Source organism: Agrobacterium fabrum str. C58, from assembly GCF_000092025.1.
Lineage (GTDB): Bacteria > Pseudomonadota > Alphaproteobacteria > Rhizobiales > Rhizobiaceae > Agrobacterium > Agrobacterium fabrum.
This window is the reverse complement of the sequence record NC_003062.2, coordinates 1,305,334-1,418,890: the sequence shown is the minus strand read 5'-3', so window position 1 is coordinate 1,418,890 and position 113,557 is coordinate 1,305,334. Positions and strand designations below refer to the sequence as shown.

Below are 113,557 nucleotides of genomic sequence, written 5' to 3'. Positions count from 1 at the left end.
TTCCAGGCGGGCATGGCGAAATATTTCAAGAACCCCGCCGGCCACAAGGGCATGTTGCCGACCGTGCAGGAAACCGCCGCCTATTATCGTGAGCGCAAGATCGGCTGTGTGATCTTTCCGGTCGACGCGGAGCGGGAGACCGGTTTTCGACGTTACGAAAATGAAGAGGTGGCGAAGATCGCCGCCGAGAACAGCGATATCATGATCCCTTTCGCATCGATCGATCCCGCCAAGGGCAAGGCCGGCGCGCGCGAGGCACGACGGCTTGTGCGCGAATTCGGGGTAAAGGGTTTCAAATTCCATCCGACGATGCAGGGTTTTTACCCGAATGACCGGATGGCCTATCCGCTTTACGAAGCCATTGCCGAGGAAGGCGCGATTACGCTTTTTCACACCGGGCAGACCGGCGTTGGCGCTGGTCTTCGCGGCGGCATGGCAATGCGGCTCAAATTTTCGAACCCGATCCACCTCGATGATGTGGCGGTGGATTTTCCCGACATGCCGATCATCCTCGCACATCCTTCCTTCCCCTGGCAGGAAGAGGCGCTGTCAGTCGCCACCCACAAGCCGAATGTCTATATCGATATGTCCGGCTGGTCGCCTAAATATTTCCCGCCGATCCTGGTGCAATATGCCAATTCGCTCCTGAAACACAAAATGCTGTTCGGCTCGGATTGGCCGGCAATGACGCCGGAGCGCTGGCTCAACGACTTCGCCAATATTTCGATAAAGGACGAAGTTCGGCCGCTCATCCTCAAGGAAAATGCACGCAGGCTGCTAAAACTGTAGCCTCAGTCTGCAAAGCAGAGATTAAAGCCTCGGCGTCGAGCCGGGGCTTTTTTGAAAGAAACGGACCTTTGAGATTTGAGAGCGACGCGGCGCTCCTGCTTTTCACAATAGCAAAGGCCCACCGGTTCCGGCGGGCCTTGTTTTTTTTGATCGCTTCATATGGTGCCGCGCGAACGGGCGCGGGCAGACGGAGCCTTCTCAGGACGCCTTTTTGGTGCGCCAGCTGTCGGCGTAATTGTCGCGTGCTTCCGCGGCGTAAGGCGTTTCTGAAACGCGGACGCGGATTTCCTTCTGCTTGTGGCGCTCCGTCGAGGTCTTGGCGGAGCCGCCATCTGGCTCGCCCCAGACAAGCGTGAGAACGTCGCCGATCTGGATGTCATTGTCGACGATGCCGAGCGACAATATGCAGCGCTCATTATAGGAATAGCCGGTGAACATCGACATCCCCACATGTTTGCCGCCCTTCAGGATAAGGTCTGCGCCCGTCGAAGCGTAATTGGCCTGCGGGAAATCGATCCACTTGTAATGGTCTTCGCCAGGACGGAAGGCTGAGGCGATGACGTCAACGACATCCTCTGCATTCCATTCGAAGGTCACCTTCTTGCGATGCGTTTTGCCCTTCATGGCCTCGAGCGCCGACTTGCCAATGAAATCGTCCTTCTTCCAGCCAATATAGAAGTCATAACCGAGTTCGAACGGATTGACGTAATAGTCCTCGATATTCTCGGAAACGAAGCTTCCGCCGATCGCGCCCGTGGCCTCGTAGCTATCCGCGCCCAGCCAGTCGCGATAATCCTTCAGCATGCCGTCGCCGGTGTAAATGCCCGGCAGAGGCGACGGGATCCAGCCCGATTCGAGCGTGTTGGTGGAATAGGCCCGGCTGCCGCAGCGCACGAGATTGACGCCGGCCTGTTTGGCTGCCTCGAGGATGCAGGACAGGATGTAGCTCTTGTCCTCATACGGTCCCCATACTTCGAGACCGGGCGCGCCGGACATGCCGTGACGCAGCGCCTGTACTTTCTTCGAGCCGATATTGATCCAGTCGACATGGAAGAACTTGATATCCGGGATCGGCCCACCATTCATCTTCTCGAAGATCTTCGGGGCATCCGGTCCCTGGATCTGGTAGCGGTAGTGGGTGCGAAGCACACGCTCGCCTTCCGGCCGCGACGGAGACCGAGGATCATGCTTGATACGCACATTCCACTTGCCATAGGCAGCGCAGAACATCAGCCAGCTCGAGGTCGGAGCGCGGCCGACGAGGATGAACTTGTCCTGACGCTCGCGGAAAATGATGTGGTCACCAATGACGTGACCATCAGGAGTTACCGGAACGAAATGCTTGGCGCGGTTGAGATCGAAATTCGAAAAGGAGTTGATGCCGTGATAGGCAAGGAATTTCTCCGCATCGGGCCCTTCAACGATCAATTCGTCCATGTGGTGGGACTGGTCAAACAACACGGCACCCTCGCGCCATGCGGCCTGCTCGGAACGCCAGTTGCTGAACTCACCGGCGACAACCGGGTATACATACATTCCGATTTTTGAGTTGCGGAGCATTTCAACGGGGTTCGGATATTGCTTCAAAACCTCGGTCAGACTGGAATTTGCCATTGTCATCTCCTCCCTGGCAATCGCATCTATGTATACATGAAACGCTGTGCTTTGATAAATTGCAAGCGCAAAATTACCGCGTCAGGGAGGGTGTCGACAAAAATAAAGGCGGCGCCAAAAGGCGCCACCCCTGGATTTGCAGCGATTTCCGCCGCTTAGTCGCTGATGAGTGCGAGACCCGGAACCTGCGCAATCAGTTCAGGCGCTTCGCGGATCATGTATTCAAGATTGGTGCGTGCTGTGCGGGAATGCTCCCGCGCCACAGCCTCCGCGCGCGCGCCTTCCCGCGCCACGATTGCCGCGACTATCGCCTTGTGCTGCTCCTGTGCGCCTCGCAGCGAGCGGCGAAAGGCGCCAATATTCGCCTTGTCGGGCAGAAAGGCCGAAGGGGACGCAAAAGGCAGGGAGCTTGCGCGCTCGACCTCGCGGCGAATCATCTCACTGCCGCAGAGCGCCGCCAGTTGATGATGAAAAATCCGATTGAGCGCTGCGTAACCATCGAAATCGACGTCATCGACACGATCACCGAAGCACAGGTCCAATTGCTGGACAGTGGCATCGATCTCCTCCAGCGCCACTTTCGAGACACCGCGCTCAGCGGCAAGCCGCGCCGCCGTACCCTCCATGACGCCACGTACTTCAATGGCATCCACGACATCCGCAAAACCAAAGCGGCGCACAACAAATCCGCCGCCCGGCAGACGATTAAGCAAACCTTCTTCCGTGAGGCGTGACAGCGCTTCGCGCACCGGAGTTCGGGAAATATCCAGAAGCTCGGCGGTCGACACTTCGAAGAGCCGCATGCCGCCAGGCAATTCGCCACTCAGGATTTTTTCCCTGAGTTCGATCACCGCCCGGCCGCCATGTGTCGCAGCATCCACCTGCCTCATATCTCACCCCTTCCATCCACCGGAGCGCCGCCATCAACGACATCGAGCACGCTTATTCAAGCGACATGCCATGTATACATTAGCAACTCAAGCAACAGGACACAGAACTTCACCACCGACAGGACATGCCGCCTCCCTTTGAAATCGCACAGAAATCATAGGCTAAACCGACACCATCGCATCAACATGTATTCATTCAATCTAATTAAGATTAAATAATTCGTCAATATTCTTGGTTTTTCGCAAAATTTTGATTGAAGTAGCCGTTTCATGTATACATAATCAGGTCTCGCTAAGGGAGAAAGCGATGGGTTGGTCGAGTTTTTGGGATAATTCCGGTGCCGACGGAGATGTTGTCAGATCTAGCAACATCCTGGCTGGCTGGTCGATCGAGGTCATGCCGCGCACTGCGGCAAAGATCGATGATTTCAGAAATATTCTGCCTGATGGCACGCGGGTTTACATCGCCCACATAGACGGAACGCCGATAGCCGACATGGTATCCACCGCAAAGCGCTTGCATGACGAAGGCTTTCCCGTGATGCCGCATCTGCCGGCGCGTGGCATCAGCGGCAAAAACGAGCTGGAGGACTGGCTGAAGCGTTACCAGGGCGAGGCCGGCGTGACGCAGGCGCTGCTGCTGGGTGGCGGCCAGAAACAGCCCGCTGGCAGTTTTTCGAGCTCGATCGACATGATTGAGACGGGCCTCTTCGACAAGATGGGGTTTACCCACCTTCATCTGGCCGGCCATCCCGAGGGTAATCGCGACATAGACAGCGATGGCTCTTCAAGAGGTGTCGATCAGGCCTTGTTGTGGAAGCAGGATTTCGCCAGCCGCACCGACGCCCGGCTTGCCCTGACGACCCAATTCGCCTTCGAAGCGAAGGTGGTTATCGAATGGGCAAAACGCATCGGGAATATGGGTGTGACAATTCCTGTTCACGTCGGTATTGCTGGTCCGACAAAACTGCAGACATTGATCAAATTCGCAATCGCCTGCGGCGTTGGGCCGTCTCTGAAGGTGCTGCAGAAGCGCGCGCTTGATCTTTCGAGGCTCTTCGTTCCTTACGAGCCGACCGATTTCATCGCCGAACTTATCGACCACAAGGCGGCAAATCCCGATAGTCTCATCGAGCATGTCCATATTTTTCCGCTCGGCGGCATCAAGCCCTCTGCCGAGTGGATGAAGAAACATGCCTCCACCGGGACGCTGGCCAATGTCGCCTGAGAAAGCTTATTCTCAGGCGATATTGCGAGATGGCTTGAGGACAGTGCCGTCAGGCCGTCGTGTCCGGTGCTTTCAGCCGCGTAGCGCGTTTTTCAAGAAAGGCGCGCAGGCGTTCTTCGGCTTCGGGGCTGGCCGCCGTGAAGGAGGAAATGAAGGACTCGACGAACAGCCCGTCCTCCTTGGCCATATCCTGAATGCGGGGAAGCGCGTTGATAACGGCATAGTTGGACAAAGGTGCATTGGACGCTGCAATGGTGGCGAGCTCCTGCGCCTTCGCAAGCGCTTCGCCGCGCGGCACAGCATATTGCACAAGGTTCCAGCGTTCGGCTTCGGCGGACGAAGCGACCCGTCCAGTCAGCATCATGTCGCTCATGCGGGCGACCCCCAGCAGCCGCGCGATGCGGACGGATCCGCCTCCCCCAACGAAAATGCCGCGTTGGCCCTCGGGCAACGCAAAGAAGGCGCTTTCGTCGGCAACCCGCAGATGGGTCGAGGCGGCCAGCTCCAACCCACCGCCGACGACCGCGCCATGCAGGGCGGAAACCCACGGTATGGTGCCATGCTCGATCTGCGAGAACACGGCGTGCCAGCGGCGGGAGCCGCGCACGCCTTCGATCGGCGTCTTGTGGATATGTTCGCCAAGATCGAGACCGGCGCAGAAATGATCGCCATGACCGAAAATGACGGCGGCACGGGCTTCGTTTTCCGCCCGCGCGGCGGCGGCGGCAATAGCCTCAACGAAACGGTCACTGATGGCGTTGCGCTTTTGTGGCCTGTTGAGGCCAACAAGGGCGATGTCACCCCGCAATTCGTAAGAGACAAATTCTTCTGTCATTTTTTCGCTCATGGCGAGGTCTCCGATAATTTCGTCTCATATACAATCTATCTTCCGCATTTTGTTTACAAGGATATTATTTTCTTGTAATCATTTTTTTGACAAAAGATTATTCGTACGGTTCGCGTAAATGACGTCTGGGAGGAGGTCGTGACGATGAGTGTGAAACTTTGGTCGCCAGATGTCGCATGGGAGAAGCGGCCGAACGGCGAGATCATGATCTGGCGGAACGATCCGCTTGGCCCCTATCCGCAGAAATTGAATGAGCGTCTCCTTCACTGGTGTCGTTCGGCACCGGAGCGCACATGGATGGCCGACCGTCAGGGTCGCGAGCCATGGCGCCGGGTCAGCTACGCCGAGGCTCTCGACAAGATACGGCGTATCGGCCAGTTCCTTCTCGATCATGACCTTTCGGTCGAGAGGCCGCTGCTGGTGCTTTCTGAAAATTCCATCGAGCATGCGTTGATGGTGCTTGCGGCCCAGCATGTCGGTATCGCCTCGGCTGCCATCACGCCGGCCTATGCCACGTCGGCCGATCTCACCAAACTCGCCGACATCCGCGGGCAGATCACCCCGGGGATGGTTTTTGCCGAGGATGCGACGCCCTTTCGCCGGGCGCTCGGCGAGGTTTTCGACGACGGTACACCGCTGGTCGGCCTCCGCAACCTGCCGGAAGATCGTTCCAATACGTTTCATTTCGAAACCCTGCTTGAAACGGAGCCGACCGAAGCGGTTGATCGTGCTTTCGATGCGGTCGGGCCGGATACCGTCGCCAAATTCCTTTTCACGTCAGGCACGACTGGTTCGCCCAAAGCGGTCATCCAGACGCAACGCATGTTGTGCTCCAATCAGGAAATGATTGCCGATTGTTATGGCTACTTTCGCGAGGAGCCGCCGGTCGTCGTTGATTGGGCGCCATGGAACCACACGGCCGCGGGGAACAAGGTGTTCAACCTCGTCCTCTATAATGGCGGTACCTATTATATCGATCGCGGCAAGCCCAGCCCGGCGCAGATCGGCCAGACACTGGACAATCTCCGGGACATATCGCCCACCTGGTATTTCAACGTTCCCGCTGGCCACGAAATGCTGGTCCAGGCAATGCGCAAGGACGAGGCGCTGTGCCGCAGCTTTTTTCGCGACCTGAAGATGCTGATGTATGCCGGTGCCGGCATGGCGCAGCACACATGGGATGCGCTGACGGAGCTTTCCATGGCAACGGTCGGCCATGCGGTTCTCATGGGTGCCGGCCTCGGCTCGACGGAGACGGCACCCTTCTCGCTGTTCTGCACCGAACCGCAGGACAAGCCCGGCAATATCGGTATCCCGGCGCAGGGCGTGACGATGAAACTCGTGCCCTTCGATGGCCGGTACGAATTACGGCTGAAAGGCCCGAACATCACGCCCGGTTACTGGCGTAATGGCGAATTGACGGCGGCAGCCTTCGACGAGGAAGGGTTCTATCGAATCGGCGATACCGTCAAATTTGCCGTCGCGGACGATCCGCGCCGCGGCTTTTATTTCGATGGCCGCATGGCGGAAAACTTCAAGCTGCAGACCGGCACCTGGGTGGCCGTCGGGCCTTTGCGCGCGCAATTAGTCAACATGTTCGCCGGGCTGATCCGTGATGCCGTCATAACGGGCGAAAACCGGGCCGAACTGGGCGCTCTCGTCGTGCCATTCATACCGGCGCTACGTGAGCTTGTTCGCGGTTCGCAACATCTCTCCGATGCGGAGATCATCCGGCACCCGAGTGTCAGGGCGCAGATTGTCGCGAAGCTTTCGGCGCATCAAAAACAGGCGAGCGGTTCCGCAAGCCGCGTCATGCGCATTCTCGTGATGGAAGACGCGCTGCGCTTCGAGAAAGGCGAGGTTACGGACAAGGGATCGATCAACCAGCGCGCCGTGCTTCTGCATCGCAAGGAGCTCGTAGAGTCACTTTACGGCGACACGCCGCAGGTCATCACCGTTGGCAGAGAGGTAGCAGCATGAATATCGAAGGCGCAGGCGCACTCGTCACGGGTGCGGCATCCGGCCTCGGGGCGGCCGTGGCGCGAATGCTCGCGGCTCGCGGCGCGGCGGTCACCATTTTTGACCGTAACGGCGAAGCCGGCAAAAAGCTGGCGGCGGAGATCGGCGGTAAGGCCGTTCAAGGCGATGTGACAAGCGACGCCGATGCGCAGGCGGCAATAAAGGTAGCCGCTTCCGCCAAAGGCGGCCTTCGTATTCTCGTCAATTGCGCGGGCATCGGCACCGCGGGTCGAATTCTCGGTCGCGAAGGGCCGCAACCGCTTGGCGATTTCGAACAGGTCATCCGCGTCAACCTGATCGGCACCTTCAACATGATGCGGCTTGCGGCCGCTCACATGGCTGAGAGGGAACAGGATGAAGGCCAAGACAGTCGCCAAGACAATGGTGTGATCGTCAACACGGCGTCGGTTGCCGCTTTCGAGGGCCAGATCGGGCAAGCGGCCTATGCCGCGTCGAAAGGCGGCATCGTTTCACTCGCCCTGCCCGCAGCACGCGAACTTGCCCGCTTCCGCATTCGGGTGAACACCGTGGCGCCCGGCATTTTCCTGACCCCCCTGCTTCAGGGATTGCCGCAGGAGGTTCAGGAGAGCCTTGCGGGCCAGATACCCCACCCTTCCCGGCTCGGCGATCCAGCCGAATTCGCCGATACGGTGCGCTTTCTCATCGAGAACGATTACATGAACGGTGAAGTCATCCGGCTGGATGGCGCGATCCGCATGCAGCCGCGGTGATGTGATGAGTTTTTCAACCCAGGCGGCCCGCACGATGGAGCTTCTGAAGGCAACGTCCGGCTGGCGTCGCATCCAGTCTCTCCGTGGCGATTGCGATGATGCCCTGGTAGTGGCCATCCTCAACGAAGCGGCGCGTTTTGCCGAAACCGTGCTTGAACCGCTCAATACACCCGCCGATCGTGAAGGCTGCACCGTGGTCGATGGCCGCGTTCGCGTTCCCACCGGTTTTGCCGATGCTTTTCGGCGGCATGCGGGCGATGGCTGGCTGGCCATGGATGTGCCGGAACGCTTCGGCGGTCAGGCTCTGCCGCTGGTGTTACAGGCCGCCTGCGCTCCACTTTTCGAACGGGGCTGCGTGGCGCTGATGATGGCGTCAGGCTCGACCCGCGCCGCCTGTCACCTTCTTGCCGAGACCGCGGAAGGAGCCGTTGCGGACGAATGGGTGCCGCGCCTTGCGGCGGGGGAATGGGCTGCCACCATCTGCATTTCCGAGCCTGATGCCGGTTCCGACCTCGCCCGTCTGCGCAGTCGCGCCGTCTTCAGGGAAGGCGCATGGCGCATCGAGGGTCGGAAAATCTGGATATCCTTCGGCGACCATGACATGGCGATGCGTATCGGCCATTGTCTTCTCGCCCGCACCGGCGAAGAAACCGGGACGCGCGGCCTCAGCCTTTTCCTTGTGCCGGATGAGATCGATGGCGAACGCAACGGCGTCACCGTCGAGCGGATCGAGGAAAAAATGGGGCTGCACGGCTCGCCCACCTGCGCGCTGCGTTTCGACGGTGCCCGCGGCCTCTTACTGGGTGAGGAAGGGCGCGGGCTGGCGCAGCTTTTCGCCATGATCGAATTGATGCGGTTGCAGACCGGCTGTCAGGGGCTGGGACTGGCCTCGGCCGCCATCGATATTGCCGAAACCTATGCGCAGGAGCGCCAACAAGGCGGCGATCCGGCAAAACCCGCCGTCGCCATCGCACACCACCCCGATATTCGCCGCCAGCTTCAGGAAGCCCGCCTGCGCACGGAAACATTGCGGGCAGCAACACTGGAACTCGCAACAGTCATGGATCTTGCCCGCATGGAGCCGAAGGAAGAGCTGCGCGGCGATTTGCAGGCGCTCTCGCGCTGGCTGCTGCCGCTTGTCAAGAATTTCGGTGCGGATGCCGGCTTCACCGTCTCCAATCAGGCCATCCAGATACTTGGCGGTGCGGGTTACACCCGGGAATGGCCGCTTGAGCAATATCTGCGCGATGCCCGGGTGATGACGATCTATGAAGGCACCACCGGCATGCAGGCGATCGACCTTCTGACAAGGCGGCTGTGGCGGGAAGGCGGAAAGGGTCTCGACGTTTTTCTGAAACGCGCCCGCAGCGAACTCGCTGATTACCGGTCCGACAAAACCAAAGCGGCAGCATCCGTGCTGGATGCTTTCGAGGCCGAGAGCCGACGCATGGCGGCGCTGGAAAACGAGCCGGAAACCGGCCTCTGGCAGGCCAACAACTATCTGAACGCCGCCTGGGAGGCATTCGCCGCATGGATGACCGTGCGGGTCGAAGGCGTCGCGGATGCGCAGGCACGGCGGACGGGAAAAGCGGCCTGACGTCACGAAAAGAATGAGACGCATTTTTCAGGGCTGTCACCGACGCCCGATCATTGGGAGGGAAGACAATGAATAAACGCATCAACACATGGATGGCAACTGCCGTCGCCTTGACGATCACAGCAGGCTCCGCCTTTGCCGATGTGACCATCGGCGTGACCATACCAACCACTGGGCCGGGTGCTGCGCTCGGCATTCCGCTCAAGCAATCGATCGAATTCTGGCCGGCCGATATTGATGGCGAAAAGCTGAAGGTCATCCTGCTCGACGATGCCGGCGATCCGTCCGTCGCAACCACCAATGCCCGGCGTTTTGCCAGTGACGACAAGGTCGATGTTATCGTCGGTTCGGCGCTGACGCCGGCAGCCATTGCCGTCGCCGGCGTTGCCAATGAGACGGAAGTTCCGCATTTCGCGCTGTCGCCGATCCCGCCGACGGCAACGAAGAAATGGAACTTCGTCATGCCGCAATTTTCCACGGTTCTGGTGAAGAGCATGTTTGCGCGCATGCAGAAGGACGGCGTCAAACGTGTCGCCTTTATCGGTTTTGCCGATTCCTACGGCCAACAATGGGTCGATGCGCTGAAGGCTACCGGCAAGGACTACGGCCTCGAACTGGTCGCGGAGGAGCGTTATGCGCGCGCCGACACGTCCGTTTCGGGTCAGGTGCTGAAGTCGCTTGCCGCACGTCCGGACGCCATCTTCATCGGCGCTTCCGGCACGGGCGCCGCCCTGCCCCAGATCGGGGTGCGCGAGCGCGGTTTCAAGGGCAAGGTCTATGTCGTTTCCGGCGCCGTAACATTCGATTTCCTGCGCATTGCCGGCAAGGCCGTCGACAATACCGTGTTTGCGTCCGGTCCGGTCATGGTCGCGGAAGATCAGCCGGACAGCGCGCCGACCAAACAGGAAGGCCTCGCTTATCTCAAGGCTTTCGAAGGCAAGTTCGGCCCCAACACCCGCACCCAGTTCGGCTCGCATGTCTGGGACGTCATGGTGATCCTCAAGAAGGCCGTTCCGGTGGCGTTGAAAAAGGCAAAGCCCGGCACTGCCGAATTCCGCGCCGCCCTTCGCGACGCCATTGAGACCAGCGGTCCGTATAACGCCACCCACGGCGTCTACGAATTCACCGCCGACAATCATTACGGGCTCGACCAGCGCGGGGTCGTGTTGCTGACAGCGGCCGACGGCAAATTCGTGTTGCTGCCGGACAATAAATAAAGCTCCCCATTCAAGACGGGCCGGGAGCCTGCTCCCGGCTCGAACGCGCAGCCGCAGACCCGGCGAGCCCGATGGCAGTTCGCCGGTCATCGAAAATGCCCATCGCGCATCACGCAAGGCCAAACCAAAGGGTGTATTTTGGACGCGACAATTGCCACTTTCCTGATCCAGGACGGCGTCACCAACGGCGCGATTTATGCGCTGCTGGGCCTTGCCATCGTTCTGGTTTTCTCGGTCACGCGGGTGATCTTCATTCCGCAGGGTGAGTTCGTCGCCCATGGCGCTTTGACCCTGGCGCTGCTGGATGCCGGCCGTGTGCCGGGCACGCTGAACCTGCTGCTGTGCATGGGCGTCGTCGCTCTTGTGCTGGATCTGTGGGCAATGCGGCGGGACATGCGCCTTCCGCGACTGTTGCAGGCGCTTGCCGTCAACCTTGCCCTGCCCGGCGCGATTTACGGGCTCGTCGCAATTCTGGCGCCCATGCAGCTCCCCTCGTTCCTGCGTGCCATGATTACCATCGCGATCATCGCGCCCATGGGATATTACGTCTATCGCATCGCCTACCGGCCGCTTTCCGATGCTTCCGTTCTCGTTCTGCTGATTGCCTCCGTCGGTGTGCATCTGGCGTTGATGGGCCTCGGGCTCGCTTTCTTCGGTCCGGAAGGCCTGCGCGCGGCGGCGCTCAGTGATGGTGGTTTCACGCTGGGGCCAATGCTCGTTACTGCCCAGAGCATTTTCATCTATCTCGCGACCATCCTCGTCATGATCGGTCTTTACCTGTTTTTCGAAAAGACACTGCTCGGCAAGGCGCTGAAAGCAACGGCGATCAACCGGCTCGGCGCCCGTCTCGTCGGTGTTCGAACGGAACTCACCGGCGTCACCGCCTTTGTGCTGGCCGCAGCCATAGCCGCGATTTCGGGCGTATTGATCGGGCCAATCACGACCATCTTCTACGATACGGGCTTCCTCATTGGTCTCAAGGGTTTTGTCGCTGCCATTCTCGGCGGCATGGCGAGCTTTCCCGTCACGGCGGTTGCGGCGGTGGGCGTTGGACTCATCGAGGCTTTCGCCTCCTTTTTTGCTAGCGACTTCAAGGAGATCATCGTGTTCGGCCTCATCGTGCCCGTTTTGATCTGGCTTTCCTTCGGCGCAAGCCATCATGAGGAAGAGTGACATGACCTTAGGTAAACATCTTTATCCCGCGGTAGCTGCGCTTTTTCTCGTCGCCATCTTTCCGCTTCTGCCTGTTCCGCCCTTCTGGGTGACGCTCGCCAACAATATCGGCCTTGCTTCGCTTGTGGCCATCGGGCTCGTGCTGTTGACCGGCGTCGGCGGCATGACCTCTTTCGGTCAGGCAGCATTCTGTGGTTTCGGCGCCTATACGACGGCGGTTCTGACCTCTGCCTACGGTTTCTCGCCCTGGCTGACCTTGCCGCTGTCCCTCCTCGTCGGCGCGGTTGTCGCTTTGCCGCTGGGCTTGATGACGGTTCGGCTATCTGGCCACTACCTGCCGCTTGGCACCATCGCCTGGGGTCTTGCGATTTATTACCTGTTCGGCCGCATCGAACTTCTCGGCCGTTATGACGGAATTTCAGGCATACCGCCGCTATCGCTTGGCGGCGAAGCGCTGATGAGCAGCAGTTCGATCTATTACATCATCTGGATCTTCGTCATCGCGGTGGCGATCGGCGCACAGAACCTGCTCGACAGTCGCGTCGGGCGCGGCATTCGCGCTCTACGCGGCGGTTCGCAGGCGGCGGAGGCCTTCGGTGTCAATATCGAGCGCGCCAAGCTTACCGTCTTCGTGTTTGCGGCCGTGGTGGCCGCGCTTTCCGGCTGGCTTTACGCCCATATGCAGCGATCGATCAACCCGACCCCCTTCGGCCTCGACATGGGCATCACCTATATGCTGATGGCCGTGGTGGGCGGCTCCGGCCGTGTTGTCGGGGCGATCTTCGGCGCAAGTGTCGTGCTGGTGTTGAAGGAGGTGCTGCAACGGGTACTGCCCGGCCTCCTCGGCACATCGGTCAATTTCGAAATGATCGTATTCGGTGTGCTGCTCGTCCTTATCCTGCAGCTTTCCCGTGATGGTCTCTGGCCGCTTCTGGAAAGATACCTGCCCGCGCGGCCGCCCCGCACCATCCGGCGTGATGGCGAAGCGTTGGACAAACGCCCCATGCCGCAAACGGGCAGCCCGCTGGTGCGGGTCGACAGGGTCCGCAAGGCCTTTGGCGGGCTGACAGCAGTCAATGATGTCAGCTTCGACATCAAGGCCGGGCAGATCATCGGCCTGATCGGCCCGAATGGCGCCGGCAAGAGCACCACCTTCAACCTCATCACCGGCATCCTCAACCTGTCCGGTGGAGAAGTCACCTATCAGGGACAAAGATTGTCGGGCCTCAATCCGCGGCTGATCGCACGACGGGGCATTGCCAGAACCTTCCAGCACGCCAAGGTGCTGCCGACGATGTCTGTTCTGGAGAACGTGGCGCTGGGCGCACATCTGCGCGGCAATGCGGGCATGTTCCGCAGCTTCTTCCGGCTCGAACGCAGGCAGGAGCAGGCCCTTCTGGCCGAAGCCGCCGACCAGCTTGACCGCGTCGGCCTCGGCGCCCATCGCGACCGTCCGGCCGGCGACCTCGCGCTCGGGCAGATCCGTATCCTCGAAATCGCGCGCGCGCTCTGCCTCAACCCGACCCTGCTGTTGCTCGACGAACCGGCGGCAGGCCTGCGCCACGGCGAAAAACAGGAGCTCGCCGATCTCCTGAAGAAACTGCGGGCAGAAGGTGTGAGCGTGCTGCTTGTCGAGCACGACATGGGCTTCGTCATGGGGCTGGTCGATCATATCGTCGTGCTGGACTTCGGCACATTGATCGCCGAAGGCAAGCCTGCGGACATAAGGCAACATCCGGCCGTGATCGCGGCCTATCTAGGGGGTGCGGCGTGAGAGGAAATCTACTCGATATCAGGGACATCCATGTCGCTTACGGCCGCGCCGAGGTGGTGCATGGCATATCTCTTGCCATGGCGGCAGGCAGCATCGTCACCGTCATCGGGGCGAATGGGGCCGGCAAGACGACGCTGCTCAATGCCATAATGGGCGTGATCCCCTCACGCGGGACCATTCTCTACGACGGCGCGCCGGTGCCCGACACCATCGAGGGCCGGGTTGCCGCCGGCCTTTGCCTGGTGCCGGAAAAGCGCGAATTGTTCGGGTCGATGACGGTCGAGGACAATATCGAACTCGGCGGTTTCCTGCGCTCACGCCAGGAGCGCAACGAAACCCGTGAAGAGGTCCATGCACTCTTCCCGCGCCTTCGCGAGCGCAGCAAGCAGCTTGCCGGAACGCTTTCCGGCGGCGAAAGGCAGATGCTGGCGCTCGCCCGGGCACTGATGAGCCGGCCGAGACTGCTGCTGCTGGATGAGCCAAGCCTCGGGCTTGCGCCGTTGATCGTCGCCGAAATCCTGCGCATCGTCGCCGAACTGCGCCGTACCGGCGTCTCCATCCTGCTGGTCGAACAGAACGCCCGCGCCGCGCTTGAAATCGCCGACGAGGCCTATCTCGTTGAGCTCGGCGAGGTCCGCCGCTCAGGTCCTGCCGCTGAACTCGCCGTCGATCCGGCACTGATGGCAAGCTATCTCGGCCCCGGTGAACACGCCGTCTAGAGAGCCCTCCCTCCGGATGAGAACGGGTTCCCGTCGCTGAGGGACGGACTGGTCATGATGCGCTGATGCCTGAAACACAGCGTTGCCTTCACATGCACATTTCAGGCAGCGGTTTGATTGACCAGAAGAGCAAAACCGACGACCGCATGCTCACGGGGTGATGTCGGAGATATCCACCGATACGGGTGTGTGCAGCGGGTAAAGGACGGTGTCTCCACCACGTCCCGTCTGCCACATCGTCATGGCGAATCTGCCGGAGGGCGCAAGCGGCGTCAGCCTGTGATGCATGACACCGTGACGATAGGTGACGATCTGGCTGGGGCTTGCCAGAAAGGCCTTTATGGTGGATTCGTCCGGCATCCCGTCCTCACCTGCTTCGCAAACCACGATCAGAGATGACGACTGGTCGAGCGGCAGAAAAGTCTGGCTGGAGAATGGATGTATTTCCATTTGCGAAATGACCGGAGAACCCGACATTGCCTTCGCCTGTACGAGTTGAAGCACTGGTGTTTTTGCTTCGCCGGTTCCCTCATAGGCATCCGCAAGCGACACCAGATTTTCAAGTTCGGAGATGTCGGCGACAGAGCCGTAGGGCGCGAAGGCTTCCGCTGTCAGCGGCCTGGCGGTAACGGTCTTCATCAGGCTGCTCCGCTGAAGGCAAGCTGCACTTTCATGCTTTTTGCGCGGTCACCGGCAAGATCGAAAGCCTCGCGGGCCTGATCGAACGGCAATGTGGCGCTGATCAAAGGCTTAACGTCGATCAGGCCACGTCCCATCATATTCACCGCCTGGGCAAATTCCTCGTGGAAGCGGAACGTTCCGCGCAGCTGCAGCTCTTTGGCAACGATGAGGTTCATCGGAATGGTGAAGTCTCCGCCAAGACCGAGCTGGACGATAATACCGCCCGGCCGGAGCAGATCCAGCGCCGGGAGAAGTGCCGCCTGATTGCCGGAGGCTTCGAACAGGACGTCGAAGACGCCTTTTTCAAATCGGTATTTTTCAAGCATGTCGGCATCGCGCAGGATGTTGACGGCTTCATCCGCGCCGATACGTCGCGCCAGATCGAGCGGTGCATCGGCGACATCGGTAACGACGATATGCGCCGCGCCGGCAAGACGGGCAACCAGCAGGCTAAGCATGCCGATCGGCCCGGCACCGGTTATCAGCACCGTCTTGCCCAGAAGCGATCCCGCCTGACGCGCGGCATGGAGGCACACGGCCAAAGGCTCGGCCATGGCTGCCTCACCCATGGAAAGTCCGTCGGCGATCTGTACCGGTTGCGTTGAATGGACGGTCACGACTTCACGGAAACCGCCCTGAACATGGGGGGAGCGCATGGCGCTGCCCATGAAGCGCATGTCCAGGCACTGATTCTGCCTGCCCTGAGCGCAATAGCGGCAGGTGCCGCAAGGCAGGCTCGGATTGACGGCCACGCGCATGCCGGGCACGAGATGCGAGACCGAACTGCCCACCTCAACCACCGTACCGGCAAACTCATGACCGAGCGCCATCGGCTCGCGCACGCGCACCGTGCCGAAGCCGCCATGGTTATAATAATGCAGATCCGAGCCGCAAATTCCGCCGACGGCAACGGCCACCCGCACCTCGTCCGCGGCAAGTGGCTGGCCAGCAACGTCCTCTACCCGCAGGTCTTTTGCTGCATGAATGACGACTCCGCGCATGCGCGTCTCCTCCCGCCAATTTCTGTTGGCATCAAGGATGGCGGCGGTTCTAGAGAACCGACAGCATTCCACCATCGACATAGATTATCTGGCCATTGACGTAGTCGGAGGCCGAAGCAGACAGGAACACGGCGGTTCCGACAAGTTCCTGCGGCTTGCCCCAGCGTTTCGCGGGCGTGCGCGCCTTCACCCAGGCGTCAAATTCCGGATTGTCGATCAATGCCTGATTCATGTCGGTCAGCATGTAGCCGGGGCCGATGGCGTTCGCCTGAATGCCGTATTGCGCCCATTCCGCCGCCATGGCGCGGGTCAGCATCTTGATGCCGCCCTTGGCCACGGTGTAGGGCGCCACCGTCGCGCGGGCCAGTTCGCTGGTCAGCGAGCCGATATTGACGATCTTGCCATATCCCCGCGGGATCATCCGTTTTGCCGCCTCACGGCCAATCATGAAGGCGCTAGTGAGGTTGGTGTCGATTACCCGCTGCCAGTCGGCCGTCTCCAGCTCGATCATCGGTTTGCGGAACTGGATGCCGGCATTGTTGACGAGAATGTCGACGTCTATCCCCTGCTCATCAAGCCTGGCGAAAGCCTCAATGATTTCGCTTTCGGAGGTGACGTCAAAGGCGACCGCCTCGGCGTCATGGCCGACATTGCGAAACTCCTGAACCGTTTGCGCGACACGCGACGGATCGGTGCCGTTAATGAGGATGCGTGCCCCCGCGACGGCAAGTCCTTCTGCCATTGCGCGGCCGAGGCCGCGTGAAGAACCGGTAACAAGCGCCGTGCGCCCGCCGAGATCGAAGATGATCTGATTGCTCATGATGCCCTCCTCACAGCGTGCTGACGCGGACCGTCAGGTCCGGCCGCTCGAAGACCTTGGGCAGCAATTCGGTCCCGAGGCCGGGTCCTTCCATCGGCAGCACGAAGCCGTTTTCGATGACGGGCAGATTTGTCACCAGCTCGCAGTACCAGCCGGTGTAAAAAGCGCGCACCGACTCCTGGATCATGGTGTTGGTCTGCGAAAAGGAGGAATGGACGGCTGCGGCATAGGCGACAGGCCCGGTGCAATCATGCGGCGCATAGGGGCGATGATAGGTATCGGCCAATGCGGCGATCTTGCGGCCTTCGGTCAGACCGCCTGTCCAGACCAGATCGGTCATGACGATGCCGATCGCGCCGGCTTCCAGCATGTCCTTGTAGGGGAAACGGGAACCGAGCGTTTCCGAGGCACAGATCGGCACGCTGGTGGAGGCGGCGAGTTCCGAAAGGGCGGATACCGAGTTCATCCGTATCGGATCTTCGTACCATGTCGGATCGAAGGCCTCGAGTTCGCGGGCGATCTTCTTGATCGTCGGCAGGTTCCAGAGGCTATGAAACTCCACCATGATCTGCATGCGGTCACCCACACGTTTGCGTATCTGCTCGAACGGCAAAAGGGCTGCGCGCAGCTGCTCGCTGGTGATGTAGCGCCCGTCGTTTTCGATGGCCGCGGGATCGAAGGGCCAGATCTTCATGGCCGAAATGCCCTGCTCCAGCAGGTTTTCGGCAAGTGCGCCCGCATCCGTCATGAACGCCCTGAGATCTTCATAGGGGCCTTCGGCATCGTCGCGAAAATTCCAGGTATCGACCGGCTTGATCTTGTTGGACCGCACATAGCCGTAACCGGCGCAGGTGTTGTAGACGGGAATACGATCGTGGCAGAGGCCGCCCAGCATCTGATGGACCGGCTGATTGCAGACCTTGCCGAAAATATCCCACAGTGCCAGATCGATCGCCGAAGCCGCACGATATTCGGCACCGGTCGAGGCCTGCGCCATCGGCAGATTCACCAGTTCGCGGGAATGCGCTTCAATCCGCATCGGGTCGCGGCCAAGCAGGCGACCGGCGAGCACATCGTGGATATGAGCCTCGACCGCGCCTGCGCCATAGAAGGTCTCACCCAGCCCGATCACCCCGGCATCGGTGTGGATGCGCACCCAAAGCACATTTGAGAACTCCTCGGTCCGCAAAGTTTCGACAGACGTAATCTTCATTAGCTCCTCCGCGCGCCCACCTCGGTCGCGTCTCCCGATTGACTGACCAGCCTCCCAGCCAGTCTCGATCAGGACAATAATGTTGCTTGTAAAATTTCACAACATGTTTTATAGCAATTTATGTACTGAGTTTGTTGACCGCGACGGGAGGAGACCGGAGATGGCACGCAAGCAGACGAAACCCGAACTGGTAACGGACGGGGAAAAGCCGAAGCGGGCAAACCGCGTCAACTTCTTCGATCTCGCTTATGAGCGCATCGAGGAACTGCTGATCAATTGCGAGCTGAAGCCCGGCCGGCAACTGACATTGCAGGAATTGCAGGACGCCACGGGGCTGGGCCGGACGCCGGTTCATAATGCCGTCAGCCGTCTTGCCGCCGATACGCTGCTGGTCGTGCTGCCCCGCCACGGACTCAGAGTCGCGCCGATCGATCTGGCGCGTGAACGCCTGCTGCTACAGCTTCGCCGGGACATGGAGCGCTTCGTCATGCGGCTTGCGGTGGAGCGGGCAAGCCTCTCCCATCGCAATCAGATGCTGCATATCGAACGCGCCCTGCGTGAACGACGGGAGCAGATCACGCTCAGCGAATTCAACCTGCTCGACCGTCGGATCGACCAGATTTTGCTGGCGGCGGCGAACGAACCTTTCCTCGAACATACCCTGCGGCCGCTGCACACGATCTATCGGCGCATCGGCTTCATTCACCACACGGTGACACATGGAAAATCCGACCTGACGCAGACGGTCGATTGCCATCTTTCGGTCCTGAATGCCGTCGCGAACCGCCATCTGGACACGGCGCTTGCCGCAACGGACGCCTTGGTCGGCTTCGTCGACTCCATGTTCGATGAAATGGAGACGGGCATAGACCCTCGCCTGCTGGATTGCAGCATCGAACCGATTTTCAAGATTTGAGACAGCGGCGCCATTGGATGTCCGACATCCGTCCGCAACGAAGAAAGATTTCTGAAATACATATTTTGCAATGACTTATGGCGCTCGGGAGGCGCCAATAAAAAAGCTCAGGGAGGAGCATGGATGAGCAATATCGTAAAATCCTTGATTGCGGCCACGATGGCGACGGCGCTTGCATCCTGGGCAGCGCCGGCGCTGGCCAAGGACAAGATCACCTTCGCCGCCGCGGTTTTTGCGGAAGCCGGACGTGGCGACCGGGTCAAGGCGTGGATCCAGAAATTCAACGAAAGTCAGGACAAGGTCGAAGTTGAACCCATCGCAATTCCGTTTTCCAGCCTAGCCAACACGGTCTTCACCCAGATGGGTGGCGGCGGCGGACCGGACCTCGTGCGCTTCGACCAGACCGATTTCTTCGCTGCCATTCCATCCGGTCGCCTGCTGCCGCTCGATGATATGATCAGCGACAAGGATCACGAATTCCTGGGGCCGGACCGCTTCATGAAGGTGAAGGACGTCCGTTACGGTCTGCTGTTCGACACGACGGGTTATGCGCTGCTGTACAACAAGGACATCCTGCCGGAACCGCCGAAGGATTTCGAAAGCTTCCTGGCGGCCGCCAAGGAGAAAACCAAGGACGGCGTGTATGGTTATGCCTACCGCGCCACAATGGCGGAGCGCGCCGGTTTCTGGCAGGATCTCTGCAACTACGTCTTCGGATTTGGCGGTCGCTGGAGCGACAAGGACGGCAAGCTCACGCTCAACAGCCCTGACGTCATCAAGGGCGTCACCGCCTACAAGCAGGTTTATGATGCCGCCGTGACGCCACGCGGCGCGGATGCGGCCACCTATCGCCGCATGTTCTGGGAAGGCAAGATCGCCATGAACGTCGATAATGGCGGCGTGGCGGCAATCTTCAACCAGAACGCCCCGCAGCTCAATTTCGCCGCAGCACCCTCGCCTTTCCCGGACAAGGCGCAGGGCCTCATCATGACCGCTCTCGTGGTCAACGCCAACACGAAGCACAAGGATGCTGCGGGCGCCTTCATCAAATGGGCCTATTCCCCCGAGAACCAGAAAGGCCTTCAGGCCGCAATGGGGACGGGTGTCGGCACCAAGATCGACATGTCTGCCGAAGAGCAGGCGAAGCGGCCATGGCTGAAGGTCTATGAGGGCCAGATGCAGAACGCCCTTCCGCAGCTTGTGATGGGACATGAGGGCAAGACGCCCGAAATCCAGCAGATCGTGCTCGAGCAGGTGTTGAAGGTGCTTCTCGAAAATGCCGATCCAAAGGACGCCATGGATCGCGCCCAGTCGCTGGTGGAGCGACGCGTCCTTCGCTGAGATCGATGCGGAGGCTGTCTGATCGGCCTCCGCAACCCCGGCTCTATTTCCATCGAGGTCAGTTATGAAACGTGCCCAGCTCGCAGGAGCAAGGCTCGACGGTCATCCGTTGACTCCTTATCTCTTCGCCGCACCGGTCGGCATCTATCTTCTGCTGTTTCAGTTTTATCCGCTGGTCCAGCAGTTCTTCATGAGCTTCACCGCCACCGACCTGCTGACGCCTAACGTCAACCCGTTCGTCGGTATCGAGAATTATTCCTTCCTGATCGAGGACGGTGAACTGTGGAAGGTGCTGTGGATCACGGCGATCTATACCGTCGCCTGCGTGATCTTTGCGATCGGCACGGGCCTAGGTTCGGCCATGCTGCTCGATTCCCCCTTTTTCGGCCGGGGTATTGCCCGGGCGCTGATCACCGTTCCCTGGGCCGCACCGTCAGTTGCCGTCGCGCTGGTATTCACCTGGATATTCAATTCGCAATACGGCATTTTCAATCGGGTTCTCACCGGTCTCGGCCTTCCCTTCGGCGGTGAGAACTGGCTCGACGATCCAAACCTCGCCCTACCGGCTATCCTGCTCACCACCGTCTGGCAGATATTCCCCTTTTCTTCCGTTGTGATCCTCGCGGCTTTGCAGGGCGTGCCGCATGAGCTCAAGGAGGCTGCCGTCATCGATGGTGCGGACCGGCTCAACATCTTCAAGACCGCCACATGGCCGACCATCCAGCCGACCGTGCTGATGCTGACGTTGTTCGTCACCATCTGGTCGCTGCGCCGCTTCGACCTCATCTGGCTGATGACGCAGGGCGGTCCCATCGGCGCGACCAACACGCTCGTCATCGAGCTTTATCGCCAGGGTTTCGTCTATCGCGATCTCGGATCAGCGGCCTCCATCGGCATGATCGGCCTGTCGATCGCGCTTCTGGTAACCGTCATCTATTTCAAGGTCACCCGGATGACTGAACAGGCACAGGGGAAGCGTTGATGAATACCACCGGCAACGCCCACTTTGTTCGCATCCTCGCCGTCCTCTTCATGCTCGGCTTTGCGGCTTTTCCGATCTACTGGATGTTCGTCACGTCCATGACGCCGTCATCGGAACTCTTCGCGCCCTTTCCACGGCTCGTGCCTGACTGGTCGCAGCTTGGAATCTATCTCGAGGTTTTCGATACCATTCCGGTGACGACATGGCTGAAGAACAGCTTTCTGGTTGCCACAGGCACCACCGTCCTCAGCATCCTGCTGGCCGTCCTGCCGGCTTATGCCCTTTCCCGTTTCCGGTTTGCAGGACTTGCGATACTCGGCTTTGCATTGTTTGCAACGCAGATGCTGCCGGAAGCCATGCTTGTCGTGCCGCTCTATTCGATATTTGGCGACCTCAACCTGCTTAATACGATCCCTGGCCTCGTGCTGGCAAACACCGCCTTCGTGGTACCTGTGATCACCTGGATCATAAAGGGTGCGATCGACGGCATTCCGATCGAGATCGAAGAGGCGGCAAGGGTCGATGGCTGCTCGCGTCTCGATATTGTGCTCGGCATCATCATTCCGCTGATTGCGCCGACGCTCGCTGCCGCTGCCGTCATCTCTTTCTTCCACGGCTGGAACGAATATGTCTTCGCGCAGACCCTGATCAGCAGTGAGAACCTCAGGACGGCTTCCGTCGGGCTCGCCAGTTTCGTGGGCGAACTCTCCACGCCCATCCATTCCGTCATGGCAGTGGGGGTGATCTACACCCTGCCCGCCATCGTCTTTTACCTCTTTGCCCAACGCTACGTGGTCGCCGGAATGACCGCCGGCAGTGTCAAAGGCTGACAGGAAAACCAGATGCCCGCTATTGAACTCAACAATATCTCGAAGAAATTCGGTGCGAAGGAAGTCATTCGCGACATCAATGTCTCGATCGAAGAGGGAGATTTCCTCGTCCTTCTCGGTCCTTCTGGCTGTGGCAAATCCACGCTTTTGCGTATGCTCGCAGGCCTTGAAAGCATTTCCGGCGGGGAAATCCTGATCGGCGGCAGGCGGGTCGATCAATTGCCGCCCGGCGAGCGCGATATCGCCTTCGTGTTTCAGTCCTACGCGCTTTACCCGCATCTTTCCGTGCGCAGGAACATGTCCTTCCCGCTGTTGATGCAGCAGTTTCGCTGGTGGCACCACCTGCCGATCATCGGCGGTCTGGCAAAACGCCGGATCGAGAAATCATCAAGCGTCGTTGAAAAAGTCGCGAGGATTGCAAAAATCCTCGGACTGACGGAGATGCTCGACCGTTTCCCGCGTACGCTTTCCGGCGGACAGCGCCAGCGCGTCGCCCTTGGGCGAGCCATGGTGCGGGAGCCGGAAGTGTTCCTGATGGACGAGCCGCTCTCCAATCTGGACGCCAAGCTTCGAACCTCCATGCGTTCGGAGATTTCACGCCTGCACCAGGAGATCGGTGGAACCTTTGTCTACGTGACGCATGACCAGGTCGAAGCCATGACCATGGGCACAAAAATCGCCCTGATGCGCGAAGGCATCATCCAGCAATTCGGAACGGCGCGCGAAATCTATACCGATCCGGCCAATACCTATGTCGCCCGCTTCATCGGCACGCCGCCGATGAACCTGATCGTCACTGACAAAAAGCCTGATGGCCTCTTCATCGGCTCCACCTCCATCCGCGTGGATGTGCCACAGTCGGAGACGGCTTCCACCGTGTTGCTGGGTGTTCGGCCAAACGCCCTCTCCCTGACGACGGAACCGACCGAAGCCTCCCTGCGGGGGGAGGTCGTGATGGTCGAACATATCGGCGCAGATTCGATCATCGCCGTTCGCCTCAAAGACGGCCGCACGGCGCATGACGAGGACGGCGATATGGATGCGGTGATGGTGACCGTTCCCGGATATTGCACGCTTTCATTGCGCCAGGAGGTTTCGCTGACGATCGATCCCGGTCAGGCCATCCTGTTTTCGGCCGTGACGGGCGAGCGGATCCGATCGTGACCATGAACGTGACCGGACCTGCATCAGCGCAACCTTTTTTCAATCTCCAGAAATATCCGCAGCGGGGAGAATAGACATGTCAAAACGGATCGTTTTTCACGGCGAAAATGCCGCCTGTTTCAGCGATGACTTCAAAAACCTGGTGGAGGGCGGCGCGGAAATCGCTCTGCTGCCGGATCAACTCGTCACCGAGGAAGACCGCAACGCCTATCGCAAAGCCGATATCATCGTTGGCGTCAAATTTGATGCATCGTTGCCGACGCCTGAAAGACTGACGCTGTTTCATGTGCCCGGCGCCGGTTATGACGCCGTCAATCTCGACCTGCTGCCGAAAAGCGCGGTCGTGTGCAACTGCTTTGGCCATGATCCCGCAATTGCCGAATATGTGTTTTCAGCCATTCTCAACCGTCATGTTCCGTTGCGCGATGCCGACAACAAATTGCGCGCCGGCCAGTGGGCCTACTGGTCCGGTTCGACCGAGCGCCTGCACGACGAAATGTCCGGAAAAACCATCGGTCTTCTCGGCTTCGGCCATATCGGGAAGGCCATTGCGGTCCGCGCGAAGGCGTTCGGAATGCAGGTCAGCGTCGCCAATCGCAGCCGCGTGGAAACGTCGGATCTGGTAGACCGCTCCTTCACACTGGATCAGCTCAACGAATTCTGGCCGACCGCAGATTTCATCGTCGTCTCCGTACCACTAACGGACACGACACGCGGGATCGTCGATGCGGAGGCTTTCGCAGCGATGAAATCCGGTGCCGTCATCATCAATGTCGGGCGCGGCCCGACCATAGACGAGCAGGCGCTTTATGACGCGCTGAAAAGCGGAACCATCGGCGGTGCGGTCATCGATACCTGGTACGCCTATCCGTCACCCGACGCGCCGACGAGACAACCGTCCGCACTGCCATTCAATCAACTCGAGAACATCATCATGACGCCGCACATGTCCGGCTGGACCAGTGGAACGGTGCGGCGGCGGCAGCAGACGATCGCGGAAAACATCAATCGGCGGCTGAAGGGGCAAGACTGCATCAACATCGTCCGCACCGCGTCTGAATAGCAGATCACCGCATGGCCGGGAGGAGCCGGCCATAAACCACAGCTCAATCAACCAGGGAGAGAGTGATGAGCATCTTTCAGTCTTTTAAATCCGTTGCTGCCGCGATCGCGGTTTGTGCCGGTATCTTCACCGGTTTTTCGGCAAATGCACAGAGCGTCGATGACATCGTCAAGCGCGGCTCGGTGAAGATCGGCGTGCTGGTGGGTGCGCCGCCCTTCGGCTCGGTGGACGCGCAGGGAAATCCGGTCGGGTATGATGCCGATGTCGCAACGCTGATCGGCAAATATCTCGGCGTACCGGTTACGATGGTCCAGCTGACGCCGCCATCGCGCATTCCGGCTCTGGAATCCGGCAAGGTGGACTTCCTTGTCGCGACGCTGGCGCCGACGCCGGAGCGCGCCAAGGCGGTGATGTTCACCAACCCCTACAGCGCCTTCCAGGTGGGGATCTATTCCCACAAGGATACCAAGATTGAAAAATGGGAAGACCTGAAAGGCATGACTGTAGGGGTCAATCGCGGATCGAGCGTCGAGCGCGAATTCGTCAACCGTGAGAAGGAACTTGGCCTGACGATCCTGCGCTTTGATGATGATGCGACGACCATGCAGGCTCTTTTCTCGGGTCAGGTGCAGGCGATCGCCGGGCCGGATGCGCAGGCCAACGCGGCCATCAAGCTGCGCGGCGATACGACGACGGAGGTGAAGTTCTTCTTCTCCATACAGCCGAACTCGATGACCGTTCGCAAGGATGCCGTCGACCTGCATCAGTGGCTGAACAATACGATCTATTACATCAAGCAGAATGGAGAGCTGGACGCGATCGCCCGCAAATGGGTCGGCACGCCCCTGCCCGTTCTCCCGACATTCTGATCGGACGGCAAAACTCCGGCGCGCCCTTCCACAGGCGCGCCGGAACAGCGTATTCGGGAGGAGCCAGCATGAATTTTTCACTTCACTTCGAGGCCGTGTTTGCTGAATCGGATCTGATCTGGCGCGGCATCCTGCTGACGATAGGCCTGTCGGCAACCGCGATCGTCCTCGGTACGATGATCGCCGTGGCGCTGGTCGCCATGCGCAGTCTCGGCAACGGCACCATCCGCTTCTGCGTCGATTCCTATGTCGAACTGCTCAGGAACACGCCATTTCTCGTCCAGCTCTTCATGGTTTTCTTCGGACTGCCGCTCGTCGGCTTTCGCATGTCCGGGACACAAGCCGCACTCTTTGCCATGACGCTCAACCTTTCGGCCTATGCGACGGAGATCATTCGCGCCGGCGTGGAGTCCATACACCGCTCACAGGTCGAGGCGGGCCTGTCGCTCTCGCTCAGCCGCCTTCAGGTGTTTCGTTACGTCGTGATGAAACCGGCCTTTGCAAAAATATGGCCGGCGCTGTCCAGCCAGTTCGTGCTGATGCTTCTGGCATCGAGCATCTGCTCCTTCATCTCTGTGCCGGAGCTCTCCGGTGCGGCTTCGATCATCGAGCAACGGACGTTTCGAAGCTTTGAGACCTACATCGTCGTGACCGTCATCTACCTCCTTCTCGCGCTGGCGCTGAAAATCATTCTCGCATGGTTCGGTCACTGGCTGTTCCGCCGCCGCGTCAAGGTTTTCTCCCCGATGACCGTCCAGGAAGGAATTGCCTGATGTCCACATTCGGTTGGCCTGAATTTCTTTTCCTGCTTCGTGGGGCCGGCTGGTCCATCGTCCTGACCGCCATTGCCTTCAGCATCGGCTCGCTGACGGGCGGCTTCTTCGCCATCATGCGGCTTTCGCAATATGGATCGGTCCGCAACGTCGCAGCAGGTTACATCACCGTCATTCAGTCGATACCGGTGCTGATGATCCTGTTCATGTCCTATTACGGGTTGACGCTGTTCGGGTTCGAAATACCGCCGCTGCTCGCCGCATCGGTGTCCCTGTCGGTCTATGTTTCGGCCTATCTGGCGGAAATCTGGCGCGGCTCCATCCAGGCGGTGCCAAAGCCGCAATGGGAGGCCTCGGCCTCGCTGGCGCTCACGCGTTTCCAGCAATATCGCTATGTCATCCTGCCGCAGGCCCTTCGGCTTTCCCTGCCTCCGACGGTGGGGTTCCTTGTCCAGCTCGTCAAGAACACCTCCATCGTATCGGTGGTCGGCTTCGTGGAACTCTCCCGCGCAGGCCAGCTCGTCAACAATGCGACGTTCAGACCCTTCCAGGTGTTTTTCGTCGTCGCTCTTCTTTATTTCGCGATCTGCTTCCCGCTATCGCGCCTCAGCCGCCATCTCGAAAGGGTTCTCCATGTCGGTCGTAACAATTGATCAGGTGCACAAGCGTTATGGCGCCCTCGAAGTTCTGAAGGGTGTATCGCTGAACGTCGAGGCGGGACAGGTCGTCGCCATCATCGGGCGCAGCGGCTCCGGCAAGAGCACGATGCTGCGTTGCATCAACGGTCTCGAAGAGTTTCAGTCCGGCAATATCACCGCCGCGGGACACAGGGTGGAGCAGGACCAGACCAAACTCAGACAGTTGCGCAAGGACGTCGGCATCGTCTTCCAGAGCTATAATCTCTTTCCGCATCTGACCGTCGGCGAAAACATCATGCTGTCTCCGAAGATAACGCAGGATGTCGCCAGGGCTGATGCCGATGTGCTGGCGCGCAAAGTGTTGGCGCAGGTGGGGCTGGCGGAAAAATTCGACGCTTATCCCGACATGCTGTCGGGCGGACAACAGCAACGTGTAGCCATCGCCCGTTCGCTGGCGATGCGGCCGAAAGTCATGCTGTTCGACGAGGTGACATCCGCTCTCGATCCCGAACTGACGGGAGAGGTGCTCCTCGTCATGGAACAGCTGGCGCGGGAAGGCATGACGATGTTGCTGGTGACCCATGAAATGAGCTTTGCCCGCAGCGTCGCACATGTGACCGTCTTCATGCATCAGGGTAAGATCTGGGAAATGGGCGCTTCGAAACAGCTTTTCGAGAAACCACAAACGCCCGAGCTGCAGGCATTCCTCTCCAACGGCGTGAAATAGCCGGCGGAAGAGCAGGTCAGGCAAACGCAGTCATCGACCTTGCGCCATGAGGCTGTCGCTTCAAGGCGAATAAAAGAAGCAACGGAGAGGGCCATCACTCTGCGTTGCTTCGGCGCGTTCAGGCCGCTTCGGCTCCGAGGTCGTGATCTGACCTGGAAACTGTTCCCGCGACAATTTCATCGATCGGAATCCCCGACCGGCGTCTATTCCCAACGCTACTTATATCATCGGCCTGATCTCTTCATGTTTCGAAGATTGAATCAGGATTCGATATGCATCCTTCACGAAATTTTAGGGGATTGCGGAACACATATGGAACATATAGTGTTCGTTCTGTATTTGTTTCGCGACTTCAACGACGATTCTCAAGGGTGTTTTCCTCATGCTCACGCGCAAACAGCAGGAACTGCTTCTCTTCATTCATGAAAGAATGAAAGAGTCCGGCGTGCCGCCCTCCTTCGATGAAATGAAGGACGCACTCGATCTTGCTTCCAAATCCGGCATCCACCGGCTGATCACCGCGCTCGAAGAGCGCGGGTTTATTCGCCGGCTACCTAACAGGGCGCGAGCGCTGGAGGTTATCAAACTGCCCGAGGCTTATACGCCGGGCGCAAGGCCGCAACGCGGCTTTTCGCCGAGCGTCATCGAGGGCAGCCTTGGAAAACCGAAGGAGCCGGAACCGGCGCCTGCCGTGAAGGCGCCTGCCAATGATTTCGCCGGAGCTGCCACCATTCCCGTCATGGGTCGTATCGCTGCCGGTGTGCCGATTTCCGCCATCCAGAACAATACCCATGATTTGGCCGTGCCGGTGGACATGCTGGGTTCGGGCGAGCACTACGCGCTTGAGGTCAAAGGCGATTCGATGATCGAGGCCGGGATTTTTGATGGCGATACCGTCATCATCCGCAACGGTAATACCGCCAATCCGGGCGATATCGTCGTGGCGCTGGTGGATGATGAAGAAGCCACGCTGAAGCGCTTCCGCCGCAAGGGTGCGTCCATCGCGTTGGAAGCGGCCAATCCTGCCTACGAGACCCGCATTTTTGGACCGGATCGGGTGAAGATTCAGGGCAAGCTGGTCGGGTTGATACGCCGTTACCATTGATAGCTGGAGGCTGCTGCCGGTATTACTGAAACCGAATAGGTTTTCACGGGTAGATTTGGCTTTCGAAATGAATGGCGCATCGTTCCGTTGAATTGATGCGCCTTTTCTTTGTGAGATTGGCAAACGCACTCGTTGCTGCGAAATTCCGTCGTGTATGACGGCCCCTCCATCAATTGGCCTTATGGGAGCCATGGATTCTTTGCGATATTCCAAGGCTCCTTAGCAGGTGTAGAAATGTGCGTTCTATCGGGGAAAACGCCATGTACGATCTCTATATTGCCAACAAGAACTATTCCTCATGGTCATTGCGGCCCTGGGTTTTGATGCGCACGCTTGGCATCGCCTTTGATGAAAAACTCATTCCCTTTGGCGAAGGTGTTTCCTTCTCCAGCTTTTCGCCGACCGGCAAGGTGCCTTGCCTCGTCGACGAAGGGGTGACGGTCTGGGAAACGCTGTCGATTGCCGAATATCTCGCCGAGAGACATCAGGGCGTCTGGGCAGGCGACAAGCAGGCACGGGCCTGGTCACGCTCGGCGGCGAGTGAAATGCATGCGGGATTTTCCTCGCTTCGCAATCTCTACCCCATGTCGGTCGGCATCCGCGTAAAACCCAAAGCCGGTGATGCCGGGCTTGCGGCCGATATAAAGCGCATCGATGCGCTGTGGAGTGAAGGCCTCGCAAAATTCGGCGGACCGTTTCTAGCCGGTCAGAAATTCACGGCGGTCGACGCTTTCTTCTGCCCGGTGGCGTTCCGTTTCCAGACCTATGGCGCCGATCTTTCGCCGGCGGCGAAGGCCTATTGCGACCGGTTGCTTGCCCTGCCCGCCATGCGCGAATGGTATGATGCAGGACTGAAGGAGACATGGCGCGATGCCGCGCATGAAGAGGAAATCGGCGGCATTGGCGAATTGACGTCGGATTTGCGCGCCACGGCATGACGAACCATGCTGGCGGCACTCATTGCGATGCCGTCAGTAACCCGGTCACGGCTTCAGGCACGTCATGGTCAAAACGGCCGCTCTTCCAATCGTAGAAGCGATGGTCGCTCCACGGCCTGTCTGTGCCGGCGGTTGCTGCGCGCATCCGCCCTACCACCCCAGCCTGATCGCTGCCGGCAAAATTTATCTCCACCGAGCCGATGCGCCTTAATATGTCGCGGTTGAGCAGCAAGGCTCCCGAGCGGCATTGCGTAAACGACGTTCTGCGGGAGACGATGACGATATCGGCGATGTCACAGGCTTTCCCGGCAAATCGGCCATCTTCCAGCACGATGATAAACTCGCCGCTTTTCGCACGCGCCGCACACCAAATGCCTGTCCTGCAGGTGAAGACGCCAGGCGCCGCATCTCTCAGCGTCGTTACCATCTCCCGCGCCACTGCCTTCATATCCTCCGGCGCCAGCTTCGATTTTGCGCTGAGAGCAATGGTGGTTGCGGGAACCCCCGTCTTGAGAAGGACCGGTGAGAGCGGTTTCTCAGGCAACAGCAGCGCCCTCTGCCATTGCTCATAGATGAAGCCCTGCGGCCGCGTTTTTGTGGTGTAGACCCTGCCCTCGTCCAGAAGCGCCACCAGCTTACCTTCCTCATGGATAAGCAGATCGGGCAGACTGCGTTGGGCGACAGCGCCGGAGAGACCGAAGGCGAGAAGCAAAGGTGGAACTCCAAGCAGTGCCAGCCGGGTGCGCAGCAATGTCAGCAGCAGAAAACCCACGGAGGCGACGCCGATAAACCAGCCATGCGGCCGCCCGGTCGCTGCGCTGCCGCCCCAGGACGCCACCTCCTGCGCAACCTCGATGACAAGCGCCATGCCGTAACCCATAACCTTCAAAAATGGCGCGTCCAGCCCAAAGGGCATCAACAGCATGGCGATGAGGCCGAAGGGCATGACGACCAGCGACATCAGCGGCATGGCCGCCAGATTGGCGAAAAGTCCATAGGTGGTGACACGCTGGAAATGCTCGACCGAATAGATCGCCGTCGAAAGTCCGCCGATCAGCGATGTGGTGACGACACCGCCGATGACGGCGCCTGCCGTTCCCGCCACCGTCATCCACGCCGGTTTGCGCCCGATGAACAGACGCTCCCGGTCGGTGCGCCAGCGGCTCCAGGCGGCATAAGCGGCAACAAGCGCTATTGTCGCGGCAAAGGACATCTGGAAGCTCGGCCCCATGATTTCCGAGGGAGACAGAGCGAGGATGACCAGAGCGGACAATGCAACATTCCTGAGGCTGAGCGAAGGCTGATCGAACAGCACCGCAATCAACATCACCGACGTCATCAGCCAGGCACGCTCGGCAGAAACGGCAAAACCGGAAATCAGGTAATAGGCAAGCGTCATCAGGAGCGCCGCGAAGGCGGACATCTTCTTCACCGGCCAGCGCTGCGCGAAAGCCGGAAACAGGCTGAAGGCAAGCCTCAGCCCCACGAAGAATATGCCTGAAGCCAGCGCCATGTTGAGCCCGGATATGGCGACGATATGGGCAAGGCCGGAAAGCCGCAGGGCTTCCATCGTCCCGGCCGATATGGCCTGTCTCTCATCGGTGACGATGGAGGCGGCAAAAGCGCCGGCGTCACCACCGATGGTGTTGCGAATGCGCTCGGCAATGGCGGTGCGCAGGCCGTAAAGCCGCATATCGGCCCATTCCAGCCAGTCCTTTTTTGCGTCGATATCAGGGGCCGTTACCGTCTGCGGCGGCTTATAAAAAAAGCCGGTGGCACCGATGCCCTTGAAATAGGAGGCGAAGGCGAAATCATTGAGACCGGGCAAGGCCGGACCGGACGGCAGCGAAAGCCGTGCCTTGCCGCGGATGGTGGCGCCGAGTGCCGCCGGCTCGCCGCCGCCGCGGGCCAGCAAAGAGACCTTTCCCGGCGGGCGAGACACTGTCGGCGCTTCGGTCGCAGCCAGTTGCACCACATACCGCCAGTCGCCGCGGGCATCGACCTCCCGGCGTATCACCGTACCTGATAGGGTGGTGGTGACGGGCGTATCCAGCACCACTGTCCCTGCCCGCCGCGTTTCGAATTCGGCAAAAAGCATACCCAGCAACAGCAGCGCGACGATGCTGCAGGCCGTGGCTGCCAGGGTCGAGCGATATCGGGTGGCGAATGCCAGGCCGGCGGCGAGCAAAAAAAGAACGACGAGAAGCGGCAATGAAGGTGCTGCATCCAGCGAAAACCAGAGGATCGCTCCACAGCCGATGAAGACCGGCACGAAAAGAAAATCATGGCCGAATGCGCGTTCCTCGGCGAGGCAGGCGGTGATTTTCTGGATAACGGCAGCTTGCGGTTTCGGCCTGCTGACAAGGGCCGGTAAATCATATGTCGCGACCTCGCCGGTCCGGCGCAGCGGCGAAAGGATATCCGCCGTGCGGGGCAATCCGCCCTGCATCGTTTCGGCATACCCGAAATGCTGTTTTTCCCCTTGACCAAGCAATCTGCGCCGTGCCCCTGCCGCACCGGAAACAGGTTTGCAGGCGACGCGGGGGATTGCAATGCTTTCCTTTAACCCTGTGTTGACCGAGATTGAATTGCCATGATCGATAAAGCGAAAAGCGACGCGATTGCGTTTGCCGCAATGCACAATTTGACCTTTGGATAGCTTGGCATCGGCGCCAGGATCATATAGCTAATCGGTAGACGCTTAACCGCGAGGCGTGTCTCAACGCCTCCACCCGCATGTTCTCGGAGGATCAGTATGACGGAAAAAAGCGCTACAGTGACACTTGGCGAAAAGCAGGTGGAACTCCCGGTCAGGGAAGGCACGATTGGACCAAGCGTCGTCGATATCGCCACGCTCTACAAGCACACGGGCTCCTTCACCTACGACCCGGGTTTCACGTCGACGGCCTCCTGCGAATCCAAGATCACCTATATCGACGGTGACGAGGGCGTTCTCCTGCATCGTGGTTTCCCCATCGAGCAACTGGCTGAACAGGGCGACTTCCTCGAAACCTGCTATCTGCTGCTCTACGGCGAACTGCCGACGGCTGCGCAGAAGAAGGATTTCGACACCCGCGTCACGCGCCACACCATGGTGCATGAGCAGATGAGCCGCTTCTTCACCGGCTATCGTCGCGACGCACACCCGATGGCCGTCATGTGCGGCACGGTCGGCGCTCTCTCGGCCTTCTATCACGACTCGACGGACATCACCGATCCGCACCAGCGCATGGTCGCTTCGCTGCGCATGATCGCGAAGATGCCGACGATCGCCGCCATGGCCTACAAGTACCATATCGGCCAGCCCTTCGTTTACCCGAAGAACGATCTGGATTACGCCTCCAACTTCCTGCACATGTGCTTTGCCGTGCCGTGCGAGGACTACAAGGTGGACCCGGTTCTGGCCCGCGCCATGGATCGCATCTTCATCCTGCATGCCGATCACGAGCAGAACGCCTCCACCTCCACGGTGCGTCTTGCCGGTTCGTCGGGTGCAAATCCGTTCGCCTGTATCGCGGCTGGCATCGCCTGCCTCTGGGGTCCGGCTCACGGCGGCGCCAACGAAGCGGCGCTCAACATGCTGAACGAGATCGGCTCTGTCGACCGCATCCCGGAATATATCGCCCGCGCCAAGGACAAGAACGATCCGTTCCGCCTGATGGGCTTTGGCCACCGCGTCTACAAAAACTACGACCCGCGCGCCAAGATCATGCAGAAGACGATGTACGAAGTGCTGGAAGCCACCGGCAATTCCGACGATCCGATCATGCAGGTCGCGCTCGAACTGGAAAAGATCGCCCTTTCCGACCCATACTTCGTCGAAAAGAAGCTCTACCCGAATGTCGACTTCTATTCGGGCATCACGCTGAAGGCGCTCGGCTTCCCCACCACCATGTTCACCGTTCTCTTCGCTCTCGCCCGCACCGTCGGCTGGATCGCACAGTGGAACGAAATGATCGAAGATCCGCAGCAGCGCATCGGCCGTCCGCGCCAGCTCTATACGGGCGCCGGCAAGCGCGATTACGTTCCGGTTTCCAAGCGTTAAGCCACGAAACCCTGTAAGATCAAAGGCCGGCAGGTTTTCACCCGCCGGCCTTTTTGTTGGGCGTCTCCGCGATATTTCTCAGTGGCGCGCAGCAACGCCGAGAAACTGCTTGAGCTCGGGCGTCGCGGGATTGGAGAACACTTCTTCCGGCGGGCCAATTTCATGCACCCTGCCCTCATGCATGAAAACGACGCGGGAGCAGACGTCGCGCGCAAATTTCATTTCATGTGTTACCATCAGCAGCGTCATGCCTTCGCCGGCCAGTTCACGCACCACCGCCAGCACCTCCGAGACCAGCTCAGGATCGAGCGCCGAGGTAATCTCGTCGCAGAGAAGCGCGATCGGCTGCATGGCGAGTGCGCGGGCAATGGCGACGCGTTGCTGCTGGCCACCGGACAATTCATCGGGATAGGCATCGAACTTATGCGCCAGCCCGACCCGTTCCAGCATGGTGCGGGCAACGGCTTCCGCTTCCGGTTTCGGTGTCTTCTTCACCACCGTCTGAGACAGCATGACGTTGCCACCGACCGTCTGGTGCGGGAAGAGATTGAACTGCTGGAAGATCATACCGACCTTCAGCCGCAGGGCTTTCAGATGCAGATCATCGTCGAGAAGCTGCGCGCCGGCGACCGATATGGAACCGGCCGAAATCGTCTCCAGCCCGTTGATGCAGCGAAGCAGGGTCGATTTTCCAGAGCCGCTCTTGCCGATGATGGCGATGACCTCGCCGGGCTCCACATCAAGGTTGATGCCTTTCAGAACCTCGTTGCTGCCATAGCTTTTGCGGACTTCAGTGATTTCGATGAGCGACATTGAGCTTCCTTTCGAGGATCTGGCTGCTCTTCGACAGAGGCCAGCACAGCGCGAAATAGATGAGGGCGACGAGGCCATAAACAGTGAAGGGCTGGAAGGTGGCGTTGGTGACGACCGTGCCAGCCTTGGACAGTTCCACGAAGCCGATGATCGACGTTACAGCCGTTCCCTTGATAACCTGTACGAAAAACCCGACGGTCGGCGGAATGGCCACCCGCATAGCCTGCGGCAGGATGACGTAGCGCATCTGTTGCAGGCGTCCCATGGCAAGGCTTGCCGACGCCTCCCATTGGCCTTTCGCGACGGATTCGACACAGCCGCGCCAGATTTCGGTAAGAAAGGCAGCCGCCCACAGGATCAGCGTCAGGCCCGCCGCCAGCCAGGCCGGCACATCGATGCCGACGAGGCCGAGGCCGAAAAAGGCGATGAAAAGCTGCATCAAAAGCGGCGTTCCCTGGAAAAGCTCGACATAATAGCGCGCGAAAACCCGCATCGATTTTTTGCGGGAAATGCGCATGAACAGCAGAAGCAGCGCCACGAGACCGCCGCCGGCAAAGGAAACGAGCGACAGCAGAACGGTCCAGCGCGTGGCGAGCAACAGGTTTCTGAGAATATCCCAGGTGGAGAATTCGATCATCGGACACTCCTGCGCGGAAAAATGAGGTTGCCGCCCATGACCAGCAACTGCCTCAAGAGAATGGCCAGCACAAGATAGATGACGGTGGAGACCATGTAGGCTTCGAAGGCGCGGAAGGTGCGCGACTGGATGAAATTGGCGGCAAAGGTCAGGTCTTCGGCAGCGATCTGCGACACAACGGACGAGCCGAGCATGACGATCACCACCTGCGACGACAGCGCCGGCCAGATGCGTTGCAGGGACGGCACCAGCACCACATGCCGGAAGGTTTCGAAACGGGTCATGGCAAGGCTTGCTCCCGCCTCAAACTGCCCCTTGGGCGTCGCCTGAATGCCGGCGCGAATGATTTCGCAGCTATAAGCACCGAGATTGACCACCATGGCAATGTTGGCCGCGCTCAGTTCCGACAGTTGCAGGCCAAGCGACGGCAGGCCGAAGAAGATAAAAAACAGTTGTATGAGAAATGGCGTATTGCGAATGAGCTCCACATAGGTCGCAACCGGCGGCCGCAGCCATTTGGGCCCGAGCGCGCGCACCCAGGCGCAGAATATGCCGAGCGCGATGCCAAGAACGCCGCCAATGGCAATCAATTCCAGCGTGATGGCAATGCCCTTGGCGATCTGCGGGTAATATTCGAGAAGCCATCCAAAATCGAATGTGTATTTCACCCGATATTTCCTTTCGGGGAGGACAAACCACGCGCCGGGCCGGGATCAGACACGGCCAGCGCATGGATTTGCCAGGTTGGTCAGAGATCCTTCGGAAGATCGGTTTTCAGCCACTTCTGCGCGATCGTGTTCAGCGAACCATCGGTCTTTGCAGTCGCGATGATGGCGTTGACCTTTTCCAGTAGCGCCGGCTGCTCCTTGTTCAGGCCGATATAGCAGGGCGAATTCTTGATCAGGAATTTCAGCTCGGGGCGCTTCGGCGGGTTCTTGGCCAAAATGGCGGCGGCCACGACATTGCCCGTTGCCACGGCTTCCACCTGGCCGGCGAGGAAGGCGGAGATGGTGCCGTTATTGTCTTCATAACGCTTGATAGTCGTGTCGGCCGGAGCAACCTTGGTCAGTTCCAAATCCTCGACGGCGCCACGGGTAACGCCGATGGTCTTGCCCGATAGATCTTCCGCCTTGGCCACAGTAACCGAGTCCGGTGCAAAGACGCCGTTGAAGAAGGGCGCGTAGGCGGTGGAGAAGTCGATGACCTTTTCACGGTCCGGGTTCTTGCCGAGGCTCGAGATGACGAGGTCGACCTTGTTGGTCTGCAGATAGGGAACGCGGTTGGCGCTTGTGACCGGCACCAGCTCGACCTTCACGCCAAGCTTCTCGCCGATCAGATTGGCAACGTCGATATCATAACCCTGCGGCGCCATATCCGTGCCGACGCTACCGAAGGGCGGGAAATCCTGCGGGACCGCAACACGGATCGTGCCGCGCGAGGAAATATCGCCAAGCGCATCGGCAAAGGCTGCGGGCGAAAAACCAAGCGTTACGGAAACAGCGGCGATGGCGAGCAATAAACGTCTGGAAAACATGGGAGACTACTCCTTGGGGCTTGAGAAAAGAGGCTGCAATGAAAGGGAGTTGCGGAGCTCATAAAGCGGGTCCGGCCTGCGGGTGAGATCGAGTCCGGTTTCGACTTCGTCGAGATGGCGGATGGCGAGTTCGGCGGCGGCATGGAAATCGGCCGCCCTGATCGCCTCGAAGATGCGGCAGTGCCCGTCATGCGATTGCTGCGCATGGAAGTCGGACTGATAGAGCATGGAGATGCGGATGGTTCTGGCCGTCAGGTCACGCAGCGCTTCGACAATGATGTCGTTTCCGGCGATTTCAGCGATGCGGATGTGAAAATCACCCATCAGGCAAGTCAGGCGCTGGCGATCACCTTTGGCAATTGCCGCCTTCTCCTCATCGAGATGATCGGCAAGCAGCGCAATGCCTTGCGCGCTCACCGTGGAAAGATTGCGTAAGAGCCCATATTCAATGATGCGGCGCGCCTCATAGACCTTGATGGATTCTTCAGCGGAAGGCTCCACCACGAACCAGCCGCGACGCGGGCTGACGGTGACGATGCCGCGCGTCTCAAGCCGCATCATCGCCTCGCGGATGCGCGTGCGCGACACGCTGAAAAGGCTGGCGAGCTGGTTCTCGCTGAGGCGGGTTCCCGGACGGATGCGCGCGGAAAGAATGCCTGAGATGATGGCGTCTTCTACCGCGCTCTGGGCGCTTTCGGATGTATGGCTATCTTGCATACAAGATTGAAAGCAAGAGCCGTGCCAGACGAAAATTTAACGGCTCGCGGGCCTCTGATGATCAGCGGCTTGCCGCCCTAGCAATCAAATGCGCTAAAACAGAGCCTTCGACTGCCTTGATCGGGGGCAGGTGGAACTGAGCGTTACCTGCCCACGAACCACAATTCCGGCGCTCAGACCGGACAAATATGATCAGGCTGAGCGGCTATTTTTGGTCTTCAGGACATCGAGAAGAATGGCTGCACCGGTTTCGCCTGGAGGGACGTCGGTATGCAGACGCTGCTGCACCAGTGCATAACCTTCCAGCATCGCCCGCCGTTCGGTGGTATCGGAAGACAGGCGCTCGGCCCAGCGCAGCATCGAGCCTGATCGTACCACCTCGTTGAAGTATTCCGGTATGATGGCGTAATCGGCAATCAGGTTCGGCAAGGCGCCCGTCCATGTCTTCACCCGTTTGCTCAGCATGGTGAAAATCCAGTCGGTCTTGTAGACAGAGATGGTCGGCACACCGGCCAGCGCCAGTTCGAGAATGACGGTGCCGGAAGCGGCAATGGCCGCATCGGCCTCGGCAAACGCCTTCCACTTGAAGGCAGAGTCGATACCGATCTCGGGCCTGATGTCGTCCGGCCACATCGCTGCCATTTCGCGAATGCGATGTTCCTGCCGTGGTACGGTGGGAAGCAGGAACCGGGTGGGGCCGTTGCGTTCCACGAAAGCTTTCGCCGCGTCCTGAAACGGCTCCATCAACCGCGTCGTCTCAGTGGAACGCGATCCCGGCAGGAGAAGGATGGTCCTCGGCTGGCCCTGTTCCGGAAGAGGCCGGTCGGCCCGCTTCTGCCGTGCCGCCAGCACTTCAGGATCGACGCTGAGCCGGTGGCCGACGAATGTCGTCGGCGGGCCGCCAAGGCGCCGCATAGCCTCCGGTTCGAAGGGTAGCAGGGCCAGAACGTGGTCGACATAGGACAACATCGCCGTGGCGCGATATTCCTTCCACGCCCACACGCTCGGGCAGACATAATTGACGACCGGCAGCTGCGGCAATTGTTTGCGGACTTTTTTCGCGACGCGATGGGTAAAATCCGGGCTGTCGATGATCAGCAGAATGTCCGGCTTTGCGGCCACGATGGCTGCGGCGGTCTGGTTGATCCGCGCAATGAGTTTCGGCAGCTTCTTGAGAACCTGCGTGAAGCCCATGATGGAGAGTTCGGAATAGTCGAACAGCGAGGTGAGCCCCTGCGCCTCCAGCGCTTCGCCGCCAACGCCCACCAGTTCAACGGAACCCGCATATCGGACTTTGAGCGATCGGATTAGATCCGCGCCCAAGAGATCGCCGGATACTTCCCCGGCGATTACCGCCACTTTTAATGCCGCCGTCATCCGATCATGTCTCCGCCCACCATGTCGCCACCCAGTGATGTATCGATGCCGCAGACGAATATGCCCGCCTCATCGGCGGCTTTCAACATCGCCTCACGATCGAGCACCAGCGCCCGCCCGGCTTCGACGGCGATGCCCGCCAGTCCGGCTTTTTTCGCATTTTCTACGGTTTCGATGCCGATGGTCGGCAGATCGGCACGTATATCCTGCTGGGGCTTGCAGAGCTTGACCAGCACGCCTTTACGGCGGGGCGATATGCGCCCTTCGGCACGCAGAGCGGCGACACGCGCCAGCATGGCATCCGTACCCTCTATACCTTCCAGCGCCACGATGCGGCCACCAACGGAGACTGCCCCCTGCCCGACATCGAGCTTGCCGAGCGCAAGTGCCGCCTCAGCCGCCCCGCGAATATCCTTCAGATCCTCTTCGGCAGGCTTCTGCCCACCGAGAGGCCCCGTGGTTGCCAGCAAGCCGGGCGCAATCTCATGCGCGCCGATGACTTTTGCGCCGAGCGTGCTGATGATCTTGATTACCATCTGCAGAACCGCATCATCGCCACCTGACAGCAGCGTTTTGACGATGGAGGGCAGCTTAATCAGGATGCCGGCGGTGGGGCGGATTTCCCGCCATTCCGGCCGCCGCGCAACGGCGCCGGACAATACGACACGGTCTACCTGATTTTCACGCAGGAGACGGCCAAGCCCTGCGACATCGCCGACGCTGATGACGGCATTGTCAAAACCGCTCCAGTCGTAACGGGAATCATCGCGCAAGCGCACGATGAAGGGGTTCTCGCCCATCTCCCGGGCCGCCGCCGCCACATAAAGCGGCAGCTGGCCGCTGCCGGCCACGATGGCGAGACGCCCGCCGCCTGTCACGGCTCACTTGCCCCGGTTGGGCGAAGAAATCGCACGGTCGCTGCCCGCACCGATGAAATCGATGATTTCGAGCGCCTGCGGGCAATCCAGATAGTCGTTACGATCGATAGCCGCCGCGTTGCCGCGGATCGTGCCTTCGGCCTCAAAGATCGCCTTGTAGACGCGCCTGACCTTGTGGATGTCCGCACGCTCGATGCCAGAGCGTGTCATGCCGACGACGTTCAGGCCACCGAGAATGCCGGGATTGCCATTCAGCATGCCATAGGGGATGACGTCGTAATTGACCGCAGACAATCCGCCAATGAAAGCCTGGCGGCCGATGCGGGTAAACTGGTGCACGGCGCAGCCGCCACCCAGAATAGCGCGGTCCTCGATGGTGACATGGCCAGCCAGCATCACATTGTTGGACAGGATGATGTGGCGGCCGAGACGGCAATCATGCGCCACATGCGAATTGGCGAGGAAAAGATTGTCGTCGCCGACAATGGTCTTGCCGCCGCCATCGGAACTCCCGGCATTCATCGTCACGCCTTCGCGCATGATGCAGCGTTCACCGATTTCGAGCGTTGTTTCCGAACCATCATGGCGAACCGCCTGGGGCGTGCCGCCGATGACTGCCATGGGATGCACGACCGATCCGCGACCGATGACCGTGAGGCCCGACACCACGGCGTGGTTGTGCAGGCGGACATCATCATGCAACGTCACCTTCGGCCCGACATAGGCAAGTGCACCGATGACGACATTCTCACCGATGACTGCGCCATCCTCGACAACGGCAGTCGGGTGGATTTTCGCCGAAGCCGCGATCGTGCTCATTACTGGCCCTCGGGGATCATCATCGCGCCGACATCGGCTTCCGCCACGAGCGCGCCTTCGACCTTCGCTTCGCAATGGAACTTAAACACATTGCCGCGCTGGCGCTGCTTGACCACATGGATTTCGAGGCGATCGCCCGGAACCACTGGTCTGCGGAAACGCGCGTTGTCGATGGTCATGAAATAAACGAGATGACCGCCCTCGCCCTGGTTACGGGCGCAGATGGCGCCGGCCGTCTGGGCCATCGCCTCGACGATCAGAACGCCCGGCATGATCGGCCGATCAGGGAAATGGCCGGTGAAATGCGGTTCGTTGACCGTCACGTTCTTGATGCCGATCGCCGAACTGTCGCCATCGATCTCGATGATCTTGTCGATGAGCAAAAACGGGTAACGATGCGGCAGAAGTTTCATGACTTCCAAGATGTCGGCCGTGCCAAGCGTCGCCTTCGTTTCGTCAGCCATTGTTTTTTTCTCCTGTTTTTTTATCACGCTCTTCGGCGCGCGCCAGAATATCGGCCATATCGCGCAGGAAATGTTTCATCGGACGCGCCGGAATGCCGCCGTAACGGGTGCCGGCCGGAACATCGGAAACCACGCCGCTCATCGCGGCAATCTGCACACCATCGCCAATGGTGATATGGCCATTAACGCCCGTTGCGCCGCCAATCATCACACCGTCACCGATGCGGGTGCTGCCGGCAATACCGACCCCGCTGACAATGCCGCAATGGCGACCGATGCGAACGTTGTGACCGATCTGCACCTGATTGTCGATCTTGGTGCCTTCGCCGATGACGGTGTCATCCATCGTGCCGCGATCGATCGTCGTATTGGCGCCGACCTCGACATGGTCCTGAATGATGACCCGGCCGATCTGCACGATCTTCAGCATGCCACGCGGACCCGGCGCATAACCGAAACCATCCTGGCCGATGCGTGCACCGTTATGGATGATGACATTATTGCCGAGCAGCGCCGCCAAAATGCTCGCTCCACCGGCAATCGTACAATCGCGACCGATCTGGACATCGGAGCCGATAACGACACCCGGGCCAATGCGCGTGCCAGCGCCGATATGAACGCCCGCGCCGATCACGGCCATGGGTTCCACGATGACGCCCGGCTCGAGCTTTGCCGATGGATCGACATAGGCAGCCGGGGAAATTTCCGCTTCCATCCGAGCAACAAGCGAGGGCCGCATGGCGGATGGATGCAGCAAAGCACCGACCTGCGCAAACAGCGTGTGCGGGGTCTTCGATATCAATGCGGGAATATGGGAAGGAATCAGGCTCTTCAGGGCCGCGTCACAAATGACAGCACCGGCCTCGCAGGTCAGCAGCTCTTCGCCGCTCTTGCGGGAAAGAATGTAACAGAGCTGATCCGGTTTTGCCCGGTAGACCGGTGCAACGGACCTGATAATCCGCTCGCCCGCCGCGTCATCAGACAGTTCCGCCCCAAAAAGGTCTGCGATATCTTTCAATCGCAGTCCCTCGTGGGGCGGAAAAAATGCGTTGTATTCCATCAGCCGGAAACTCCAGAACGTTCAAAGTTGCAGTTCTGGACTGCCGATATCAGAAAGTGTTGGACATGCCAAACCGGAAACGCTGTTCCTCGTCGTAGTCTTCCTTGGCAATCGGAATAGCGTAGTCAACGCGGATCGGACCGAAGGGCGACGCCCACATCACACCGATACCGGCGGATGCACGGATGGAGTTGTCATCCTTGACGGTCTGCGATGTAGAGACCTTGTTGCCATACATCGTACCGGCATCGACGAAACCAGCAAGACGCAGGCCGAAGTCTTCCGGAACACCAGGCATCGGAGCGGTGACTTCCGCAGACGCTGCGAAGTATGTCGTGCCGCCGATGGAGTCCGAACCGATGCGCGGGCCGATACCATCGTTCTTAAAGCCGCGAACCTGACGACCGCCGAACTTGAACTGGTCGAAGACGAGCAGATTGTCACCTGTCGGCATGACATGACCCGCCTGGCCGGTGAGCGAACCGATAACATCGTATTCGTCGGACAGCGTGTAGTAGTACCGCGCCTTGGCATAGATTTTGTAGTATTCGGAATCACCGCCGAGGCCTGCAAATTCGTTCGTCAACGCAGCCTGCCAGCCTTCACGCGGCATGTTGCGGTCATCGAGCGTATTGTAGTTCAGCGTGTTCGAAAGGATGGACTGGGTCCAGTCCTCACCGCGGATCAGAGCCTGATACGGTTCTGCGAGATTGGCGTTGTTCTGCCAGTCGCCCTTACCTTCATAATTGATCTGCTTATAGGTATACTTGAACGTCGTCGACAGGTTCTCGGTGATCGGCGCTGTTACGCGCAGTGCGAAACCCTGTTCGTCGTAGTTGTAATAGTCTTCGCTCTTGCTCTGGTTTTTGAAGAGATCGAAACCAGCCGCCAGACGGTAACCGAGGAAATAGGGCTCGGTAAAGGACAGCGAGTAGGTACGCGCATCGTCTTCGCCAGCACCGGCAGCAACACGGATGTACTGGCCGCGACCGAGGAAGTTCTTTTCTTCGACCGATGCCTCGAGCAGCACGCCGTCGTTCTGCGAGTAACCCGCACCGATACCGAACGAGCCGGTCGACTGGTCTTCAACGTCGACCACGATCACGACGCGGTCAGGCGCGCTGCCGCCGGCGGTCGAGATATTGACCTTGGAGAAATAACCGAGCGCTTCAAGGCGGCGCTTTGCAGCGGTGATGATCGTCTGATTGAACGCATCGCCTTCAGAAATATCGAATTCGCGGCGAATGACGTAATCACGCGTACGGGTGTTGCCGCGGATTTCGATACGCTCGACGTAAGCGCGCTCACCCTGATCGACGATGTAGGTCACGCCAATGGTGTTGCCAGACATATCACGGTCGCCGCGCGGCGTAACGCGGGCGAAGGGATAACCTTCACCGGCAACGCGCTTGGAAATCGCTTCCATGCTCTGCTGAACTTCCTTGGCGCTGTAGCTTGCACCCTGGCGGGTTTCCACGAGGCCCTGAAGTTCGGAACCGTCAACACCCGGAACAGTCGATTCGACTGCGACGTTGCCGAAGTCATACTTCTTGCCTTCGTCGACCGTGATGGAGATGGTGTATTCGTTTTTGGACTCGTCCAGCACCGCGTCGGAGGACACGACCCGGAAGTCGGCATAACCGCGATTGTAATAGAACTGGCGCAGCGCCTCTTCGTCGGCGCGCAGCTTGTCCTCGTTATAGACGTCCTTGCGTGTCAGGAACGACAGCATGTTGGACTTCTTGGTATTGATCACAGCGGCCAGACGACCGTCGCTATAGGAATTGTTGCCGATGAAATCGATGCGGCCTATCTTTGTGCGTTCACCTTCGTTGATGACGAAAGCAATATTCACACGACCTTGGCCGACAGACACGGTCTGCGTGGTGATTTCCACATCGCTGCGACCGATAGCGGAATAGGCTTCCTTGATGCGGGCGATATCCGCCGTCACGATTGCCTGGTTGAACGGGCCCATCGGCTGGGTCTGCACGATGCCGGCGAGCTTGTCGTCCTTGATCTTGCGGTTACCGTTGAAGACAACCTGGTTGACAAGCTGGTTCTCATTGACCGTCACGACCAGCGTGCTGCCGGAAACGCGCATGGAGACATTCGAGAAGTAACCGGTGGCGTAAAGACGCTTCACCGATTCATCGATGTCGGAATTGGAAAAATTCTTACCCGGCGCAATGGTGATGTTGGAGCGCACGGAGTCCGCACCGGACCGTTCGGCCCCGCGAACGTCAATCTTGCTGATGACGGCTGCATTTGCAACGCCAGCAGAGGCAAGCACGCCAAGGCCCGCAACCGAAGAAACACCGGCAGACAGAGCAACCGCCGACACAGCGTTCAAAAATCTTGAACCAGCCTTCATTTCAATTCTTACCTTTTTACGTTGTCCCTCAGCGGGCGGAACCCGACTCCGGCCATGTGCGTCGTTTTACCTGCTTTTCCCCTACAAGCAAGCGTGAACGTTAAATTCTGTTTACTTCGTGCTCCAGAGTGGCTCATTCGCCACTTCGGCATAAAAACACGGTAAACAAATAACTAACAAAACCGTTAAAACACAATCCTCAGCCGATCAAGCTGCTGATATCATTCCATGTTGCAAAAACCATCAGACCCAGAATCATCATCATGCCGATACGGAACGCCACTTCCTGCGCCCCCGCACCGAGCGGCCTGCCGCGGATGGCCTCGATGGCGTAGAATACCAGATGGCCACCGTCCAGCACCGGAACAGGCATGAGGTTCAACAGACCGATCGAGACGGAAAGGACGGCGGCGAGCTGGATAACGGCGGAAATGCCGAGCGTCGCCATCTGGCCGGATGCCTGCGCGACACGCACGGGGCCACCGAGCTGATCGGCATTCATGCGCCCTGTCACGAGATTGCCGATATAGTTGAAAGTGCCGGTGATGACGTGGCCCGTTTCGCGCACGCCCTCAGCCACCGCCTCTGACGGCGAATATTCGATGTGCCGGAAATTGCCGCTGGTCTGGTCGGTGACGATGCCGATGATACCCATTTCCAGCTTGTTACCGAACTGGTCTGTGGTTTCGGTACGGGTCGGGACCATAGGCAGCTTGAGTTCCTCGCCTGCCCTTTCGACGGTTACCGTAATCGGCGTGCCCGGCCTGATGCCGACATAACGGCGGACATCCTCGAAGGTCATCACTTTTTCGCCATCGATCGCCACCAGCCGGTCGCCGGGTTTTACGCCGGCTGTTGCGGCGGCGCTGTTTTCACGCACCTCCGCCACGACAGGATCAGCGATCATCCGGCCGTAGATGCCGAAAAGCACCGCAAAAATGAGAATTGCGAGAATGAAATTTGCAATCGGGCCGGCAGCAACCGTGGCCGCCCTTTTCCACAGCTTTGCGCCGGAAAGCGTCTGCGCCCTCTCCTCCAGCGACATATGCGACAGGCCGGAACTATCCGACTTGCTCGCCGCATCTTCGTCGCCAAAGAACTTGACATAGCCGCCGAGCGGAATTGCCGAAAGCTTCCATCGCGTGCCGCGCTTGTCGGTGAAACCGATGAGCTCGGGGCCGAAGCCGATGGAGAATGCGGTGGATCGGATGCCGCACCAGCGGCCGACAAGGTAATGCCCCATCTCATGAACGAAAACGAGCAGGGAAAGCACCAGTATAAAGGGCACTATATAGCCGGTCAGAAAGCCCGTCGCCGCCATTATTGTGTTCATGACAATCTGCCCTTTATGTCGTGACCTATCGCGACGCCTAGAAACCCGGCAGCAGACCGCCGCCCGATCCGGGCACGTCTCCGGTTGCCGCCGCATGCACGAAAGCTATGAGGAATACCGTAAAGCAGGCGAAAACAAGACCGTCAACACGGTCCATGAAGCCGCCATGGCCAGGAATGAGATGGCTGGAATCCTTGACCTGGAAACGACGTTTCACGAAGGATTCAAAGAGATCGCCGATCTGGCTGAATACCGAAAGGACGAGTGCGAGCCCAACAAGCAGCAGGCTGATCCTGCCGTGATAGGCCATGGAGACCGCAGCGCCGCCGATCACCGCCGCCACAGCACCACCAACGGCGCCGGACCAGGTCTTGCCGGGCGAAATCGAAGGCGCAAGTTTCGGCCCGCCAATGGCGCGTCCAACGAAATAGGCCAGGATATCCGTCGACCAGACGACGGCGAAAATGAACAGGATGGAAGCGAACCCGGCCAGTTCGTCACCGCGGATAGCCGCTAGCGATATGCCGCTCAGTCCCGCGTAAAAAATGCCGCCCACCAGCCACCAGTTCTTGCCGCGCAAAACCGGAAACAGCGCCGCAGTCAGCGTGAAGCCGGATAAAAGCGGCAGATCGAGCGAGGACTCGCCGAAGATCGTATTGCCGGCGATGACGGCAACCGCAAACCAGCCCCAGGCATTGCCGGTCGAGTTGGTCTCCGACATCCGGGTAATCGTCGACCACTCATAATAGATGAGGATCGCCAGAAGCCCCGCAACGATGCGGAACAGAATGCCACCATACCAGGTCGCGGCCAGAATGACCGCGGCCATGACGATTGCGGACACGATCCGCAGTTTGAGTTCACGGCTCATCAGGCGCCTGCCACGGCAACCTGCTCGGCCAGAGCACCGAAGCGGCGGTCACGCGTTGCATATTGCTCAATTGCGGAGAAGAACCGCTGGCGGTCGAAGTCGGGCCAATATTCCGGCACGAACAGGAACTCGGAATAGGCTGCCTGCCAGAGCAGGAAGTTCGACAGGCGCTCCTCGCCGCTGGTGCGGATGATGAGATCCGGATCCGGCATTCCCGATGTATCGAGCCTCGACGAAATCATCTCAGGCGTAATGGCGTCAGCACTGAGCCGGCCTTCGGCGACATCACGGGCGATTGACGCTGTCGCGCGGGTAATCTCGTCACGGCTGCCGTAATTAAAGGCGATCACCAGCGTCAGCTTGGTATTGCCAGCCGTCATCTGCTCCGCCTCTTCGAGGAGAGAGCGTATATCGGTCTTCAGCCCCTGCCGGTCGCCGATGATCCGCACGCGGACATTTTCGCGATGAAGTTCCGCAAGGTCGCGACGGATGAAGGCCTTCAGAAGGCCCATCAGATCGCTCACCTCGGATTCGGGTCTGCGCCAGTTTTCCGAGGAGAAAGCGAACAGCGTGAGATAGCTGATACCGCAGTCGCCTGCCGCACGCACAGTCTCGCGCACGGCCTCAACCCCACGGCGATGCCCCATCACGCGCGGAAGTCCGCGCTGCTTTGCCCAGCGGCCATTGCCATCCATGATGATGGCGACGTGCTCGGGTATGGAGGAACGTGTCGTCGTCGGCATATCGATCCAGTAACAGGCAGCGCGGAATTAAAACGAATAAAATACAGGTCTATCGCGAGCGATATCAGACCTGCATGATTTCCTTTTCCTTCTCGGCAAGCAAGCGGTCAATTTCCGAAATCGTGTCGTCGGTCATTTTCTGCACTTTTTCCGACTGTCCACGGCTTTCGTCCTGACCGATATCGCCGTCTTTTTCGGCTTTTTTCAGGCCGTCCATGCCGTCCCGGCGCACATGGCGAATCGCCACTTTTGCTTTTTCGGAATACTCGTGGGCCACCTTGACGAGCGATTTGCGGCGCTCTTCGTTGAGTTCAGGCAGCGGAATTCTGAGGTTCTGGCCGTCCACGATCGGGTTGAGACCGAGATTGGATTCGCGGATCGCGCGGTCGACGGCATTGACCATCGACTTGTCCCAGATGTTGACGCCGAGCATGCGCGGCTCCGGAACGGTGATGTTCGCAACCTGGTTGAGCGGAACACGCGAGCCGTAGGCATCGATGGTCACCGGGTCGAGAATATTGGCCGAAGCGCGGCCGGTGCGCAGCGATGCGATATCGCTCTTGAATGCATTGATGGCACCATCCATGCGGCGCTTGATATCGTTGAGGTCAATACCACTCATCTTGATACTCCATCTCTATCGGCCAAGGCGGCCGGAATCCGCCCCGGAGGCGACGTCGTTTTTTGATTATTTGTCGTGCACGATGGTCTTGCGACCACCGCCGGTCAATATCTGCGCGAAACCGCCCTTCTCGTGGATCGAGAAAACGATGATCGGGATGTGGTTTTCGCGAGCGAGAGCAACAGCTGCGATATCCATCACCGCCAGCCCCTTGCCGAGCACTTCGCTATGGGTCAGCTCGTCGAAACGGGTGGCTGTCGGATCCTTCTTCGGGTCGGCGGAATAGATGCCATCCACCTGGGTACCCTTGAAGATCGCCTCGGCGCCCATTTCCGCGGCGCGCAAGGCTGCGGCAGAATCGGTGGTGAAGAACGGGTTGCCCGTGCCGCCGGCAAAAATCACCACGCGACCCTGGGCCAGATGGTGAAGGGCAGCGCGCTGCGAGAAGCTCTCACAGATTTCCGGCATCGCGATTGCCGAGAGAACGACCGTGTCGATGCTGAGCTTGCGCAGCGAGGTTGCAAGTGCTAGCGCGTTGATGACGGTTGCCAGCATGCCCATATGGTCGCCGGTGACGCGGTCGCCGCCCTTGGACGCCACGGCGACGCCGCGGAAAATATTGCCACCGCCGACGACGACGCCGACTTCAACGCCCATCGCCCTCGCCTCGGCAATATCGGAGGCGATACGGTCGGCCACCGCCACATCGATACCGAAACCCTGGTCGCCCATGAGGGCTTCACCGGAAGCCTTGAGAAGAACACGTTTGTAGATCGGCTTGGAAGACATCATGACTCCTCGGAAATGTAACCGAAACGCGGATACACGAAGGGCACCGCGTTGTCACGCGATGCCCTCCCGTTTTCCCAAGATTGGGTAAATATAATCAGCCCTTGGCGACGGCTGCGACTTCTGCCGCGAAATCGCTTTCTTCCTTTTCGACGCCTTCGCCGAGCAGCAGGCGAACCATGCCCGTCACTTCGATGGAAGCGCCGGCTTCCTTTTCGACTTCCTTGATGGCAGCGCCGACAGTGATGTCAGGGTTGATAACGAAAGCCTGCGACAGAAGGGCGACTTCTTCGAAGAACTTGCGCATACGGCCATCAACCATCTTTTCGATGATGGCTTCCGGCTTGCCGGATTCGCGGGCCTGTTCGATGAAGACGTTGCGCTCGCGTTCAGCAACAGCGGCGTCGACTTCTTCAGCGCGGATGGCGAGCGGGTTGGTCGCAGCGATGTGCATGGCAACCTGACGGCCGATGGAGTTCAGAACGGCCTTGTCGCCTTCCGACTTCAGGGCAACCAGAACGCCGAGCTTGCCGATGCCGTCGCCGGCAGCGTTGTGGACGTAGGTCGCAACAACACCGTGCGGCACTTCGAGTGCAGCCGAGCGGCGCAGCGTCATGTTTTCGCCGATGGTCGCAATCGCGTCCTTGATGCTGTCGGCAACAGACTTGCCGGTTGCCGGATAGGTCGCAGCGGAAACAGCGTCAACGGTGCCGTCGGTTGTCAGAGCAACCTGCGCAATACCGCGGATGAGGTCCTGGAACGCGTCGTTACGGGCAACGAAGTCGGTTTCGGAGTTGAGTTCGACAACAACAGCCTTGTGACCCATGGTGGCAACGCCGATCAGACCTTCGGCAGCCGTGCGGCCGGACTTCTTGTCGGCCTTTGCGATGCCCTTGGCGCGCAGCCAGTCGATTGCCGCTTCCATGTCGCCATTGGTTTCAGCAAGAGCCTTCTTGCAGTCCATCATGCCTGCGCCAGACTTCTCGCGCAGTTCCTTCACCATTGCGGCTGTGATTTCGGTCATTGTTTGCCTCTTATCGGTTCGATCGGTCAGTCGGCGGAATTTGCCGTGCCGAAGTTCTGGGTGATGACTGTACCCGGCCGCACACCCTTTGAAACCCGGAGGTTCCGGGATGGGCATGCGCATTCCCAAGTGCTGCGGCGTCGCCATACATCGAAATGATGGGTGCCGCTCTAGTGTGACAGCGTTATGAAGACTGCCTGCCGTTCCAACCACATCGGACGCCTTCGGTTTTAGAAAAACACATGGCGGAGCGGTTAGAAACGAACAAGGCCGTCAACCCATTGAAGGTCTTTGACGGCCTTGTCATATCCTGGTCGAGGAGACGGTGATTAAAAAATCGCCGCCAGACAGGGCCTAAATCAGGCGCCAGCCTCGTCTTCGAGAGCGGGCTCAATCGGAGCTTCTTCAGAAGCGCCGATGTCGCGGCCGGAAGCGCCCTGCTGACGTGCGATACCGTCGATGGCAGCGCGGGCGATCAGGTCGCAATAAAGCGAGATGGCGCGCGAGGCATCGTCGTTACCGGGGATCGGATAGTCGATGTGATCCGGGTCGCAGTTGCTGTCGATGATCGCAACGACCGGAATGCCAAGACGCTTGGCTTCTTCGATCGCGATCTTTTCCTTGTTGGTGTCGATGATGAACATCAGGTCCGGAACGCCGCCCATATCGCGGATACCGCCGAGAGCCTTTTCAAGCTTTTCGCGTTCGCGCTCGAGGGTCAGACGCTCTTTCTTGGAATAGCCGGAGCCTTCCGAGTTCAGGATTTCGTCAACCTTGCGCAGACGCTGGATCGAGTTCGAAATGGTCTTCCAGTTGGTCATCATGCCGCCGAGCCAGCGGGAGTTGACGTAGTACTGGGCCGAACGCTTTGCGCTGTCGGCAATGATTTCCGACGCCTGGCGCTTGGTGCCAACGAACAGAACGCGGCCGCCACGGGCAACGGTGTCGGACACGACCTGAAGGGCGCGCGAAAGCATCGGAACGGTCTGAGCCAGGTCGATGATGTGGATGTTGTTACGGTCGCCGAAGATGTACGGCTTCATCTTCGGGTTCCAGCGATGCGTCTGGTGACCAAAGTGAACACCAGCTTCGAGAAGCTGACGCATAGAAAAATCGGGCAATGCCATGCCTTGTTACTCCTTTTCCGGTTTAACCCCCGCGAAGCGAACAGCACCGATTTTCATCGATACCACCGGGCGGAACGGACCGGATTTCTCCCGGAACATCCCAAGCTTCGCGTGTGGAATGGTGAGCCGCATACAGTCGCCCGCATGAAAATGCAAGCATTTATGCGAAAAAACCGCAAGAATGGCCCGCGTTTCAGCGAACCGGTTTATTTTCGCAGGTTTCGGGCTTGAGAATATCAAGCTTCGCAAGCTTTCCCGTCAGGACGAAATCGCCGTAATCCATCGTCAGATCGCGGGTGATTCCGTTTTCGTAAAGCTTGAACGACATGCGGTAGATCGGCAGGGCGTCGGTGCCGGTCTTGTCGTTGTAGTAAGCGATGGTCACCGGCCAGAATGCCGCCTTGGCGAATTCTCCAGCCTTGCCGGCGTCGGCATCGCCATCCTTCGGCATCTGCGACTTGCCGACCAGTGTGGACGTGATCAGGCTTTCATCACCATCATCCGAACCATCGAAAATGCGCGATTCGAAAATGCGTTTTCCCTGTTTCGCATGCTCGATGACCTGGAACATGTGCTGCGTCGGGAATTCGCTGGCGACGAGACTGACCTGTCGGGCATCCGGGCGGGTCAGATCGACCTTCACGCCATCGGTGCCGTCGATTGCAGCTCCCTGCACTTCCTTGTCCAGCTTGTCATCGGTGTAGGACTTGGTCTCGAAGGTGAACTTCTTGGCAGCGAGGTCCTCGAAGGTCTTGGTCTGCTGGTCGGTCATGCGAACCGCATCGCCGGTGTTGATCTGCGTCACGAAGCGGAAATCCGTCTTGTAACCCTGACAGGCCGAGCCGGTGAATTCATAAACCATGCGGCCGGTCATGCCCTCGATGCCGGAGCGGTCCGACGCATCCTTGAGCTCGAGATCGTAGACGGCGCGATGGGCGACGAGATCCGGAACCGCGATGGGCAAGGCATTGGCAGCGTTTGACAGGCCGGTCATAAGCCCTGTTGCGGCAACGAAACCAAGCGTCCTGACAAACATGCAATATCTCCTGTTGGACTCGCTGCTCATATTGTACAAGCAACCGCCCGGCTTTTGGATCAACATCTTCTGAATGCCGGATTCTTGAAGGATTTACAACAAAACCGGAGACGAAAATGTCTGACGTCATCGAAGGCCGCCTCAAGGAACTTGGCTTTACGCTTCCTGTCGCCGCAGCACCAGCCGCAAACTACGTTCCGTTCACCATCAGCGGCAATCTTCTTTATGTATCAGGTCAACTGCCGATGGAATCGGGCAAGATTGCGGTGACAGGCCTCGTTGGCCGCGATGTCGACGTTGCAAGCGCCCAGCGCGCGGCCGAATTATGCGCCGTCAACATTCTCGCACAGGTCAAGGCCGCTTTGAATGGCGACCTCTCGAAAATCCGCCGCGTCATCAAGCTGAATGGCTTCGTTGCGTCCGTTCCGGAGTTCGTGGAGCAGCATCTCGTCATCAACGGCGCTTCCAATCTCATTGCCACAGTTCTCGGTGAGCCCGGCAGACATGCCCGCGCGGCCGTCGGCATGGCGTCCCTGCCCTTCAATGCGTCAGTCGAAATCGACGCCATCGTGGAAATCGACGTATGACGCTCAAGCTTTCCTGGTTGACGGCTCAACCCGTCGCCCATCGTGGCTATCATGATCTCAACAAGGCGGTCTGGGAAAACACGATTTCCGCCTTTTCCCGCGCCATCGAGGCCGGTTTCGCCATCGAATGCGACGTGCAGCTGGCCGCCGACAGCGTGCCGGTGGTTTTCCATGACCACGATCTAGAAAGGCTGACCGGCATCAAGGGCGATGTGCGCGAACGCACGTCAGCCGAACTGGCGATGCTCTCCGTTGGGCAGACCAAGGACCGCGTCCCCACCCTCAAGCAGCTTCTGACACTCTGCGCCGGCAAGGTGCCGCTCGTCATCGAGCTGAAAGGCCGTGAAGGCGAAGGCGTCGACGATGGTTTTGCCGAAGCGGTGCTGGAGGACCTCGAGGGCTACAAGGGCCATGTGGCGCTGATGAGCTTCGATCATCATCTGCTGAAAGACCTGAAGGCTGCGGGCTCGCCCTGGCCGCTTGGGCTCACGGCGGAAGGCGACAAGCCGGAAGATTTCTTCAGGCATGACGAAGCGATGCAGCTGGGGCTCGATTTCATCTCCTATCATTGGGGTCATCTGCCCAACAGCTTCATCGAAGCGCAAAGAAAACTCGGGCTTCCGGTGATTACCTGGACGGTAAGGGATGAAAATGCGCGCGCGACTACCTATAAATATGCGGACCAGATGACATTCGAAGGTTTCGACCCGAGAGAGAACCCGTCCGCCACGGCATGACAGAAGATTATTCAATACGCGTTGCGCAATCCTTCACGGATATCGATCCGGAAAGCTGGAACCAGCTTTCCGGAGTTTCGCGCAATACGTCAGAAAAATACTACAACCCCTTTATTTCTCATGCGTTTTTATCCTCCATGGAGGATTCCGGCTCGGCGACGGCAAAGACCGGCTGGCTTGGCCATCACTTGCTGCTGGAAGATGCCGTGGGAATGCTCGTCGGCGCTGTGCCGGCCTATCTGAAGAACCACAGTCAGGGCGAATATGTCTTCGACCACGGCTGGGCGGACGCTTTTGAACGGGCCGGTGGTCACTATTATCCAAAACTGCAATGTTCGGTTCCCTTCACGCCTGCGACCGGGCCGAGGCTGCTTGTTTCCGAAGCCGTGGATGCCACGCGCTTCAAGCCGCTTCTGGCCTCTGGTCTCGCGCAGGTAACGGAAAAGATCGGCGTTTCCTCCGCGCATGTCACGTTTCTGGAAGAGGATGATCTGTCTGCCCTGCTGCCGCGCGATTTCCTGCACAGGAAAGACCAGCAGTTCCACTTCATCAATCACGGTTATCGCGACCACGATGATTTTCTCGACGCCCTCTCCTCGCGCAAACGCAAGGGGCTGAAAAAGGAACGCCGCGCCGCGCTGGAACATGGCATCGAGATCGACTGGCTGACCGGAAGCGATCTGACCGAAGATATCTGGGACCAGTTCTTCGCCTTCTACATGGATACCGGCAGCCGCAAATGGGGCCGGCCCTATCTGACGCGGAAGTTCTACTCGCTGATCGGCGAGCGCATGGCCGATGATGTGCTGCTGGTGATGGCCAAACGCGAGGGGCGCTACATTGCCGGGGCGATCAATTTCATCGGTTCGGATGCACTTTATGGCCGCCACTGGGGCTGCATCGAGGATCATCCCTTCCTGCATTTCGAGGTCTGTTATCATCAGGCGATCGATTTCGCGCTGGCGAAGAGATTGAAACGGGTGGAAGCCGGTGCGCAGGGCGAACACAAGCTGGCGCGTGGTTATGTGCCGGTCACTACCCATTCGGCGCATTTCATCGCCCATCCGGGCCTGCGCCGCGCCATTGCCGATTATCTTCAGCGCGAGCGCGAAGAAGTCGAGCATATCGGCGATTATCTTGATGAACACACGCCCTTCCGCAAGGGCGAGAGACAGGAACACGAACCGGACGCATAGTCCGCGACGAGGAGATCACCGATGGCCAGCGCCTATGACGACAACAATATCTTCGCAAAAATCCTGCGCGGCGAAATTCCGAGCCACAAGCTTTATGAAGATGAGCATACGCTGGCCTTCATGGATGTGATGCCGCAGGCACCCGGCCATCTGCTCGTCGTTCCCAAGACCGGCTCCCGCAATCTGCTCGATGCCGACCCTCAAGTGCTGGCAAGAACCATTGCCGTGGTGCAGAAACTCGCCGTAGCCGCCAAGGAAGCTTTCAATGCGGATGGCGTCTTCGTCGCGCAGTTCAACGAACCGGCGGCCGGCCAGACGGTGTTCCACCTGCATTTCCACGTCATTCCGCGCAAGGAAGGCGAGCCGTTGAAACCGCATTCCGGTGCCATGGCCGACGGCGAGGTGCTGAAGGCTCATGCGGAGAAGATAAGGGCGGCGCTTGCTTCGTGACGCTGGCTAAACACGCAACGTCATCCTCGGCCTTGTGCCGAGGATCTAACCACGTATCGTGAAATCAATCGGTTGCAGATGCTCGGGACAGGCCCGAGCATGACGGAGGATAGGTTTTCTGACCTATCACTCGACAGGACGGTAGGCATTCCGATCCGGCCACGGCCAGCCTACCAGCACGGCCATATCCGGCCGAAAAATTTCCACCTTCAGCGGATAACAGGCCGCCATGTCACTTGAATGCGTGGCGCTGCAATCGCCGCCCGGGCAGGCGGAAAGCGCACCGATGAGGTCAATTTCCGCGAATAATTCCAAATAGTCACCCGGCCGCACCGGGCTCGCCTTCATGAAATATTGGTGTGTATCGCGGGTGAAACCGGTGCACATGAAGACATTCAGCACATCATGCACATGCGGCTCGGCCTCTCGGAACGACAGGCCCCTGGCGGAAGCGAGCGCGTTTGTCAGGTTCGAATGGCAACAATGGTGATAATCGCCACCGCTCAGCAGCTTGTTGGTATAGGGATCGCAGCGGGTGCCGATCACATCATGCACACCGCCGCCATCCTCGTCGAAGCCATACCATGACAGCGTATCATGGGTGATTGTCGCCATCGGCCGCAGGGATGGCAGGTTGCTCCACAGCCGGTTGCCGACGGAAACATGGGTGGCATGCAACGCGCGCGTCTTCCCGCTGAAAAAGCGCTCGTTCAGATCATGGGCGTTCCAGAGATTCAAATCCCCCACCTGCGGGCCTTCGATGCTGACGATACGGAAAAAATGCCCCTTGGGTACAGTGAAGGTGCGGCCGCCACGCGGGGGTATGATGACCTCATCGATCTTCTCCATACCGTTCTTTGCTTGCACGAGACGCGCAAGGTCCGGGGCCTCCAGCGTGCCGTTCGGATAAACAACGACAGGACTGATGGCGCGGCGCTCGGCGGCATCCACGGGTTCGGCAGCAGGCATGGTAGTCATGAAATCCTCGGAGAAAGACGTAATCGACGTGATAATTGCGCCATGTCCACCCCGCTGACAAGACAGGTTTTTCTTGCGCTCAGCCCAAGCCTCACTTAGCCTCATCGATCATGACACTGCCACCACTCGCCACCCTTCGTGCTTTCGAATCCGCCGCCAGAAAGGCTAGTTTTGCCCTGGCCGCGCAGGAACTTGGCATGACAGCCACTGCGGTGAGCCAGCATGTGCGCAATCTGGAAGCATGGCTTGGGGTCGCTCTTTTCGAGCGCCACGCGCGCGGCGTCAGGCTTACCCCCGCCGGAATGGAATTTGGCAACACGGTCTCGGGCAGCCTGCGGCAGATCGCTTCTGGCGCGGAGCGCATCCGCCGGGGTCACGACCGCATGACCGTGCGCCTTGCCAGCCTGCCTTCGGTAGTGGCGCATTTTCTCACGCCCCGGCTGCCCCGCTTCCGGGCCTCGCATCCAGACATACAGGTGTCGATCAGCTATTCCGGCGCGCAGCATACAAGCGCAGCCGATCTCACCATCGGGCATGGGATATCCTTCGGGGAAAATGCCGTGGCCCTGTTCAGCGCAGAAACACGTCCAACCTGCGCGCCCAGCTATATCGCCAGTGCTGGTCCCTTCAATGACGAGGCCAGCCTGTTACGCGCGGAACTGCTGCATGATGATACCGAGACGGCATGGAGAGACTGGTTTGCGGTTGGTGACATGTCGCTACCTTACGGTGCAGGTCCGATTTTCGCGGATTTTAATCTACTGGTTACAGCCTTGAAAGCGGGACAGGGTATCGGCCTCTGCCCGACGGCACTTCTTCGTAAAGAGATCGCCGAGGGCCAGTTGACAGTGCTTTTCGACCGGGCCGTCGATACGGATAAATATTACTGGCTCATCCGACCGGAAGAGATGACCGCATCGGCGCGCCTTCTCGCTGACTGGTTGGTGGCGGAAGCACGCGGGAGCGACCTGAAGTAGAACAAGCAGGCATTAAAAACCGCGCAAAAACAGCCCAGCCGCTAGAAGCACAATTGGAACCGCCACGCCAACGATGACGCGCTGGCCGGCAACTAGAAATGCGATGAAACCGAGGATGGCCGCGCCGATGCGCAGCCACATGGGCGACGCTTCCAGCGATCCGGTTGGAAAGACGATGAGCTTGGCGGTGACGGCCATGACCAGTGCGGTGGCGACCGCCCTTACCCAATAAAGCGCTTCGGAATCCTCTTTCAACCGGTTACCGGCGAGGACGCCGAGCCAGCGCCAGAGATCGGTCGCCAGCCAGCCTGCGATGGCGATGAACAGATACGGCGCCCACCAGTTATCGGTCATCATGGTTCGCCCTCTGGTGAGACGGGTTTGATCCGGCGGCGGAAAACGTAGCGATCGATGACGTAGGCCAAAGTGCCGCCACCGATACCGGCATAGAGAATATCGAATTCCGGTGCGACCAACGCAAAGGCGGGTCCGGCAATCACGCCGATGACGAAGGCGACCTTGACGACGGAATGGCGGGCCGAAGCCCAGATGGATGCGATGAAATAGACCGGCGTCAGAAAGAACAGCACACCCGCAACGAGCGGCGGAAACGCGGCGACCACGCCGTAACAAAGGCCAACGATGATGGCGTTGACGACCGTGAGCGTGATGCCGAAACCGGCGAACCAGGCGGCGCGTGCTTCACGCGGCACCTTTGAAAGATTTTGCGTAGCGAAGACCCAGGCCGTGATCGCGACGAAATGCGAGAGAAACAGCAAGATCCATGTCGGCGTCTTCGCACCGCGCATTTCCGGAACGATGGAGGCGACCATCGGCATCATCCGCACCGAAGACAGCGTGACCGCCAGAAAACAGGCGGCAAGGTTGGCGCCGCCGACCATGGAGCCGATCAGGATCATCTTGGCCGGCAAGGCCCAGATGACAAGCGTCATGAACACCGCTTCGCCGCGCGCCACCCCGGATTCCAGCGCAAAGGCGCTGAAACCGACAAAAGATGTCATGAGAATGAGCGAGGGCAGCGAGAAAATGCCCCGCATTCCCCGGAAGAACCAGCCGCTGAGGGGGATGACGTCGCTTTCGGCAGTCTGCATTTGAATTCCATCAGGAATGGACAGGCATGAAAATGCCGGGCTCTCGCCCGGCATCCGTCTATAGGTCAAAGACCTGGACTACTTCTTCTTCGGTACTTTCGGCACCGTATTGGTCTTGCGGCGCGGCTTGTCCTCATCAGACTTGTCGGCCTCGGCCACCAGAATCTCAGCCTCATCGGCAGTCTTTGCCGCCTTGGAAGCCGTTTTCGCTTTGGCTTTCGGCTTGCCCGGCGATTTCGCCGCCTTCAGCTCGGCTTCCGGCTGCGGTTTCACGGGCGCGGTCTCCGGCAGAACCTCGAGAATCAGACCGTCGGCGCCGTCATCCTTCTTGCCAACGGTGACACTGACGACGCCACCCTTCTTCAGCTTGCCGAAGAGGATTTCATTGGCGAGCGGCTTCTTGATGTGTTCCTGGATCACGCGCGACAGCGGGCGGGCACCCATCTTTTCGTCGTAACCCTTTTCCGCCAGCCAGGAGATCGCATCCTCATGCAGGTCGAAGGTGACGTTACGTTCGGAGAGCTGGGTTTCCAGCTGCATGACGAACTTCTGCACCACCTTGTGTATAACGGCTGTTGGCAGCGGCGAGAACGGAATGATCGCATCCAGACGGTTGCGGAACTCCGGCGTGAACAGGCGGTTGATCGCCTCTTCATCCTCACCCGTGCGGCGCGAAGAGCCGAAACCGATCGCCGATTTCGCCATTTCGGACGCACCCGCATTGGTCGTCATGATCAGGATGACGTTGCGGAAGTCGATCTTCTTGCCGTTATGGTCGGTCAGCGAGCCGTGGTCCATCACCTGCAACAGGATGTTGTAGATATCAGGATGCGCCTTTTCGATTTCGTCCAGCAGCACCACGGAATGTGGATGTTGATCGACGCCGTCGGTCAAAAGACCGCCCTGATCGAAGCCGACATAACCGGGAGGTGCGCCGAGCAGACGTGAGACGGTATGGCGCTCCATATATTCCGACATGTCGAAGCGCAGCATCTCGACACCGAGCGAGGCGGCAAGCTGCTTGGCCACTTCCGTCTTGCCCACGCCCGTCGGGCCGGAGAAGACATAGGAGCCGATCGGCTTGTTCGGCTCGCGCAAGCCGGCACGCGCCAGCTTGATGGCGGTCGCCAGCGCCTCGATGGCGATGTCCTGACCATAAACGACCGAGCGCAGTTCCTTTTCAAGATTGGCGAGAACCATCTCGTCATCCTTGGAAACCGTCTTCGGCGGAATGCGGGCCATCGTCGCGATGGTGGCCTCGATTTCCCGTTCGGTGATCAGCTTGCGGCGCTTGGAGGCTGGCAGCAGCATCTGTGCGGCACCTGTCTCGTCGATCACGTCGATCGCCTTGTCCGGCAGCTTGCGGTCGGAGATATAGCGAGCCGACAATTCAACGGCGGCCTTGATCGCCTCGTTGGAATATCTGAGGTGATGATAATCCTCGAAATAGGGCTTCAGACCCTTCATGATCGCAATGGCATCATCGATCGACGGCTCGTTGACGTCGATCTTCTGGAAACGACGCACCAGCGCGCGGTCCTTTTCGAAGAACTGGCGATATTCCTTGTAGGTGGTCGAACCGATGCAACGGATAGCACCCGATGACAGCGCAGGCTTCAACAGGTTCGATGCATCCATCGCGCCGCCGGATGTGGCGCCGGCACCGATGACGGTATGGATTTCATCGATGAACAGAACCGCGCCCGGAAACTCTTCCAGTTCCTTGACGACCTGCTTCAGACGCTCCTCGAAATCACCGCGATAACGGGTGCCGGCAAGCAGCGTGCCCATGTCGAGCGAGAAGATGGTGTCATTGGCGAGCGCCTCCGGCACCTTACCTTCGACGATACGCTTGGCCAGGCCCTCGGCGATCGCCGTCTTGCCCACGCCCGGATCACCCACATAAAGCGGGTTGTTCTTGGAGCGGCGGCAGAGAATCTGGATGGTGCGATTGACCTCGTCGTGACGGCCGATCAGCGGGTCGATCTTGCCGTTCCTCGCCTTGTCGTTGAGGTTGACGCAATAGGCCTTCAGCGCATCCTGCTGCTTCTTGGCGGACGATCCGTCTTCCTCGGGATTACCGCGGCTGGGCTTGCTTTCGCTTTCGGGCTCATCGGCACCGCGCGGCGCGCGCGTCTGCGACGTGCCCGGACGCTTGCCGATGCCGTGAGAGATGTAATTGACCGCATCGTAACGGGTCATTTCCTGTTCCTGCAGGAAATAGGCGGCATGGCTTTCGCGCTCGGCAAAAATGGCCACAAGCACATTGGCGCCAGTCACTTCCTCGCGGCCGGACGACTGAACATGGATGACGGCGCGCTGGATGACGCGCTGGAAGCCGGATGTGGGTTTGGAATCCTCGTCATAACCGGTGACGAGGTTAGTCAGTTCATTGTCGACGTAATCGCTGACGGTCTTGCGCAGCGCGTCGAGATCGACATTGCAGGCAGCCATAACGGCGGCGGCATCCGCGTCGTCGATCAGCGCCAGAAGCAGGTGTTCGAGCGTCGCATATTCGTGGTGACGCTCATTCGCAAAGGTCAGTGCCTGGTGCAGCGCCTTCTCGAGACTTGGGGAAAAAGTTGGCACGTTGCGATCCTCATTTCTTTTCCATGACGCACTGCAGCGGGTGCTGGTGCTGTCGGGCGAAATCCATGACCTGGCTTACTTTCGTCTCTGCGACCTCATATGTAAACACCCCACATTCGCCCACGCCGTGCTGGTGCACGTGCAGCATGATGCGGGTTGCCGCCTCGCGATCCTTCTGGAAAAATCGCTCCAGAATATGGATGACGAATTCCATGGGAGTGTAGTCGTCATTCAGTAAAAGAACACGGTACAAATTCGGTCTTTTCGTTTTCGGCTTAACGCGGGTGATAACAGACGTTCCGCGGTTGGTGCCGCCGTCTTCCCCGTCGCCCTCGCCCTGCATGTAGATCGGCTTAGCGATCATCTTTCATCATTCTCCAAACTATTCTCAAACCGACAGCTGATTGCCAGGAGGGAGAACTTCGCCTCTCCATATCTAGGTCGTTAAGATGCGATTTTAAGCCCCTTGTGCAACGGTGCAATCACTATTGCGTTTGCGAAGAGGCAAACCTCGGGAAAAGTGAGGCTGTGAAGGCGGCATAAGACGGAAGAGCGGAACAAACCGGCGGGAACAGCGCAACTCGGGCCGCGTGCAGAGCGAATGACGCGGGCGAATCCGGTTGGCCACCGCCAGCATCACTCCTTGTCGTCGAGCATTTCGCGAACGGCGATGGCGAGTTGCTTCAGCGAGAATGGTTTCGGCAGGAAACCGAACTTGGCATCCGCCGGCAGGTTCCTGGCAAAAGCATCCTCAGCATAACCGGAAACGAAGATGAATTTCAGGTCTGGATAGGATTTGCGCAATTCTCTCAGCAGCGACGGACCGTCCATTTCCGGCATCACGACGTCGGATACGACGATGTCGACCTTGCCTTCCAGTTCCTCCATCACTTCCAGTGCCTCGATGCCGGAACCGGCCTCGTGCACGGTGTAGCCGCGGGTTTCCAGCATACGCTTGCCACCGCGCCTCACCGCCTCCTCGTCCTCCACCAGCAGCACGACGGCGGATTTGCCGGTGAGATCCAGCGGTTCTTCCTTCACCGGCTCCGCCGCCACGACCGGCGCGGCAACCATCTCGCCGTCCTGTCCCATCACCTGAACGACCTCGACCACATGGCGCGGCAGATAGATGCGGAAGGCGGTTCCCTTGCCCACTTCCGATTCGGGGTAGATGTAACCACCCGACTGCTTGACGATGCCGTAGACCATCGAAAGGCCAAGACCCGTGCCCTTGCCGACTTCCTTGGTGGTGAAAAAGGGCTCGAAAATCTTGTCCATGATTTCAGGCGGAATGCCCGTGCCGTTATCGGCGACTTCCACCATGACCATGTCTTCGGCCGGGAATTCGGGACGGCCAAGCGCTGCGATTTCCTTCTCATCGACGTTGCGCGTCCTGATGGTGATTTTGCCACCATCGGGCATGGCATCGCGCGCATTGACGCAGAGATTGATGAGCACCTGCTCGAATTGCGAGAGATCGGTCTTTACCGGCCAGAGATCGCGGCCGTAATCGACCTCAAGCTTGACATTGGTGCCTGATATCAACCGGTCGACCAGCATGCGAAGATCGCCGATCACGTCGGTCAGGTTGAGGACGGCCGGACGCATCGTCTGCTTTCGCGAGAAAGCGAGAAGCTGGCGCACCAGCACGGCGGCGCGGTTGGCATTGCGTTTGATCTCCATGAGATCGGCAAAGCTCGGATCGGCGGGCCGCGCCTGCAGCAGAAGATGGTCGGACGACAGCAGGATGGCGGTGAGAACGTTGTTGAAGTCGTGGGCAATGCCGCCCGCCAGCGTGCCGACCGCATTCATCTTCTGGGTCTGCGCCATCTGGGTTTCGAGCGCCTTCTGCTCGGTCACCTCGATGGCGTAAACGATCGCCACTTCTTCCGGCGCCTCGTCGTCCTGGTCGATGACGGCGTTGACGTAGAAACGGAAATGCCGGCCCTCGTCGCTCGGATGGCGGGAATCGAACGGTGCGATATCACCCTGACGATCCTTGGCTTCGGCCAAAGCCTGCTCCAGCCGCGGCTTCTCATTGTCGTGAAGAACGGTTTCGAGTGCCACGCCTCGGTCGATATCGTCACGCCCGACGACGCCGGAAAAGAGCTTGAGGAACGGCGCGTTGATGCGCAGGATGCGGCCTTCGCCATCAAGCGAGGCGATCGCCATCGGCGTATTGTTGAAGAAGCGCGTGAAGCGCATGGCGGAGGAGGATTCCGTATCCTCCTGCCCCTTCGAACGCATCAGAACGATCGTCCGGCTCTCACCCGGCGCACCATCCTTTGCCGTAACCTGATGCACGAGGCGGGCCGGCATGCTCTGGCCGTTCACCCGGCGCATGTCGAGATCGAGGATTTCGGTGCGCTTGGCCGTGCCCTGCGGATGGACGGAATCGATCAGCGCCATGCCTTCGCCGGCGACGATATCCGAGATGGTCATCGAACCCGGCGAAAACTGCGCTAGATCGATGCCGAGCCATTCCGACAGGGTGGCGTTCAGATAAACGATCTCGCCCTTGCGGCTGGCGGAAAAGAAACCGGCAGGGGCGTGATCGAGGTAATCGATGGCGTTCTGCAATTCGCGGAAGAAACGCTCCTGATCCTCGCGCTCCGGCGTGATGTCGGCGATCTGGAAAACGTGCAGCCCCTCGCCGCCCGCATCCTTCAGCACCCGGCCTTTCAGCCTGTACCAATGCGGCCCCGCGCCGGTATCATCGCCGAGCGGTTTCAGCAGCCGGAACTCCTCGTAACCGTCGCGGCCTTCGCGCAGCACGTTGATGAGACGATAAAGCGCTTCGGTCGATTCGCGGCTGCGCGACAAAAGCGTCTCGAGGCTCTGGATGTCGCTCGCCTTCGTGGTCCCGCTCATGCGGCAATAGGTGGCGTTGGCATAGACCATATGCCCCTTGGCATCGGTGATCAGCGTGCCTTCGGGGTGGGCCGAAAGAAACCGGCGGGCAAGGCCGTCCGATTGCGATTGCGGCATCACCTCGATGAAGCCGATGATCGACGAGACGAGGAAGAAGATGCCCATCATGGCCAGCACGCCGAGAATGCCGAGCACGATTTCGTTTTCCAGCGAATCCTTGAAATAAACGAAGGCGGCCGCGGCCGCGATCAGAACCAGCGCCAGAAGCAGAATGCGCAAGACCGTGCCGGAACGGGCACGCCTGTCCACCAGCGGAAGGTCGTTGTCGCTTGTCTCGCGCACCCGTGTCATCTTGGCCTCGCAGTCGTGCAGGTCGTCATTCGGTCAGCCTTATTTCCTCGACGGAATCGGGCAGCAGAATTTGTTGTAGCAACTCGCTTGACCGTCAAAAAGCTCCGCTACCACACAAAGGCTTAAAAACGCACAGCGAAAACAGCCTGAAAGCGTTATAAATGCCTCAGAGACTACCGTCTCGTACAGCTCAGCTCTTTCACCTGGCATTGAATGCGGGGCGCGGAGCAGGCGATCTTGCCGTCAGCGACAGTGCAGACCGAGCATCCGTCCGTGAAATCGATGCAGGACGGATTGTCTCGCACGAAGTCCTTCATGGTGGCGGAAGTCTCCAATGCTTTGTCTTCCGTCGCTGTTGCCTGGTGGGGAGAACTGAAAATCGGTAGCAACAAAAAAACAACTGCAATGAGACGTGGCGCAGGAAACCCGTCTACGCGCGATGCCTTGACCATTCAGTCTCTCCCGAAGCGAAAGGATTGCAACCTTCATTGCCTCCCAGCATTGAAGGAGAGGATATGGCGTTTTGGTGGCGTCGTTGCGATCGACGCGTCTATCCTGTGGGGCGAAATGAATAAACCTTGTATCGCACTTAAAAAAATCGTCTTTTCCTGTTTCGCGTTCACACTATAAGAACCACGGCAATATTAATTGTCCAAGAAACTGAAATGCCAAAAAATCTGAAGGGATGATCTCCATGATGGAAGATTTTATCGGCACCTATGGCAACAATCTCATCGTCGCCGTTGTCGGTGTGGGTGTGGCGCTTCTCGTTCTGGCGATCGCTTTGTGGCTCCTGCGCAGGCGAAGCGGTTCATCGCCCTTCATCCGTGGTGGTCGCAACCGGCAGCCGCGCCTGCAGGTTCTCGACGCGACGGCCGTGGATGCGCGCCGCCGTCTGGTTCTCGTGCGTCGCGATAATGTCGAACATCTGGTCATGATCGGCGGCCCGACCGATATCGTCATCGAAAGCGGTATCGGCGCGATCCCGATCGTCCGGGACTTGCAGGAGCCGGAACTGAAGGCACTGCCGCGCCAGGAAAGCGAACAGAAGAGAGCCGAACCGTCGATCCCGCAGGAACGCCGCGCCGCCCTGCCACAGCAGCCTGTTGTGGCCGCAGCTCCGGTTTCCGCCCCCGAAGAACCCGTCAAGCAACCACAGCGGCCGGAGCCGTCCAAGCCGGCACCCGTTTCGCGTCCCGCACCTGTTGCGGCAACCGCCGCCGCCATGCCACCACGTCCATCGACACCACCGCAACCCGTGCCGCCCGCGGCAATCTCGCGGGAGCCCGCTCCGCCGGCAAGGCAGGCCGCACCCGAGCGGACCCGCCCCGCGCCGCCGCCTATCCCAGCGGCAGCCGTCCCGGCCGCAACCGTCCTGCCCATTGCCGCTGCATCACTCGATATGCCGGCGGCACCAGCAGAGCCAAAGCGGACCGAGCCTTTCGTACAGGCTCCGGCCCCTGCACCCGTCGCGCCGCCCATCCCCGCCCAGATGCCCGAGCAGGCAAAGCTAGCGGAAGAGCGGCCCGTGGAGCTTGCCCCGCCGGTCTTTGCAGCGCGAGAGCCGGTGATCGACCAATCCATCGCCGCCGATTTTCTCGACGCTGCCCGCGACCGGGTTCTTCCTGACCTTAAGCCGGGCCAGAATACATCGCCCGCTCCTTTTCCGCCGAGGCCTGAAAACCCGCCTGTGGCTTCAGCCGACGCTGAACCGAAATTTTCCGATGAACTCGCCAGCGATTTTGAGAGCTTTTTGGAAGCAGAAATCGCCAAGAGCAAGGAAGCGGATAATGAACCTTCCGTTACGCCTGCGGCAGACAGGCAGGTCAAAACGCAGCCTACCTCTCCGCCTGTCACCGGCGCTTCACCGGATGGAGACGTGCAGAAGGAAATGGCGCGTATCTTCGGAGAGCTTTCTGTCACCCGTGATCGCTGACGGGCGGATATCTTCCGAAACAAAATTCACGACACCAAAAAGGGCACGGAAACAATTTCCGTGCCCTTTTTCAATTGATGCTGTTTTTAGCCTGTTGGCGGAAACGCCCTATTCGTCGCGATAGACTTTTTCGCGACGCTCGTGACGCTCTTGCGCCTCGATGGAAAGCGTTGCGATGGGTCGAGCATCCAGACGCTTGAGGCCGATAGGTTCGCCCGTCTCCTCACAATAACCGTAAGTGCCGTCGTCGATCCGCTGAAGGGCTGCATCGATCTTCGAGATCAGCTTACGCTGACGGTCGCGGGCGCGAAGCTCGATCGCCCGGTCTGTTTCGGAAGATGCCCGATCAGCGAGATCGGGATGGTTGGCGCTTTCTTCGGCGAGATGTCCGAGCGTCTCGCGCGCTTCTCTCAGGATATCATTTTTCCAGGCTATGAGCTTCGCGCGAAAATAGGCACGCTGGCTGGCATTCATGAACTCATCGTCTTCCGAGAGCACATATTTGCTAAGATCGATCTTCTCACTCAACGCGATTCTCCTCGAAGAACATCTCAATGCGGCGGTGTATACTCCAATGATATAGGCCGATTCAAGTCTACAGATCAGTTTTCAGGCATTTTTAAAACTGACACAAAAATCATCTAAATGACTAATTTTTATCCTTTATTCGTATTGAAGCGATTTCTTCTTCAATCACTTCAATGCGACTTACCAACAGGAAAGAGGACTTGCGGTCCTGCAACCCTATCCTGTAGCATTCAGTCCGTGTCCTGACATTCGAACGCCGGTCCCCGCCCTTGACAGCATCTTTCCCGACCCGAGTTTATCTTCTGCGCCACGCCAAGGCCGCCTGGGCGGCGCCGGGAGAACGGGATTTCGACCGGGGACTGAACGAGGCCGGCTTTGCCGAAGCGGAGATCATCGCCGACCTTGCCGCAGACCGGCGTTACCGCCCCGATCTCATTCTGTCGTCCACAGCCGCGCGTTGCCGGCAGACCACCCAGGCCTGGCAGCGGGCTTTCAACGAAGGCATCGATATCGTCTACATCGATGAGATGTACAATGCCCGCAGCGAAACCTATCTGTCGCTTATCGCCGCGCAAACGGAAGTGCAGTCGGTGATGCTGGTGGGGCACAACCCTACCATGGAGGCGACGCTGGAGGCCATGATCGGCGAAGATCTGCTGCATGCCGCCCTGCCCTCGGGTTTTCCGACCTCAGGTCTTGCGGTTCTGGATCAGGACGACAGCGCGGCAAGCGGTAAAAATCGCTGGCGGCTGATCGATTTCCTTGCGCCGGGCAAATAACCGCCGCTGCGTGCAACAAAGGCGCCGGGAAGCAGCGCTGCCGAAAATCCGCTGGAGCGCTTCTTTTTTGGGCAGCCGCAACTTCCTATATGCAGCCGTGACCGTGAAACACAGCCAGGAAACTGCCATTGCCGCCTTCTCTTACGTCCCTGACAGACAGCGCGCTTATCGCTTTCGATAATCTGGCCGACCGCGCGGGCAACCTTACCCATCCGACATTGCGGCTTGGCGTCACCGGCCTTTCGCGCGCGGGCAAGACGGTTTTCATCTCCTCCCTCGTGCATAACCTGCTGAATGGCGGCAGATTGCCGCTGTTCGAGGCCATGCGATCCGGGCGCGTTTCAAACGTGCGCCTGGAGCCGCAGCCGGATGACGCCATTCCGCGCTTTCAGTACGAGGACCATATTCAGGCGCTGGTGCGTGACAGGCTCTGGCCGGATTCGACACGGGCGATCTCGGAACTGCGGATCACACTCGATTATCAGAGCGCCAGCGGCTGGGGCCGGTGGTTTTCGGCCGGCAAGCTCTCCATTGATATCGTCGACTATCCCGGCGAATGGCTGCTCGACCTGCCGCTGCTGTCGCAGGACTACAAGCAGTTCAGCGATGCAACTGTCGCACTTGCCGGAAGCGGCATTCGCGCAGAACTTGCGCAGGAATGGCTGGCGATCGCCTCCTCGCTGGATATTAATGCGCCCGCCGACGAAATGACGGCGCGCCGTCTGGCGGAAAGTTTTGCGGCCTATCTGAAAGCCTGCAAATCCGACGAAAGGTCGCTCTCCACCTTGCCGCCAGGCCGCTTTCTGATGCCGGGTGATCTTGAGGGATCGCCTGCACTGACATTTGCGCCCCTGCCGGGCGTGACCGACGCGAAAGCACCAAAGGGCTCGCTGCGCGCCATGATGGAGCGACGCTACGACGCTTATAAATCGATCGTGGTCAAACCCTTCTTCCGCGAACATTTCGCCCGGCTCGACCGGCAGATCGTGCTGATCGACACGCTGCAGGCAGTCAATCGCGGCCCGGAAGCCGTGCAGGATCTGGAGCGGGCGCTGGGCGATGTTCTTGCCTGCTTCCGCCCTGGCACAAATAGCATACTGTCGTCGCTGATCCGCCGGCGCATCGACAAGGTGTTGATTGCCGCCACCAAGGCCGATCATCTGCATCATGAAAGCCATGACCGGCTGGAGCGCCTGACCCGCCGTCTGGTCGACCGCGCCATTACCACCATCGGCATGAACGGCGCTGGCATCGAGGTCATGGCGCTTGCCTCCGTGCGCGCCACCAGAGAGGCAAGCGTGCGCCAGGACGGTCATGAACTGCCCGTTATCGTCGGCACGCCGATGGCCGGTGAAACCATCAATGGCGAGATTTTCGACGGTAATCGCAAGACGGCGATCTTTCCCGGCGATCTGCCAGAGGATCCGGAGCCGCTGTTCCGCAGCATAGACCAGGATGGCGACAAGGCGACACTGCCTGACGTCAATGTCGTGCGTTTCCGCCCGCCCAATATCGACGAGCCGGGCAGCGGCGGCATTCGGCTTTCCGTTCCCCATATCAGGCTCGACCGCGCCATGCAGTTCCTGTTCGGAGACAAGCTCGCATGAAGGCTCCCACACAAAACGATCCGCAGACACGCCGCCCGGCGGCTTTCACGCTCGAGACCGAGGAGGCGGCACGGCCGTCCGCCACACAGAAACGCGCGCCCCGCAGCTTCGACGCCGAGATTTCGCTGACGCCGGACGAGGATGACCCGTTTCTGGCGCCTGCGGATATCGACGCCGCCGCATTACCGGTGGCGACGCCGAAGAAAAGCCGCTTCTCCTTCGGCAAGCTGGGGCTCGGGGCGCTTGGTGTCCTTTTCTCGCTCGCCTTCGGGCTCTGGGCGGATCAGCTCATCCGCAATCTGTTTTCCCGCTCCGACTGGCTGGGTTACACCGCAACGATCGCCCTTATCGTGGCGCTTTTCGCGGTTCTCGCCCTTGTCGGCCGCGAGGTCTTCGGCATCATGCGGCTCAACGCCGTGCAGTCTCTCAAGGCCGACGCTGAAACGGCCAGCCTCGACAAGAGCCCAAAACCCGCGCGCGCCATCGTCACCCGCCTGAATGCAGTTCTCTCGCACCGGGCCGAAACGGCAAAAGGGCGCGCGGCGCTGAAGGAAACGGAAAATGACGTCATCGACGGTCCGCATCTGATCGAGCTTGCCGAACGAGAATTGCTCGTGCCGCTCGACAGGCAGGCCCGTGCCCTCATTCTCAACTCCTCCAAGCGCGTGTCCGTCGTCACCGCCGTCAGCCCGCGCGCCGTGGTCGATCTCGCTTATGTGCTGTTCGAGGTGACGCGGCTGGTGCGCGCCATGGCGGAGCTTTATGGCGGCCGCCCGGGCACGCTTGGCATGCTGAAGCTCCTGCGCGATGTCGTCGCGCATCTTGCCGTCACAGGCTCGATTGCCGTGGGTGACGGACTTGCCCAGCAGGTTCTCGGTCATGGCCTCGCCTCGAAACTCTCCGCCCGTCTCGGCGAAGGCGTCATCAACGGGCTGATGACGGCGCGAATCGGCATTGCCGCCATGGATCTTTGCCGCCCGCTGCCGTTCAGGGCGGTAAAGCGGCCAGGCATCGGTGATTTCATGTCCGACCTCACGCCCGATTTAAGCGGCGGAAAAAACGGTGAAAAAGCCTGATCTGCCGGGCATTGCCGCTTCAAAAGGTTACGGACGAAGCTGCAAATGAGCGCGAAATAAACCAAGCATTAACCATTCCGCCGGTAGATTGCAGCCTATCGAACAGGCTTCTTCGCCGGGGAAAGTATCATGTATTCGCGCTTCTTTTCGCTTATGGGCGGACTCGCCGCCATTTTGTCCGTCAGCGGCGGTTTCGGCATGTCTGACGTCCATGCAGCATCGCGCGATCGCGACGACGTCTTCTTCCGTTCGGTGGCCGGCAGCTGGAAAGGCCCCGGCGAAATCGTCGCCGGCAAATACAAGGGCACAAAATTCACCTGCGATCTGACGGGCGAACCGCTCGACGATAAGCAGACCGGCATCAAGCTCGGCGGCACCTGCCGCGTTGGCGTCTTCAGCCAGCCCATGTCGGCTGTCATCAGCCAGAAAGGCAACAGCTACGAGGGCAAGTTCCTCGACGGCGCTGCCGGCAAGGGCCTCGACATCACCACCGGTCAGGTGAGCGGCGACAAGGTGGTCGTCGGTATCAACCGCGCCAAGCTCAACGGCGCCATGGTTGCCCGCGTCTCGAACGACAATTCGATGAACATCACCATTTCGGTCAAGGTCGCAGACCAGATGATCCCTGTCATCGGCGTCACGCTGGCGCGCGATATCGACCAGATCGCCGTCGGCTCGATCAAGCCGTAAAAGCCATAATCTTCTCAGTCATCGCCGAGCGGGAGTGTCCACCACTCCCGCTTTTCGTTTGCGCGGACAATGCCACTCCTGTCCGCCTGCTGGAGCCATTGCCGCACCGGCTTTCCCTTGACCTCAAGATCGGGCGCGATGTCGGCAAGCGGCATCAGCACAAAAGCGCGCTCCGTCATACGCGGATGCGGCACCTCGATGCTTTCCGTAACGATAGCCTCATTGCCATAAGTCAGCACGTCTATATCGATGGTGCGCGGTCCCCAGCGTTCCGTCCGCACCCGCTTCATGCCCCTTTCGATATCGAGGCAGAGTTGCAGCAGCGCCAGCGCGGTCAGCGATGTCTCGACCAGCGCACAGCAATTGAAGAAATCCGCCTGATCGGTCTTTCCCCAGGGCGGCGTGCGATAGAGGCCGGAAACGGCCTGCACCCGGCAATCATCATGCGCGTCGAGTTCACGCAGCGCCCGCGCCATGGCAGCGGCGGGATCGCCGATATTGCCGCCGAGACCCAGTGCGGCGACAGTCGGCTTTTCAGGCGCGATGTTCAACGCTCACCTGTGCATAATCGAGAATGCCGGGAACCGGTGCCGAGGGTTTACGCACCGTGATCTTCAGCCAGACGATCTGCGGATAACGCGCCCGAAGCGCCTTGGCGATGTCGTTCGCCAGCGCCTCGATGAGATAACGACGCTGCCCGACGACGCTTTTTTCGATGACGGCAAAGGCCACGCCGTAGTCGACGGTATTTTCGATATCGTCGGTTTCCAGCGCATCACCCGCCTCGACTTCCATCTCGGCATCGACGAAAAAGCGCTGGCCCAGCACCTCCTCCTGCTCGAGAAGGCCATGACGGGCGAAAAAGGAACAGTTTTTCAGGATGATGGTATAGCGGCTCATCGCATCGCCTCCATGGCAGGATTGTTTTCGCCTGAAAGCCGCGCCATCTTCGGGACACGGCATTCCGGCACTCGTTGATCTACGCATCGGCCTTTGCCGACGCTTTTGCAAGAACCGCATCGGCAATAGCCAGTGCATCGCGGGTCGCGGCGACATTATGCACCCGAAAAATCGAAGCACCCGCGAGCCTCAGGATCGCAGTGGTTGCAGCCGTTCCGATATCGCGTTCCTCTGCCACATCCCTGCCCGTCAGCGACCCGATGAAACGCTTGCGCGACGTGCCGGCAAGAACCGGCAGACCAAAAGCGGCAAGTTCACCGAAACGGGCCATCAGCGCGACATTTTCGCTTTCATCCTTGGCAAATCCAAAGCCGGGATCGAGCACCACGGCATCAAGGGCAATGCCCGCAGCCTCGGCGATTTCAAGCGAGCGATTGAGGAATTCAAACTGATCGTCGATGACGTCGGCAAGCTTCTGCCGGTCACGGCCGGTATGCATGATGCAGATGCCGGCGCGTGTGGAGGCAACCACACCCGCCATATCAGGATCCTTCTGCAGGCCGAATACGTCATTGACGATATGAGCGCCGGCGCCGATTGCCAGCCTTGCCGTCGCGGCGCGATAGGTGTCGACGGAAATCAGCACATCGGTCTCGCAGCGCAATTTTTCGATAACCGGCAGCACTCGGTCCTGTTCCTCTGCCTCCGTGACCGCGGCAGCACCCGGCCGTGTGGATTCGCCGCCGATATCGATGATGTCAGCTCCCTCCTCAACGCAGGTCAGCGCATGGGAAAAAGCCGCATCGACGGCAAGATAACGGCCGCCATCGGAAAAGGAATCAGGCGTTGCATTGACGATGGCCATAATACGGCCACGCCCATCAAGTTTCAGGGAGCGGCCATGGGCCGCTTGCCACGCGTTGCTGCCGACTGTTATCACGTAACACGCGCCTTTCGGGAATAACGGAGTGTTATGTCAATTCTTATAAGTTCCGCTCCGCCTATGCAGCAAACCTTTTTCAAGTTCAACCGGAAGGCCGGGTCATGACCAAATCATCAAGCGCTCTCTGCGCCGTTTTCGCAGGCGCATTGGCCCTTTCCCTGTCCGGACCGGCTTTTGCCGAAACCATCGTCCGCAAGACCTATTCCTATTTTTCGGTCAGCGGCAAAACCGCAGCCGATCTTGACCAGCAGCTTTCCAAGCACGGCCCGCTGACCCGCAATACCGGCGCGCGCCATCCCGGTGCGACCGAAATCAAATTCGGCGGTGAGCTCACCTATGTCGAAAAAAACGGCATGTGCAGCGTCGGCACGGCCAAGGTGCTCCTGAATACTCGCATTCTGCTGCCGCAGTGGAAAAACCGCCGCCGCACCACGGCGGAACTGGCCTTCATCTGGGATACCCTGCTTGCCGACATCAAGCGCCATGAGGAACGCCACGCGGAAATAGCCCGTACCCATGCCCGTTCGCTCGAAAGACAATTGACGTCGCTTCGTCCGCAGAAAAGCTGTGAAGTGCTGCAGGGAATGGTCGGCAAGATCACCCAGACAGTGATGGACGAGCACGATCGCGACCAGATGCGCTTCGACGTGGTGGAATCGAAAAACTTCGATGCCCGCATGACCCGGCTGTTAAAAAACCGGCTGGAACAGGGCCAGGCCCGCCGCTGACGGTTGTTGGCAGCCCTTCCCAAATCTCGAGGAACAACAGGGACATGACGTAACGTCATGTCCGATATCACCCGTGAATTCTCGTCATGGTGCGGCCGGCAAGACTCATTGTAGCTTGTTCATACGGTTTGGAATGGTTGCGGCCCACGGCGGTCCGACGGTTGCAACCGTCTCCGGTTCTCCCGGTGCGCACTTGAGGGCTCGCAGGTGTTTCCTCCCTCGCCTGCATGCTGCGTACCCGCCTCGCCCCGCTCCCCACTACCAGGTGAGCGGGGCTTTTTCTGTGCGGGGCAGTGCCGAAAGTTCTCAGCCCTGGCGTTCGGGAACATGAACAACGAGACCGTCAAGCTCGTCATTCATCTTGATCTGACAGGAAAGCCGCGAAGTGGGACGAACCTCGAAGGCGAAGTCCAGCATGTCCTCTTCCATCGGCTCGGGTCCGCCAACACGCTCTGCCCAGGCATCGTCAACATAGACGTGGCAGGTGGCGCAGGCGCAGGCGCCGCCGCATTCCGCATCAATGCCGGGAACGGAGTTGCGCACCGCATTCTCCATGACGGTAGAGCCGTTGCTCACGTCGAGTTCATGAGGCGTGCCGTCAAAGGCAACGATGGTGAGTTTTGTCATGCCGGAATCCAAAATGTGATCTGAGAATTGTTCTAAACACATAGAAAGGCCGACCCGCCTTGGCAACCCGCTTCGGGACACACAGGCTGAACCGGCCTTGCAAAATGGCAAATTTTGATCGCTTGCGTCTCAGCGGCAGAGCTTGAGGATAAAATTTTCGGCTTCGACAATAGCTGCAGCGAGTTTTGCGATCAGCGCGCTATCATTGCCCTTCTCCTCCACCGCTGCCGCGGCCGCGGAAACGGCGGAGGCGCCAACGGCCTGCGCCGATCCCTTAAGACGGTGGGCGGTGGCCGTAACGGTCTTGTTGTCTGCGCCCGCCATTTCATGCAGGGCTGCGCGGGCACTGCGGCTGAATAGCTGCAGCACCTCGATTTCCAGATCCTTGTCACCCATCGTCTGCTGCGCAAGATGATCGAAATCGATTGGCTTCTTGCTGACCGCAGGTGCGCCGCCGTAATTATCGGGAGCTTCGAAAACAATACTGACCGCTGCCATGGCTGGAATCCTGTCTCGCCGTTTCCTGTTTCATGTCACATATGTGTCGTATTCACGCATGCTGGCGGCTGCTATCGGCTTAAATTACGGCGTGACGCAGGCGAAAATCTTCTGCTATGGTTAATTTATGTTAAACTTATGCGAAACAAGGCGTTCAGCGTGAAACTCAGGTTTAAAAACTGTTAAAAAGCCGACACTTCGCTGCCGTCGCAAATCCGCATTAATTGTTTCGAACACCTAAATGTGTCACTACGGTACTGCCGTTCTCGCAGGGCTTAAGCTCAAGCTTTGTTATTGCGGCACAGTGATGTAATTTCGCCCGAAAGCTGGACCACCAGCAATTCGGGATTTGGTAAGTGGCGGAACTGCTCTCTCTTGAGGGAAAGTTTCGTTGGCATGATGGCGGCAGTCCGCTTGCTGATCGCAAGTGGGTCAACGGCATGAAGCCGGGCGTATGTGTAACGAGGCGTAACCGCATGGCGAATAACAAGATCAGCGACTCTGTCGACGAGACTGCATTTCAGGCATTGGAAGATGCCTTGCAGCTTGGCGCTTTCGAAGAAAAGCCGGAGACGCGGAAAACTGCAAAGCCGAAGCAGCCGGAGGCCAGAGTGAAGGAAGCAAGCAGACAGACCCCTGCTCCCGAGGCCACCCGCGCGCCTGTCGAACAGACGCCCAGATCGCCCAATCTCGAAGCCGCCAATGACGGCTCCAAGCGCAGCCCGGCGATGATCCTGAAATCGCTGGAAGGCGGCTCCATCGGCGGTGCATTGCGCAACGCCACGATCATGTCGGTGATCTGGGCACTCGGCGGCCTTGGCATCGCACATCTCCTTTACGGCAATGCGCTGTGGAGTATCGGCTCGCTCGCCGATCTCACCGCGATCCCCGGCCTGATGGCGATCGTCGTCGGCATCCTCGTTCCCGTCATGCTGTTCTTCGCCTTCGCGATCATGATGGCGCGTGCCCGCGATCTGCGCAACGCTGCCCGCTCGATGGCCGAAGTTGCCCTTCGCCTTGCGGAACCGGAAACGGTAGCGTCCGACCGCATCATGTCCGTCGGCCAAGCGGTTCGCCGCGAAGTTTCGGCCATGAATGACGGTATCGAGCGCACCATTGCCCGTGCGACGGAACTCGAAACCCTCGTGCATTCCGAAGTCAACGCGCTTGAGCGCAGCTATGCCGACAACGAATTGCGCGTGCGCAGCCTCGTGCAGGAACTGACCGCCGAGCGCGACGCCATCGTCAACCATGCCGAGCGCATCCGCTCCTCCATTGTCGGCGCGCAGGAACAGATCAAGGAAGAACTGTCCATCGTCGGCGAAGAGCTTTCGATGCGGATCGCCACGACCGGTGAAGCTTTCGCCTCGATGATCGATACGCGCTCGGCCGCGCTGCTCGAAAAATCGCGGGCCTCGACCGAAGCGATGGGTAGCCTGATCGCCGCCAAGACAGAAAACCTGCTGCAGGCGCTGAACTCCTCCGGCTCGACGATATCAAACGAATTTGACATGCGCCTGCATAACCTCACGTCGACGCTGGACGAGCGCGGTGAAGTGCTGCTGGAGCGTTTCGCGATCCATGCATCGACGCTGGATAGCGGTGTGGAAAGTCTCAACAGCGCGCTTGAGGAGCGCACCCGCCAGCTCAACGAGACGCTGTCCGCGCGCTCCCTGGAACTCAACCGCAATATCGAACGCGGCCAGCAGGTCATCGGCGGTTCGCTGGATACGGTTCTCGACAAGCTGTCCACGACGCTTGAAGAAAAGGGCCTCTCCTTCCGCCAGAGCCTGCAGAGCACGGCCGACGATGCGATCATGGATCTCGATCTTCGCTCCGGCCTTTACGAAGAGCGCATGCAAGCGACGGTCGGCCAGGTCAATTCGGCCTTCGACGAGCATGTGGCGCAATTTGCCAGCGCCTTCGACCAGCGCGCCGGCAGCCTCGACAGCAAGCTGATGGAAAGCCTCGCACGGATCAACGAAACCGTTGCCGGCGGCTCCGAAGCCCTCGACACCATTCTGACAAGCGGTCTTGAGCGCATCGGCAGCACCATGACCGACCAGTCTCTGGCGCTCGCTACCGCGCTGGGCACGGGTCAGGAAATGCTGGAAAACGCACTCGAAAGCCGGACCCAGGCCTTCAGCGACGCCATCGGCCAGCGCACCGCCGAAATTACAGATGCCTTCACCAATTCGCACGCGAAGATCGATACCGTTCTGGCGGAACGCAGCAACGCCCTGTTCGGCGCGCTTTCGGCCAGCCAGGACCGTTTCGACGAAGCACTCGCCAGCCGTTCTCTCGCCATTACCGGCTCGGTTTCCGGCACGGCCGAACACCTTGCCGCGATGCTCGATGAACGCGCCGCCGCGATCAACAGCGTCGTTGCCGACGTCGAACGTCGCCTGACGGAGACGCTCGAAACCCGCGCCGCAGCCATCACCGGCGCTGTCTCCGGCATCGAGGACCGCATCTCCGACACGCTGGAAAGCCGCACGGCTGCCCTGCATGATGTCGTTTCCGGCGCGGAGAGCCGCATCGCCGATACGCTTGACGGCCGCACCGCCGCTCTTTCCAGCGCGATTTCCGGTGTCGAGGAACGTATTGCCGACACGATGGACAGCCGCACGCTGTCACTCGACATGACCTTCGCCAATGTTGAGGAACGGCTTTCCGAGACGCTCGACAACCGCACCTCCGCTCTGACAGGCATTGTTGCAAGCGCCGAAGAAAAGATCGCCGGGGCGCTCGATAGCCGCACGGCCACCTTCGGTGACGTGGTTGCCGGTGCTGAAACCCGTATCGCCGAAACGCTTGATGGCCGCACCGCAGCGCTCAATGCCGTGGTTTCCGGTGCCGAGGAGCGCATCGCGGATGCTCTCGACAGCCGTACCATGGCGCTCGACATGACCTTCTCCGGCGCCGAGGAAAAGATCGCCGAAGCGCTCGACACGCGCACCGCAGCCCTTGGTGAGCTGGTGGCAAGCGCCGAGACCCGTATTGCCGGCGCGCTCGACAGCCGCACGGATTCGCTGAAAACCGTCGTTTCCGGCGCGGAAGAGCGGATCACCGATGTGCTCGACAGCCGCACCATGGCGCTCGACATGAGCTTCTCCGGCGTCGAGGAAAAGATCACCGATATTCTCGATGGCCGCACCGCCGCGCTGAAGAGCGCCGTTGCCGGTGTTGAGGACCGCATTGCCGGTGCGCTCGACAGCCGTACTGCTGCCCTTTCCGGCATCGTGTCAGGCGCGGAAGAACGCATCGCCGAGGCGCTCGATAGCCGCACCCTGGCACTCGACATGACAATTTCCGGTGTCGAAGAGCGGATCGCCGAGGCGATGGATGCGAGAGCCTCGTCGCTTTCGCTTGCCGCTGCCGGCGTCGGCCAGCGTCTCGAAGCCACGGCCTTCACGCTTGAGAATGCCCTTGCCAGCGGTCACGAGCGGCTGGAAACCATGCTTGGCTCGCAGGCGGAGCGCATTGCCGGTTCGCTGGAGCGCAATAGCGGCCTGATCGAACAGAGCGTTTCCGGTGCCGCCAACCGCATCGAAAACGTTGTGGAAGATGGCAGCAGCCGTTTTGCGCAGACGGTGGAAGAAGGCGTCTCGCGCCTCGAAAACAATCTGTCGCAATCGCACGAAGAAATCCGCACCGCGCTTGACCAGCGCCAGGCGGACCTTGCCGCGACGCTCAGCTCCGCCACCACCCAGATGGGCGACATGCTCTCCGAGCAGGCGATGATGATCGGCACCACTGTCGCCTCCAGCGCCAGCATGCTCGAATTGTCGCTCGAAACCCAGCAGGACACGTTGCAGAAGGCAATCGATGGCAGTGCTGCAACGCTGGAGGCCCGTCTTCGCAACAGCGCCGGCGACATTGCCGTCAAGATCGGTGAAGCCGCCCGCGAAATCGGCGGTGCGACCGACGCCCTCTCCACTCGTATTGAAACCTCAATCGGCAATGTCACCACCCGTCTCGACGAGACCGGCGCCCGCATCGAGACCTCTCTCGACGCCCTCCAGACCCGCGTCGGCGGTGATCTGGCCAACGTCAACAATTCGATCGAAGATGCCGGCCGCCGCTTCGCGGACGCGCTGGAAGACAAGACGGCCGTGTTCGCCCGCACCAGCGACGAGGCCGCCGAACGCATCACCGGCATTCTGGACGAGCAGACGACCCGCGTCGCAGACACGTTCGAAAACCGCACCAGCCGTCTGGCTGAAACCTTTGATGCCGGCACGGCCCGTATCGACGAACGCCTCGGCACCATGGACCGGGCCCTGACCATCGGTCTCGAAAATGTCAACCGCACCATCGAAGGCAAGGCGAGCGATCTCGCCGTCAGCCTGCGCGGCGCCGTTGTCTCCGCCACCCAGAACATCGGCGACGAAGCGGCTCGCTCCTCTGCCCTGCTCGCAAAGTCCGGCTCGGAATTTGCCGAACAGGTGCAGGCGCAGAACGAGGCCTTCACCAAGGCCATCGAGGAACGTTCCGGCGAGATCGTCACTCGCATCTCCGATGCCCAGACCCGTCTTTCCGGCCAGGCTGCTGCCGTCGCGCAGACCTTCTCCGAAGCGGGCAACATCATCGTCAACAAGGTGGCCGAAGCTGAAGCCGTCGTCCGCTCCCAGGTCGGCGTCATCTCGGAGACACTGACGAGTGTCGAATCCGCCCTCGATGCACGCGGCGAATCGATCCGCTCGGCGCTTGATAACCGCACCCGCGAACTCAACTCGATGCTGGCCAGCCGTTCTGCCGAACTGTCGCGCCTGATCGAGGAGAAGGCGAAACCGGTCGTCGAGGAATATGCCACCATCGGCCGGGAAGCCGCCGAAAAGATCGTTTCCGCCGCCCAGCAGAGCGCAGAGCTTCTGTCGCAGAGCAACAGCGGCATGGTCGGAATGGTGGAACAGGCGATCAGCGATTACGCCGCCGCCGGAACGGATGCAGCAAGCAAACTCGTCGCCGCCACCCGCCAGAGCACCGACATGCTGTCGGAAACCCATACGGCCATGGCGGACGCCGTCGAACAGGGTATCGACAAATATGCCCGCTCGGGCAGCGATGCGGCCAACAAACTCGTCGCAGCCACACGCCAGAGCACGGATATGCTGTCGCAGACCCATAACAGCATGGCCGAGATCGTTGAGCAGTCGGCGACCAACTTCAACGCCGCCGTCGAGCGCGCCGCACAGGGCTTCGGCGCGGCAGATGAAGCGCTGAACGCCTCCGCGACCCGCTTCTCGGAATCCGCCTCGCAGGCTGCCGACATGGTCTCGAGCTCCAGCCGTCTGCTCGAAGGAAAGATCGACCGTCTGTCGAATATTTCCGGCCAGACGCTGGCTCAGGTCGCCGGCATCGTTGGCCGCTTCGAGGAACATTCGAAGGTGCTGAGCCAGGCGTCCGAACTACTCAACGCCGCACAGTCGAGCCTCGTCGGAACGCTGGAAGAACGTCAGGATGCGCTTCGCAGCCTGTCGGTCGGCCTCGTCAAGCGTTCCGAAGAAATCGAAACCGCCATGCGCAACGTCGTCGGCGTCGTGGAAAACACCCTCAACGAGGCCGAGGAGCGTTCACAGAACGTCGCGGGTAATCTGCGTGACAATCTGCAGGCCTCCTTCTCCGATATCGGCCGCTCGCTCGACGAGACCGAACAGCGTGCCCGTTCGGCGGCACAGACCATGCGGGGCGCCTTGCTGTCTGCCGGTCAGGATGCCAGCCGCTCGATCGAAAGCACGCTTTCCGACGCGCAGAAATATTCCGATGAGCTGGTCAACCGCCTGCGTGGTGGCGTCGAATCCTCGCTGTCGGAAGTCGACAATCTTCTCGGTAGTGCCTCGGAGAAATCCAATGCCGCCGCCGCCAACCTCAAGGAAACGCTGCGTCAGGCCGTCGAGGAGGCCGTTAGCCGCTTTGCCGGTGCGACAGACGAAATCCGCCGTTCCAGCCACGATATCCGCCGCGAGCTGGATGCGACCCGCGCCGAACTGAAGCGTGGCGCATTCGACCTGCCGGAAGAAGCCAAGGAAAGTGCGGCCGCCATGCGCCGCGCCGTTTCCGAACAGATCAAGGCCCTGCAGGATATTTCCCAACTCGTCGGTCGCTCGACCCACCAGATGGAAGTGTCCGAACCGGTCGCCCGTGCCATCGCCGCAACCCAGCCGGCCGCAGAACGCCGCGTCGAGCCGCGTCCGCAGCCGGCGGCAGCCGCTCCGGTGCAGCAGCGCCCGGCACAGCCGCAGCCTGCCCCTGCATTGCGTGGCACACTGCCGCTTGAGAACCGTCAGGTCGAAAACCGTCAGGCACCCGCCCCGGCGCAGCCGGTCGCAACCAACCCGGCCGGACGCCGGGAAGAAGGCGGCGGCTGGATCAGCGATCTGCTACGCGGCGCGTCCCAGGAGACGCCAGCAGCATCTACACCGCGCGCCAGCACTGAGCAGCAGCCCACCCGTGCGGCCGACACCCGCAATCCCCGGCACATGGTGGAATCGCTGAATTCACTCTCGGTCGATATCGCCCGCGCCATCGATCACGATGCCTCCGTGGAACTGTGGCGCCGCTATCAGCGCGGCGAGCGCGACGTCTTCACACGTCGCCTCTACACGCTGAAGGGCCAGACGACGTTTGACGAGATCAAGCGCAAATACGAACGCGAAGCGGAATTCCGCACCGCCGTGGACCGCTACATCACCGATTTCGAGAAGCTGCTCGCCGACGTGGCCCGCACCGACCGCGACCGGAGCGTCACCCAGTCCTACCTCACCTCCGATACCGGCAAGGTCTATACGATGCTTGCCCATGCGGCGGGCCGGTTTAATTGACAGAAAGGTAACGCGGAGGGGAATCTCCTCCGCGTCACCCGTCTAACCTGAAATGAAAAATGACCGTCGTGTAGCATTCGTCTACCCGGTGGTCATTCTGCGTTCCGACGCATGCGCAGCAGATAATCGCACTCGTTGAACGGATCAGGGCCGGAGCGTCGCCGCGGGGACGGTGGACTTTCAGCCTGCGCGTAGTGGCTGAACGATGTTTCCATTCCACCCAGGCCACTCGTCAGTCCCGGCACCTGCTGCTGAACACCTTGAACCGCCGCCGACGCTATGGTCCCTTCAAGCGTTGCCACACCACCCGAGATAACGGAGTTTTTGGTGGCTGCACCCGCCTTGGCAAGCAACGAAATCAGACGCGTTATGGCTGCGGCCGGCGCTTCGATATGGAAGTGATCAAAGGGTTCACAGACGAAGGGTTGAGCTTGTTTGAGCGCGGTCCCGAGTACCCACGGCGTCAATTTTCGAAAATCCGCAGCGGTACTCGAAGGGGAGGTGTGACGCGCAGCCGTCATGGCGACATGACAATCCTGCACCTGCCAGCCGAAGACACCCTGTTTCAATGTATCGAATACGGTCTCCTCCACCGCACGGTAAAAGCTTGCAGGCATCTGACCGAATTCCACCTCCAATGCGAAACTGTTGCCGGCGCCATCCGGCCGTGGCTCGACTCGTAGCCCTATGGTGGCGAAGAAGGGATTGGGCTCCCTGAAAATGGTTTGAAGCCCCTGCCCGGAACCTGAGAGCCTCTCCACGCAAATAACCGTACTGTCTTCAAATTCGGCCTCGATTCCGAACCCCGTCGACAGTTCCGACTGAATAATCTGCTTTTGCACTTCCCCGTAAAGGGAGACGAAGACCTCGTTTGTCTCGTCGTTCCTACGCAAACCAATCAGGGGATCCTGCTCGACCATCTGGTTCAGTGCGAGCCACAACGCCGCATGCTCGGATGGCCGTCGGGAGACGACACGCGTTTCAAGTGTTGGTGGAGCAAAATGAAACGCTCCGTCTGCAACGGCGTCCACCCCGACACTATCGCCAACTCTGGCACCGGCCAGACCGGTGACGCGGGCTATTTGACCGGCGCCGAGACTATTTGCGTTTTGAACACGGCCGTCTTTAAACAGCTGTATTCCGGTAAGTCTTGCCGGCCCCTGCGGCAGAGGCAGAATGTGCCGAAGCCGGACCGTTCCCGATGCGAGATGGAGATAGGACAGTTTTTCACCACCCCAGCCGCGTTCGATCTTGAAGATTTTGCCCGAAATTTCCCCTTCGGGGTCTGGATCACGAGCGGGCAGCATCTCCGTAATGGCCGCTATCAAAGCCGGCAAGCCTGCTCCGGTCATTGCCACGCCGGCAAATGCGGGATGTACCACACCACAAGCAGTCTGCTGCCCAAGCAATAGCGACAGCCTGCCTGCATCCACCCGATCCGGCGTTAGAAGATAGTCGCGCAACAATTCATCGTCGTTTTCAGCAAGGGTTTCACAGAGGATGGTGAATAATGGCTCGCACTCTGTATCAGTTGCAGCCACCTGCACGTGTTTGCTGCCCGCACCAGTAATCTTCGACATGACAACCGGGCGCACTCTCAATTGATCGGCAAGGTCCCTTACAACCTCATCATAGCGCGCACCGACGCGATCCACCTTATTGATGAAGAACAGGAACGGGACCGCAAGACGTTGCAACGCCCTCACCAGCACGCGCGTCTGTGCCTGCACGCCCTCTACGGCTGAGACGACCACAACCGCGGCATCGAGCAGACCCAACACCCGCTCCACCTCCGCAATGAAATCTGGATGGCCAGGTGTATCGATGAGATTGACGACCGTATCGCCGATCGTGAAGGAAACAACGGCGGCTCGGATCGTGATACCGCGCTGCCGTTCCAGTTCCAGACTGTCCGTCTGCGTGTTGCCGGTATCGACGCTACCCAGCTTGTCGATAACACCGACGTCGAAAAGGAGACGCTCCGTAAGGCTAGTTTTGCCTGCGTCCACATGGGCAAGGATGCCCAGATTCAAAGTGCGCATGAACCCTCAACTTCTCAGAAATTCTAACGTGATTTTCTTGAGAAGGGACTCGGCGCATTGGGACCTCTATGTGCTGAAAACCGTGGGTTGGTGCGCAAATCTCCGCCAGTTCACGGAGATGCAGACGAATTTAGAACTCGTGTCGCGATATATGTCAAGCATGGTCAGGTCGTACCTTTGCCGTCATGCAGAACACGATACATCGCAATATCTCTTCCACGTCAAAGTTCGAACGTACCCGATGCAACCCGCACCGCGTGGCCGCCGATGCGGGCGCGGGCGATTTCGTTGTCCTTGATGTCCATGCGCAGGTGGATGTGGGATGGTCTTTCCATTTCCACGCCCTGCTCTATCAGGAGCGGATAGTGGCCGTCCGTCAGCCCGTCGAAATGGTGGATGGCGCCGGAGAGAGCGGCGGCGGCCGAGCCAGTGGCCGGGTCTTCCGCAATTCCCATTTCCGGGGAGAACATGCGGGCATGGAACTTCGCCGCGTGGTTCACGCCGCCGCGACAGTAGATATAGGCCGCCGCCAGCAAGCCTTCGACCAGCGGCGCGGTGCGCAGCCAGAGATTGGCGTCGAAATCCATGTCGCGCACGGCAGCGATATTGTGCATCGGCACGAGCAGGAACGGCACGCCAGCCGTCCAGATCGACGGCACATGATTCTCGAAGCCTAGATGCCCCTCGCTGACGCCAAGCGCATCGGCGAGTGCGGCGTGATTAAGCGGCAGCTCGACGCGGGAGGATTTGCGCGGCAAGTCGAATTCCGCGAAGCTGACGGCGCCGGCGCGCATCTTCACCGCACAGCGCACCGGCCCCACCTTCTCTTCCAGCACGCAGACCATATCGATATCGTCATCGCCTTCGCCGCGATTGCGCTCGGCAATGGCAACGGCCGCGCCGACGGTCGGGTGGCCGGCGAAGGGCAATTCGCCTGACGGTGTGAAGATACGCAGCGAAGCCGCATGTGAGGGATTGGTGGAGCGGTTGATGAAAACCGTCTCGGAGAGGTTCATTTCCCGTGCAATCGCCTGCATGGTGTCCTGCGAAAGATCATCGGCGTCATACATGACCGCCAGCGGATTTCCCGCCATTTTCGCCTCGGTAAAGACATCATAGATATCGTAGTTCAGCGCCACATCCGTCTCCTGCCACTCGTCATTCCGGCTGCTTTGGCAAACTGCATCACGTCGCCCCGCATCGCAACCCTTGTCGGCAAGCACAAATCAAGAAGCTGTGGACCGGAACGGCGAGACCCGTCGCAACGGAACGCCTGGCGGCTCGAAAGGCCTTGTCGCCTGCCGCCGTCTTCATGTACCAAGGGTGCGTCTGGCTGCTTGTCATCCTCCTCTTGGTTGAGGTTTCAAGATTTCGAGCTGCTTCAACGGGTTACAGCATCCTGCGCGGACCGGTTCCGGTCTGCGCCGTTGTCGAGGGAAGCGGATGTCGCATTCTACCTATTCACTGTCCTTCGTCGCCTCCCCATCCGAGGAGGCGCAGACGGCGTTGAAAGAGCTGAAAGCCGTTTATAGCGATACACCGTTCGAAGAGGCCGATGTGATCGTTGCGCTTGGCGGCGACGGGTTCATGCTGCAAATCCTCAACGAAACGATGAATTCCGGCAAGCGTGTCTATGGCATGAACCGGGGGTCCGTCGGGTTCCTGATGAATGACTTCCGGGTGGAAGGCCTCATCCAGCGCATCGCGGTGGCGAGCGGCAATGATTTCCATCCCCTGCGCATGACGACGACGGATTCCGATGGCGACGAGTTTACCGCGCTCGCCATGAACGAAGTCAGCCTGTTTCGCCAGTCGCATCAGGCCGCCAAGCTGCGTGTCGAGGTGGATGGCAAGGTGCGGCTGGAAGAGCTGATCTGCGACGGTATGATGGTGGCGACGCCAGCAGGGTCGACGGCCTACAATTTCTCCGCCCACGGGCCGATCCTGCCGCTGGAATCACCGCTTCTGGCGCTGACCCCGGTCAGCGCGTTCCGGCCGCGACGCTGGCGCGGGGCGCTTCTGCCGAATAAGGTAACCGTCGATATTCATGTCCTGGAGCGCGACAAGCGGCCTGTGAATGCCGTGGCCGATCACACCGAGGTGAAATCCGTTCGTCACGTCAGGATCGCACAATCACAGGACAGGACGGCGAAAATTCTCTCGGATCCGGATCGTTCATGGTCGGACCGGGTTCTCGCTGAACAGTTCAACAATTAAACCAACCACCACGATTGCCATGCACGTCAAAAAAACGCTCCTCGCTGCTCTGCTTCTTGCCACGACCGTCCTGCCCGCGCGGGCGCAGACGCAGGCGATCGACACGCTGCCCGTTTCCGCCATATTCGTCGTCAGCAGCGGCATGTGGGAGGACCGGAACCTCGAGCCGGTGAAAGGCCCTGACGGACAATTGCGGCCACCGCCTGCCTCACCCACGCGGGGCTATTACAAGGTCATCGCCATCCGCCAGGGCGACGGCACGGCGAAAATCTACCTGCAGCGCATCGTCTTTACCGCCGATGGACCGAGCCTCCTCGAAAATATCGAGCTGGAAGAATTCAGCCAGATGAAATCCTATGTCACGGATGTCCGTCCGGAAAGTTCGAATGGCGCCTCCGCCTCACCCGGCCTGTTCGTCACCGTCTATCTGAAGACCGACCCGATGGCCAAGGAAGCGGACAGCTGGACGATCCTGATCGATGAGCTGGGTGAGATGAAGGTCGAGAAAGCCTCGAACTGATCGGACCGTTACGCAGGTTCGGCGAGGCTACCCCGCAAGTGCCTCCGGCCCTGTGAGAACCGCTCCGAAATGATGCTTCCATAGTCTCGCGCCAAGTTCACCGCTGCGGTCGAGACTGGAGCCCACCGTCAGCCATGGCAGAAGTGTGGGATGCAGCCCTGCATCGAACAGGGCAAAACCGGCCGCCAGCACGCAGGTATCGGCCTGAATGCCGCAGACCAGCACCCGGTCGAGTTTCAGGGACAGGAGATGGTCGATAACCTCCCGGGGCGGCCCATAACCGTGTTTGATGAATATGCGGTCTGCCGGCACCAGCGACACATCATCCCTGCCCGGTTTCCAGCCCAGTTGCCGTTCGAAGGGCGTTACGCTTTCATCGTGGCGTTCGACGGTGGCGATACTTGGCATGGTTCCGGCGAGCGCGGATATCTCCGCCACCAGCGAGGCCGGCGGATTGAAGCTCGGCTGGACGTCGACGATATAAAGCGCCTGTTTCATGTGTATCCTCCAACGAAAAACCCCTCGCAACGGGTTTGCGAGGGGCAAATTTCCGATCGACGCGCCGGGGCGTCTTAATCGATATCCGAGACCTCCACATCCGCGCCGCCGCTGATGCGATGGGCAAGTGCGGCTTCCATGAACTCGTTCAGGTCACCATCCAGCACGTTGCCGGGCGCGGTGCTTTCCACGCCGGTGCGCAGGTCCTTGACCAGCTGGTAGGGCTGGAGAACGTAGGAACGGATCTGATGGCCCCAGCCGATATCGGTCTTGGATGCGGCCTGCGCATTGGCCGCCTCTTCCCGCTTTTGCAGTTCCACCTCATAGAGGCGGGCGCGCAGCATGTCCCACGCCTTGGCGCGGTTCTTGTGCTGGGAGCGCTCCTGCTGGCAGGCAACGGCGATGCCGGTCGGAATATGCGTGATACGCACAGCCGAGTCAGTGGTGTTGACGTGCTGGCCGCCCGCACCGGACGAGCGATAGGTATCGATACGGCAATCGCTTTCATTGATGTCGATCTGGATCGAATCATCGACCACCGGATAGACCCAGATGGAAGAAAACGAGGTGTGACGCCGGGCATTGCTGTCATAGGGCGAGATGCGAACGAGGCGGTGCACGCCTGATTCCGTCTTCATCCAGCCAAAGGCGTTATGGCCCTTGACCAGAATGGTGGCCGACTTGATGCCCGCCTCATCGCCATCGTGGATTTCGAGAACTTCGACCTTGAAGCCCTGACGCTCCGCCCAGCGGGTGTACATGCGCAGCAGCATGTTCGCCCAATCCTGGCTTTCGGTGCCGCCGGCGCCGGAATGCACTTCCACATAGGTGTCGTTGCTGTCGGCCTCGCCGGAAAGCATGGCTTCCACCTGGCGGCGGTTCGCTTCGCTTCTCAGCGCCTTCAGCGCATCTTCGGCGTCCTTGACGATCTCATCGTCGCCTTCCATCTCGCCGAGTTCGATCAGCTCGATATTGTCCTTGAGCTGCTGCTCCAGCGCCTTGACGCCGTTGATGCTGTCATCCAGCTGCTGGCGTTCGCGCATCAGCTTCTGGGCTTCGGAGGCATCGTTCCAGAGGGTCGGGTCCTCTGCCTTATTGTTCAACCAGTCCAGTCGTCTTATCGCCTGATCCCAGTCAAAGATGCCTCCTCAGCAGGCTTATGGCCTGCTTGATTTCATCGACTACGTTCACGATTTCATTGCGCATTTCGCTGGTTCTTCACCTTCATTGAAACTTGTAGCTCAAATAAATGCGGGGGGCGCGGATGTAAAGACCCGCGCCCCCGCCAAACGTCATGACTGATGTCAATAAAGACCGCCGCCACCGCCAGTGATGGCCTGCTGTGCCTGCGGCGACGTCTTCAGAATGTCTTCCTGCGACATGTAGCCTTCAGCACCAATCACCGAGAAGGTGGAAGCCGGACCCGTGCCGGGTTTGAACGCTTCCATGATCGTGTCCGGTTCGCCTTCAGCCGCCGCCATGCCTGTCTTGCGGTTGACGGCGACGAAGTTCATGCCAGCAGGCACGATGAACTTGCTCGGCTCCAGATGCTTGGCCGCATCGGCGATGAATTCACCGAAGATCGGCGCTGACAGCGAGCCACCGGTGCCGCCGCGACCGAGCGGTGCCGGCGAGTCGAAACCGATATAGAGGCCGGCGACCATGTCGGGCGTATAACCGACAAACCAGGCGTCCTTTTCATCATTGGTCGTGCCCGTCTTGCCGGCAACAGGCAGATCGACCTTGATCTTGCCCGCCGCCGTACCGCGCTTCACCACGCCTTCCAGCATGGACGTCGTCTGGTAGGCAGTCATCGGATCGAGAACCTGCTCACGATTGTCAACGATGACGGGCTCGTCCTGGTTCTGCCAGCTCGTCGCATTGCAGCCCTCGCAGCCGCGCTCCTCGTGCCGGAAGATCGTCTTGCCGTAACGGTCCTGAATGCGGTCGATCAGCGTCGGCTTGATCTGCTTGCCGCCATTGGCAAGGACCGAGTAGGCCGAGACCATACGCATGACAGTGGTTTCACCCGAACCGAGCGACATGGACAAAAGCGGCGGCATCTTGTCGTAGATGCCGAAGCGTTCGGCATATTCCGCCACAAGGTTCATGCCCATGTCCTGCGCCAGGCGCACGGTCATCAGGTTACGGGATTTTTCGATGCCGAGACGCAACGTCGACGGACCCGCGGAACCCCCGCCGTAATTCTGCGGTTTCCAGACCTGACCGCCCGACACGACTTCGATCGGTGCATCGAGAATGACCGATGCCGGCGTGTAGCCATTGTCGAGCGCGGCCGCATAGATGAACGGCTTGAAGGACGAACCCGGCTGGCGCATGGCCTGCGTGGAGCGGTTGAATTCCGACTGCGCGTAGGAGAAGCCGCCGACCATGGCCAGAACGCGGCCGGTATGCGGGTCCATCACCACCATGCCACCCTGCACTTTCGGCGGCTGACGCAGACGGTATTCGTTGCCAGAGCCGGAAAGCGGCTGCGCATAGACGACGTCGCCCGCCGTCACAACGCCGACCGGCGACTTGGATGTCGCTTTCTTGCCGCTGGCGTCACGGAATGCCCAGCGCATGTTTTCAGCCGAGATATGGCCGCGCGTGCGCTTGTCGCCATCTTCCGCATCCGGGTCGGCCTGGACACCGATATCGACGCCATCGGCGGCAACGGCGAGTACGACGGCAACCTTCCATTCGGGAACGTCCCGGAGACCCTTGACCTTGGCCAGCGCCGCCGTCCAGTCGCCGGCCGTCTCGATCTTTTCGATCGGCCCACGGAAACCGCGGCGTTCGTCATATTGCACAAGCCCATCCTGAAGCGCCTTGCGCGCCTCCATCTGGATCTGCGGATCAAAAGAGGTGCGAACAGAGAGCCCGCCTTCGAGAAGCGCTTCTTCGCCATATTTCTCGACGATCTGGCGGCGGACTTCCTCGGCGAAATAATCGGATGCGGCAATATGGGCGCCGCCGCGACGCAGATTGACGCCGAGCGGCTGCTTTTTGGCATCGGTGGCGTCGGCAACGGTGATATAGCCGTTCTCGGCCATACGGTCGATCACCCAGTCGCGGCGCTCCAGCGCTGCTTTTTCGCGACGGATCGGATGGTAATTGGCCGGGCCTTTCGGCAGCGATGCGAGATAGGCGGTCTCGGCGATAGTCAGTTCCGTCACCGATTTGTTGAAATAGGTGAGCGCCGCGCCGGCGATGCCGTAAGAATTCAGGCCGAAAAAGATCTCGTTGAGATAAAGTTCGAGGATCTTGTCCTTCGAATAGGTCTGCTCGATGCGGAAGGAAAGAATGGCTTCCTTGAGCTTGCGGTCGATGGTCTGATCGTTTGTCAGAAGGAAGTTCTTCGCAACCTGCTGGGTGATGGTGGAAGCGCCGACCGGGCGGCGGCCAGAGCCCAGATTCTGGAGATTGACGAGAATGGCGCGACCGAGACCCCAGATATCGACACCGGGGTGATTGTAGAAATTCTTGTCTTCGGCGGACAGGAAGGCGGCCTTCACGCGGTCGGGAATTGCCTGGATGGGCAGGAAAAGGCGCTTTTCATGGGCATATTCTGCCATCAGAGCACCGTTGCCGGCGTGCACACGGGTCGTTACCGGCGGTTCATACGTGCTCAGAACTGCATAATCCGGCAGGTCCTTCGTCACGCCGTGCAAATAAATCGCACCGACGACGGCAGCGCACAGAAAGAGCACGCTGGCCAAGCCGAAAAAATATCCAATCAGTCTGATCATACCAAGCTACCGATAATTCGAATCGTAACCATCAACGCCCGACGAAATACGGGCGCATCCTTGCATATCGCGTGCCGTTTTGCACACCATACCTTCGATGACAAGCCGGATATGGCAGCATTCGCTGATATGTTACCGGGCCGCAGGCCCGCAATCACGCACCGACGCTATACGGATTGCCACCGAATCCGGTTTCCGAGTAACGCGGCGAATGTGAGTAAAATAGGGCTTCGGGTCGTTAATCGACCGCAAGCCTTAGAATTGAACAGCTTTTTCCACGATCAATGGCAGGGCGGCAACAGCGTCTCCACCGCTATCAGCCGCCATTCGCCAGGGCCTTGGAACGGTATCGCCCGACGGCCGTTGCCAATGTGTCGGCTACTTTTTTGCGCCACTCGATATCGAGAAGCAGCTTTTCGTCTTCCGCATTCGAAAGGAACCCAAGCTCAAGAAGCACCGACGGCACATCATGGGCGCGGAGAACCATGAAACCGGCATAACGGTGCGGATTGTTGATAAGGCCAACCTGCCCCTCGAAGGAAGAGACGATGTTTTCGGCCAGCGTTACCGAAAAGGCCTGGGTCTCGCGGCGGGTGAAATCGAGGAGAATATCGGCGACCTCCGGCGGCTCCGTGGAAGCGGCAACGCCGGCAATCTGGTCTGACTTGTTTTCGCGCTCTGCCAACTCCTGCGCCTGCCGGTCGGATGCCCGGTCCGACAGGGTATAGACGGTGGCGCCGCGAATTCCCTTCTGCTTCAGCGTGTCGGCGTGAAGGGATATAAAGAGATTGGCATTGTTCTGGCGGGCGATTGTCACCCGTTCCGACAAGGCGAGGAAGGTGTCGGAATCACGCGTTAAAAAGGCCTTGATGCCCGCTTCGCGGTTCAACCGCTCCACAAGCTCCTTCGCAAAGGTCAAGGTGATGACCTTTTCCTCGGTGCCCGTCGTGCCGCCAGTGGCGCCTGCGTCGATGCCGCCATGGCCGGCATCGACCGCGATGACGAATTCCGCTGGCCGCGATGTCTTGTCATCGGGCGTGATCGCGGCCGTTGTCACCGGGGCTGGCGCGCGCCATTGCTGATCCTTCACCAGTTCCGCAAACTTGCCCTTGGTGGTGATCTCGGCATCGAGTACGAAACGGAAAGACTGGCCGTCATCGCCCTTTTTGGTTTCGGCAACCGTCACTTGAACAGGCTTTTTCGCCGTCAGCACGATGCGGGCACTGTTCTCCCCCATGGTGCCGAAGCGTATATCCGAAAAAAGGCCTGTTGGTTTGAGGTCGGACGTGGGGAACGCAAAATTCACCGCGGGAAAGTCGACGACGATGCGGGCGGGCGAATCGAGATAGTGAACGTCGAATTCCGGCTCTTCGGCAAAATCGAGAACGATGCGCGTGCGCGCCTCATCACCGATGATCCGCGCCTGGTGGGCGACAAGCGGCTCCGCCGCATGGGCTGTCGGCACGACGGAGACTAAGGTGGCGACGAAAAATGCCAAAGCCGACGCAAGCCGCGCGATTCGCGCGCCAAGCCGCCCTGCCCCGCCTGATATCGTTGCGCTGCGCGTGAAATCCATGGCCCTCAAGAAATTCCGTATTTCAGTCATTTTCGATAAACGGCGCGGAAAAGTGCCGGCAATGGTGCCGTTTCATCCACGCCGCACGATAGTTTACGCCTTTGCGCCCCACAATCGCAGGCCTTGGTGAACCAATTCTTAACCCGGAAATTCCACCAACAATATGGCATATTTAGCCAGCCTATTGCTATTATGACAGAGAAAACATACAACGCATGTGAGGGTTAAAAGTGTTGACGGGATAGATGCCCGCCGGCTGCCAATCGGAAAAGACGCTGGCGCTGCACATCGGGCAATCATCTGCCGTCGTTACATTTATCCTGAAACTGGATCAATTCCGGCCGTGGCCGGAGACCTACCCGGTGGCGCTGCCACCGCCGCTCTGAGGAGAGCAAATTCATCGGACCCCAAGGGGTCTATATATTATTGTCGTTCCGCCTGGCCAATGATGTCGCAGCAGTTTTCACATGAACCGGATACCAGGAGCAGGCCAAGCGCCTCGCCGTCGGTCCGGATGCTGCCAGTTTACAGAGGCCCGGCAGGAGACTTCATTTCCGGCACATCCTTGCACTCATATGAAAGGCTCGTCCATGCGGCGGGCCTGTTCTCGTATAAAACAAGGCTGCGCCGAGGAGCACAGCTTACATGGCAGACAAAATGCTTATCGACGCCTCCCACGAAGAGGAGACACGCGTAGTCGTTGTCCGTGGGAACCGGATCGAAGAATTCGATTTTGAATCGGAGCACAAGAAACAGATCCGCGGCAATATCTACCTTGCCAAGGTGACGCGCGTTGAGCCTTCCCTTCAGGCGGCCTTCGTCGATTACGGTGGAAATCGCCACGGCTTTCTCGCCTTTGCGGAAATTCATCCGGATTATTACCAGATTCCGCTCGCGGACCGTCAGGCCCTCTTGAAGGCGGAAGCCGAGGATCACCGCCGCAGCGACGATTTCGAATCGGCCGATGCGCCCGAGTCCGGCGCGCCGATGATCGACCTGTCGCAGGTGGATCAGCCGGATGTCGGCATCGTTGCCGCAAGCGAAACCACCGACGTCGCCGTCACGGAAGAAGTCGCACCCGTTTCGGAAGCAGTTTCTGAAGAAACGGCCGTTGAGGTCGTCGCCGAAGAAGCGCCGGCTGAGGAAGAAAAGCCGAAGAAGCGCGTTCGCCGCCCCCGCGCCAAGAAGAAGACAGCTGAAGAAATCGCAGCCGAGGCGGCAGAAGCGTCTTCTGAAGACGACGGCAGCACCGGCGGCGACATGGCCGCAATGGTCGATACCGACACGATTTCCGAGGAAGTCGAAGGCCTTCGTCGCGGCAATGACGATGATGACGACGACGATGATGACGATCATCACGAAAAGGAAGTGATTGAGTCCGTCGGTGCCGAAGACGCCATGGAAGAAGTTCCGGATCGCGTCGCGCGCAAGCCGCGCAAGCAGTACCGTATCCAGGAAGTCATCAAGCGCCGCCAGATCCTTCTGGTCCAGGTTGCCAAGGAAGAACGCGGCAACAAGGGTGCTGCACTCACCACCTATCTGTCGCTTGCAGGCCGTTATTCCGTGCTGATGCCGAATACTGCGCGTGGCGGCGGCATTTCCCGCAAGATCACCCAGCCGACCGACCGCAAGCGCCTGAAGGAAATCGCGCGCGATCTGGAGGTTCCGCAGGGCATGGGCGTCATTCTGCGCACCGCAGGCGCCAATCGTACCCGCGTCGAGATCAAGCGCGACTTTGAATATCTGATGCGCCTGTGGGAAAACGTCCGCACGCTGACGCTGAATTCCACGGCCCCCTGCCTTGTTTACGAGGAAGGCTCGCTGATCAAGCGCTCGATCCGCGATCTTTATAACAAGGATATCAGCGAGATCATCGTTTCAGGCGAAGAAGGCTATCGTGAAGCGAAAGACTTCATGAAGATGCTGATGCCGAGCCACGCCAAGGTGGTTCAGCCCTACCGCGACATTCATCCGATTTTCTCGCGCTCGGGCATCGAAGCCCAGCTCGACCGGATGCTGCAGCCGCAGGTGACGCTGAAATCCGGCGGTTATCTCATCATCAACCAGACGGAAGCTCTGGTTGCCATCGACGTGAACTCCGGTCGGTCGACCCGCGAGCATTCCATCGAAGAAACCGCGCTCACGACCAACCTTGAGGCGGCGGAAGAAGTGGCTCGCCAGCTGCGTCTTCGCGACCTTGCTGGTCTCGTTGTCATCGACTTCATCGACATGGAAGAAAAGCGCAACAACCGCTCCGTCGAGAAGAAGCTCAAGGATTGCCTGAAAAACGACCGGGCGCGCATTCAGGTCGGCCGCATCTCGCATTTCGGCCTTCTGGAAATGTCGCGTCAGCGCATCCGCGCTTCGGTGCTGGAATCGACCACGCAGGTTTGCCAGCATTGCGGCGGCACGGGCCATGTGCGTTCGGAATCCTCCATCGCGCTGCATGTGCTGCGCGGCGTCGAGGAATATCTGCTGCGCAACACCACCCACAACATCACCGTGCGCTGCACGCCGGAAACGGCGCTCTACCTGCTCAACCACAAGCGCGGCTCGATCGTCGATTACGAAGGCCGCTTCGGCGTCGCCATCATCATCGCCGCCGATTCCAGTGTCGGGGCGCAGCATTTCGCCATCGATCGCGGCGAAGCCGTCGAAAATCCGGTGAAGATCGAAAGCCTCATCCAGATGCTTCCGAGCTTCGTTGAAGAAGAAGACGATATCGTCATCGAGGTGGAAGAGGACGAAGAAGAGGAAGAAATCGTCAAGGCCGAAAGCGCCCAGCCACGCCAGCAGCCGCAGGGTGACAATGGCGAGGACGGCAAGCGCAAGCGCAAGCGTCGCCGCCGCCGTCGGGGCAAGGGTGGTCAGAACGAGCAGAACGGTGCGCTCGATGGCCAGTCCGGCAATGACGCGGAAGACGACGATGCCGAAGGCGACGACGATGGCGTCGAAACCGATGAGGCCGGTGCAGATTCCGACGAAAACGGTGCGAATGAAGCTGCAAATGCCGACGAAGACGGCAAGCGCAAGCGCCGTCGTCGCGGCAAGCGTGGCGGTCGCCGTAACCGTGACGATGCTCTAGATGCTGCAGGCGCCGACGGCGAGACGGAAGGTGAAGGCGCGGAAGGTGAAGAGGTTTCCACTGCAGCGCCGGTAACGGAAGAGCCCGCCACCGCCGCCGAAGTGGTGGAGGGTGTGGTTGCCGACGTCGTGGCAGAAGAAGCCCCGAAGAAGCCCCGCCGCACCCGCAAGGCGAAAACCAAGACCGAAACCGAAACCGAAGAGGCGCCAAAGGCCGAAACCGTCGAAACGGTCGAGCCGGTAATCATTGAGCCGGTCGTCGTTGAAGCGACTGTCGTCGATGTCGCCATCGAAGAGGTCGGTGAAGCCTCAGCCGGTCTGGCACCGGGAGCGGACGTTCCTGGGACCGAAGAAAAGACCCGCGCGAACCGGGGCAGCAATGTTTCCAGTTCGGAACCGGTCGTCACCTCTTCCGGTTCGCCTGCGAGCAACCCTGATGGCGATGAGCCGAAGCCACGCAAGGGTGGCTGGTGGCAGCGCAAAGGCTTCTTCTGAGAGAAGTGACACGGAATAAACAAAACGCCCGCAACATCGTTGCGGGCGTTTTGTTTTGTCGATGCTGGAGCGCCAGACGATGTCACAGGAAAGAGGGTCGATATAACCGCCCGTCAAACAGACCGCGTCAGCCCACCATCAACCCGGATATTCTGCCCGGTAATATACCCTGCCCCTTCGGACGCGAGAAACGCCACGGTGGCAGCGATTTCCTCGCTCTTGCCGTAGCGCTGCATCGGCACGCTGTCGCGGCGTTCTTCCGTAGCCGGCAGGCTGTCGATCCAGCCGGGCAGGACATTGTTCATGCGCACATTGTCGGCCGCATAGGTATCGGCGAAAATCTTGCTGTAGGAGGCAAGGCCGGCCCGGAACACTGCCGATGTCGGGAACATGCTGCTCGGTTCGAAAGCCCAGGCCGTCGAGATGTTGACGATCGCACCGGCCTTCTGCTTCACCATGATGGGCGCGACGATCCGCGTTGGGCGGATGACGTTCATCAGGTAGACATCGAGACCGGTGTGCCATTGCTCGTCGGTAATATCGAGAATGGAGGCACGTGGGCCATGCCCGGCGCTATTGACCAGCACGTCGATGCGACCGAATTTCTCGAGCGTCTGATCCGTCAGTCGCTGGAGGTCGTCATTGGACTGGTTGGAGCCGGTGACACCGATACCGCCCAGTTCCTTCGCCAGCGCCTCGCCCTTGCCGGAGGAGGACAGGATCGCGAGCCTGTAACCGTCCGCCGCCAGGCGTTTCGCCACGGCCGCCCCCATGCCGCTGCCACCTGCCGTTACAATAGCCACTTTTTCTGCCGACATCGCTCTTCTCCCTATCCAGTCCGACGGGTGGTCCTGCACCACATTGACCCATCTATAACGGGTTTCAAAGACGAGTTCGAACCAGAAAGCCTTACAGCGGCATGCAGAAAAACTGATGCTGGGAATATCAGCCCAAGCTGCTCCCCTCTACCGGATGGGCGTCCCGGCTGTCGGCTGGCGCTTCTTCCCGTTCCAACAAGCCATAATCGCGAATGACATGTGCAATACGCAACCGATAGTCGGAAAAGACGCCGGATCGGCCCAGAGCTTGCGCCGTGCGATGTGGCAGGGTGTTGCGCCACGCCCTCACCGCCTGTTCATCCCGGAAGAAGGACAGGGAGAGCATCTTTTCCGGATTGCTGATACTCTGAAACCTTTCGATGGACAGGAAACCATCGATTGTTTCGAGTTCGGCACGCAGGCCGGCAGCTATATCGAGATAATGCTGTTTTTCACCCTCAGCCGGCCAGACCTCGAAGATGACGGCGATCATTGCCCGCCTCCCGTCTGCGGGGCGGAGGCGAGGCGGAGGAACAGACGGTCCTCGCGGCGGATGAACTGTTCCCGGCGGGCGAATTCATAGTTTTCCCGCCCCGCCGGGTCGGCGGCGAGCCGTGCCCTGTAGGCTTCGTAAGCGGCGAGATTTTCGATGTTGTAGACGCCATAGGCAATCGTGCTCGACCCCTCCTTGGGCGCGTAATAACCGATGAGATCAGCACCGCAGCGCGGGATCGCCTCGCCCCAGTTACGGGCATATCGCTCAAAGGCATCGACCTTGAAAGGGTCGATCTCGTAGCGGATGAAACAGGTCAACATCGTTGGTCTCCTCGTTTTCTGTCTCTCCTTTTTATACCATTGCGCAACATCAATGCTTCGGCTACCATCGAAGCATGAAAGACGGACCCCTTATCGCCAATGTCGCCGCCCTGATCGGGGACCCCGCCCGCGCCAACATATTGACGGCGTTGATGGATGGACGTGCGCTGACGGCAAGCGAGCTTGCGGAAGCCGCCGGCGTGACCCTGCAAACCGCCAGCGGGCACCTGTCCAAGCTCTCAGAGGCACAATTGCTGAAGGCGGAAAAACAGGGGCGACATCGTTATTTCCGTCTCTCCGACGAAGATGTGGCGCAGGTTCTGGAAGCCTTGATGGGGCTTGCGCAACGCACGGGTGCGGTCCGCGTCCGCACCGGGCCGAAGGACAAGGCGCTGCGTGAGGCACGCATCTGCTACGACCACCTGGCCGGGGAAAGCGGTGTTGCGCTGCTTTCCGCCATTACCGCTAAGGGACTGGTGACATCAGGTGACGACCCGGTGCTGACGGATGACGGGCGCGATTTCTTCTCGAGCTTCGGTATCGATCTATCGCCGCTGGAAAAGGCTCGGCGGCCGGTGTGCTTGCATTGCCTGGACTGGAGCGAGCGCCGCCATCACCTCGGCGGCGGCCTCGGTGCATCGCTGCTCGACGCCATGCAGCAGCGCGACTGGCTGCGGCGCGGAAACGGTCGTGTGCTGACCTTCACGGCAAAAGGTGAAAAGGCCTTCGTCGGCACCTTCGGCTGCACGCCCGCCTGATTTCGGAAAGAGGCGGCCGTTGCGGGTTTATTTCAGCCAGCCGGCAATACGTCCCACCGCCTCGGCAATGTCAGATACCGAACCCGCATAGGAAATGCGCAGCGCCCTGTGGCCCTCCTCGGGATCGAAATCCATGCCCGGTGTCGCCGCCACATCGATTTCCGCCAGCATGCGCTTGGCGAAATCCATGCTGTCATTGGAAAAACGGCTGGTATCAACATAGGCGTAAAATGCCCCATCCATCGGGGATGCCAGCGGCAGTCCGATTTCCGGCAGGCGCGCCATCAGGAAATCGCGGTTGGTGCGGTAGCTTTCCCGGTAGACATCGAGCTCCTCCGCTGCCGAAAAGGCCGCGGTTGCCGCCAGCTGGGACAGTTCCGGCGGTGAGATATAGAGGCTTTGGGCCAGACACTCGACCGGACGGACGAGATTTTCGGGCAGGACCATCCAGCCGATGCGCCAGCCGGTCATGCAATAATATTTAGAAAATGAATTGATGACCACGGCACTATCGGTGATTTCGAGTGCGCTCGTCTCCTCCCCGACGAAAGTGAGGCCGTGATAGATCTCATCGGAGATGAAGGCCATGTCGCGGCTTTCGCAATAGCTCGCCAACCGCTTCAGCGCCTCGCGGCCGGTAACCGTGCCGGTGGGATTGGCGGGGCTTGCCAGAAGCACGCCCTTCAGCTTGCAGCCGGCTTTCGTTTCCGCGCGTTCGAGACTTGCCGGTGTCAGCGTGTAGCCGGTTTCGGCCGTGACCGGCACTTCCACGACATTGAGACCGAGGGCTTTCAGAATATTGCGATAGGCCGGGTAACCGGGCCTTGCGATGGCAACATGATCGCCGGCATCGAAAAGGCCGAGGAAGGCAAGATTGAAGGCGGCGGACGAACCTGTCGTCACGGCGATGCGCGCCGGATCGATGGCGACCTGATGGCGCAGCCGGTAATGGCCGGCGATTGCCTCGCGCAGCTCGCGCAGGCCCAGTGCATCAGTGTAGCCGATCCGCCCGTGCTTTAACGCCTCCTGCGCGGCTGCCAGCGAGGCTTTCGGTGCGGGGTGGGACGGCTGGCCGACCGCCATGGAAATGACGGGGCGTCCCGCCTGCCGTCGCCGGTTCGCCTCCGCCAGGATATCCATGGCATGAAAGGGTTCGACTGCGCTCCGCTTCGACATCGTAATCAAGGGCATGCTCTTTCCTGAACCGTATTTCGCAGACTTGCCGCAGAATCACGATCTTCACAATCATGCGATCATAATGCGGACAAGTATTTTTGCCGTATGGCATTTGGCTTAAAGTAAGGTAATTGCCTTCATAAGATTTCAAGAGGCTGCGGCCGAACAGAATGAGGACCGATATGGCGCATTTTCTCCGTTCCACCCTTCTCGCCAGCGTGACGGCCCTTTCAACGGTATTCGCCTGCCTGCCCGCGCATGCGCTCGATGAGCAGCAGAAGAAAGAAATGGGCGAGTTCATCAAGCAGTATCTGATCGAGAACCCGGAAATCATGCTCGAGGTTCAGGACGCGCTTGAACGCAAGCAATATGCTTCGCGCAACGCCAAGGCCGCGGAAGCGGTTGCCGACAACAAGAAGGCCATCTTCGAATCGAAATACGACCTGGCGCTCGGCAATCCCGATGGCGACGTCACGCTGGTCGAATTTTTCGACTATAATTGCGGTTACTGCAAACGCGCCATGGGCGACATGGACAATATCCTGAAGGGCGACAAGAAGGTCCGCGTCGTCCTCAAGGAGTTCCCGATCCTCGGGCCGGAATCGGTTGCCGCACATCGCGTCTCCAACGCCGTGAAGCTTTTGGCGCCGGCCAAATATGCCGAATTCCAGCGCACCCTGCTCGGCGGCCGTGGACGGGCGAATGAAGACAGCGCTATGGAAGTCGCAACCTCGCTTGGCCTCAAGGAAGCCGATATCCGCAAATCGATGGCTGACAACCCCAATGACGCGCAGGTGCAGGAAACCTACAAGCTGGCAACCAGCCTCGGCATCACCGGAACGCCCTCCTATATCGTCGGCGACGAGGCGGTTTTCGGTGCTGTTGGTGCCGACCCGCTGAAGGAAAAAATCGCCAACATGCGCAGCTGCGGTAAAGCAACCTGCTCGTGATTCAGATGAAAGGCCTTTATTGCCTGTGAGATAAGGGGCAGCCCCTGCGCTTTACGGCTTGCAGGGGCTTTTCCTTGAAGGCTGCGCAGTCTATAGGTGTCGCTGATTTTCTTATGGAAACGCGAATGAGCAATATCATCATCGTCATCAACGGCCCCAATCTCAATATGCTGGGAAAACGGGAACCGGGTATCTACGGTGGCAAAACGCTGAAAGACATAGAAAACGATTGTGTGAACGCCGGAGCCGATCTCGGCTTTTCGGTGGAATTTCGCCAATCCAACCACGAGGGCGTGCTCGTGGACTGGCTGCATGAGGCGGGCGAGCGGGCGGCGGGTGTCGTCATCAATCCCGGCGCTTACAGCCACACCTCCATCGCCCTGCACGACGCCATTCGCGCAATTTCGACTCCGGTCGTGGAAGTGCACATCTCCAATATCCATGCACGGGAAGAATTCCGCCACAAATCAATGGTCTCGCCCGCAGCCAAGGGCATGATCTGCGGTTTCGGACCATATGGATACGTCATGGCGCTTCACGCGCTGAAGAACATCACGGCATAAAAAGAAACAAAGAATAGGGTTTGTCATGTCTGAAAAGAAACAGGGTATCGACAAGGAACTGATCCGCGAACTCGCGAATATCCTCAATGATACCGACCTTTCGGAAATCGAAGTGGAGCAGGAAGACCTGCGCATCCGCGTTTCCCGCGCGGCTCCCGTTCCCGCCACGGTCTATGCCGCAGCCCCCGCCGCTTATGCGCCCGCACCGGCAGCAGCAGCGCCTGCGGCCGCACCGGCAGTTGCGGCCCCGGCCGCAACTGCAGCAACAGCCCGCAACCCGGCCAACACCGTATCTTCGCCGATGGTCGGCACGGTCTATCTCTCGCCTGCCCCGGGCGCCCGCCCCTTCATTGAAGTTGGCGCCACCGTCAAGGAAGGCCAGACAATCCTCATCGTCGAGGCCATGAAGACCATGAACCAGATTCCGGCCCCCAAGTCCGGCAAGGTGGTGGAAATCATCGTCAACGACTCGCAGCCCGTGGAGTATGGCGAAGCCCTCGTGGTCATCGAATAAAGGCGGTTCAGCATGGTTTCGAAGATCCTTATAGCCAACCGCGGCGAAATCGCGCTGCGCGTCCTGCGCGCCGCGAAAGAGCTTGGCATTCCGACCGTCGCCGTGCATTCCACGGCAGATGCGGATGCGATGCATGTGCGCCTTGCCGACGAAAGTGTGTGCATCGGCCCGCCGCCCTCGCGTGACAGCTACCTCAACATCCACCAGATCGTTGCGGCCTGCGAAATCACAGGTGCGGATGCCGTTCACCCCGGTTACGGCTTCCTGTCGGAAAACGCCAAGTTCGCCGATATTCTCGACGCCCACGGCATCACCTTCATCGGGCCGACCGCCGAACATATCCGCATCATGGGCGACAAGATCACCGCCAAGCAGACGGCACAGGAACTCGGCATTCCCGTGGTTCCGGGTTCGGATGGCGAAGTGAAGCCTGAAAATGCGCTGGAAATCGCCCGGACGATCGGCTTCCCGGTCCTCATCAAGGCGACGGCAGGCGGTGGCGGCCGCGGCATGAAGGTGGCGAAGACCGAAGCCGATCTGGAAGATGCAGTTGCGACTGCCCGTTCCGAAGCGGCAGCAGCCTTCGGCAACGATGCCGTCTATATGGAAAAATACCTCGGCAAGCCGCGCCATATCGAAGTGCAGGTTTTCGGCGATGGCGAAGGCAATGCCGTTCACCTTGGCGAGCGCGATTGCTCGCTTCAGCGCCGCCACCAGAAGGTGCTGGAAGAAGCCAATTCACCGGCTCTCACAGTCGAACAGCGCATGAAAATCGGCGAAATTTGCGCCGACGCGATGCGCAAGCTGAAATATCGCGGCGCCGGCACCATCGAGTTCCTGTATGAAAACGGCGAGTTCTATTTCATCGAAATGAACACCCGTCTGCAGGTGGAGCATCCAGTGACGGAAGCGATCACTGGCATGGACCTCGTGCAGGAACAGATCAGGGTCGCTTCTGGTCAGGGCCTGTCGGTCACACAGGCTGATATCGAATTTCATGGCCATGCCATCGAATGCCGTATCAATGCCGAAGACCCGCGCACCTTCGTTCCGTCGCCGGGCACACTGACCTATTTCCACACGCCGGGCGGCCTTGGCGTTCGCGTCGATTCGGGTGCCTATCAGGGCTACAAGATCCCGCCCTATTACGACAGCATGATCGGCAAGCTGATCGTTCACGGTCGCGACCGTGACGAGTGCATCCGTCGCCTGCGTCGGGCGCTGGACGAATTCGTCGTCGATGGCATCAAGACCACGCTGCCGCTTTTCCAGGATCTCCTTCAGAACGAGGATATTCTGAACGGCGATTACGACATTCACTGGCTGGAGAAGTATCTGGCCGGTGACGCGTCTCACTAAGACGATATGGCTGGGCGGCGCAGCAGAAACAACGACATAACGGTCGATATTCTGCTGCGCGCCTATTCCGCCGGCCTGTTTCCCATGGCCGATTCGGCTGATGATCCCGAGCTTTTCTGGGTCGAGCCGGAGATACGCGGTATCATTCCGCTCGATGATTTCCACGTTTCCAAAAGCCTCGCCAAGGCGATGCGCAAGAAGCCGTTTGCGATACGCTTCAACACCGCTTTCGAAGATGTCATGGCGGGCTGTGCGGCGGAAGCGGCGGACAGGCCAAGCACCTGGATCAACGCCACCATCCGCCGGCTCTACACCGAGCTGCACCAGATCGGTCATGCCCACAGCGTTGAGGCATGGGAGGGTGATGAGCTTGTCGGCGGGCTTTACGGTGTTTCTCTGGGTGCTGCCTTCTTCGGCGAAAGCATGTTTTCCCGCCGCACCAATGCGTCGAAGATCTGCCTCGTCCATCTGGTGGAGCGATTAAACGCGAAGGGCTTCGTGCTGCTCGACACGCAATTCACCACAGAACATCTGAAGACGTTCGGCGCGATAGACGTGCCCAAGCTGGACTATGCAAGAATGCTCGATCTCGCCGTCAACCGGCCGAGCCTGCAATTCTAGTCTTTACGTTAGGTTATTTGCTTGCCGTTGAGGGAGCTGGAACCTCGGAGTCCTGCTTGCAACCCGTCAGCCACACGTCATAGATCGGGTGCTCCACGGCGTTGAGGCCGGGGCTATCGGCAAACATCCAGCCGGTGAAAATACGGCGGATCTTGCGATCGAGGGTGATTTCGTCGACTTCGACAAAGGCGTCGATCTTTTGCGTTTCCGTCTGGTCGCGGGAATAACAGACCTTCGGCGTCACCTGAAGCGCGCCAAACTGCACCGTCTCGTCGATATAGACATCGAAGGAGGTGATGCGGCCGGTGATCTTGTCGATGCCGGAAAACACCGCGACGCGGTTTTCCAGACGGGCGGCGGCGACGGGTGATACGATGAGGACAGCAGAGACCGCCGCAAACAGCGAGACTGTCAGCGCACGCAAAGAACGATCCCGCGTGATTTTCCTCATACGATATGTCTCCAAATATTTGCCTGTGTCGAGACGCCGACCGGATCAACGCCTAAGGGCGGAATGTGGCAAAAACCGGTGAGGCCGGATACAAGCGCGGTGTTTTGCACAACACCGCGCATCGCGATAATTCAGTTGCCGGGCGTCCAGGCGTCGTAGTCGCCGGTCACACGCGGGCGCTCGCCGGCCACGGCCAGCGATCCCTGCGGGCGGTAAGCCTTTGATGAACCGGTATGGTTGGGCTGATGTGGCTTCTGCCAGTCGCGAGCTGTGTAGCTTTCCTGGCTCGGCGGCACGTCGGTGCGGTAATGCATCCAGCCATGCCAGCCCGGCGGAATCGCCGACGCTTCGGCGTAACCGTTGTAGATCACCCAGCGGCGCGGCATGCCCCAGGAAGTGGTGCCGCCTTCATAATAGGTGTTGCCCAACTCGTCCTGTCCTACCTTCTTGCCAAAACGCCAGGTGTGAAACCGCGTTCCGATCGTCTGGCCATTCCACCAGGTGAAGATTTGCGTCAGGAGAGTCTTCATTCTACGTTCCTCGGGCTTGAATGCGCCGCAGCGATTTTCCGTGCACGGCACAAGACATGCTTATGCCGCCCCTCACGGCAATTGTCCAGCATTTCGAGATATATCCGCGCTATTTCAGCTTCATCCTGAAGCCCAGATGCCGCTTCTCGAAACCCAGCCGCTCGTAAAAGCGATGCGCGTCCAGCCGGGCCATGTTGGAGGTAAGCTGCGCGGCGTTCAGGCCCTGACGGCGGGCTTCTTCCAGGCAATGATTGATCATCACCGCGCCGATGCCGCGACCACGCATGTCGGCGCGCGTCTGCACCGCTTCGATCACCATCGACTTCGCCCCTCGCCCGACCAGCTTGGTCAGGATCGCCGTCTGGAAGGTGCCGACCACCTCGCCATCCAGTTCCGCCACATAAAGCGTTTCACTGGGCGACGCGTCGATCGCCCTGAAGGCGGCGAGATAATCCGGTTGCGCCGATTCGTCGGCCGTATCGCCGTGGCCACCGATGTCGTCGGCGGCAAAGATGGCGGCGAGCGCCGGCAGATCGTCTTCGCGCGCCGTGCGTATAATCAGCTTTTGTAATGTCGCATTCATCGGGTCAGGCTCTTTTCCATAACGATGCCGGGCAGCCCCTCGATGCCCGCCATGCGCTCGATTCGGTCCACCTCGACAAATCCGACGCCTTCATAAAAGGCGATTGCGACAGTATTTTTAGGCTCCACCTCAAGACGCATGATTTCCGCATCCGGAAAGCAGGTTTCGAGTTCGGCGAAGAGATCTCGGCCCACACCCTGACGCTGAAGATCGGGCGCCACATAAAGCTGGTGCAGCAGGGCGGTCTTCGCCATCTTGGTGGACATGGAGCCATAGGCCATGCCGCCGATCCGCTTGCCGTCATCGGCCACCAGAAACTCGCCGCCCTTTTTTTCAACGCGGTCCTTCATGGCCTGCGGCGAATGCCAGACGGCGATCAGTTCGTTCACCTTGTCCGCGCCGTAGATCGCGTCATAGGTGGCGTGCCATGTCGTGGCGAGCAGGGTGCGTACCGGCTCGATATCTCGCAGACCTGCCGTGCGGATGAAAAACATGATGGCGCTCCGTCTCAGAATAGAAAAAGCCGGGCGTTGATCCCGGCAGAAGTGATGTCAGTCATTCGTACTCGACGTCATCCTCGAGCTTGTCCCGAGGATCTGAGCATGTTTGACCTTGTGGGTCGTTAGATCCTCGGGACAAGCCCGAGGATGACGGATGAGAGCTGTCGGCCTCAATGCTTCTACGGCAAGAGGCAGCCTCCGCTTACTCGTCCTCGATGCCGAGCTTGGCCTTGACCAGTGCCTGCACTGCCTGCGGGTTGGCCTTACCGCCCGTCGCCTTCATCACCTGACCGACGAACCAGCCGGCAAGCGTCGGCTTCGCCTTGACCTTCTCGACCTGATCCGGGTTGGCGGCGATGATATCATCAACAGCCTTTTCGATGGCGCCGGTGTCGGTCACCTGCTTCATGCCGCGGGCTTCGACGATTTCGGCCGGGTTGCCGCCCTCGTTCCAGACGATTTCGAACAGGTCCTTGGCGATCTTGCCGGAAATGGTCTCAGCCTTGATGAGATCGATGATGCCGCCCAGCTGGTCGGGCGAAACCGGAGTCGTCTCGATATCCTTGCCGAACTTGTTCAGCGCACCGAGAAGATCGTTGATCACCCAGTTGGCAGCGGTCTTCGCATCGCGACCGGCGGCAACGGCTTCATAATAATCGGCAATCGCCTTTTCCGACACGAGAATCGAGGCGTCATAGACCGACAAGCCGAGATCGGCCACGAAACGGGCCTTCTTGTCATCGGGAAGCTCTGGCAGATCGACCTTCAGAGCTTCTACAAAAGCATCATCGAATTCCAGCGGCAGCAGATCGGGATCCGGGAAATAGCGATAGTCATGCGCGTCTTCCTTGGAGCGCATGGACCGCGTCTCGCCCTTGCCGGGATCGAACAGGCGGGTTTCCTGATCGATGACACCGCCATCTTCGAGAATGGCGACCTGACGGCGCGCCTCGTATTCGATGGCCTGGCCGACGAAGCGGATGGAGTTGACGTTCTTGATTTCGCAGCGCGTGCCAAAACCTTCGCCCGGGCGGCGCACGGAGACGTTGACGTCGGCGCGCATCGAGCCTTCGTCCATATTGCCGTCGCAGGTGCCGAGGTAACGGACGATGGAGCGCAGCTTGGTGAGGTAACCCTTGGCCTCATCCGACGAGCGCATGTCCGGCTTGGAGACGATTTCCATCAGCGCCACGCCCGAACGGTTCAGGTCCACGAAGGACATGGTCGGATGCTGGTCGTGCATCGACTTGCCGGCGTCCTGCTCCAGATGCAGGCGCTCGATGCCAATCTCGATATCCTCGAAGTTGCCCTGGCGGTCCGGACCGAGCGAAATGGTGATGGTGCCCTCACCGACGATCGGGTCCTTGAACTGCGAAATCTGGTAGCCCTGCGGCAAATCCGGATAAAAGTAGTTCTTGCGGTCGAAGATCGAACGGTTGTTGATCTTCGCCTTCAGGCCGAGGCCCGTGCGCACGGCCTGTTTGACGCATTCCTCGTTGATAACGGGCAGCATGCCGGGCATGGCGGCGTCCACCAGCGAGACGTTGGAATTCGGCGCATTGCCGAAAGTGGTGGACGCGCCGGAAAACAGCTTGGAATTGGAGAGAACCTGCGCATGGACTTCGAGGCCGATCACGATTTCCCAATCGCCGGTGGCGCCGGGAATGAAGCGTTTCGGGTCGGGGGTGCGCACGTCTACAAGGGTCATCTGAAGCTCACGATATACGGGTTCTTTGGCCTTGGTGGGTAGAACAAATGCAGCGCGGGCGCAAGACATCTTGCACCCCGTAGCGCCATACGCCGGATTTTCGCCAGCACCGGATACGTGTTTTTTACGCCTTTCAGTTTCAATTCACGTCATGACCATGATCGCTCTCTGCTTCATGACCTATATCGCCTTCAATCTTTTCGTCTTTCTTGTCTATTGGTGGGACAGGCAAGCGGCGAGAAACAGTGGCTGGCGCATTCGGGAAAGCACGCTGTTATCTCTTGCTCTCGTGGGCGGCAGCATGGGCGCGATTTCGGCGCAACAGCTGCTGCGGCATAAAACACGCAAGGAACCGTTCCGCAGCATCCTGCTAACCATCGTGATATTGCAGGCGGGTCTTGTCGCATCCCTCGCCATCATGCCGGACTGGCCGATGCAGCTTGCAGGCGTCCTGAAAACCCTGCTTCAGAACATGGGCCCATAAAGGCCGCTCTCCACCTCGGCCAGCTGCTTCTGCAAGCCCACCGATTGCACCTCGCGATCGAGCTTCGGCGCGTAGGACACGGAGAGCCAGCGGACGCTATAGCCATGGCGGCGGAAGAAGGCGACGGCCGGTTCGTTCTGGGCGTGGGTTTCAAGCCGGATGGCATCAAAACCCTTTTCCTCTATCAGACGTTCGACGTCGCCCAACAGGCGGCTGCCGATCCCCCTGCGATGAAAATCCGGATCGATCCAGAAATCCGTAATCGTCTCGTCGAAATGCTCCCGCGCCGCCCATCCGGCAACCGAACCGCCGAATTCCGCCACGCGCATGGTAAGCCATGAGGAGCGGGTGAAATTGGAAAAGGCGCTGGCCGCATTGTCGTAAAGCGTAGATGTGATGCCAAGCGCCGCGGTCGCCTGCCGCCATGCCCTGAGGCCGATGGCTGCCAGAACCTCCGCTTCCTGCTCGTACGCATTGCGAATGACGATCAAGCCGCGCCCTCCATGGCCGTGCAAAGTAAAACATCGGTGGCGCGATTCGGCCAGTGTGGTTTCGCTGTGCTCACAGCAGGCTTGACCGTGCCCGCCTTGCGCAATATCCAGAACTGGCAAGAACGGAGTTTTTATGTTCGCTCAATCGGAGTCCCGGTAACGGCCCTGCCCGCAAGTTTCTTGCGCGCCGGGCCATATGAAACCGAGCCGGCTGCCTTAACGGCACCCGGGGTTGCTTTCACGCGTCTAGATGACGCCGACCGGACTTCCAAAAAATGGACATTTCCCGCGCCGAACAGCGCATTCTTCACCTGCTCGCCCAGGGCGGCAGAATTGAACTCGTTCGAGACGATACCCGCAAAATCGAGAAAATCACGCTTTATACGCGCGATGGCTGGATTTTCGGCGGCCTCGATCTCCTCACCTTCCGAAAGCTGAAACAGAAGAGGGCGATAGCCTCTTCCGGCGGCAAACCTTACCGCATCACCACACGCGGGCTGGAACTGGTGCGGGGTGAGTTGGACAATCGATAAGCCGACCGGGCGGCGGCAATGCTGTCGCCCGGCATTTCGTCGCGCAGCGTCGACGGTGCAAACACGTTATGGCGAGAGCTTTTGCTCGAGCTTTACCTTCTCTAGTTCGACCTTCATAATGTCGGACCATTCCATGCCGCGCCAGACGATTTCAAATCCGCAACGCTCGTAAAGACCGATGGCGGCGCGATTTCTCGCATGGGTGTCGATGGTGGCAAGCGGCAAGCCTTCAGCCCGCATCCTGTCGAGAAAATGGACGATCAGCGCTTTGCCAATCCCCTTGCCCTGCCAGTTTGGGTCAACCCAAAGATCGGAAATATGATGGGGCTTCGCATCGCAAGCGCCCCAGCCAACAACAACACCGTCAATTTCGGCCACGACGACATCACCGGTCGGAGACTTGGCGAAGCTTTCGAATTCGCCCCTCACCCGCTCGACGACATAGGAATCGAGATAGGAGGCGTCAAAGGCGTCACCCGCACGCCAGGCAGCAAAACCGACAAAGCCGACCGCATGGCGATCGGCTTCGTTCATGTCTCTGAGCTTGAGGTCGCTTACCACCACTTGGCAGGGGTGAACTTGCCGGCGGCCTGTTCGATGGCATGGGCCGTCTTGAACAGCGTTTCTTCCTCGAAAGGCTTGCCGATGAGCTGCAGGCCGAGCGGCAGCCCCTTGCCGTCGAGACCGGCCGGGACCGAAAGGCCGGGAAGGCCAGCCATGTTGACGGTGATGGTGAAGACGTCCTGGAGATACATCTTCACCGGATCGGAAGCGAGTTCCTCGTCACCGACTGCGAAGGCGGAAGACGGTGTGATCGGCGCCAGGATGGCATCGACGCCTTCATGGAAGACGTTTTCGAAGTCACGCTTGATGAGGGTGCGGACCTTCTGCGCCTTGAGGTAATAGGCATCGTAATAACCGGCCGAAAGCACGTATGTGCCGACCATGATGCGGCGCTGCACTTCCTTGCCGAAACCGGCCGCACGGCTCTTTTCGTACATGTCAGCAATGTCCTTGCCGTCGACGCGCAGGCCGTAGCGCACGCCATCATAACGTGCGAGATTGGAGGAGGCTTCCGCCGGTGCGACGATGTAATAGGCGGGCAGCGCGTATTTGGTGTGCGGCAGCGAGATATCGACCACCTCGGCACCCGCATCGCGCAGCCACTCGACGCCCTTGGCCCAGAGCTTTTCGATCTCTTCCGGCATGCCATCGACGCGGTACTCGCGGGGAATGCCGATCTTCAGGCCCTTCAGCGACTGGCCGATGGCCTTTTCGTAATCCGGCACCGGCAGATCAACGGAGGTCGTATCCTTGGCATCGACACTTGCCATGGTCTTCAGCAGGATCGCCGCGTCACGCACATCACGGGCAATCGGGCCAGCCTGATCGAGCGAGGAAGCATAAGCGACGATGCCGAAGCGCGAGCAGCGGCCATAGGTGGGCTTGATGCCGACAGTACCGGTGAAGGCCGCGGGCTGGCGGATGGAGCCGCCTGTGTCGGTTGCGGTGGCGCCGGCGCAGAGATGCGCGGCAACGGCAGCGGCCGAACCGCCGGAGGAACCACCGGGAACGAGCTTCTGCTCGGAACCGTTGGCGCGCCAGGGGTTGATGACCGGGCCGTACCAGGAGCTTTCATTGGACGAGCCCATGGCGAATTCGTCCATGTTGAGCTTGCCGAGCATGACGGCGCCCTGATCCCAGAGGTTCTGGGTGACGGTGGATTCGTATTTCGGCTTGAAGCCGTCAAGAACATGCGAACATGCCTGCGTGTGCACATCGCGGGTGGCGAACAGGTCCTTCACGCCGAGCGGAACACCTTCCAGCTCGCCAGCCGAGCCTGAGGCGATGCGTTCGTCGGAGGCCTTTGCCATGTCGCGCGCCTTTTCAGGCGTCAGCGCCACATAGGCGTTCAGCGCGCCGTTCGCCGCGTCGATGGCGGAGAGATAGGCATCGGTCAGCTCAAGGGCGGAAAAATCTTTCGCCTTCAGCTTTTCGCGGGCTTCGGCAATGGTCAGGCTCGTCAGGTCGGTCATGGTCGGCAACGGCTTTCGAAAATCTCGGAAAAATCGGGCGGCAAACGGCGGTCGGATTATTCGACCACTTTCGGGACCATGAAGAAGTCCCGGTCGGTCGCGGGCGCATTGGCGACAATGTCGTCCGCCTTGTTGCCGTCGGTCACCACGTCTGCACGCTTTTTCATCTCCACCGGCGTGACTGACGTCATCGGCTCGACGCCATCGACATTCACTTCCGAAAGCTGCTCCACGAAACCGAGTATGCCGTTCAGCTGGCCGAGCATATTCTGTGCTTCTTCTTCGCTGACAGCGATACGGGCAAGGCGCGCAACGCGCTTTACGGTGGCGAGATCGACGGACATGGTTTTACTCCGATGGGATATTTCCCATTCGCTATAATCACCATGTCCGTCCTTCGCAACGGTAGAAAGCATGTCGCGTCAAACTGCGGAGCGGTTTTGCGGCAACGACATGCTCTTCACGGAGCTTCAGAAGGACAATGTATCGCCCGCCTTCGGCGTGTGAACACGCGCTTCCGCGCCTTCCATGCCGGCCACGAACTTGTCCGGCGTCTGATCGATGATCGGGAAGGAACCGTAGTGGCAAGGAATGACATTCTGGAACTTGAAGAAGCGCTGGCAGGCGAGCGCCGCCACGGCACCGCCCATCGTGAAGCGATCACCGATCGGCACCAGGCCGATATCCGGCTGGTGCAGTTCGTTGATGAGCTTCATGTCGGAGAAGATGTCCGTGTCGCCCATGTGATAGACGGCCGGGCCATCCTCGAAATGCAGCATCAGGCCGTTGGCATTGCCGAGCGAATGGGAGACGCCGTCTTCGGTGATCTGGGCCGAGGAATGCAGCGCATTGGTGAAGGTGACGGAGAAGCCGTCGAAATGTACGGTCCCGCCGGTATTGCCCATATCGACTTTCGCGACACCCTTTGCGGACAGCCAGGCGGCAAGATCGGCATTCGCCAGCACGGTGGCTCCCGTTTCGCGGGCAAGCTGCACGGTATCGCCGACGTGGTCGCCATGGCCGTGGGTCAGGAGAATATGGGTGATGCCTTCGGCCGCTGATTTGCCATCCTGCCCGGCAAAACCGGGATTGCCGGTGAAGAACGGATCGATGAGGATCTTCGCACTGCCGTTTTCAAGACGGAAGGCGGAATGGCCGAGCCAGGTGAGTTTCATGGGAAGTTCTCCTTTGTATTGCCGGTATATTATGACATAGGACGGCCTGAACAACCGCACTACCGATATTTCAGAGAGGCGACAATGGCCGCGGATAATGACGATTACGTGTATGACGAAGCGAGCGGCGAATGGCGGCCGGCTTCCGAACTGGCCGCCGAGGCAGCCCGTGCAAAGGAAGTGCGCGATGCCGCCGGCAATGTGCTTGAAGACGGCGATTCCGTGACATTGATCAAGGACTTGAAGGTCAAGGGCACCAACACGGTCATCAAGCAGGGCACCGTCATCAAGTCGATCCGCCTGACCGACAATCCCGAAGAGATCGATTGCAGGCATGATGCGGTCAAGGGTCTGGTGCTGCGCACCGAATTCGTCCGTAAAAGATAAAGGCAGCACGCGACATGGCGACACTCACCATCGAGGAACTGGCACAGACGCTGCAGCCCGCACAGGCGATTGCCGGCCTCGACCTCGGCACGAAGACCATCGGGCTTGCCATGTCGGACCTCTCGCGTCGTTTCGCGACGCCGCGTCCGGTGATCAAGCGGGTGAAATTCACGCAGGATGCGCAGGTGCTGCTGGCTTTTGCCGAAAAGGAGAAGGTTGCCGCCTTCGTCATCGGCCTGCCGATAAATATGGACGGATCAGCCGGACCACGCGCGCAGGCGACGCGCGCCTTCGTGCGCACCATGGGCGAAAAAACCGCCCTGCCCTTTATTTACTGGGATGAGCGGCTTTCAACCGTCGCGGCAGAGCGCGCGCTTCTGGAAATGGACGTCTCACGCGCCAAGCGGGCCGAACGCATCGATTCGGCGGCCGCGAGTTTCATTCTTCAGGGCGCGCTGGACAGGCTTTCCGCGCTGACCCGCGCGGCCGACTGACGGCCCTGCCACCAGGCGGCGATCTGCTTTCTCTTGCGGTATGCAAGGATCGCAAAAACGATCAGGCTATCGACCGCTATGGCGCGTGCCACCATTGGCGGCAGGTTTTCCGGCGGAATGCCGAGAATATTGCCATAGATCTCGAATACAAGGTCATGGGTCTGACGCGTGAGCATGTAAAAGCCGAAGCTCATGTCGTAATAGGACAGCCAGTACCAGCTGCCCAGCAGCGCGACGGGGCCGGCCCAGAGGATCAAAAACCACTTCATGCCGTCTGCCCCCGCACAAAAATCGTATCAGGAATGCCAGCAAGCACCGCCCAGCGCACCGCAGCCATCAGGCATAGGTTCAGCGCCGGCGCGTCGATATCCAACGGCAGCATAGCAAAAAACGTCATCATGACGCCCAAGGCTGTCCAGCGGTTCACTTGCGGCTCCCTTATGCGCAGTCATTGCGCATGGTTAACATTTCGTTAATCCACACTGGACCCGCCGTCATGGCTAGGCAAATGAAAGCTGTCATTATGGTTAACGACAGGCGGGCGACATGTGGAAAAAAATGTGCATCGTGAACGGACGAAAACACCGGGCGGTTGCGCGTCCGGTGAAAACATGGCTGATTTTTCATTAACGTCGCGCCCGCCTCGGGTGCCTCCCCGCCGCGGCAACTTCAGTCAGCCGTAAACGCCGCGCACCAGCCTTTTGACGGCGGTGGTGATTTTATCCCAGTCCTTATCGGATTTGAGCGGCACGCCGGCAAACTGGCCGCTGGTGGCCGCGGAAATGACGAGATGCTGGATGGCGGCAAACAATACGGCGTTGACGGCAGCGGTATCTACGCCCTTGGGAGCCGCAAGCGAGCCGCGCATGCGCTCCAGCCATTTGCCCAGCGACTTGGCTCGAGCTTCGGCCAGCTGGCGGACCTGCGGCGAACCATCCGAGACTTCCCAGGCAATGATCTTGCAGACGAGCGGGTCGCTGCGCAGCGCATCGATAAAATAAAGCGCCAGCTTTTCCATGAGATCGCCGTAGGTCAGCAGAAACATGCCGCCGGTGTCTTCGGGAATACGATCCTTGACCCAGGAGCCGAGATCCTCGCCGATCGCCTCGATCAAACCATCAAGGCCGCCGAAATATCGATAGATGAGTTGCTTGTCGCAGCCGGCGCGGCGAGCGACGGCATTGATGCCAAACCCCTGGAACCCCTCTTCGGCAAGCAGCGTCCGGGCGGCATTAAAAATCGCCTTCTCGGTCTGAGCACGATCCTTGATGCGCTTTTCCGGTCTGTCGGCTGAAATCGCCTCTGCGGTCGCCAGCATGATTCCCTACCCGTTTTCTGAAAGGCCTTTTGAAGGGGTTAACAAAGCATGAAGGGAAGAACAATGTGGGTGGGTGGATGGTGAGAAGGTTCCTGTGGATGACGGGCCCGCCACACCTTTTTCAATACGCAACAGGGACGCCTCCAGACCTTCTCAGAAAGTAATATCACCATAATCGTCCGGAAGATGGCGCTCGATTTCC

The 113,557-nt window shown here is 59.5% G+C and carries 112 protein-coding genes (2 of these 112 running past the window's edge); 49 read left to right on the top strand and 63 right to left on the bottom strand.

The window, feature by feature from the left end:
- Positions 1–789 carry the 3' portion of a 4-hydroxyphenyl-beta-ketoacyl-CoA hydrolase gene (locus ATU_RS07015; RefSeq protein WP_010971611.1) on the top strand. Its footprint begins 87 nt before the window's first position, so the window shows 789 of its 876 coding nt (coding positions 88–876); its start codon lies off the left edge, out of view; the stop codon is at positions 787–789.
- Positions 790–987: 198 nt separating this feature from the next.
- Here ATU_RS07015 and ligM read toward each other — a convergent pair whose 3' ends face one another.
- Together ligM and ATU_RS07005 are read right to left on the bottom strand one after the other, a co-directional pair.
- Positions 988–2,403 carry a vanillate/3-O-methylgallate O-demethylase gene (ligM, locus tag ATU_RS07010; protein WP_010971610.1) on the bottom strand — a complete coding sequence of 472 codons (1,416 nt, stop codon included), beginning with the start codon at positions 2,401–2,403 and terminating at the stop codon, positions 988–990.
- Positions 2,404–2,558: 155 nt separating this feature from the next.
- Positions 2,559–3,293: a GntR family transcriptional regulator gene (locus ATU_RS07005; RefSeq protein WP_010971609.1), complete on the bottom strand. Its 735-nt coding sequence runs from the start codon at positions 3,291–3,293 to the stop codon at positions 2,559–2,561.
- 307 nt (positions 3,294–3,600) lie between these two features.
- On the opposite strand from ATU_RS07005, the gene ATU_RS07000 reads away from it, so the two are divergent.
- Positions 3,601–4,521 carry a methylenetetrahydrofolate reductase gene (locus tag ATU_RS07000; protein ID WP_010971608.1) on the top strand — a complete coding sequence of 307 codons (921 nt, stop codon included), beginning with the start codon at positions 3,601–3,603 and terminating at the stop codon, positions 4,519–4,521.
- A gap of 49 nt (positions 4,522–4,570) precedes the next feature.
- On the opposite strand, the gene ATU_RS06995 is transcribed toward ATU_RS07000, so the two are convergent.
- Entirely contained in the window at positions 4,571–5,368 is a 798-nt protein-coding gene (locus ATU_RS06995; RefSeq protein WP_006312496.1) for a crotonase/enoyl-CoA hydratase family protein, read from the bottom strand.
- A 144-nt stretch (positions 5,369–5,512) separates the two neighbouring features.
- Here ATU_RS06995 and ATU_RS06990 point away from each other — a divergent pair, with 144 nt between their 5' ends.
- The 7 genes from ATU_RS06990 to ATU_RS06960 all read left to right on the top strand — a co-directional run bounded on the left by ATU_RS06990 (position 5,513) and on the right by ATU_RS06960 (position 14,598).
- Complete coding sequence (locus tag ATU_RS06990; protein ID WP_010971607.1) at positions 5,513–7,348, top strand: AMP-binding protein; 1,836 nt, start codon at positions 5,513–5,515, stop codon at positions 7,346–7,348.
- A complete protein-coding gene (locus ATU_RS06985; RefSeq protein WP_010971606.1) occupies positions 7,345–8,118 on the top strand; it encodes an SDR family NAD(P)-dependent oxidoreductase in 774 nt (257 codons plus the stop codon). Before ATU_RS06990 ends, ATU_RS06985 begins: the two co-directional genes overlap by 4 nt.
- Positions 8,119–8,122: 4 nt before the next feature.
- A complete protein-coding gene (locus ATU_RS06980) occupies positions 8,123–9,715 on the top strand; it encodes an acyl-CoA dehydrogenase family protein (RefSeq protein WP_236762265.1) in 1,593 nt (530 codons plus the stop codon).
- A 68-nt stretch (positions 9,716–9,783) separates the two neighbouring features.
- Positions 9,784–10,932 carry an ABC transporter substrate-binding protein gene (locus tag ATU_RS06975; RefSeq protein ID WP_010971604.1) on the top strand — a complete coding sequence of 383 codons (1,149 nt, stop codon included), beginning with the start codon at positions 9,784–9,786 and terminating at the stop codon, positions 10,930–10,932.
- Between the two features lie 138 nt (positions 10,933–11,070).
- The gene (locus ATU_RS06970) at positions 11,071–12,105 is read left to right on the top strand and encodes a branched-chain amino acid ABC transporter permease (protein WP_010971603.1); all 1,035 of its coding nucleotides are present in this window, start codon (positions 11,071–11,073) and stop codon (positions 12,103–12,105) included.
- Position 12,106: 1 nt separating this feature from the next.
- Positions 12,107–13,879, top strand: a complete 1,773-nt coding sequence (locus ATU_RS06965) for a branched-chain amino acid ABC transporter ATP-binding protein/permease (protein WP_010971602.1) — start codon at positions 12,107–12,109, stop codon at positions 13,877–13,879.
- The gene (locus ATU_RS06960; protein WP_010971601.1) at positions 13,876–14,598 is read left to right on the top strand and encodes an ABC transporter ATP-binding protein; all 723 of its coding nucleotides are present in this window, start codon (positions 13,876–13,878) and stop codon (positions 14,596–14,598) included. Before ATU_RS06965 ends, ATU_RS06960 begins: the two co-directional genes overlap by 4 nt.
- 150 nt (positions 14,599–14,748) lie before the next feature.
- Here ATU_RS06960 and ATU_RS06955 read toward each other — a convergent pair whose 3' ends face one another.
- From ATU_RS06955 to ATU_RS06940, 4 genes are read right to left on the bottom strand one after another with little or no spacing between them, the layout of a single operon-like run.
- Positions 14,749–15,237: an ureidoglycolate lyase gene (locus ATU_RS06955; protein WP_010971600.1), complete on the bottom strand. Its 489-nt coding sequence runs from the start codon at positions 15,235–15,237 to the stop codon at positions 14,749–14,751.
- Positions 15,237–16,280: an L-idonate 5-dehydrogenase gene (locus ATU_RS06950; RefSeq protein ID WP_010971599.1), complete on the bottom strand. Its 1,044-nt coding sequence runs from the start codon at positions 16,278–16,280 to the stop codon at positions 15,237–15,239. Before ATU_RS06950 ends, ATU_RS06955 begins: the two co-directional genes overlap by 1 nt.
- A gap of 49 nt (positions 16,281–16,329) precedes the next feature.
- Positions 16,330–17,100 (bottom strand): SDR family oxidoreductase, encoded by a 771-nt coding sequence (locus tag ATU_RS06945; RefSeq protein ID WP_010971598.1) that lies wholly within the window; start codon positions 17,098–17,100, stop codon positions 16,330–16,332.
- 10 nt (positions 17,101–17,110) lie between these two features.
- The gene (locus ATU_RS06940; RefSeq protein WP_010971597.1) at positions 17,111–18,313 is read right to left on the bottom strand and encodes a mandelate racemase/muconate lactonizing enzyme family protein; all 1,203 of its coding nucleotides are present in this window, start codon (positions 18,311–18,313) and stop codon (positions 17,111–17,113) included.
- 160 nt (positions 18,314–18,473) lie between these two features.
- Here ATU_RS06940 and ATU_RS06935 point away from each other — a divergent pair, with 160 nt between their 5' ends.
- The 12 genes from ATU_RS06935 to ATU_RS06880 all read left to right on the top strand — a co-directional run bounded on the left by ATU_RS06935 (position 18,474) and on the right by ATU_RS06880 (position 29,659).
- The gene (locus ATU_RS06935; protein ID WP_006312509.1) at positions 18,474–19,229 is read left to right on the top strand and encodes a GntR family transcriptional regulator; all 756 of its coding nucleotides are present in this window, start codon (positions 18,474–18,476) and stop codon (positions 19,227–19,229) included.
- A gap of 123 nt (positions 19,230–19,352) precedes the next feature.
- Positions 19,353–20,570 (top strand): ABC transporter substrate-binding protein, encoded by a 1,218-nt coding sequence (locus ATU_RS06930; RefSeq protein ID WP_010971596.1) that lies wholly within the window; start codon positions 19,353–19,355, stop codon positions 20,568–20,570.
- 64 nt (positions 20,571–20,634) lie between these two features.
- The gene (locus ATU_RS06925) at positions 20,635–21,552 is read left to right on the top strand and encodes a carbohydrate ABC transporter permease (protein ID WP_010971595.1); all 918 of its coding nucleotides are present in this window, start codon (positions 20,635–20,637) and stop codon (positions 21,550–21,552) included.
- Positions 21,552–22,382 carry a carbohydrate ABC transporter permease gene (locus ATU_RS06920; protein ID WP_035256603.1) on the top strand — a complete coding sequence of 277 codons (831 nt, stop codon included), beginning with the start codon at positions 21,552–21,554 and terminating at the stop codon, positions 22,380–22,382. The genes ATU_RS06925 and ATU_RS06920 overlap by 1 nt, the downstream gene beginning before the upstream one ends.
- A gap of 12 nt (positions 22,383–22,394) precedes the next feature.
- Positions 22,395–23,546 carry an ABC transporter ATP-binding protein gene (locus tag ATU_RS06915; protein ID WP_010971593.1) on the top strand — a complete coding sequence of 384 codons (1,152 nt, stop codon included), beginning with the start codon at positions 22,395–22,397 and terminating at the stop codon, positions 23,544–23,546.
- Positions 23,547–23,622: 76 nt separating this feature from the next.
- The gene (locus ATU_RS06910; protein ID WP_010971592.1) at positions 23,623–24,609 is read left to right on the top strand and encodes a 2-hydroxyacid dehydrogenase; all 987 of its coding nucleotides are present in this window, start codon (positions 23,623–23,625) and stop codon (positions 24,607–24,609) included.
- Between the two features lie 65 nt (positions 24,610–24,674).
- Positions 24,675–25,478, top strand: a complete 804-nt coding sequence (locus ATU_RS06905) for a transporter substrate-binding domain-containing protein (RefSeq protein WP_010971591.1) — start codon at positions 24,675–24,677, stop codon at positions 25,476–25,478.
- 68 nt (positions 25,479–25,546) lie between these two features.
- The gene (locus tag ATU_RS06900) at positions 25,547–26,251 is read left to right on the top strand and encodes an amino acid ABC transporter permease (RefSeq protein WP_010971590.1); all 705 of its coding nucleotides are present in this window, start codon (positions 25,547–25,549) and stop codon (positions 26,249–26,251) included.
- A complete protein-coding gene (locus ATU_RS06895) occupies positions 26,251–26,904 on the top strand; it encodes an amino acid ABC transporter permease (protein ID WP_010971589.1) in 654 nt (217 codons plus the stop codon). Before ATU_RS06900 ends, ATU_RS06895 begins: the two co-directional genes overlap by 1 nt.
- Positions 26,885–27,616, top strand: a complete 732-nt coding sequence (locus ATU_RS06890; RefSeq protein WP_010971588.1) for an amino acid ABC transporter ATP-binding protein — start codon at positions 26,885–26,887, stop codon at positions 27,614–27,616. Before ATU_RS06895 ends, ATU_RS06890 begins: the two co-directional genes overlap by 20 nt.
- Positions 27,617–27,998: 382 nt before the next feature.
- Entirely contained in the window at positions 27,999–28,721 is a 723-nt protein-coding gene (gene lexA / locus ATU_RS06885; RefSeq protein ID WP_010971587.1) for a transcriptional repressor LexA, read from the top strand.
- 260 nt (positions 28,722–28,981) lie between these two features.
- On the top strand, positions 28,982–29,659 hold the full coding sequence (locus tag ATU_RS06880; RefSeq protein ID WP_010971586.1) for a glutathione S-transferase family protein: 678 nt from the start codon (positions 28,982–28,984) through the stop codon (positions 29,657–29,659).
- 19 nt (positions 29,660–29,678) lie between these two features.
- Here the strand turns inward: ATU_RS06880 and ATU_RS06875 are convergent, their stop codons facing one another.
- Positions 29,679–32,108 (bottom strand): ComEC/Rec2 family competence protein, encoded by a 2,430-nt coding sequence (locus tag ATU_RS06875; RefSeq protein ID WP_010971585.1) that lies wholly within the window; start codon positions 32,106–32,108, stop codon positions 29,679–29,681.
- Positions 32,109–32,414: 306 nt separating this feature from the next.
- Between ATU_RS06875 and gltA the strand changes: the two genes are divergently transcribed.
- Positions 32,415–33,704, top strand: a complete 1,290-nt coding sequence (gene gltA / locus ATU_RS06870) for a citrate synthase (RefSeq protein WP_006312523.1) — start codon at positions 32,415–32,417, stop codon at positions 33,702–33,704.
- A 78-nt stretch (positions 33,705–33,782) separates the two neighbouring features.
- Here gltA and ATU_RS06865 read toward each other — a convergent pair whose 3' ends face one another.
- The 19 genes from ATU_RS06865 to ATU_RS06775 form a co-directional block, all read right to left on the bottom strand.
- Entirely contained in the window at positions 33,783–34,517 is a 735-nt protein-coding gene (locus ATU_RS06865; protein WP_010971584.1) for an amino acid ABC transporter ATP-binding protein, read from the bottom strand.
- Positions 34,495–35,154, bottom strand: a complete 660-nt coding sequence (locus ATU_RS06860; protein WP_010971583.1) for an amino acid ABC transporter permease — start codon at positions 35,152–35,154, stop codon at positions 34,495–34,497. Before ATU_RS06860 ends, ATU_RS06865 begins: the two co-directional genes overlap by 23 nt.
- Complete coding sequence (locus tag ATU_RS06855) at positions 35,151–35,822, bottom strand: amino acid ABC transporter permease (protein WP_010971582.1); 672 nt, start codon at positions 35,820–35,822, stop codon at positions 35,151–35,153. The genes ATU_RS06860 and ATU_RS06855 overlap by 4 nt, the downstream gene beginning before the upstream one ends.
- An 80-nt stretch (positions 35,823–35,902) precedes the next feature.
- A complete protein-coding gene (locus ATU_RS06850; protein WP_010971581.1) occupies positions 35,903–36,688 on the bottom strand; it encodes a transporter substrate-binding domain-containing protein in 786 nt (261 codons plus the stop codon).
- Positions 36,689–36,694: 6 nt separating this feature from the next.
- Positions 36,695–37,405 (bottom strand): GntR family transcriptional regulator, encoded by a 711-nt coding sequence (locus ATU_RS06845; protein WP_010971580.1) that lies wholly within the window; start codon positions 37,403–37,405, stop codon positions 36,695–36,697.
- A gap of 192 nt (positions 37,406–37,597) precedes the next feature.
- Positions 37,598–38,782, bottom strand: a complete 1,185-nt coding sequence (lpxB, locus tag ATU_RS06840) for a lipid-A-disaccharide synthase (RefSeq protein WP_010971579.1) — start codon at positions 38,780–38,782, stop codon at positions 37,598–37,600.
- Positions 38,779–39,660: an LpxI family protein gene (locus ATU_RS06835; protein ID WP_035256597.1), complete on the bottom strand. Its 882-nt coding sequence runs from the start codon at positions 39,658–39,660 to the stop codon at positions 38,779–38,781. Before ATU_RS06835 ends, lpxB begins: the two co-directional genes overlap by 4 nt.
- A 3-nt stretch (positions 39,661–39,663) precedes the next feature.
- Entirely contained in the window at positions 39,664–40,479 is an 816-nt protein-coding gene (lpxA, locus tag ATU_RS06830) for an acyl-ACP--UDP-N-acetylglucosamine O-acyltransferase (RefSeq protein WP_010971577.1), read from the bottom strand.
- Complete coding sequence (gene fabZ / locus ATU_RS06825; RefSeq protein ID WP_006312533.1) at positions 40,479–40,943, bottom strand: 3-hydroxyacyl-ACP dehydratase FabZ; 465 nt, start codon at positions 40,941–40,943, stop codon at positions 40,479–40,481. Before fabZ ends, lpxA begins: the two co-directional genes overlap by 1 nt.
- Positions 40,936–42,003: a UDP-3-O-(3-hydroxymyristoyl)glucosamine N-acyltransferase gene (gene lpxD / locus ATU_RS06820; protein WP_010971576.1), complete on the bottom strand. Its 1,068-nt coding sequence runs from the start codon at positions 42,001–42,003 to the stop codon at positions 40,936–40,938. The genes fabZ and lpxD overlap by 8 nt, the downstream gene beginning before the upstream one ends.
- A gap of 49 nt (positions 42,004–42,052) precedes the next feature.
- Positions 42,053–44,377, bottom strand: coding sequence for an outer membrane protein assembly factor BamA (gene bamA, locus ATU_RS06815; protein ID WP_006312538.1), 2,325 nt, complete (start codon positions 44,375–44,377; stop codon positions 42,053–42,055).
- A gap of 199 nt (positions 44,378–44,576) precedes the next feature.
- Positions 44,577–45,698: an RIP metalloprotease RseP gene (gene rseP, locus ATU_RS06810; RefSeq protein ID WP_162180308.1), complete on the bottom strand. Its 1,122-nt coding sequence runs from the start codon at positions 45,696–45,698 to the stop codon at positions 44,577–44,579.
- 49 nt (positions 45,699–45,747) lie between these two features.
- Positions 45,748–46,581 carry a phosphatidate cytidylyltransferase gene (locus ATU_RS06805; RefSeq protein WP_010971574.1) on the bottom strand — a complete coding sequence of 278 codons (834 nt, stop codon included), beginning with the start codon at positions 46,579–46,581 and terminating at the stop codon, positions 45,748–45,750.
- Complete coding sequence (locus tag ATU_RS06800) at positions 46,581–47,324, bottom strand: isoprenyl transferase (protein WP_010971573.1); 744 nt, start codon at positions 47,322–47,324, stop codon at positions 46,581–46,583. Before ATU_RS06800 ends, ATU_RS06805 begins: the two co-directional genes overlap by 1 nt.
- Positions 47,325–47,388: 64 nt before the next feature.
- Entirely contained in the window at positions 47,389–47,946 is a 558-nt protein-coding gene (gene frr, locus ATU_RS06795; RefSeq protein WP_006312543.1) for a ribosome recycling factor, read from the bottom strand.
- 66 nt (positions 47,947–48,012) lie between these two features.
- Complete coding sequence (pyrH, locus tag ATU_RS06790) at positions 48,013–48,735, bottom strand: UMP kinase (RefSeq protein WP_003502561.1); 723 nt, start codon at positions 48,733–48,735, stop codon at positions 48,013–48,015.
- A gap of 97 nt (positions 48,736–48,832) precedes the next feature.
- On the bottom strand, positions 48,833–49,759 hold the full coding sequence (gene tsf / locus ATU_RS06785) for a translation elongation factor Ts (RefSeq protein ID WP_006312544.1): 927 nt from the start codon (positions 49,757–49,759) through the stop codon (positions 48,833–48,835).
- A gap of 359 nt (positions 49,760–50,118) precedes the next feature.
- Entirely contained in the window at positions 50,119–50,886 is a 768-nt protein-coding gene (gene rpsB / locus ATU_RS06780; RefSeq protein WP_006312546.1) for a 30S ribosomal protein S2, read from the bottom strand.
- A gap of 193 nt (positions 50,887–51,079) precedes the next feature.
- Positions 51,080–51,922 (bottom strand): cell envelope integrity EipB family protein, encoded by an 843-nt coding sequence (locus ATU_RS06775; RefSeq protein ID WP_006312548.1) that lies wholly within the window; start codon positions 51,920–51,922, stop codon positions 51,080–51,082.
- Positions 51,923–52,038: 116 nt separating this feature from the next.
- On the opposite strand from ATU_RS06775, the gene ATU_RS06770 reads away from it, so the two are divergent.
- From ATU_RS06770 to ATU_RS06755, 4 genes are read left to right on the top strand one after another with little or no spacing between them, the layout of a single operon-like run.
- Positions 52,039–52,509 (top strand): RidA family protein, encoded by a 471-nt coding sequence (locus ATU_RS06770; RefSeq protein WP_010971572.1) that lies wholly within the window; start codon positions 52,039–52,041, stop codon positions 52,507–52,509.
- On the top strand, positions 52,506–53,246 hold the full coding sequence (locus ATU_RS06765) for a glycerophosphodiester phosphodiesterase (RefSeq protein WP_035256593.1): 741 nt from the start codon (positions 52,506–52,508) through the stop codon (positions 53,244–53,246). Before ATU_RS06770 ends, ATU_RS06765 begins: the two co-directional genes overlap by 4 nt.
- The gene (locus ATU_RS06760; RefSeq protein ID WP_010971570.1) at positions 53,243–54,442 is read left to right on the top strand and encodes a GNAT family N-acetyltransferase; all 1,200 of its coding nucleotides are present in this window, start codon (positions 53,243–53,245) and stop codon (positions 54,440–54,442) included. Before ATU_RS06765 ends, ATU_RS06760 begins: the two co-directional genes overlap by 4 nt.
- A 21-nt stretch (positions 54,443–54,463) precedes the next feature.
- Positions 54,464–54,892, top strand: a complete 429-nt coding sequence (locus ATU_RS06755) for an HIT family protein (protein ID WP_010971569.1) — start codon at positions 54,464–54,466, stop codon at positions 54,890–54,892.
- 126 nt (positions 54,893–55,018) lie between these two features.
- On the opposite strand, the gene ATU_RS06750 is transcribed toward ATU_RS06755, so the two are convergent.
- Positions 55,019–55,870 carry an urea carboxylase-associated family protein gene (locus ATU_RS06750; RefSeq protein ID WP_010971568.1) on the bottom strand — a complete coding sequence of 284 codons (852 nt, stop codon included), beginning with the start codon at positions 55,868–55,870 and terminating at the stop codon, positions 55,019–55,021.
- Positions 55,871–55,980: 110 nt separating this feature from the next.
- On the opposite strand from ATU_RS06750, the gene ATU_RS06745 reads away from it, so the two are divergent.
- Positions 55,981–56,847: a LysR substrate-binding domain-containing protein gene (locus tag ATU_RS06745; protein WP_010971567.1), complete on the top strand. Its 867-nt coding sequence runs from the start codon at positions 55,981–55,983 to the stop codon at positions 56,845–56,847.
- Between the two features lie 12 nt (positions 56,848–56,859).
- Here the strand turns inward: ATU_RS06745 and ATU_RS06740 are convergent, their stop codons facing one another.
- The 5 genes from ATU_RS06740 to cckA form a co-directional block, all read right to left on the bottom strand.
- A complete protein-coding gene (locus tag ATU_RS06740) occupies positions 56,860–57,204 on the bottom strand; it encodes an AzlD domain-containing protein (protein ID WP_035256591.1) in 345 nt (114 codons plus the stop codon).
- Entirely contained in the window at positions 57,201–57,959 is a 759-nt protein-coding gene (locus ATU_RS06735) for an AzlC family ABC transporter permease (protein ID WP_010972657.1), read from the bottom strand. The genes ATU_RS06740 and ATU_RS06735 overlap by 4 nt, the downstream gene beginning before the upstream one ends.
- 78 nt (positions 57,960–58,037) lie before the next feature.
- Complete coding sequence (clpA, locus tag ATU_RS06730; RefSeq protein WP_010971565.1) at positions 58,038–60,548, bottom strand: ATP-dependent Clp protease ATP-binding subunit ClpA; 2,511 nt, start codon at positions 60,546–60,548, stop codon at positions 58,038–58,040.
- 10 nt (positions 60,549–60,558) lie between these two features.
- On the bottom strand, positions 60,559–60,912 hold the full coding sequence (gene clpS, locus ATU_RS06725) for an ATP-dependent Clp protease adapter ClpS (RefSeq protein ID WP_006312564.1): 354 nt from the start codon (positions 60,910–60,912) through the stop codon (positions 60,559–60,561).
- Between the two features lie 272 nt (positions 60,913–61,184).
- Entirely contained in the window at positions 61,185–63,770 is a 2,586-nt protein-coding gene (gene cckA / locus ATU_RS06720; protein WP_010971564.1) for a cell cycle histidine kinase CckA, read from the bottom strand.
- Positions 63,771–64,085: 315 nt separating this feature from the next.
- On the opposite strand from cckA, the gene ATU_RS06715 reads away from it, so the two are divergent.
- Together ATU_RS06715 and ATU_RS06710 are read left to right on the top strand one after the other, a co-directional pair.
- On the top strand, positions 64,086–64,400 hold the full coding sequence (locus tag ATU_RS06715) for a hypothetical protein (protein WP_169539078.1): 315 nt from the start codon (positions 64,086–64,088) through the stop codon (positions 64,398–64,400).
- Between the two features lie 55 nt (positions 64,401–64,455).
- Positions 64,456–65,706, top strand: coding sequence for a flagellar biosynthetic protein FliO (locus ATU_RS06710; protein WP_035256587.1), 1,251 nt, complete (start codon positions 64,456–64,458; stop codon positions 65,704–65,706).
- A 108-nt stretch (positions 65,707–65,814) separates the two neighbouring features.
- On the opposite strand, the gene dksA is transcribed toward ATU_RS06710, so the two are convergent.
- The gene (gene dksA, locus ATU_RS06705; RefSeq protein WP_006312570.1) at positions 65,815–66,234 is read right to left on the bottom strand and encodes an RNA polymerase-binding protein DksA; all 420 of its coding nucleotides are present in this window, start codon (positions 66,232–66,234) and stop codon (positions 65,815–65,817) included.
- Positions 66,235–66,536: 302 nt separating this feature from the next.
- Here dksA and ATU_RS06700 point away from each other — a divergent pair, with 302 nt between their 5' ends.
- The 4 genes from ATU_RS06700 (at position 66,537) to ATU_RS06685 (ending at position 70,386) form a co-directional block, all read left to right on the top strand.
- Positions 66,537–67,013: a SixA phosphatase family protein gene (locus ATU_RS06700; protein WP_046033539.1), complete on the top strand. Its 477-nt coding sequence runs from the start codon at positions 66,537–66,539 to the stop codon at positions 67,011–67,013.
- A 128-nt stretch (positions 67,014–67,141) separates the two neighbouring features.
- Positions 67,142–68,620, top strand: a complete 1,479-nt coding sequence (locus ATU_RS06695; protein ID WP_010971561.1) for a YcjX family GTP-binding protein — start codon at positions 67,142–67,144, stop codon at positions 68,618–68,620.
- The gene (locus tag ATU_RS06690; RefSeq protein WP_010971560.1) at positions 68,617–69,696 is read left to right on the top strand and encodes a YcjF family protein; all 1,080 of its coding nucleotides are present in this window, start codon (positions 68,617–68,619) and stop codon (positions 69,694–69,696) included. Before ATU_RS06695 ends, ATU_RS06690 begins: the two co-directional genes overlap by 4 nt.
- Before the next feature lie 129 nt (positions 69,697–69,825).
- On the top strand, positions 69,826–70,386 hold the full coding sequence (locus ATU_RS06685; protein WP_006312574.1) for a hypothetical protein: 561 nt from the start codon (positions 69,826–69,828) through the stop codon (positions 70,384–70,386).
- 14 nt (positions 70,387–70,400) lie between these two features.
- Here the strand turns inward: ATU_RS06685 and folK are convergent, their stop codons facing one another.
- The 3 genes from folK to folP form a co-directional block, all read right to left on the bottom strand.
- Positions 70,401–70,937, bottom strand: coding sequence for a 2-amino-4-hydroxy-6-hydroxymethyldihydropteridine diphosphokinase (folK, locus tag ATU_RS06680; protein ID WP_035256585.1), 537 nt, complete (start codon positions 70,935–70,937; stop codon positions 70,401–70,403).
- On the bottom strand, positions 70,921–71,286 hold the full coding sequence (gene folB / locus ATU_RS06675; RefSeq protein WP_006312576.1) for a dihydroneopterin aldolase: 366 nt from the start codon (positions 71,284–71,286) through the stop codon (positions 70,921–70,923). Before folB ends, folK begins: the two co-directional genes overlap by 17 nt.
- A 79-nt stretch (positions 71,287–71,365) precedes the next feature.
- Positions 71,366–72,226, bottom strand: coding sequence for a dihydropteroate synthase (gene folP / locus ATU_RS06670; RefSeq protein WP_035256582.1), 861 nt, complete (start codon positions 72,224–72,226; stop codon positions 71,366–71,368).
- 104 nt (positions 72,227–72,330) lie between these two features.
- On the opposite strand from folP, the gene ATU_RS06665 reads away from it, so the two are divergent.
- The gene (locus tag ATU_RS06665) at positions 72,331–72,957 is read left to right on the top strand and encodes a DUF922 domain-containing Zn-dependent protease (protein ID WP_010971557.1); all 627 of its coding nucleotides are present in this window, start codon (positions 72,331–72,333) and stop codon (positions 72,955–72,957) included.
- A 306-nt stretch (positions 72,958–73,263) separates the two neighbouring features.
- Here the strand turns inward: ATU_RS06665 and ATU_RS06660 are convergent, their stop codons facing one another.
- Together ATU_RS06660 and ATU_RS06655 are read right to left on the bottom strand one after the other, a co-directional pair.
- On the bottom strand, positions 73,264–73,584 hold the full coding sequence (locus ATU_RS06660; protein ID WP_006312579.1) for a 2Fe-2S iron-sulfur cluster-binding protein: 321 nt from the start codon (positions 73,582–73,584) through the stop codon (positions 73,264–73,266).
- 129 nt (positions 73,585–73,713) lie between these two features.
- Positions 73,714–74,082: an Hpt domain-containing protein gene (locus tag ATU_RS06655; protein WP_006312581.1), complete on the bottom strand. Its 369-nt coding sequence runs from the start codon at positions 74,080–74,082 to the stop codon at positions 73,714–73,716.
- 476 nt (positions 74,083–74,558) lie between these two features.
- On the opposite strand from ATU_RS06655, the gene ATU_RS06650 reads away from it, so the two are divergent.
- Positions 74,559–80,906, top strand: a complete 6,348-nt coding sequence (locus ATU_RS06650) for an apolipoprotein A-IV repeat region-like domain-containing protein (protein WP_010971556.1) — start codon at positions 74,559–74,561, stop codon at positions 80,904–80,906.
- Between the two features lie 92 nt (positions 80,907–80,998).
- Here the strand turns inward: ATU_RS06650 and ATU_RS06645 are convergent, their stop codons facing one another.
- The gene (locus tag ATU_RS06645) at positions 80,999–82,948 is read right to left on the bottom strand and encodes an elongation factor G (protein ID WP_010971555.1); all 1,950 of its coding nucleotides are present in this window, start codon (positions 82,946–82,948) and stop codon (positions 80,999–81,001) included.
- Positions 82,949–83,169: 221 nt separating this feature from the next.
- On the bottom strand, positions 83,170–84,087 hold the full coding sequence (locus ATU_RS06640) for a PhzF family phenazine biosynthesis protein (RefSeq protein WP_006312586.1): 918 nt from the start codon (positions 84,085–84,087) through the stop codon (positions 83,170–83,172).
- A 304-nt stretch (positions 84,088–84,391) separates the two neighbouring features.
- Between ATU_RS06640 and ATU_RS06635 the strand changes: the two genes are divergently transcribed.
- Complete coding sequence (locus tag ATU_RS06635) at positions 84,392–85,165, top strand: NAD kinase (RefSeq protein ID WP_010971554.1); 774 nt, start codon at positions 84,392–84,394, stop codon at positions 85,163–85,165.
- A 19-nt stretch (positions 85,166–85,184) separates the two neighbouring features.
- The gene (locus tag ATU_RS06630) at positions 85,185–85,685 is read left to right on the top strand and encodes a hypothetical protein (RefSeq protein WP_010971553.1); all 501 of its coding nucleotides are present in this window, start codon (positions 85,185–85,187) and stop codon (positions 85,683–85,685) included.
- 27 nt (positions 85,686–85,712) lie between these two features.
- Here the strand turns inward: ATU_RS06630 and ATU_RS06625 are convergent, their stop codons facing one another.
- From ATU_RS06625 to ATU_RS06610, 4 genes are all read right to left on the bottom strand, one after another.
- Positions 85,713–86,183 carry a cysteine hydrolase family protein gene (locus ATU_RS06625; protein ID WP_010971552.1) on the bottom strand — a complete coding sequence of 157 codons (471 nt, stop codon included), beginning with the start codon at positions 86,181–86,183 and terminating at the stop codon, positions 85,713–85,715.
- Positions 86,184–86,257: 74 nt separating this feature from the next.
- Positions 86,258–87,389, bottom strand: a protein-coding gene (gene prfB / locus ATU_RS06620) for a peptide chain release factor 2 (protein ID WP_113519808.1) whose coding sequence is annotated in 2 segments (ribosomal slippage) — positions 86,258–87,319 and positions 87,321–87,389 — 1,131 coding nt in all. Because the reading frame shifts where the segments join, the coding sequence is not laid out codon by codon here.
- A gap of 98 nt (positions 87,390–87,487) precedes the next feature.
- Entirely contained in the window at positions 87,488–89,935 is a 2,448-nt protein-coding gene (locus ATU_RS06615; RefSeq protein WP_006312594.1) for a penicillin-binding protein 1A, read from the bottom strand.
- Positions 89,936–90,251: 316 nt separating this feature from the next.
- Positions 90,252–91,511 carry an N-acetylmuramoyl-L-alanine amidase gene (locus ATU_RS06610; protein ID WP_010971551.1) on the bottom strand — a complete coding sequence of 420 codons (1,260 nt, stop codon included), beginning with the start codon at positions 91,509–91,511 and terminating at the stop codon, positions 90,252–90,254.
- A gap of 245 nt (positions 91,512–91,756) precedes the next feature.
- Here ATU_RS06610 and ATU_RS26535 point away from each other — a divergent pair, with 245 nt between their 5' ends.
- Positions 91,757–91,897, top strand: coding sequence for a hypothetical protein (locus ATU_RS26535; RefSeq protein ID WP_006312597.1), 141 nt, complete (start codon positions 91,757–91,759; stop codon positions 91,895–91,897).
- 259 nt (positions 91,898–92,156) lie between these two features.
- Positions 92,157–95,090: an Rne/Rng family ribonuclease gene (locus ATU_RS06605; protein WP_010971550.1), complete on the top strand. Its 2,934-nt coding sequence runs from the start codon at positions 92,157–92,159 to the stop codon at positions 95,088–95,090.
- A gap of 113 nt (positions 95,091–95,203) precedes the next feature.
- Here the strand turns inward: ATU_RS06605 and ATU_RS06600 are convergent, their stop codons facing one another.
- From ATU_RS06600 to ATU_RS06590, 3 genes are all read right to left on the bottom strand, one after another.
- Positions 95,204–95,908 carry an SDR family oxidoreductase gene (locus tag ATU_RS06600; RefSeq protein WP_010971549.1) on the bottom strand — a complete coding sequence of 235 codons (705 nt, stop codon included), beginning with the start codon at positions 95,906–95,908 and terminating at the stop codon, positions 95,204–95,206.
- Positions 95,909–96,035: 127 nt separating this feature from the next.
- Entirely contained in the window at positions 96,036–96,401 is a 366-nt protein-coding gene (locus ATU_RS06595) for an antibiotic biosynthesis monooxygenase family protein (protein ID WP_006312612.1), read from the bottom strand.
- Positions 96,398–96,724 carry an NIPSNAP family protein gene (locus ATU_RS06590; protein ID WP_006312613.1) on the bottom strand — a complete coding sequence of 109 codons (327 nt, stop codon included), beginning with the start codon at positions 96,722–96,724 and terminating at the stop codon, positions 96,398–96,400. Before ATU_RS06590 ends, ATU_RS06595 begins: the two co-directional genes overlap by 4 nt.
- A 74-nt stretch (positions 96,725–96,798) precedes the next feature.
- On the opposite strand from ATU_RS06590, the gene ATU_RS06585 reads away from it, so the two are divergent.
- On the top strand, positions 96,799–97,482 hold the full coding sequence (locus tag ATU_RS06585; RefSeq protein WP_006312614.1) for an ArsR/SmtB family transcription factor: 684 nt from the start codon (positions 96,799–96,801) through the stop codon (positions 97,480–97,482).
- 27 nt (positions 97,483–97,509) lie between these two features.
- On the opposite strand, the gene ATU_RS06580 is transcribed toward ATU_RS06585, so the two are convergent.
- On the bottom strand, positions 97,510–98,667 hold the full coding sequence (locus tag ATU_RS06580; protein ID WP_035215228.1) for a pyridoxal phosphate-dependent aminotransferase: 1,158 nt from the start codon (positions 98,665–98,667) through the stop codon (positions 97,510–97,512).
- A 173-nt stretch (positions 98,668–98,840) separates the two neighbouring features.
- Here ATU_RS06580 and ATU_RS06575 point away from each other — a divergent pair, with 173 nt between their 5' ends.
- The 5 genes from ATU_RS06575 (at position 98,841) to aat (ending at position 102,665) form a co-directional block, all read left to right on the top strand.
- Positions 98,841–99,608, top strand: coding sequence for a DsbA family protein (locus ATU_RS06575; RefSeq protein WP_006312616.1), 768 nt, complete (start codon positions 98,841–98,843; stop codon positions 99,606–99,608).
- A 125-nt stretch (positions 99,609–99,733) separates the two neighbouring features.
- The gene (gene aroQ / locus ATU_RS06570) at positions 99,734–100,171 is read left to right on the top strand and encodes a type II 3-dehydroquinate dehydratase (protein WP_006312617.1); all 438 of its coding nucleotides are present in this window, start codon (positions 99,734–99,736) and stop codon (positions 100,169–100,171) included.
- Between the two features lie 25 nt (positions 100,172–100,196).
- Positions 100,197–100,685, top strand: coding sequence for an acetyl-CoA carboxylase biotin carboxyl carrier protein (accB, locus tag ATU_RS06565; RefSeq protein ID WP_010971548.1), 489 nt, complete (start codon positions 100,197–100,199; stop codon positions 100,683–100,685).
- A gap of 12 nt (positions 100,686–100,697) precedes the next feature.
- Entirely contained in the window at positions 100,698–102,044 is a 1,347-nt protein-coding gene (accC, locus tag ATU_RS06560; RefSeq protein WP_010971547.1) for an acetyl-CoA carboxylase biotin carboxylase subunit, read from the top strand.
- A 6-nt stretch (positions 102,045–102,050) separates the two neighbouring features.
- Complete coding sequence (gene aat, locus ATU_RS06555) at positions 102,051–102,665, top strand: leucyl/phenylalanyl-tRNA--protein transferase (RefSeq protein WP_010971546.1); 615 nt, start codon at positions 102,051–102,053, stop codon at positions 102,663–102,665.
- Positions 102,666–102,678: 13 nt separating this feature from the next.
- On the opposite strand, the gene ATU_RS06550 is transcribed toward aat, so the two are convergent.
- The 5 genes from ATU_RS06550 to gatB all read right to left on the bottom strand — a co-directional run bounded on the left by ATU_RS06550 (position 102,679) and on the right by gatB (position 106,437).
- Positions 102,679–103,116, bottom strand: a complete 438-nt coding sequence (locus ATU_RS06550; RefSeq protein ID WP_006312621.1) for a DUF2155 domain-containing protein — start codon at positions 103,114–103,116, stop codon at positions 102,679–102,681.
- Positions 103,117–103,247: 131 nt separating this feature from the next.
- Complete coding sequence (locus tag ATU_RS06545; RefSeq protein WP_006312623.1) at positions 103,248–103,646, bottom strand: NADH:ubiquinone oxidoreductase subunit NDUFA12; 399 nt, start codon at positions 103,644–103,646, stop codon at positions 103,248–103,250.
- Positions 103,647–103,755: 109 nt separating this feature from the next.
- Positions 103,756–104,229 carry a GNAT family N-acetyltransferase gene (locus tag ATU_RS06540; protein WP_006312626.1) on the bottom strand — a complete coding sequence of 158 codons (474 nt, stop codon included), beginning with the start codon at positions 104,227–104,229 and terminating at the stop codon, positions 103,756–103,758.
- A complete protein-coding gene (locus tag ATU_RS06535; protein ID WP_010971545.1) occupies positions 104,226–104,723 on the bottom strand; it encodes a GNAT family N-acetyltransferase in 498 nt (165 codons plus the stop codon). Before ATU_RS06535 ends, ATU_RS06540 begins: the two co-directional genes overlap by 4 nt.
- A gap of 208 nt (positions 104,724–104,931) precedes the next feature.
- Positions 104,932–106,437: an Asp-tRNA(Asn)/Glu-tRNA(Gln) amidotransferase subunit GatB gene (gatB, locus tag ATU_RS06530; RefSeq protein WP_010971544.1), complete on the bottom strand. Its 1,506-nt coding sequence runs from the start codon at positions 106,435–106,437 to the stop codon at positions 104,932–104,934.
- Between the two features lie 151 nt (positions 106,438–106,588).
- Here gatB and ATU_RS06525 point away from each other — a divergent pair, with 151 nt between their 5' ends.
- A complete protein-coding gene (locus tag ATU_RS06525; protein ID WP_035256576.1) occupies positions 106,589–106,921 on the top strand; it encodes a DUF1294 domain-containing protein in 333 nt (110 codons plus the stop codon).
- Here ATU_RS06525 and ATU_RS06520 read toward each other — a convergent pair.
- A complete protein-coding gene (locus ATU_RS06520; protein WP_010971542.1) occupies positions 106,903–107,412 on the bottom strand; it encodes a GNAT family N-acetyltransferase in 510 nt (169 codons plus the stop codon). The genes ATU_RS06525 and ATU_RS06520 overlap by 19 nt on opposite strands.
- Positions 107,413–107,687: 275 nt before the next feature.
- Between ATU_RS06520 and ATU_RS06515 the strand changes: the two genes are divergently transcribed.
- On the top strand, positions 107,688–107,945 hold the full coding sequence (locus ATU_RS06515; RefSeq protein WP_006312635.1) for a YjhX family toxin: 258 nt from the start codon (positions 107,688–107,690) through the stop codon (positions 107,943–107,945).
- 66 nt (positions 107,946–108,011) lie between these two features.
- Here ATU_RS06515 and ATU_RS06510 read toward each other — a convergent pair whose 3' ends face one another.
- The 4 genes from ATU_RS06510 to ATU_RS06495 all read right to left on the bottom strand — a co-directional run bounded on the left by ATU_RS06510 (position 108,012) and on the right by ATU_RS06495 (position 111,156).
- On the bottom strand, positions 108,012–108,479 hold the full coding sequence (locus ATU_RS06510; protein WP_006312636.1) for a GNAT family N-acetyltransferase: 468 nt from the start codon (positions 108,477–108,479) through the stop codon (positions 108,012–108,014).
- A 20-nt stretch (positions 108,480–108,499) separates the two neighbouring features.
- Positions 108,500–109,981 carry an Asp-tRNA(Asn)/Glu-tRNA(Gln) amidotransferase subunit GatA gene (gene gatA / locus ATU_RS06505; RefSeq protein ID WP_010971541.1) on the bottom strand — a complete coding sequence of 494 codons (1,482 nt, stop codon included), beginning with the start codon at positions 109,979–109,981 and terminating at the stop codon, positions 108,500–108,502.
- Between the two features lie 56 nt (positions 109,982–110,037).
- Positions 110,038–110,325 (bottom strand): Asp-tRNA(Asn)/Glu-tRNA(Gln) amidotransferase subunit GatC, encoded by a 288-nt coding sequence (gene gatC, locus ATU_RS06500; protein WP_010971540.1) that lies wholly within the window; start codon positions 110,323–110,325, stop codon positions 110,038–110,040.
- A 126-nt stretch (positions 110,326–110,451) separates the two neighbouring features.
- The gene (locus ATU_RS06495; protein WP_035256572.1) at positions 110,452–111,156 is read right to left on the bottom strand and encodes a metal-dependent hydrolase; all 705 of its coding nucleotides are present in this window, start codon (positions 111,154–111,156) and stop codon (positions 110,452–110,454) included.
- An 84-nt stretch (positions 111,157–111,240) separates the two neighbouring features.
- Between ATU_RS06495 and ATU_RS06490 the strand changes: the two genes are divergently transcribed.
- Positions 111,241–111,543 (top strand): alkylphosphonate utilization protein, encoded by a 303-nt coding sequence (locus ATU_RS06490; RefSeq protein ID WP_006312642.1) that lies wholly within the window; start codon positions 111,241–111,243, stop codon positions 111,541–111,543.
- Positions 111,544–111,557: 14 nt separating this feature from the next.
- Positions 111,558–112,037 carry a Holliday junction resolvase RuvX gene (gene ruvX / locus ATU_RS06485; protein WP_010971538.1) on the top strand — a complete coding sequence of 160 codons (480 nt, stop codon included), beginning with the start codon at positions 111,558–111,560 and terminating at the stop codon, positions 112,035–112,037.
- On the opposite strand, the gene ATU_RS06480 is transcribed toward ruvX, so the two are convergent.
- The 4 genes from ATU_RS06480 to ATU_RS06465 all read right to left on the bottom strand — a co-directional run.
- Positions 111,989–112,306 carry a DUF6105 family protein gene (locus tag ATU_RS06480; protein ID WP_010972656.1) on the bottom strand — a complete coding sequence of 106 codons (318 nt, stop codon included), beginning with the start codon at positions 112,304–112,306 and terminating at the stop codon, positions 111,989–111,991. The two genes, ruvX and ATU_RS06480, sit on opposite strands and share 49 nt — an antisense overlap.
- Complete coding sequence (locus ATU_RS06475) at positions 112,303–112,464, bottom strand: hypothetical protein (RefSeq protein ID WP_006312647.1); 162 nt, start codon at positions 112,462–112,464, stop codon at positions 112,303–112,305. The genes ATU_RS06480 and ATU_RS06475 overlap by 4 nt, the downstream gene beginning before the upstream one ends.
- Before the next feature lie 246 nt (positions 112,465–112,710).
- On the bottom strand, positions 112,711–113,355 hold the full coding sequence (locus ATU_RS06470; RefSeq protein ID WP_010971537.1) for a TetR/AcrR family transcriptional regulator: 645 nt from the start codon (positions 113,353–113,355) through the stop codon (positions 112,711–112,713).
- Positions 113,356–113,508: 153 nt separating this feature from the next.
- Positions 113,509–113,557, bottom strand: partial view of a type II toxin-antitoxin system RelE/ParE family toxin gene (locus tag ATU_RS06465; protein ID WP_006312649.1) — the 3' end only. Its footprint extends 326 nt past the window's final position; only the last 49 of its 375 coding nucleotides appear in the window; its start codon lies beyond the right edge, outside the window; it ends in the stop codon at positions 113,509–113,511.

Coding starts and splice junctions, on each gene's coding strand:
- lpxA (WP_010971577.1), bottom strand. CDS start 40,479: ATGAGCACGATCGCGGCTTCGGCGAAAATCCACCCGACTGCCGTTGTC.
- ATU_RS06925 (WP_010971595.1), top strand. CDS start 20,635: ATGAAACGTGCCCAGCTCGCAGGAGCAAGGCTCGACGGTCATCCGTTG.
- ligM (WP_010971610.1), bottom strand. CDS start 2,403: ATGGCAAATTCCAGTCTGACCGAGGTTTTGAAGCAATATCCGAACCCC.
- ATU_RS06875 (WP_010971585.1), bottom strand. CDS start 32,108: ATGCAGGGCGGATTGCCCCGCACGGCGGATATCCTTTCGCCGCTGCGC.
- ATU_RS06515 (WP_006312635.1), top strand. CDS start 107,688: ATGGACATTTCCCGCGCCGAACAGCGCATTCTTCACCTGCTCGCCCAG.
- ATU_RS06645 (WP_010971555.1), bottom strand. CDS start 82,948: ATGCGCACTTTGAATCTGGGCATCCTTGCCCATGTGGACGCAGGCAAA.
- ATU_RS06850 (WP_010971581.1), bottom strand. CDS start 36,688: ATGTTTTCCAGACGTTTATTGCTCGCCATCGCCGCTGTTTCCGTAACG.
- ATU_RS06605 (WP_010971550.1), top strand. CDS start 92,157: ATGGCAGACAAAATGCTTATCGACGCCTCCCACGAAGAGGAGACACGC.
- ATU_RS06715 (WP_169539078.1), top strand. CDS start 64,086: ATGGTGGCGGAAGTCTCCAATGCTTTGTCTTCCGTCGCTGTTGCCTGG.
- lexA (WP_010971587.1), top strand. CDS start 27,999: ATGCTCACGCGCAAACAGCAGGAACTGCTTCTCTTCATTCATGAAAGA.
- ATU_RS06950 (WP_010971599.1), bottom strand. CDS start 16,280: ATGCGCGGAGTCGTCATTCATGCAGCAAAAGACCTGCGGGTAGAGGAC.
- gatB (WP_010971544.1), bottom strand. CDS start 106,437: ATGACCCTTGTAGACGTGCGCACCCCCGACCCGAAACGCTTCATTCCC.
- clpS (WP_006312564.1), bottom strand. CDS start 60,912: ATGATCGCTAAGCCGATCTACATGCAGGGCGAGGGCGACGGGGAAGAC.
- ATU_RS06860 (WP_010971583.1), bottom strand. CDS start 35,154: ATGATCGAATTCTCCACCTGGGATATTCTCAGAAACCTGTTGCTCGCC.
- ATU_RS06940 (WP_010971597.1), bottom strand. CDS start 18,313: ATGAAGATTACGTCTGTCGAAACTTTGCGGACCGAGGAGTTCTCAAAT.
- ATU_RS06945 (WP_010971598.1), bottom strand. CDS start 17,100: ATGAGCAATCAGATCATCTTCGATCTCGGCGGGCGCACGGCGCTTGTT.
- ATU_RS06635 (WP_010971554.1), top strand. CDS start 84,392: ATGTCGCATTCTACCTATTCACTGTCCTTCGTCGCCTCCCCATCCGAG.
- lpxD (WP_010971576.1), bottom strand. CDS start 42,003: ATGGAATACAACGCATTTTTTCCGCCCCACGAGGGACTGCGATTGAAA.
- ATU_RS06470 (WP_010971537.1), bottom strand. CDS start 113,355: ATGCTGGCGACCGCAGAGGCGATTTCAGCCGACAGACCGGAAAAGCGC.
- gatA (WP_010971541.1), bottom strand. CDS start 109,981: ATGACCGACCTGACGAGCCTGACCATTGCCGAAGCCCGCGAAAAGCTG.
- ATU_RS06755 (WP_010971569.1), top strand. CDS start 54,464: ATGGCCAGCGCCTATGACGACAACAATATCTTCGCAAAAATCCTGCGC.
- ATU_RS06690 (WP_010971560.1), top strand. CDS start 68,617: ATGAAGGCTCCCACACAAAACGATCCGCAGACACGCCGCCCGGCGGCT.
- ATU_RS06800 (WP_010971573.1), bottom strand. CDS start 47,324: ATGCCGACGACGACACGTTCCTCCATACCCGAGCACGTCGCCATCATC.
- ATU_RS06865 (WP_010971584.1), bottom strand. CDS start 34,517: ATGTCGCTCATCGAAATCACTGAAGTCCGCAAAAGCTATGGCAGCAAC.
- ATU_RS07000 (WP_010971608.1), top strand. CDS start 3,601: ATGGGTTGGTCGAGTTTTTGGGATAATTCCGGTGCCGACGGAGATGTT.
- fabZ (WP_006312533.1), bottom strand. CDS start 40,943: ATGGCTGACGAAACGAAGGCGACGCTTGGCACGGCCGACATCTTGGAA.
- ATU_RS06710 (WP_035256587.1), top strand. CDS start 64,456: ATGATCTCCATGATGGAAGATTTTATCGGCACCTATGGCAACAATCTC.
- ATU_RS06915 (WP_010971593.1), top strand. CDS start 22,395: ATGCCCGCTATTGAACTCAACAATATCTCGAAGAAATTCGGTGCGAAG.
- ATU_RS06550 (WP_006312621.1), bottom strand. CDS start 103,116: ATGAGGAAAATCACGCGGGATCGTTCTTTGCGTGCGCTGACAGTCTCG.
- ATU_RS06540 (WP_006312626.1), bottom strand. CDS start 104,229: ATGAATGCGACATTACAAAAGCTGATTATACGCACGGCGCGCGAAGAC.
- ATU_RS06845 (WP_010971580.1), bottom strand. CDS start 37,405: ATGCAAGATAGCCATACATCCGAAAGCGCCCAGAGCGCGGTAGAAGAC.
- ATU_RS06735 (WP_010972657.1), bottom strand. CDS start 57,959: ATGCAGACTGCCGAAAGCGACGTCATCCCCCTCAGCGGCTGGTTCTTC.
- ATU_RS06760 (WP_010971570.1), top strand. CDS start 53,243: ATGACAGAAGATTATTCAATACGCGTTGCGCAATCCTTCACGGATATC.
- gatC (WP_010971540.1), bottom strand. CDS start 110,325: ATGTCCGTCGATCTCGCCACCGTAAAGCGCGTTGCGCGCCTTGCCCGT.
- ATU_RS06575 (WP_006312616.1), top strand. CDS start 98,841: ATGGCGCATTTTCTCCGTTCCACCCTTCTCGCCAGCGTGACGGCCCTT.
- rpsB (WP_006312546.1), bottom strand. CDS start 50,886: ATGGCATTGCCCGATTTTTCTATGCGTCAGCTTCTCGAAGCTGGTGTT.
- ATU_RS26535 (WP_006312597.1), top strand. CDS start 91,757: ATGCCCGCCGGCTGCCAATCGGAAAAGACGCTGGCGCTGCACATCGGG.
- ATU_RS06525 (WP_035256576.1), top strand. CDS start 106,589: ATGACCATGATCGCTCTCTGCTTCATGACCTATATCGCCTTCAATCTT.
- ATU_RS06490 (WP_006312642.1), top strand. CDS start 111,241: ATGGCCGCGGATAATGACGATTACGTGTATGACGAAGCGAGCGGCGAA.
- ATU_RS06665 (WP_010971557.1), top strand. CDS start 72,331: ATGACCAAATCATCAAGCGCTCTCTGCGCCGTTTTCGCAGGCGCATTG.
- ATU_RS06910 (WP_010971592.1), top strand. CDS start 23,623: ATGTCAAAACGGATCGTTTTTCACGGCGAAAATGCCGCCTGTTTCAGC.
- ATU_RS06535 (WP_010971545.1), bottom strand. CDS start 104,723: ATGTTTTTCATCCGCACGGCAGGTCTGCGAGATATCGAGCCGGTACGC.
- ATU_RS06480 (WP_010972656.1), bottom strand. CDS start 112,306: ATGAAGTGGTTTTTGATCCTCTGGGCCGGCCCCGTCGCGCTGCTGGGC.
- rseP (WP_162180308.1), bottom strand. CDS start 45,698: ATGGCGGCGACGGGCTTTCTGACCGGCTATATAGTGCCCTTTATACTG.
- ATU_RS06965 (WP_010971602.1), top strand. CDS start 12,107: ATGACCTTAGGTAAACATCTTTATCCCGCGGTAGCTGCGCTTTTTCTC.
- ATU_RS06975 (WP_010971604.1), top strand. CDS start 9,784: ATGAATAAACGCATCAACACATGGATGGCAACTGCCGTCGCCTTGACG.
- bamA (WP_006312538.1), bottom strand. CDS start 44,377: ATGAAGGCTGGTTCAAGATTTTTGAACGCTGTGTCGGCGGTTGCTCTG.
- aroQ (WP_006312617.1), top strand. CDS start 99,734: ATGAGCAATATCATCATCGTCATCAACGGCCCCAATCTCAATATGCTG.
- ATU_RS06935 (WP_006312509.1), top strand. CDS start 18,474: ATGGCACGCAAGCAGACGAAACCCGAACTGGTAACGGACGGGGAAAAG.
- ATU_RS06805 (WP_010971574.1), bottom strand. CDS start 46,581: ATGAGCCGTGAACTCAAACTGCGGATCGTGTCCGCAATCGTCATGGCC.
- gltA (WP_006312523.1), top strand. CDS start 32,415: ATGACGGAAAAAAGCGCTACAGTGACACTTGGCGAAAAGCAGGTGGAA.
- ATU_RS06600 (WP_010971549.1), bottom strand. CDS start 95,908: ATGTCGGCAGAAAAAGTGGCTATTGTAACGGCAGGTGGCAGCGGCATG.
- ATU_RS06990 (WP_010971607.1), top strand. CDS start 5,513: ATGAGTGTGAAACTTTGGTCGCCAGATGTCGCATGGGAGAAGCGGCCG.
- lpxB (WP_010971579.1), bottom strand. CDS start 38,782: ATGACGGCGGCATTAAAAGTGGCGGTAATCGCCGGGGAAGTATCCGGC.
- ATU_RS06610 (WP_010971551.1), bottom strand. CDS start 91,511: ATGGATTTCACGCGCAGCGCAACGATATCAGGCGGGGCAGGGCGGCTT.
- accC (WP_010971547.1), top strand. CDS start 100,698: ATGGTTTCGAAGATCCTTATAGCCAACCGCGGCGAAATCGCGCTGCGC.
- ATU_RS06765 (WP_035256593.1), top strand. CDS start 52,506: ATGACGCTCAAGCTTTCCTGGTTGACGGCTCAACCCGTCGCCCATCGT.
- ATU_RS06660 (WP_006312579.1), bottom strand. CDS start 73,584: ATGACAAAACTCACCATCGTTGCCTTTGACGGCACGCCTCATGAACTC.
- ATU_RS06740 (WP_035256591.1), bottom strand. CDS start 57,204: ATGATGACCGATAACTGGTGGGCGCCGTATCTGTTCATCGCCATCGCA.
- ATU_RS06890 (WP_010971588.1), top strand. CDS start 26,885: ATGTCGGTCGTAACAATTGATCAGGTGCACAAGCGTTATGGCGCCCTC.
- ATU_RS06930 (WP_010971596.1), top strand. CDS start 19,353: ATGAGCAATATCGTAAAATCCTTGATTGCGGCCACGATGGCGACGGCG.
- ATU_RS06650 (WP_010971556.1), top strand. CDS start 74,559: ATGGCGAATAACAAGATCAGCGACTCTGTCGACGAGACTGCATTTCAG.
- ATU_RS06895 (WP_010971589.1), top strand. CDS start 26,251: ATGTCCACATTCGGTTGGCCTGAATTTCTTTTCCTGCTTCGTGGGGCC.
- ATU_RS06900 (WP_010971590.1), top strand. CDS start 25,547: ATGAATTTTTCACTTCACTTCGAGGCCGTGTTTGCTGAATCGGATCTG.
- ATU_RS06655 (WP_006312581.1), bottom strand. CDS start 74,082: ATGGCAGCGGTCAGTATTGTTTTCGAAGCTCCCGATAATTACGGCGGC.
- ATU_RS06880 (WP_010971586.1), top strand. CDS start 28,982: ATGTACGATCTCTATATTGCCAACAAGAACTATTCCTCATGGTCATTG.
- ATU_RS06615 (WP_006312594.1), bottom strand. CDS start 89,935: ATGATCAGACTGATTGGATATTTTTTCGGCTTGGCCAGCGTGCTCTTT.
- ATU_RS06595 (WP_006312612.1), bottom strand. CDS start 96,401: ATGATCGCCGTCATCTTCGAGGTCTGGCCGGCTGAGGGTGAAAAACAG.
- frr (WP_006312543.1), bottom strand. CDS start 47,946: ATGAGTGGTATTGACCTCAACGATATCAAGCGCCGCATGGATGGTGCC.
- ATU_RS06590 (WP_006312613.1), bottom strand. CDS start 96,724: ATGTTGACCTGTTTCATCCGCTACGAGATCGACCCTTTCAAGGTCGAT.
- ATU_RS06775 (WP_006312548.1), bottom strand. CDS start 51,922: ATGTTTGTCAGGACGCTTGGTTTCGTTGCCGCAACAGGGCTTATGACC.
- cckA (WP_010971564.1), bottom strand. CDS start 63,770: ATGACACGGGTGCGCGAGACAAGCGACAACGACCTTCCGCTGGTGGAC.
- ATU_RS06545 (WP_006312623.1), bottom strand. CDS start 103,646: ATGAAGACTCTCCTGACGCAAATCTTCACCTGGTGGAATGGCCAGACG.
- ATU_RS06985 (WP_010971606.1), top strand. CDS start 7,345: ATGAATATCGAAGGCGCAGGCGCACTCGTCACGGGTGCGGCATCCGGC.
- ATU_RS06495 (WP_035256572.1), bottom strand. CDS start 111,156: ATGAAACTCACCTGGCTCGGCCATTCCGCCTTCCGTCTTGAAAACGGC.
- ATU_RS06980 (WP_236762265.1), top strand. CDS start 8,123: ATGAGTTTTTCAACCCAGGCGGCCCGCACGATGGAGCTTCTGAAGGCA.
- ATU_RS06995 (WP_006312496.1), bottom strand. CDS start 5,368: ATGAGCGAAAAAATGACAGAAGAATTTGTCTCTTACGAATTGCGGGGT.
- ATU_RS06905 (WP_010971591.1), top strand. CDS start 24,675: ATGAGCATCTTTCAGTCTTTTAAATCCGTTGCTGCCGCGATCGCGGTT.
- ATU_RS06955 (WP_010971600.1), bottom strand. CDS start 15,237: ATGAAGACCGTTACCGCCAGGCCGCTGACAGCGGAAGCCTTCGCGCCC.
- pyrH (WP_003502561.1), bottom strand. CDS start 48,735: ATGTCTTCCAAGCCGATCTACAAACGTGTTCTTCTCAAGGCTTCCGGT.
- ATU_RS06510 (WP_006312636.1), bottom strand. CDS start 108,479: ATGAACGAAGCCGATCGCCATGCGGTCGGCTTTGTCGGTTTTGCTGCC.
- ATU_RS06685 (WP_006312574.1), top strand. CDS start 69,826: ATGTATTCGCGCTTCTTTTCGCTTATGGGCGGACTCGCCGCCATTTTG.
- folB (WP_006312576.1), bottom strand. CDS start 71,286: ATGAGCCGCTATACCATCATCCTGAAAAACTGTTCCTTTTTCGCCCGT.
- ATU_RS06630 (WP_010971553.1), top strand. CDS start 85,185: ATGCACGTCAAAAAAACGCTCCTCGCTGCTCTGCTTCTTGCCACGACC.
- ATU_RS06625 (WP_010971552.1), bottom strand. CDS start 86,183: ATGAAACAGGCGCTTTATATCGTCGACGTCCAGCCGAGCTTCAATCCG.
- ATU_RS07005 (WP_010971609.1), bottom strand. CDS start 3,293: ATGAGGCAGGTGGATGCTGCGACACATGGCGGCCGGGCGGTGATCGAA.
- ATU_RS06585 (WP_006312614.1), top strand. CDS start 96,799: ATGAAAGACGGACCCCTTATCGCCAATGTCGCCGCCCTGATCGGGGAC.
- accB (WP_010971548.1), top strand. CDS start 100,197: ATGTCTGAAAAGAAACAGGGTATCGACAAGGAACTGATCCGCGAACTC.
- tsf (WP_006312544.1), bottom strand. CDS start 49,759: ATGACCGAAATCACAGCCGCAATGGTGAAGGAACTGCGCGAGAAGTCT.
- ATU_RS06745 (WP_010971567.1), top strand. CDS start 55,981: ATGACACTGCCACCACTCGCCACCCTTCGTGCTTTCGAATCCGCCGCC.
- aat (WP_010971546.1), top strand. CDS start 102,051: ATGGCTGGGCGGCGCAGCAGAAACAACGACATAACGGTCGATATTCTG.
- ATU_RS06920 (WP_035256603.1), top strand. CDS start 21,552: ATGAATACCACCGGCAACGCCCACTTTGTTCGCATCCTCGCCGTCCTC.
- ATU_RS06770 (WP_010971572.1), top strand. CDS start 52,039: ATGTCTGACGTCATCGAAGGCCGCCTCAAGGAACTTGGCTTTACGCTT.
- ATU_RS06750 (WP_010971568.1), bottom strand. CDS start 55,870: ATGACTACCATGCCTGCTGCCGAACCCGTGGATGCCGCCGAGCGCCGC.
- ruvX (WP_010971538.1), top strand. CDS start 111,558: ATGGCGACACTCACCATCGAGGAACTGGCACAGACGCTGCAGCCCGCA.